This window comes from Agrobacterium sp. 22-210-1 (genome assembly GCF_053522525.1).
Genome location: NZ_JBNWCI010000001.1, coordinates 1,833,119 through 1,942,414, shown reverse-complemented (window position 1 = coordinate 1,942,414; position 109,296 = coordinate 1,833,119). Strand labels below are relative to the sequence as shown.

The following is a 109,296-nucleotide window of genomic DNA, read 5'->3' as shown; positions in this document are numbered from 1 at the left end:
TGCGCCGATGCCGGTCAGCGCCGCCTGCAGGCTTTTCGGTGAGGCATAGGTATCCGCCTCGATGCGGTTGATCTCGCCATCTTCTTGCGGGATCTGGCGCATGACGGCAAGCAGATGTTCTTCCGGATGCGCCAGCAGTACCGCATCCTCATTCGCCTGCGGCGCTTCTTTGCGTTCCAGCCGCTCGAAATTCGGGTGTTCGAGCGCGATGTTCAGCGACCGTAGACGATCCGGCCGCTCGGGGTGGCCTTCGGGCGTGATATGCTCCAGGAAGATCGGATGTTCGTATAAACGCGTCGCCATTCTTTTCCTCCTGGAGAAAGCTAACTCAGGCGCGCTGCGGCAGAAGCGGATAACCGGCCATCACGGCGCGGCCGGCAAGTGCGGCAAGCACGGCCTTCAGCGCATCGCCCGGAATGAAGGCGAGCGAACCCATGAAGGCCTTTTCGAAACCAAGCCCAACGACCAGCGCCAGATAGGTGATGCCGAAAGCATAAAGCACCACCACGCCCCCAATCAGGCTGGCGATGAAGAAACCGACGCCCTGTGTCAGTGCCGATTGGCCCCGATGCACGAATTTTTCCGAGAGATAACCGGTAACGAAAACCGCGGCGATCCAGCCGATCAGGAAGCCCGTGGTCGGCGTGGTGAAGATCGAAAGGCCGCCGCGTCCGCCTGACAGGACCGGCAGGCCGATGGCGGCAATCAGGATCGTCAGCAGAACCGCGAGCGTACCGCGTTTCGCGCCCAGCACGACGCCGGCCAGCATGACGCCGAGCGACTGCGCGGTGATCGGCACGGGGATGAAGCCGAGCGTGATCGGCGGCAGAAGCCCGAGTGCGATGATAATGGCGGAAAACAGCGAAATCAGCACGAGGTCGCGGGTCGTCATGGTGCTCAAAACTCCGGATGGTTGTCTGGCGCCAAGCTTTGGCCTCTGAAACCGCGCGCGTCAATGGCGTCGGCAATGGCATCGGCATCCTTCAACGTCATAATGACGAGCGGCACGATGATGGTTGTCATGCGCACCGGCAGGCCGCGCGCCCGGTGCGCATCACGCACCGCATGGTAACGGTTGACGATTTCAGGCACGAAGCGCACCACCAGCCCGACTGCGAGCCCTATATCGGCAGCCTTCACCAGCCCCAGCCTTTCCAGCGGGGCGGCGGCAAGCGTGATTTCGTCCATGAATTGCGAAATGCTGACGGTGATGGTGACGGCGGTGGCGAGAAGCGCGAGCGCCGTCAGCCGCAAAAGATTGACGGTCGCATCATGCGCCGGAAGCAGCAGGTAGCTGAAGGCGGCGACGAGGAGAATGGTCAGCATCACCGGCCGCAGCCGCAGGCCGATCTCCCTGAGGGGCAGCCGCGTAGCGCCCAGAATAAGGGTGGCCAGAACCGTCGCGCATGCGAGAACCAGCAGATCGCGCGTGAGGAACAATGCGATGCTGAAACCCATGAGCGCCAGAAGCTTGATGCGCGGCGAGACGCGGTAGAGCCAGCCGGTGCCTTCGACATGCAGCGATTTCATCGCGATGCCACCTCCAGATAGCGCGCCACCGCTTCTTCGGGGGTAGCGTCGGCGACCAGCGCGCCTTCATGGAAAGCCAGCACCCGGTCGAAGCCTTCAAGCAACGGCAGATCATGGGTAATGACGATGAGCGACTGCGAAAGCGCCGCCATGGTCTTTTCCACGACAGTCCGGTTTTTGAGATCAAGCTGGTTGGTCGGCTCATCGAGAATGAGGATTTGCGGTTCGGTAACCAGAAGCGCGGCCAGCGCCGCAAGCTGCAGCTCCCCGCCGGAAAGCTCATGCGCGCGTCTCTCTTCAAGATGGGAAATGCCGAGCCGGGCAAGAACGGCTTTCACCCGGTTTTCAGTTTCAGCCTTGGCGAGACCGAGTCGCTTGAGACCGAAGGCGACATCGTCGCGTATGATCGGCAGGATGATCTGGTTCTGCGGATTCTGGAAGATGAAGCCGACCGCCTGCAAGACCGCCTTGGCGTCGCTCACGGTGTCGAGGCCGTTCACCGAAACCTTGCCTTCGCTTGGCTTGTTCAGCCCGTTGATCAGCCGCGCAAAGGTGGTTTTGCCCGAGCCGTTGAGGCCGATCACGCCGATACGCCGTTCCGTCAATGTCACAGACAACGGCTGCAGGGCCTGCCGACCCTCGAAAGCGACACCGGCGGCGTCGAAACGGATTTCCAAACTTACATCCTCGCGCTCGTTTTCCGGTTCTATACCCCGTCATCAACAGAAGTGAAACAAGGAACAAAAAAAGAACATTGCAATCCTGAAAAAGCCGTCATACCTTCTGCGCCATGGTGATCAAGGTTTCAAACGAAGCGGCAAGACGAATTTTTCTGGCGCGGCAGGGGCTTTCCTCGCCGCCCGGCAAGGCGCTTTCCAAGGATGGGCTGCTGCAGCTCATAACCGATATCGGTTTTGTGCAGGTGGACAGCATCGGCACGGTGGAGCGCGCCCACCACCAGATTATCTTCTCCCGCAACCAGACCTACAGGCGTGACCATCTGACGACGTTGCTGGAAAAGGACCGCGCGCTTTTCGAGCACTGGACACATGATGCTTCCATCGTGCCGACGGAATTTTATCCCTATTGGAAACACCGCTTCCGCCGCCGCGAGCCGATCATTCAGGAGCGCTGGCGCAAATGGCACGGTGAAGGCTTCGATGCCGCTTTCGGTGAAACGCTGGAGCGCATCGCCGCGACCGGCCCGGTTCTGGCGCGGGAGCTGAAGGAGGAGGGGCACCAGTCCGGCGGCTGGTGGAACTGGCATCCCTCCAAGACCGCGCTCGAATATCTCTGGCACACCGGCAAGCTCGCGATTGCCGGCCGGGTGAATTTCCAGAAGGTCTATGACCTCGCCGAACGGGTCATTCCCGGTGAGCATCACGAAACCGAGGTGGAGCATGCGGAATTTGTCGACTGGGCCTGCCGGCAGGCGCTGAAGCGGCTGGGTTTCGCCACCCATGGCGAAATCGCTGCGTTTTTCGATCTCGTCACCCCGCAGGAGGCGAGGGACTGGGTCAAAAGCCATCGCGACGAACTCTGCGAGGTCTCGCTTCTTGCAAGCGATGGCGACACTGCTCGCCCGTCCTATGCCTTTGCCGGTTTCACCGCCGACCTGACCGACGTGCTGGAACCTTCCGCCCGCGTCCGTGTCCTCAGCCCCTTCGATCCGCTATTGCGTGACCGAAACCGCACGGAGCGGCTGTTCGGCTTTTATTACCGCATCGAGGTCTTCGTGCCGGAGCCGAAACGGCAATATGGCTATTATGTCTTCCCGCTTCTGGAGGGCGACCGCGTGATTGGACGCATCGACATGAAGGCGGATCGCAAGCGCAGCACGCTGGATGTTCGGCGCCTGTGGCTGGAACCGGGCGTGCGTGCCTCGGCCGGACGGCTGGAGAAGCTTGATGCGGAACTGGTGAGGCTGGCGAAGTTTACCCGGGTTGAGAGCGTGAACTACCTGGAGGGCTGGCGGGAGGGAAACTGAGGTTTTTCGCACGGATGATTCAGGATAGGTCCCCGGGCGCAACGTTACCGATCCGTGATGCCGCTTGTTTCTTCTCCCCGCCGGGGAGAAGGTGGCCCGAAGGGTCGGATGAGGGGGCAAGCTCTCCGCAATCCGGCAAGGGCGCCCCCTCATCCCGCTGCCGCGGACTTCTCCCCCTCGGGGAGAAGAAACAAGGGGCACCCACTCGCTTCACAATTGCCCTGAAAACCAAGGCAAACCCCGAAATCAGCAGATATCCGTCGCCGAAATCTGGATGCCGAAGCCTTCAAGGCCGACATAATGGCGTTCGCGGGTGGTCAGCAGTTTGATGGAGCTGATGCCGAGATCTTTCAGGATCTGCGCGCCGAGACCGATTTCCAGCCATTCGTTTTCGCGCGAACGGGCCTGCGCATGCGCCTCGTCCGGGTCGCGCGCCTTGCGCCGGCCGGCCACCTGGCCGACGCCGACGGAGCCTTCGCGCAGATAAACGATGACGCCGCGGCCTTCCTCGGCGATCTTCTGCATATAATGCCGCACCGGCTGGCGGTCGCCGAACACGTCGTCGGCAACGTTCTCCGGGTGAAGGCGAACAGGAATGTCGACGCCGTCCCTGATGTCACCGAAAATCACCGCCATGTGCTGCATTGGATCCCAGGGCAGGGAATAGGTCTGCGCCTTGGCCGGCCCGAAGGGCGTCTCGATGGTGAAGGAGGATTCCATCTCCACCAGCGTTTCCTTGCGCTGGCGATAGGCGATGAGATCGGCGACGGAAACGTGTTTCATGCCGTGCGTGTCGGCGAAATCCAGAACCTGCGGGCCGCGCATCACGCTGCCGTCGTCATTCACCAGCTCGCTGATGACGCCGATGGGCGGCAGGCCGGCGAGCCGGCAGAGATCGACCGCCGCTTCGGTATGGCCGGAGCGCATCAAGACGCCGCCCTCGCGGGAAATCAGCGGGAAGATATGGCCCGGCCGGGTGAAATCGGCAGCGCCGACATTCGGGTTGGCAAGGTTGCGCACCGTCAAGGTGCGGTCGTCTGCGGAAATGCCCGTCGTGGTGCCGTGCTTGAAATCGACGCTGACGGTGAAGGCCGTCGTATGGGCGCTGTCATTTTCCGCCACCATGGCGTTGAGGTTCAGCCGTTTGGCCTCCTCGCGCGGCATGGGCGCGCAGACGATGCCGGAGGTATGGCGCACGATCAGCGCCATTTTCTCGGGCGTGCAGTGAACCGCCGAAATGATCAGATCGCCTTCGTTCTCACGGTCGTCATCATCGGTCACCACAACGATCTCCCCGGCTTCGAAAGCGCGGATGGCGTCGACAACGCGTTTCTGGTCATAGGCCATGGCGATATCCCCTCACTTCAGAGCAACGGTTTGTTGCTCTTTTTGTTTCTTTAGCGGATTGTCCGAAAACCGCTTCACATTTTTCGGTCCGCTAAAGCCGGCCGGTCTGGCCGCGGTCCCTCAGATAATGGTCGGCAACGGTGCAGGCCACCATCGCCTCGCCGATCGGCACGGCGCGGATGCCGACGCAGGGGTCGTGACGGCCCTTGGTACGCACATCCACATTGTTGCCGTCGGTATCGATGGACAGGCGCTCCGTCAGAATGGAGGAGGTCGGCTTGATGGCGAAACGCGCGATGACTGGCTCTCCGGTCGCAATGCCGCCGAGAATGCCGCCGGCATGGTTGGAGAGGAAGATCGGCTTGCCGTCATTGCCCATGCGCATCTGGTCGGCATTTTCCTCGCCGGAAAGCTCGGCGGAGGCGAAACCCTCGCCGATCTCCACGCCCTTGACGGCGTTGATCGACATCAGGCTGGAGGCGATATCCTGATCGAGCTTGGCGTAGATCGGCGCGCCGATGCCGGCCGGAACGCCTTCCGCCACCACTTCGACGACGGCGCCGATGGAGGAGCCGGCCTTGCGGATGCCATCGAGATACTCTTCCCACACCGGCACCATGGCGGCATCGGGGCAGAAGAACGGGTTCTGGTCGACCTGATCCCAATCCCAGTTGTCGCGATTGATCCTGTGCTTGCCGATCTGCACCAACGCACCGCGCACATTGAGGCTAGGCACCACCTTGCGGGCAATCGCACCGGCGGCGACACGCGCCGCCGTCTCACGCGCGGAGGAGCGCCCGCCGCCGCGATAGTCGCGAATGCCGTATTTCAGGTCATAGGTGAAATCCGCATGGCCGGGACGGAACCGCTTGGCGATCTCGCCGTAATCCTTGGAGCGCTGGTCGGTGTTTTCGATCAGCATGGAAATCGGCGTGCCTGTCGTTATCATCGTCTCGCCGTCCTCATCCAGCATCACGCCGGAGAGAACCTTGACGATGTCGTCTTCGCGACGCTGGGTGACGAAACGGCTCTGGCCGGGTTTGCGCTTGTCCATCCAGTGCTGCACCTCGGCAAGCGTGAAGCGAAGGCCGGGCGGGCAGCCATCCACCACGCAGCCAAGTGACGGCCCATGGCTTTCTCCCCAGGTGGCAACGCGAAATAGATGACCGAAGCTGTTATGCGACATAGTTCTCAAGACCGGAATGCAGGGCGCCTGCGGGTAGCGCCGTTTAAAACAAGCGGATTTGTCTTAGTGTAAATCCGGACAAGGCAAAAGCCTTTCTTTCTCAGCGGCCGGATAACTGCGGTGCGCGCTACGGCAGCCCTCTGCCTTCAACCCTATGGTAGGCATGTCAATGAGGGTGGCGGCGGCGATTCGCACCGGGCGGAGATGTTTTTCGAAATGACGAAAATGTAAAAGCGCCGTCGTTTTCCACGTTAATCCGCAGTTTTCCAATATTGCCGCGAAATGCGGTGTAAAAATCACTAACGGCTTGAACACGATCCCAAATCCGTTCATCAATTGGGCCGAAAATGTCATGGTTGCGGGCAATTTCCGCCACATTCGAAAGGCAATTCTTCATGCATGTAAGGTTTTCACGCAAATCCACGAAAGCTAGATCGATGCGTATGATGATTGCCGCCCTTCTGGCCACCGCCAACCTCCTGATGCCCATCAACAGCTACGCCCAGAGCGTCGATGTGGAAGGCACGATCAGCAAGATCGATGCGAATGGGCTGAGCATTACGCTCAACGACGGCAAGACCTATCGCGTGCCGGAAGAGTTCAATTTCGAAGGCCTGAAAGCCGGCGTCAAGGTCGTGGTTTTCTACACGGAAGTGGATGGCAAACGCGTGGTCGACGATCTTCAGGTCGTGCAGTAAGCAGCCGCCCCTTACTCAGCCTTTACGCCAAAACCTCCGTTGTGAAACAAGCGGATGCCTCTTGTTTCTTCTCCCCGAGGGGGAGAAGTCCGCGGCAGCGGGATGAGGGGGCGAGGGTGCGGTTTATCGCTGGCGTTGCCCCCTCATATGACCCTTCGGGCCACCTTCTCCCCGGCGGGGAGAAGAAACAAGCCGCAATGCCGCGCATATACGACAGCCTCAAGGCGAGGAAGGCAACGAACAGGTTTGTGCGCTGTCGGCACTTTTTGCGCTTTCCTTACGAAATCCACTCCGCACTATTCCCGTCGATCTCGACCTTCAAGATCTGGTCCTGCGGGATCTGCGTCCGCGACGCCTCGTCCTTGTCCATGCCTGATACCAGCCGGAAAATCGAGCGGATGACGCCGCCATGGCAGACGCATATCGTCGGCACCTCGACGGAGGAAAGCCATGCGCCGATGCGCCAGGAGAGGATTTCATAGCTTTCGGCGTCCTGGCCGGGGGGAATGAAATCCCACTTGTTGGCCTTGCGCGCCTTCACCCGGTCGGGAAACTCCTTTTTGAGTTCCGGCAGGGTCTGCCCCTCCCAGTCGCCGAAGGAGACTTCGATCAGGCGGTCATCGGTGCGGTAGGCAAGGGGGTCTAGACCCATCGCGCCGCGCATCAGTTCCATGGTCTCGCGCGTGCGCCCGAGCGGGCTTGCCACGTAATCGAAATCCGTGGCCTGTTCTCCCAGCAGGCGCGCCAGAAGCCTGCCATTGCCGACCGCCTGCTGACGGCCGAAATCGTTGAGCGGAATGTCTTTCTGGCCCTGAAGCCGGCGTATCGCATTCCAGTCCGTTTGTCCGTGACGGATCACATAAACGAGCAAGACGATACCCCTGTTTCAAGCATTGCCGGAGCGGGATGGCGAAAAACATGCGTGGTTTTCGCCAGAAATCCCGCTCTAATTCCAGTGGCGATCAGTCCTTCACCACCGAAATATCAGGCGCATCCACCGCCTTCATGCCGATGGTGTGGTAACCGGAATCGACATGGTGGATTTCACCTGTCACGGCGGTCGAAAGGTCCGATAGCAGGTAAAGCGCCGACTTGCCGACTTCCTCGATGGAAACGGTGCGCTTCAGCGGCGCATTATATTCGTTCCACTTCAGGATGTAGCGGAAATCGCCGATGCCGGAAGCGGCAAGCGTCTTGATCGGGCCGGCGGAAACGGCGTTGACGCGGATGCCGCGATTGCCGAGATCGACGGCGAGATAACGCACGCTGGCCTCAAGAGCGGCCTTGGCCACGCCCATGACGTTGTAGTTCGGCATGACCTTCTCGGCACCGTAATAGGTGAGCGTGATGATCGAGCCGCCATCATTCATGATAGGCTCCGCGCGCTTGGCGACAGCGGCCAGCGAAAAGACGGAAATATCCATGGTGCGGTTGAAATTGTCGCGGCTGGTGTCGAGGTAACGACCCGTCAGCTCGTCCTTGTCGGAAAACGCAATGGCGTGCACAACGAAGTCGATCTTGCCCCAGTGTTTTTCCAGCGAAGCAAAAACGGCATCGATCGTCTCGAGGTCCGTCACGTCACAGTGGCCAGCCATGAAGGCGCCGAGTTCCTGCGCGAGCGGCTCGACGCGCTTCTTCAGCGCATCGCCCTGCCAGGTGAGTGCGAGTTCCGCGCCTGCGTCCGCGCAAGCCTTGGCAATGCCCCAAGCGATTGAACGATTATTGGCGACGCCCATGATGAGGCCGCGTTTGCCAGCCATGAGGCCGGATGCCTGAGCCATTTTATGCTCCCTGATACTTTCGATTGATCCTGCCTATGGCATAGGCTGCAATCCTGTTCAAGATTGTCAAAGATCATCAACTGTTAGGGAGCGTAACAAAGGGTGCGTTGTCCCGGCTATTCGCAAAACTTTCACAAATAGAGGCCTTCGCGCATGTGGCGCATGAGGTCGGTCACCTTTTCATCCGGCTTTTCGAGCAGAACGATACGCAATTCGATGACGAGATCGCCATATTCACCCTTGCCATCGGCAAGGCCCTTGCCGGCAAGCCGCAGCACGCGGTCCGAGCCGGACCATGCCGGGATGCTGAGATTTTCCTCGCCAAGCGGGGTGCGGACTTTCGTTTCGCAGCCCAGAACCGCATCACCAAGCGAGATCGGCAAAGTCGTGTGAATATCGAAGCCGCGCACTGAAAAGGCGTCGTCGCGTGCGGCAAGCAAGGTCACGGCAAGATCGCCGCGTGCCATTCCCGGAAGTTTCAGCCCCTGTCCCTTCAGCCTCACCACATGGCCGTCGGTCATGCCGGGCTCAAGCTGGAAACGGGCTTCCCGCTCTTCGGCAAGCCCAATGGTAACCCATTTGCGCTCCAGAAGATCGGCAACGGTGATGGTGGCTTCGGCCGTAATGTCAGGTGCCTTTTCCGCAACCGGCTGCGGCGTGCGGAACCGGCGCACGAGGGCGCTGAAAAGATTGCCGGCAAGCGAGGCGGATGTGGATTTGTCGTCAACGGTGGCCGATTGTGCCGTTTCACCCGTTCCCGGAATGTCGCTTTTCGTGCCGCTGGCCGCAGCCTTGGCCGCTTCCGCCGCCTGTTGCACCTTGGGGTCGTTCTGCGCATCGGCCCCGAAAATACGCTCGACGATATCCTCGGCCGTTTCAGGTTTCCCGTCGGTTTTCTGGCCGGTCTGCGCCCGGTTGCGGGCATCGGCGCGGGCCAGTTCCTCCATCAGCTTCTCAGCCGCCCTGGCACGTTCGGCAGCCTCACGCGCCGCCTCCCGCTGTTGCATGATGGTTTCGCCACGCTTCTTCTTCTCAGCCGCCTGCCGGGCCTGATCGTAAAGATCGCGCTTTTTGGGGTCTTTCAAAAGGTCATAAGCCTGCCCGATTTCGGCGAATCGCGCCGAAGCATCGGGATCGTCGCGATTGGCGTCCGGATGGACGGTTTTCGCCTTCGTGCGCCAGGCAGCCTTGATTTCCTCATGGCGGGCGTCACGTTTCACGCCGAGGATCGAATATGGATCGCGCATGCGAAACACCAGTTACGTTGGCTCAGTCTGCCGCCGTTCATGGCGCAATCCTGAAACTAACCCCTCCGAAAAGGGATGCCCGCGATCATTCGCGTACACGCCCTCGGTTTAATCAACGTCGACTGTTGCAATAAGTTGCTAATCACTCCTTTACGCAGGACGCGCGGCGCGTGGTGGCCGGCCTTATTCCATGCGCCAAGGTAAATAGATTATTTCTGCTCGAAGCGGGTCATCAACCACTCGCCGGTTTCCGACAGGCAGGCCTGTCCGGAGTAAGCGGCCACGCCTTCGAAGGAGTGGCGCGTCGTCCTGAAATCGCGGCAGACGAAACCGCTGGATTTGTCTTCGTGAATGGCGGTAACCACGCCGGCGCTGCCGGTTGCGGCATTGGCCCAGGGCAGCGGCTGGTCGGCAAGTTTGGCAAGATCGGCCGATGTTACCGCATTGCGGATGGTCGCATCATCGGTCTGCTGGCCGTTATTCTGCTGGTTGGGAACCGAGGCCGTGGAGAGCGAGCGGTCGACCTTGTCGCCGCCGAACAGATCGAGGCTGACACAACCGCTCAGCACCACGAGCATTGACACGACAGCGGAAACTTCCGCGATCGACGAAAGGAGGCCCTTTGTTCGACTGTTCGACTTTGCTATGACGGTCACCATCTTTCGCCAGAAATCATCTCTGGGGTCCAAATCAGCTCGGGAGCATTTTAGTCAATATGTCGGAAATGGGGTTAACATCCAGTGACTTCACGGAAGAAAATGAACCGTTCACGCTTTTTGCCGAATGGCTGAAGGATGCGACGGCTTCCGAAGTCAACGATCCGAACGCGGTTGCACTCGCAACCGTCGATGAAAACGGCCTGCCAAACGTGCGCATGGTGCTGTTGAAAGACGTCGATGATCGCGGTTTCGTTTTCTACACGAATTTCGAAAGCCAGAAGGGCCGCGAAATCCTCGGCCAGAAAAAAGCGGCCATGTGTTTCCACTGGAAAAGCTTGCGACGGCAGGTGCGCCTGCGCGGCGAGGTGGAGATCGTGACGGACGCTGAGGCGGATGCTTATTACGCCTCCCGCCCGCGCGGCAGCCGCATCGGCGCCTGGGCGTCCAAACAGTCACGGCCTCTGGAAGGCCGTTTCGCGCTGGAGAAGGCGGTCGCCGAATATACCGCGAAATATGCCATCGGCGATATTCCGCGCCCGGCCCACTGGTCCGGTTTCCGCATTCGCCCGGTCAGCATCGAATTCTGGCACGACCGCAAATTCCGCCTGCACGACCGCGTCGAATTCCGCCGCGAGACGCCGGATGCGCCGTGGTCCAAGGTTCGTATGTATCCTTGAACGCTGCAAAGGCAGGCCGGTGCGGCCTGCCTATTTCAACAGCGAATCGAACAGCGGCAGGCCGATGACGGCGGAAATGGCGATAAGGCCGTAGCAGATGCGCCGGAACGCCGCTTCATCGGCAAATCCGTGCAGGCGCGCGCCGACGTAAAGGCCCGCCCCGTAAAACGGCAGGGCCAGCAGGAAAAAGACGAAGACATCGGCGGTGAAAAGACCACCGAAAAAATAGCTTGCCGTGGAAATCACGGTCGAAACCGCGAAATAAAGAATGACATTGGCGCGCACGAAAGCACCTTTAAGCGCCCCGCCAAGCCAATAGGCGACCACGGGCGGCCCGCCCAATTGCGCAGCGCCGGAAAACAGCCCGGCCAGAAACCCGGTAAACAGGGTCAGAGGCGTCTTTGGCCGCCCGCTGTAACGCCAGCCGGAAAGCAGAAACAATAACAGAACGATGACCACGGTGGAGATGATCCAGCGCAGGGTCAGCGGATCGCCATGGGAAAGCAGCAGGGTTCCAAGCGGGACGCCGACAAGCGCGCCTGCCGCCATGGTGAAGACCTCGCGCCGGTCCGCCATGCGAAAGGCAGGCGGTATCATGCCGAGCGTCAAGACGCCGTCCACCACCAGCAGAACCGCTGACGCGATGCGTGGCCCGACGATGGCGCTGGCAAGCGGAATGAAGATGAGTGCCGCGCCGAAGCCGGAAAAGCCACGGGCAAGACCGGCAAGAAAAGCCGCGCCCGCAAACATCGCCAGCAGCGTCGGGCTATGGGCGGTGATGAGCGATGAGAAAAAATCGAGATAAGGCATGGGTGACGGCACTGTTTCGAATGACTGTTCCTATCGCGATGGCGGGCATCTGTCGCGGATATTTCCGTTCAAGGTCGGAAAACATCCTTTCGGATCGACGCGGCCGGAGAATCGTGGTTAGAGTTGTAACGCACGAACAAAGGATGAACAAATGCTTGCTGACATGATGCGCCGGTTTGAAGAGGCCTCGCAAAAATATGCCGCTGAAAACGGAATATTCCGCGACCCGGACTGGTACATGCTGAAGCTTCAGGAAGAGGTTGGCGAGGTGACGCAGGCCTGGAACCGCCTGACAGGGCGGGCGCGCATCAAGGGCAGGAGCAAAGAGGAGATGAAGGGGGATCTGGCCGACGAAACAGCCGATCTCCTCGGCCATGTGCTGTTGCTGGCCCATTATAACGGTCTCGATATTGAAGGAGCGATCGAGCGTAAGTGGCGTTTCAGGTCGATGGGCTGACGATCCGCTGAAAAGGATCGATCGTTGCGGTATCGTGTCTTTGGCCTGATGTCTCTATGAGAGCGAGACGATAAAGAACAGGATCGCAAGAACGGCGGCTATCGGGGTCATGACGAGCCGTTCTGGACGGCTCTTCGACATTGCATTCAACCCAACGCTCACCGCAAGATAACAGGCGATGATCCAGATGCCGGGTTCGATCCAGCCTGCCGGCCAGATCGTTGCGAAGCCTGCCTTTTGCAGCGGAAAAGATGCCATAAGGCCATAGATCGCAAGAGAAGCGACACTTGCAATTCTTTGCTTGACCGGCAGCACGCGGCTCGCGCCGCCCCAGGCAAAACGGCCAAAAGGCGCACCGGCGGCGAGGGTGACCTGAAATGCTGAAAGAGCGAGCAATATAAGCGTCGCGAGCGACACGGCCACAAGCATCATGACCACTCCGGTTATGGATGCGCCGACGGAGGCGCTTGACCAATATCGGCGTTCCGGCCGCTACGACCTCCACTATAAGTCCAAACGGCGAAAGGCGTGTGACGCGCATCTACGCCACTGCCCACTCTTCAAATCCGTAAAAGCCTTGCGTCTTGCAGCATGTCTGCCACCGCATGCAAATCACCCATGACGGCAACGCACTTCTCCCGCATTTCCTCGGTTGGCGGCGCGACATCCGGTACCATGATTGTCATCATGCCGGCCGAAGAGGCCGAGCGGACGCCGGAATAGGAATCTTCCAGTGCAAGGCAGCGGCCAGGATCGAGGCCGAGGCGCTTTGCGGCAGTGAGATAGGGCATGGGCGCGGGTTTCGGTTCGGTATAATCGCCGCGCGCCACGATGGTGTCGAAGCGCCTGAGAAGGTCGTAAGGGCCGAGGTGGCGGGTGACCGATGTGTGCTGCGACGATGTCGCGATGGCGCGGCGGATATCCAGCCGGTCGAGGAGATCGAGGATTTCGGCGACGCCGGGTTTCAGCGCCACACCCTCCGCCATCATCACACCGAGATGCCGGAGCCATGCGTCGCGAAAAGCGTCTATGGGAAAATCCGCGCCATAGTCGGCAAAGATGGTGCCGGTGATGACATCCCACGGACTGCCGCAGACCTTCTGATAGGTCTCGACCTGCATTCCATGGCCGCCTTCCGCCGAAGCCGCCAGAAATGAATCGCGATAAAGCACCTCGCTTTCAATCAGCAATCCGTCCATGTCGAAAACAACCGCATGCGGGCGAAAGGGCAGCATGGGCTCAACCGAACCGGAAGGGGCGCTCGCCCAAGCTCTCGAATGGGCGGATCAGATAACCGTCCGGATCGGCGACGATGAATTGCCGGTTGCCAACCTCGACCGTCCCGCGCCTGTACCACTTCTCTTCCGGCGCCAGAACGAGTTCGATCGAAGAGCGTTCCAGCCGCGTGAGAATGGGTTGCAGGGAAGGGACGGCGAGCTGCAGGTTCATGCCGCGGCCCAGCGGAAACTCAAGCGCGGCATTGTCAGCCACGAAGGTCCGGGTCGCGCCGATCTGGTCGATCATGACCTGTGCCTCATCGAGCGCAAGATAGGCGAAGCCCTCTTCGGGGCGCTCATAAACCACATGAAAACCGATCAGGTCGCAATAAAAGGCGCGGCTTTTCAGCCAATCCGTGACGGCAAGTTCCGGGACGAGGGCATTGCGTATGATGGTCATGGTCTCCTTATGCCGCGCAGGCCCGGCGGTGGGGAGGAGGGCCTGCCGTGAGGGTGATCTTATCGTCTTCTCGGCGAGGTGCCAGAGGAAACCTCATCATGGCAGCCATGTGCGATGTTATGGGCTGGGATTGATGCGGCAGGCTCAACGTTTCGCGTGACCGCAACTCTCTCTGCCGTCATGCCAGACTGGATCCGGCATCCAGCCAGCCCAAGTCCCTGGGCTGACAAGACTCTTCTCGCCGCGCAGACGCGCGTCGGCTGGATACCGGCTCAGGGCCGGTATGACGGAGTTTGGGACAGACCGTAGTGATCCAAACTCCGAATTCCTTACGCTTTCGTACCGCCGACGGTGATCTGGTCCATGCGCAGATGCGGCTGCCCAACACCGACCGGCACCCATTGCCCGGCCTTGCCGCAATTGCCGATACCCGTATCGAGTTTGGAATCATTGCCGATCATCGATACGCGTTTCATCGCGTCCGGTCCGTTGCCGATCAGCATGGCGCCCTTTACCGGCGCGCCGATCCTGCCGTTTTCGATGAGGTAGGCCTCGGTGCAGCCGAACACGAATTTGCCTGAGGTGATATCCACCTGTCCGCCACCGAAGGAAACGGCATAGATGCCTTGTCTGACGGAGGAGATGATCTCCTCGGGCGTCTTGTCGCCTGATAGCATGTAGGTATTGGTCATGCGTGGCATCGGCACATGCGAATAACCCTGCCGGCGACCATTACCGGTGGCCTTTGCGCCCATCAGCCGGGCATTCTGGCGGTCCTGCATATAGCCCACCAGCCTGCCGTTCTCGATCAGCACATTATAAGCGGACGGCGTACCCTCGTCGTCGATGGTGAGTGAGCCGCGACGGCTGTCGATGGTGCCGTCATCCACGACAGTCACGCCGGGGGCGGCCACCATCTCGCCCATCAGGCCGGCAAAGGCCGATGTCTTCTTGCGGTTGAAATCGCCTTCCAGACCGTGACCGACCGCCTCATGCAGCATCACGCCCGGCCAGCCGGAGCCGAGCACCACATCCATGGTGCCGGCCGGTGCATCGATGGCGGTCAGGTTGACGAGCGCCTGGCGCAACGCTTCATCCGCGCCGCGCTGCCAGCTTTCCGTGGTAATGAAATCGCCAAAACCGACGCGGCCGCCAATGCCGTAGGAGCCGCTTTCCTGCCGGTCGCCGTCACCCGCCACCACGGAAATGTTGATGCGGGTCATGGGCCTGATGTCGCTGACGCGATGACCATCGGCGCGCAGTATGTCCACCACCTGCCAGCTGGCGGAAATCGTCGCCGTCACCTGCCGGACGTTTTCGTCCTTGTCGCGCAGATAGGCGTCGATATCGGTGAGAAGTTTCACCTTCTCTTCAAAGCTCGGGCTGCCGATCGGGTTTTCGTCGCCGTAAAGTTTCTTGTTGGTGCGCTGGGGCGCGGCGGCATAGGAGCCGGAATAACCGCGGGTGACGGCGCCCACCGCATCCGAAGCGCGCTTCAGTGCACCTTGCGAAAGCTCGCCGGCATGGGCGTAACCCACCGTCTCGCCGGCAACGGCGCGCAGGCCAAAACCCTGATCCGTGTTGAAAGAGCCGCCCTTGAGCCGGCCATTGTCGAAGGTTAGCGATTCGGCCTGGGCATGTTCGATGAACAGCTCGCCATCGTCAGCGCCGGCAAGCGCCTCTCCGACGAGCTTGCGCAATTGCGTTTCATCGCAATCGAAGAGTTTTACAAGATCGTCGGTCATGGGAGGCTCCAGTCATTATCGTTCAATGACCGATTTAGGCACTGGAGCGGGCAGACGCAAGGCTGCCCGTTGACGACGAGGCGTTACGGCAGCGCGTCGTAGCCTTCGGCAAAGCCGGTCAACTCGATCGGAATGCCGACACGGTCCTGATCGACGGATTCACGCAGCGCAAAAACGGCGGCCTTGCCGGCGCGCAGAACCTTCAGCAGCTCATCGTCAATATCCACTTCCACATAGCAGCCTTCGGAGAAGCAGCGGGTGAAATAGGCGCGGCCGATATTATTGTTGTCGATATAAAGCTCCATGCCGTCCTTCAGGAGAACGCCGAGCGGCGCGAGGATACGCAGGATGCGCGACTTGCGGTCGGCGGTCTTCAACACCACCACCGAAAGCCCCACTTCCGGGCGGTCGTCGGCAATCACGTTCTGCATCAGGGCGCATTGTTCTTCCGACGCACCCGCCGGTTTGTCGCAGATGACAGACCATGCGCCATGCGTCGACTTCGGCGTGCCGGGCGGCTGCTGTTGCGCCAGCGCCGCAGCGGCGGGGGCGATGATGGCAAGACCGGCGGCGGCAAGAAAAGTGCGCGCGAGCGGGGAAAGACGCATGGATACCTCTGGGATTCGAATCAGTGCGGCTATTTTGACGCCATAATCCGGAAAAAAAAGCCTTGGAACCTCAATTCCAGCGGAGTTGGGCGGAAATAGGACCTTTCTGCTTTGTTTATGTCCGTAATTTCTCCGTCCGCCACCCCGCGTCCGGCCCGCGCTGGCAGGCCGCAAAACCCTCTGAAAGAAGGGCCTGTGCCGCATTTTGACTGTTTGAAAGCGGTCGCGGCCTATCCATCCGGGTGCGGAGTGCGGGAAAGTCGACCGTCAATTGACCAATGGCAAAATTGGCGAACATCCGTGTCCCGACGCATATTGCGGCAGAGGACAAACTGTGGTTTGAAGTTAGTACCATTAGCATGGATTCTGCGTCTGTGATTGATCTAGATCAGACGCGTGAGGGAGAGGGTACCGTGAGGAATAGGATTTACGCAGCATTGGCGGGGATGACCTGTCTGCTCACGGCTGTCGGCGCCCACGCCGATCAGCCGGTGCATTGGCAAATGGGCATGCAGGAGGCCGCCACGCCGATCATGCACGAAATACGCTGGTTCGAACAATATACGCTCTGGTTCATTGTTCCGGTTACGCTTTTCGTTCTTGCGCTGCTCATCATCGTTGCCCTGAAGTTCCGCGCCGCGAAAAATCCGGTGGCGTCCAAGACCAGCCATAACACGGCGATCGAGGTGGTATGGACGCTGGCGCCGGTGCTCATTCTCCTGTTCCTTGCTTTCCCTTCGTTCAATCTTCTGAACGCGCAGCTGACCCAGCCGGAAAACCCGGACCTGACGCTGAAGGCGACCGCTACGCAATGGCTGTGGAGCTATGAATATGCCGCCGCCGAGGGCGCCGAGCCGCTCTCCTTCGACAGCTATCTGCTGAAGGAGCAGGATCGCGCTGCTGCGGGCAAGGAGGACAAGGCCCGCTATCCGCGTCTTCTCGCGGTCGACAATGAAATGGTCGTTCCGGTCGGCAAGACCGTTCGCCTTCTGGTGACGGCGGCTCCGACCGATGTCATCCACGCCTTCGCCATGCCCGCTTTCGGCGTCAAGATCGATGCCGTTCCGGGCCGCCTCAACGAAACATGGTTCAAGCCGGAGAAGGAAGGCCTTTATTACGGTCAGTGTTCCGAGCTTTGCGGCAAGGACCACGCCTTCATGCCCATCGCCATTCGGGTGGTTTCCGAACAGCAATATAATGCCTGGCACGCCGCCGCCGCTTCAGATCTGAACGGCGCGAACCGGGCGCTGATGGCCTCCGTCGACGGCGCTCCGCGCACGGTCGACGTTGCCGCCAACGAAACCAACTGACGACTGGAGTGACGACAATGGCTGGACCTTCCGCACACGACGATCATCACTCGCATGGTCAAGACGCGCATTCACATGACGATCATTCGCATGATCATTCCCATAAGCCGGGCTTTTTCGCCCGCTGGTTCCTGTCCACCAACCATAAGGACATCGGCACGCTCTACCTGATCTTCGCGATCATGGCTGGTATCATCGGCGGCGGGCTTTCGGTCGTCATGCGCATGGAGCTGCAGGAGCCGGGCATCCAGATCTTCCACGGTCTGGCTTCCATGGTCTACGGCTTCGAGGGCGACGCCGCCATCGACGGCGGCAAGCACATGTTCAACGTGTTCACCACGGCGCATGCGCTCATCATGATCTTCTTCATGGTCATGCCGGCGATGATCGGCGGTTTTGCCAACTGGATGATCCCGATCATGATCGGCGCTCCTGATATGGCTTTCCCGCGCCTCAACAATATTTCCTTCTGGCTGATCGTTCCGGCCTTCATCCTGCTGCTCCTGTCGCTCTTCGTCGAAGGTCCGGCGGGTGCTTATGGCGTGGGCGGCGGCTGGACCATGTATCCGCCGCTATCGACCAGCGGCATGCCGGGACCGGCGGTGGATCTGGCGATCTTCTCGCTGCACGTCGCCGGCGCGTCCTCCATCCTTGGCGCCATCAACTTCATCACCACCATTCTCAACATGCGCGCCCCGGGCATGACGCTGCACAAGATGCCGCTGTTTGCCTGGTCGGTTCTCGTCACCGCATTCCTGCTCCTGCTGTCGCTGCCGGTTCTGGCGGGTGGCATCACCATGCTTCTGACCGACCGTAACTTCGGCACGGCGTTCTTCTCGCCGGAAGGCGGCGGTGATCCGATCCTCTATCAGCACCTGTTCTGGTTCTTCGGCCATCCGGAAGTGTACATCCTGATCCTGCCCGGCTTCGGCATCATCAGCCACATCATTTCCACCTTCTCCAAGAAGCCGGTCTTCGGTTATCTCGGCATGGCCTATGCCATGGTCGCCATCGGCGCGGTCGGCTTCATCGTCTGGGCGCACCACATGTATACGGTCGGCCTGTCGCTCGAAGCACAGCGTTATTTCGTGTTCGCCACCATGGTCATCGCGGTGCCGACAGGTATCAAGATCTTCTCGTGGATCGCGACCATGTGGGGTGGTTCGCTGACCTTCTCGACACCGATGATCTGGGCGATCGGCTTCATCTTCCTGTTCACGGTCGGTGGCGTTACCGGCGTGCAGCTCGCCAATGCCGGTCTCGACCGCTCGCTGCATGACACCTATTACGTGGTGGCCCACTTCCACTACGTGCTGTCGCTGGGCGCGGTCTTCGCGATCTTTGCCGGCTGGTATTACTGGTTCCCGAAGATCACCGGCTACATGTATAGCGAGTTCATCGGCAAGCTGCATTTCTGGGTCATGTTCGTCGGCGTGAACCTGATCTTCTTCCCGCAGCACTTCCTCGGCCTCGCCGGCATGCCGCGCCGCTACATCGATTATCCCGATGCCTATGCCGGCTGGAACCTGGTGTCTTCTTACGGCTCCTATATCTCTGCCGTTGCTGTTGGTATCTTCCTCTTCGGCGTCTGGGAAGCCTTCGCCAAGAAGCGGATCGCCGGCAATAATCCCTGGGGTGAGGGTGCAACGACGCTCGAATGGCAGCTGTCTTCGCCGCCGCCTTACCACCAGTGGGAACAGCTTCCGCGCATTCGCTGAATGCCGGACCGGAAAGCGCGGGCGCTGCTCGCGCATTCCGGTTGCTGAAAAAAAGGGGACGGCGTGGTTGCGCCCGTGCCGTTTCCAAAGGCGGGAGGTCCGCCGCTGCGTGACATTTTGTCCAAGCGAAGCTTGTCGTCCGACATGATACATGCCCGGATGTGATAAATGCCAAGTTTGGCCTTTATGAATGAGCAGGCGCAGACGAGTGGCGGGGTGGGCGCGGCGACAGGCCGGGCGAATGACATCGGTTTTGGCCGATGCGGCCCATGCCGAAACGCTCGGACCCAATGAATTGACGCATCGCGCATGCCGGAAATCACATTCGTTTTCGGGCCGGTGCAAGGGATGTCGCGGCAAGTGGCATCTGAAGGAAAACAGGACAGGAAATGACCGTTATCGACAATCGCGACATGCTGGGTGTTGAAAGCTCCGAACTCTCGGAAGCCGGCGCGCGCGATTATTTCGAACTGCTGAAGCCGCGCGTCATGTCGCTCGTCGTCTTCACGGCCTTTGCGGGCCTCGTGCTGGCGCCGGGTGAAATCAACCCGGTGCTTGGGCTCATCGCCATTCTCTGCATCGCCGTCGGCGCCGGCGCGTCCGGCGCGCTCAACATGTGGTACGATGCCGATATCGATGCCGTGATGAGCCGCACCGCAAAGCGGCCGATCCCTTCGGGCCGTATCGCACCGCGTGAGGCCTTGGCCTTCGGGCTGACGCTGTCGGCCTTTTCGGTGGTCATCCTCGGCCTTGCGGTCAACTGGTTCTCCGCCGGTCTGCTCGCCTTCACCATCTTTTTTTACGCCGTCGTTTATACGATGTGGCTGAAGCGCTCGACGCCGCAGAACATCGTAATCGGCGGTGCTGCCGGCGCTTTCCCGCCCATGCTCGGCTGGGCCTGTGTCACCGGCGGCGTTTCGCTTGATAGCATCATCCTGTTCCTCATCATCTTTTTATGGACGCCGGCGCATTTCTGGGCGCTGGCGCTGTTCAAGATGCGCGATTACGGCTCCGTCGGCATTCCGATGATGCCCAATGTGGCAGGTGAACGCTCCACCAAGAACCAGATGATCGTTTACGCCGTGCTGACGGCGGCCGCTGCCGTCGCGCCGTATTTCACGGGTCTGGCGAGCGGCGGTTACGGCATTTTCGCGGCCGTGCTGAGTGCGATCTTCATCTACTGTTCGCTCGATGTCCGGCGCATGCCTGAGGGTGACGAGAAGATGCTGCCCGCCAAGAAGATGTTCGCCTATTCGGTGCTTTACCTCTTCGCCATCTTTTCCGGCCTCCTGGCCGATCATTTCGCTCCGGCCCTGAAGGCCGTGATTTCGGGAGTTCTGTGATGGAAACGGTGGAACTGAGCGCGGCGCAGAAAAAATCGAGACGTGGGCGCAATATCGCGCTCGGCGTCCTGCTCGCCGCTCTGGTGGTGCTGTTCTACGTCATCACCATCATCAAGATCGGCTCGCATTGACGATCTGACTGGAGGAGAGGAGGAGGAGAACATGGCAAATATGGAAGCGCAGACGGCGGGGACCGGTAAGCAGCGTGTGAGCAACCGCTCCATTCTCGTACTCTGTCTCGTGTTTTTCTGCGGCATGATCGGCATGGCCTATGCCGCCGTGCCCCTTTATACGCTGTTCTGCCGCGTCACCGGCTATAACGGCACGACCCAGCGCGTCGAGCAATATTCCGACGTCATCCTCGACAAGACCATCAACGTCACCTTCGACGCCAACACGTCGAACGGCCTTAATTGGGATTTCCAGCCGGTCGACAGGAAGGTCACGCCGAAGATCGGCGAAACGGTGCAGGTCACCTTCAAGGCGACGAACCGCTCACCCGTGGCGACCACGGGAACGGCGGTCTTCAATGTCACGCCGATGGAGGCGGGCGCCTATTTCAACAAGGTGGAGTGTTTCTGCTTCACCGAAACGACGCTGCAGCCGGGCGAAACACTGGAAATGCCGGTGGTCTTTTTCGTCGATCCTGACATCGCCACGGCGCGCGAAACCAAGAGCATTCATACTTTGACGCTGTCCTATACGTTTTATCCGGCCAAAACCGAAAAACCGGTTGCGTCCTTGCCGGTAAAGACTGAATCTGGCGAAAGCAAATTGTGAGAGGTGATCTGGCCTTCTTGAGGCCGGATCAGGGAAGAGATACCAGGGGATTGTCGCAATGGCAGATACGCATCAGAAGAACCACGATTACCACATCATAGACCCAAGCCCCTGGCCGCTTCTGGCCTCGATCGGCGCCTTCATCCTGACCTTTGGTGGCGTCTGTTACATGCGCTACCTGTCGGGTGGCTCCTTCAAGCTGTTCGGTGCGGAACTCGCCAACCCCTGGCTTTTCTATATCGGCCTCGTCATCGTGCTTTACACCATGTATGCGTGGTGGGCGGATACGATCAAGGAAGCCAATGAGGGCAGCCATACCCGCGTCGTGTCGCTGCATCTGCGTTACGGCATGATCATGTTCATCGCTTCGGAAGTGATGTTCTTCGTCGCGTGGTTCTGGGCCTATTTCGATGCGAGCCTGTTCCCGCACGAAGCCATTCAGGCGTCCCGCCTTGAATATACCGGCGGTCAATGGCCGCCCAAGGGCATCGAGGTCATCGATCCCTGGCATCTGCCGCTCTACAACACCGTCATCCTGCTTCTGTCGGGCACATGCGTCACCTGGGCGCACCATGCGCTGCTGCATAATGACCGCAAGGGCCTGATCAGCGGCCTCGCGCTCACCGTGGCGCTCGGCGTGTTGTTCTCCACCGTGCAGGTTTACGAATACATTCACGCGCCGTTCGATTTCAAGAACTCGATCTATGGCGCGACCTTCTTCATGGCCACCGGTTTCCACGGTTTCCACGTCTTTGTCGGCACGGTCTTCCTTCTGGTCTGCCTGTTCCGCGCCATTGCCGGCGGTTTCACGCCCAAGCAGCATTTCGGCTTCGAGGCGGCTGCCTGGTACTGGCACTTCGTTGACGTCGTCTGGCTGTTCCTGTTCTTCGCCATCTACATCTGGGGTGGCTGGGGCGCGCCGGTTCACGGGTAAACGACGCCGGATAGGGCCTCGCCCGGAGCAAGGCATTGCGTGTGAGGGGATGGGTCCCACTTATTTCTTCTCCCGGCCGGGAAGAAGTCCGCGGCAGCGGGATGAGGGGGCGGGGGTGGAGATATCCGGAGAGCTTGCCCCCTCATCCGACCCTTCGGGCCACCTTCTCCCCGGCGGGGAGAAGAAAGTCGCGGCGCCGTCGAGCAACAAACAAGTGCCCGGGTTTTGAGGCAAGCTTCCAAGAGATTTGACGTCATCCTCGGGCTTGACCCGAGGATCCATAGCCCGCTGAAATCGTGGGTCCCCGGGTCAAGCCCGAGGATGACGGAGGAGGGGTTAGGCAACTTCGCGGGAGGTCATCATGTCCGAACCATCAAACGGCAATTTCGCGCCTGTTGATCCCATCAAGGTGGGCTTGAAAGGCTGCTGCCCGCGTTGCGGTAACGGCCGGCTATTTGACGGTTTCCTGACGCCGAAACCGGCCTGCAGCGCCTGCGGGCTGGACTATGGTTTTGCCGATGCGGGTGATGGTCCGGCGGTCTTCGTCATGCTGATCGTCGGTTTTCTGGTTGTCGGGCTGGCGCTCTGGTTCGACCAGCGTTTTGCGCCACCCGTCTGGGTGCATGTCATGCTCTGGTTGCCGTTTACGGTGATTGTCTCGCTCGTGCTGCTGCGCAAGCTGAAGGGGATCATGATTGCGCTGCAATATCGCAACAATGCGAGCGAAGGCAGGCTTGATCGTGAATGAGGTTTCCCACATGAAGGCGGCGGAAAGACGGGTCTGGTTCGCCGCGCCACTGGTGCTGCTGGCGCTAGCCATTCTTCTCGGTCTCGGTACCTGGCAGGTGAAGCGGCTTTACTGGAAAGAAGCGCTGATGGCCGATATCGAGGAGCGGCTGAGCGCGAGCCCGGTTCCGCTTGCCGATATCGAAGCAATGGCGAAAAGTGGCGGCGATATCGAATATCGCAAGGTCAAGCTGTCAGGCACTTTCGATCACGCCCGCGAGCGCCATTTCTTCGCCACGCATCAGGGCCGAACCGGTTATTACATCTATACGCCGCTCACGCTTGCCGATGGCCGCATCCTTTTCGTCAATCGCGGCTTCGCGCCCTTCGAGATGAAGGAACAGGCCAAACGGACCGAAGGACAGGTAAGCGGCGAGATCGCAATAACAGGGCTGGCACGCGCACCGCTTGTAGCAAAGCCCTCTTCACTGCTGCCGGATAATGATATCGCCAAGAACATCTTCTACTGGAAGGATCTGGCGGTGATGGCCTCGAGCGTCGATATTCCCTCCAATCGACTGGTCAACCTTTTCGTGGATGCCGACAATACACCGAACCCCGGCGGCTGGCCGCAGGGCGGAGTGACGCTGATAGATTTGCCCAACAATCACCTGCAATATGCGATAACGTGGTATGGCTTGGCGCTGGCCCTTGTCATCGTCGTTGGTTTTGCCTATTTCCGGAACCACAAGGCGCGCGACGAATAACGCGCGCCCCGCCCGGCAAGGGGCAGGCTATCGGGCAAGGCATGGAGCACGCCAAGAAGCAGGCCAAGGAGCACGAATGAACATCGCCGTTTCCAAACCCCCTTTGACGATAAGGCTGTGCGGACCGCGCGGCTTTTGCGCGGGCGTGGACAGGGCGATCCAGATCGTCGTGCTGGCGCTGAAGGCCTATGGTGCGCCGGTCTATGTCCGCCACGAAATCGTGCATAACCGTTATGTGGTGGAAGGGCTGGAAGCCAAGGGTGCGGTTTTCGTCGAGGAACTGCATGAAATCCCTGCGGAACATCGCGAACAGCCGGTGGTGTTTTCCGCCCATGGGGTGCCGAAATCCGTGCCTGAAGATGCGCAGGCGCGCAACCTGTTTTATCTCGACGCCACATGCCCGCTGGTCTCCAAGGTTCACAAGCAGGCCATGCGCCACCAGCGCCTTGGCCGCCATGTGGTGCTGATCGGCCATGCGGGTCACCCCGAGGTCATCGGCACGATGGGCCAGCTTCCCGAAGGTACGGTCTCGCTAGTCGAAACGGTGGAAGACGCTGGCACATATGAACCCGTGGACCGCGAAAATCTTGGTTTCGTCACCCAGACGACGTTGTCGGTGGATGATACCGCCGGCGTCATTGCCCGTTTGCAGGAACGTTTCCCTGCCATTCAGGCGCCCGCCGCCGATAGCATCTGTTACGCAACCACCAACCGCCAGGATGCGGTGAAACAGGCGGCACCCGGCTGCGACCTGTTCATCGTTGTCGGTGCACCCAATTCCTCCAACTCCAAGCGGCTGGTGGAAGTGGCGCTGCGGGCCGGGGCAAAGCACTCCGTGCTGGTGCAGCGGGCGGCGGAAATCGACTGGGACACGATCGGCGATATCCGCACTGTTGGTCTTTCGGCTGGCGCATCCGCACCTGAGGTTATCGTCGATGAAATCATCGAGGCCTTCAAGGCGCGCTTCGACACCACGCTCGACCTTGCCGTGACGGTTGAGGAAACGGAACATTTCCTCGTCAACCGCGAGCTGCGCAGCATCGAGCTGACGACTGATGACATGGCTTTCGTCAACGGTAATGCCAGCAATGCGCTGCCGCCGAAGACCGCCGCCGGTGCCTAGAACAGGGTGACGACGAGGTGAGCGGTTCTCACCTTGCATCTGCCATTCCCCCAGATTCTTATTCCATCCTTCATCAAGAGATTTTAAATTGGCAGTTTATACTGATATCACCGAAGATGATCTGAGGAATTTCCTCACGCAATACGACACCGGCAGCCTCACCTCCTACAAGGGCATTGCCGAAGGTGTCGAAAACTCCAATTTCCTGCTGCACACCACCAAGGAACCGCTGATCCTGACGCTTTATGAAAAGCGGGTGGAAAAAAACGATCTGCCGTTCTTCCTCGGCCTCATGCAGCACCTGGCCGCCAAGGGCTTGTCCTGCCCCTTGCCCCTGCCTCGCAGGGATGGCGAATTGCTGGGCGAATTGTCGGGCCGGCCGGCGGCGCTGATTTCCTTCCTTGAAGGCATGTGGCTGCGAAAGCCGGAAGCCAAACATTGCCGCGAAGTCGGCAAGGCGCTGGCCGCCATGCATCTGGCAGGTGAGGGGTTCGAAATCACGCGTCCCAACGCACTGTCCGTTGAAGGCTGGAAGGTGCTGTGGGACAAGTCGGAAGACCGCGCCGACGAGGTGGAGAAGGGCTTGAGGGACGAAATCCGTCCCGAGATCGATTATCTCGCCGCCCATTGGCCGAAGGATCTGCCCGCCGGTGTCATCCATGCTGATCTGTTTCAGGACAATGTATTTTTCCTCGGTGACGAGCTGTCCGGCCTGATCGATTTTTATTTCGCCTGCAATGACCTGCTCGCCTATGACGTGTCGATCTGCCTCAATGCCTGGTGCTTCGAAAAGGATGGCGCCTATAACGTCACCAAGGGCAAGGCGCTCTTGGAAGGTTACCAGTCGGTGCGCCCGATGAGCGAGGCGGAACTGGAAGCGCTGCCGCTGCTGGCGCGCGGTTCGGCGCTGCGTTTCTTCCTGACGCGGCTTTACGACTGGCTGACGACGCCGGAAGGCGCGCTGGTGGTGAAGAAAGACCCGCTGGAATATCTGCGCAAGCTGCGGTTCCACCGCGCGATCGCCAATGTCGCCGAATATGGGCTGGCGGGCGAATGAAACATGTCGATATTTTCACCGATGGCGCCTGCTCCGGCAATCCCGGTCCCGGCGGCTGGGGCGCTGTGTTGCGTTATGGCGAGGTGGAGAAGGAACTGTCCGGCGGCGAGGCCGAGACCACCAATAACCGCATGGAGCTGCTGGCGGCGATTTCCGCACTCAACGCATTAAGGAGCCCCTGCGAGGTCGATCTTTATACCGACAGCGCCTATGTCAAAGACGGTATTACCAAGTGGATTTTCGGCTGGAAAAAGAAGGGCTGGAAGACCGCCGATAACAAACCGGTCAAAAATGTCGAGCTCTGGCAGGCGCTTGAGGCGGCACAGGAGCGCCACAAGGTTACCCTGCACTGGGTCAAGGGCCATGCCGGCCACCCGGAAAACGAGCGCGCCGACGAATTGGCGCGCAAGGGCATGGAGCCCTTCAAACGCCGGTAACGCAAGCCTGCTTTATTTCCGCTCGGCCCAGTCAGGGGCGATTTGAACCGGGCCGATTTGAACCGGGCCGCATTTATCGGGGTTGTGAAAACCGAAACCCGACTTATCTTGTCGTCAAGGACGCCTGCGTTGCGTCCAACGGAGGAGAGGAATCCGGATGATCCTGCATTGTGTATTTCTACGGTTCAAGGCTGCGACGGCATCCTCTGAAAAACATGCGATATTCGAGGCGATTGCCGCCCTGAAAGACGTGATACCCGGTATCATCGATGTGAAATACGGCCAGAATGTCTCGCCCGAAGGCCTGAACGGCGGTTTTGTCGACGGCTTCATCGTGACGCTGGAAAGCCCCGAGGCCCGCGACGGCTATCTGGCCCACCCCCAGCATGTGGAAGTGGGGGAGCGTCTGGTCTCACTCACCGATGGCGGTCTCGCCGGGCTTCTGGTGTTTGATATGAACGTGTGAGAGGGCGGCGTGGCCGCTCTTTCGTTTTTATGGCGAAAAGCAATGTGTAGGGGGGTAATACCTTCTGGACACTGACCATCCAACCAGAGAACCGCGCAAATGCTTATGAAATAAGGGGAAATCGTCCATATACGTTAACGCGGGTGCCAGAAATGATTGCAAATGACCAGCCAAAGTCGGGCGCAAATCGCGCATTTCGAACCGTTTATGTTGCATTCTGCTGGCAAAGTTAGCGCACCAATGTGCAACCACCACGCACCGGACAGAAAGCCTTGTTACATAAGGTATTTGGGCAAGGGGCCATCAAGCGATAGCTAAGAAAATAGCCTTCGAGGAGGTATCAGCGGTCAAAAACTGCCGTTGAGTAAGGTCAGCTAAGTCGGCAGTTCGCGCCGACTTAGCCTGCGGATTGCCGACTTGAATTAAGATGCTGTTTTTCAATATATTTTCAACCGGTCGCATTTTTATGAGCGGAACTCTAAGTCGGCAACCCAAAAACCGCGTTCCAGCGTTAGAAAACTAAAATTACGACTGATGACCGATAAAAATAACTCGCCCTACAACAGTTAGGTCTTCCACGCGATCCGCGTGGAACGTCTCAACGGGATAATTCCCATCGACATTGTCAGACGTCAGTTCTAGCGTTCCGTCCATGCGCCATTTTGCGCGCTTTACCAAGACACCGCTACCGACAGCGAAAACGTAAATTCGCCCGTGATCAACAATGTTCTGGCTTGAATCGACAATGAGCAACGCGTTGTCATTAATTGTTGGAAGCATGCTGTCACCCGCCGCCCACATCATGAAGCAAAAATCGGGTGCGCCCCCCATCTTTCTTAGAAATGCTCGCTCAAATGCTGTTTCTGAGACGGGCATTTCGTTGATTGGAATAAGACCGCGACCGGCAGACGCCCGCACGTCATATTGGGGTAAATTTACAAAATCTGCTTTTTGCAAAACGACAGGCAGGCGCTCGGAATTATCTTCTCTGACATGACGAGCTACCGCTGTCAGGAATGCTCCTGACCCGGACGTGGGGTCTGTAACGTGATCGGCTATCGCTCGGATCACCTCACGGGGTGAGAACATGTCGCCGTCACCAGTTATCAGCCAATCCATATTAACAGAAAATCTCTGTTTATAGGTCGCCAGAAACTCTAGGTCCGGAGCCGAATCGCCACGCTCGTACCCTCCGAGCGTTTCGGCATTCATCTCCAACTTTTCCGCAAACGCCTTTCTATGCGGGAAGCCCAATGCCTCTCGCACCTGTGTAAGCCTTTGGCCTAACGGCGTTTTTGAAATTGCTGCACGCGCCATATCAAAACAGAAAAACCCTGTTTTCAAAACAGAGAATCTCTGCTAATACTCCTAACTGCGAAGCGCTAATGCGTTTCGCATTTGTACCAAAGAAAGCCCCAAAAAAACGGGCGTTGCCGCGCCCGTTTTCTCAGCGGAGAAAACCTATGAGCAAATCAAAGCCGGTGATGGACTGGCAAGCCATAAAGGCAGAAGTCCATCGTAGAGGCATGACGCTAACAGAACTCGCAATTCGCTCTGGATTGCATAGCTCCCTGCTACGGAAACTTAACACCACCACGCATTACGAGGGACAAGCCAAGCTTGCCGCCTTCATAGAACAGAAGCCTGAGCAACTCTGGCCGACTCGATACCCCAGGAAACACTCCGGGATTTTGAATACAGCAAAATACCCCCCGTTAGAAAGTCAAAAATCTAACGCGGCGGCTGACACACGGGTGGCGGCATGAAGGCTCTTCTGTCCAGCTATCCGATTGCCGCTGACATCGACGATGCAGAAATTCGAAACGCGATTGAGGGATTTGCCTCCGAACTGGAAATTGCCGAACGGGCCGAGTCCTCTGCACGCATCTGGTACGAAGAAACCTTCTACGAGTTTCCGGAAGATATCCATTTTCGTGCGGGCCAGATCGCGGCATTTGTTTCTGGCGCAATCTCCATGGCGCGTGACCTTGGTCATCTGCCGGAAGGCGGTGTGGCATGATCGAGGTCATTCCTTTCTTCCACGATCTGCCAGCCCTCGCTGTTCCCTCTGCCGCTCGTCTTTGGGACGAAGCGCAGTCCATCAGCTATAACGGTCAGACGGCCTATCAGGATTTCGCGCAGGATTTGCGCTTTCTCCATATCGAACCGCCAGCGCGCTCGATTGTGAAGCGTTGGATTGCTGGTGTTCAGGCAAACCTCATTGCCCGCCCAGGTGGCGAGAAGCCGAAGCCGGACGCTCCGGTGCAGGCAGTGGCCGCCATCTCGCCGGAAAAGCGGCGCGAGCCGGTCAATGACCGGCTCCATCGCCGTGCCATCGAGCAGGAGAAGCTTGCTGCCGCGCTGCCGGAATTCCAGCCATCGCCCGTGAAGGCAAAAGCGGAACTGGCTGTTCGCGACGCAGAAGTTAGCCCGGTTGCCGGTCTTCTCAAATTTCTCGGCGGCGTGTCAGAGGTTGAACCTGCCGACGCGTCCAATGATTTCGATGTGTTCGCTGCGAAGTTGTTCGAGGTCACGCTTGCCGAGATTAAGCGGGATGCCGAGGCCAAGGCCGCGAAGCTTGTGGCCAGCCGCCTGCGCGAGATTGCGGACAGGTACGACGCTTCCGCCGCCTGATCTTCCCCCTTTCATCGCGCCGATCCGGTTCTTGCGTCCGGCGCGATCCTGCGGAGCCGCCGCGCCGTCCCCCCGCTGGCGGCTCCGCACAGACAACACCATCGACATTTCAGGTCCCATAGATGCCCAAACCGCAAGCCGCCGTCAAAATCGATATTCGCACGAAAGAAGTGCGCGATATTCCCCTTTCCGAAATCGATATTCCTGAAAACCGCGCCCGCTCGTTCGATCCGGACGAGGCCAAGGCACTCGCCTTCATCATCGCCGGCTCTGGCCTTCAGCATCCCATTCGTGTCCGCGCCGTGGGCAACCGTTTTCATTTGGTTGCAGGTCGCAAGCGTCTCGAAGCATTCCGTGTTCTCGAATGGGAGGCGATCCCTTCCACCGTCTCGACCGCTGAAACCGACGACGATGCGCGGCTTGAAGAGGTCATGGAGAACCTTGGCCGGTACGACCTCAACAAGCTTGATCGTTGCCAGCATCTGTATGAGCTGAAGCAGGTCTATGAGCGCCTGCATCCGGAAGCGAAGCACGGCGCTAGGCCCGGAAACCAATATACAATTGGAAAGACGCAAAATTTGCGTCTTTCCAACGAGGATGGTGAAATCTTCGGTTTTGCCGCCGCGATGGCCGAGAAAATCGGCATGTCCCGCCGCTCCATTGAGCTTGCCGTTGAAATCTGGACCGGTCTGACGCCCGAAAGTCGCCAGCGTCTGGCCGGTACGCGTCTGGCAAACCACCAATCCGGCCTGAAAGAGCTTTCCGAACAGTCTCACGTTGCTCAGACAGGTGTTCTTGACCTGCTTCTTTCTGAACCTCCTTCCGCTTCTACGGTCAGCGAGGCAGTGACGATCTTCCGCAAGGGAACGGTGATGACGCCAGCGGAAAAGAAGCTGGAGACCGTCAAGCGTACCCTGAATTCCCTACCTGCACCAGTCGCTGACGCGGCGGTGTCAGCACAGGTCGATGCCCGCATCGCAGAGATGAAGAAGAACATCGCGATCCTGAGCAAGTTCTTTGCCGACCTGAAGGATGACGATCTGGATAGCGTCATCGACCAGAATGAAGACCGCGTTATTGCCTCGCTCAAGCGCCGGGGACGCATCCAGTAATGTCCCGCCGCCGCGATCCCCTCACCAAAGACCTGTTCAGTTGGGAGCCGCCCAAGGTGGCTGTCGGCTACAGCGAAGACGTGGTCGGTCGCGGTCGGCTCGAAAACAAGATTGCGCGGCTTATTGCCCATGCTCTCCGCGATGCCCGCGAAGACGGCGTTAGCCGCGAGGATATCGCACAACAGATCAGTGCGTTTCTCGACCGGAAAGTGTCCGTTGAAATGCTCAACAAATGGACCTCCGAAGGCTCGGAAGGCCATCGCATTCCCTTGGACGCCTTCATTGCCCTTGTTCACGCCACCGGCGCGAAAAATCTGCTCGGCTTTGTGCCGGGTGAATTCGGACTGACCGTGATCGAAAGCGAATACGCCGATCTGATCGAACTGAAACTTTTGAAAGATCACCGTGACGAGGTTGAGGCGCGCATCCATGCGCTCAACAGCCGATGGAAAGCAAAACGATGATAGCCAAGGAATGGTTTACCGCAGGGGAACTGGCGAAAATCGCCGCAGAGCGCGGGCTGAAAAGCAGCGTTTTCCCGAATTCGGAGCGTGGCGTTAGAGATCGCGCCAAAGAGGAAGGCTGGAACGACCTTCCGGAAAATCTGTGCCGTGACCGTGCCGCCGTAGGTGGCGGTCGAGAATATCATCTGAACGTGCTGCCGGACATCATGCATACGGTCATCACGGGGCGCGAGATCAGGGCGCATCAGCTTGCGGCGCAGGAGAGAGAGCGCGAGACAGCCCGCAAGAAGGTTGCGGCGCTGCCGGTCACGTCGCTGCGGTTCCGCCAGCGTCAGGCCATGGAGGCCCGTGGCGAAATCCTTCTCGCCATCGACCGCTATATCGCCATGAAGGGTGGCTGGGGCCGCCGCAAGGCCATTCTGGATTTCGTTCAGGCACAGGAAGAACATGCCGAGCGCAACAGCGCCAAGGAAAAGGTCGAGGCCGGCGAAGCTCTGACTGGCCGGGAACGTGTCCTGCTGGAACGTGTCTCGCTTCTTGCCGATCCGGACGGTTTTGGCCTGCTGGAAGATACCCTGCGCCTTGCCAATGACCGGTCGGGCGACAAGTTTCGGATTTCCCGCGCCACCATTTATGAGTGGTTTAGCGCCCGCGATGCTGGCGGCATCACTGCCCTTGCGCCCGCGCTGACGAAGACGGAAGAGCCGATCTCGGAAGAGTTCTCCGCCTTCCTCAAATTCTATTGCAAGCCCGGAAAACTGGCTGCGACGGAAGCGTTAGAAGACTACAAGGAAAAAAATCCCGGCAGTAAGCTGACGATTGAACATGTGCGCTATACGCTGCGCCACAAGCTGAATGACATTGAAAAGAATGTCGGCCGCGAAGGACTTCTAACGCTCCGGTCGCGCATGGCCTATATCCAGCGCTCGACAGAAAACCTGTTTCCGACCACGATCTATACGGCAGACGGCAAGACCTTCGATGCCGAAGTCGAGAACCCGTTTTCGAAGAAGCCTTTCAAACCGGAAATCACGTCCATCCTCGACGTGGCAACCCGCCGGTGCGTCGGCTTCTCCATCGCGCTCAAGGAAAACGTCATCTCGGTGACGGAGGCCCTGCGCAACGCCTGCTGCGACCACGGCATTCCGGCGATTTTCTATACCGACCGTGGCCCCGGCTATAAAAACAAGACCTTCGACGGCGATGTGAACGGCCTGATGGCTCGCTTGTCCATCACCAAGATGCACGCGCTTCCGTACAATTCGCAGGCCAAGGGCATTATCGAGCGGTTCAACGGCTCGGTATGGAACCCGCTCGCCCGCAAGCTGCCCACCTATCTCGGCGCGGAAATGGATAAGGAAGCCGCAAAGATTGCCCATAAGGAAACCCGCAACGACCTGAAGCAATTCGGCTCCTCCCGCCTACTGCCGTCATGGGACGATTTCCGGGCCATGTGCGAAAATGCCATCGCCAAGTACAACGACCGTCCGCATGATGGACTGCCGCGCTTCCGTGATGAGCGCACCGGCAAATACCGGCACTATTCCCCTAACGAGTTTTGGGCGCTGCATGTTGCCGATGGTTTTGAGCCGGTCCCGGTTGACGACGATCTGCGCGATGATCTGTTCCGCCCCTACGAAATCCGCGTTGCCCGTCGCGGCCTCGTGGAATGGAACACCAACCATTATTACCATGCGGCGCTGGAGCGCTATCACGGCGAAGAAGTCATGGTCGGCTACGATTTTTCGCAGGCCCGCTATGTTTGGGTGCGTGAGATCGACCGCGAGGAAGGCCAGCCTGGTCCGTTGATCTGCGTTGCCGACTTCACCGGCAACAAGACCGACTATGTGCCGCGCACCTTCCAGCAGGCGGCGGAAGAAGCCCGCCACAAGGGCCGCGTCAAGCGCAACGAGGCGAAGCGCCGCGACATCGATGCGGAATACATTGCCCCGTATCTGCTGGAAGAAACCCCGATCCAGCCCATGCCCTTCATCGATATCACTCCCGAGCCGGTTCCGGCCGGTCCAGTACTGATGATCGATAATTCGGAAACCCCTTCGGCGGCGTCCGGAGCCGCAGAGACCGCCCGCAGGCTGACCTTCGCGACCGATGAGGCGCTTGCGGCATGGGCGTTAGAAAATCCGGAAAAACTGACAGTCAATCAGGTGGGTGTTTTGCGTCGATGCCTCCAGAGGCAAACCACCATTGAGCTGTTTCGACTGTCAGGCATCGACGTGGACGCCCTTCGAAACGTCATCCGCGCCGCTGCCTGACGCCAACACACACGAGGAAAAATACGCATGAAAAACACATTTGTCGAGACCAGCAACGTGAAGCGCTTTCTTTCGGCGTTGTCGGCTCTGGAAGATCGCGGCGCGCAGGAGGCTTGCCTTGCCGTGGTCGATGGCGAACCCGGCTTGGGCAAAACCACGACACTCAAGAATTGGGTAGCGCAGAGCGGCTGGGTCTACCTGCGGGCCAAGAAAGAATGGAAATCCGCGTGGATGATGAACGAGCTGCTGGAAGCGCTGCCCGTCAAGCCGCCCTACAGCATCGAGAAAAAATACGAAACCATCCTGCGCGAGCTTGGCAGCCGTCATTCTGCTGCCCTGATGTCCAAGCGCACGTTCGGCCTTGTGATTGACGAAGCGGACCACATTTCGACCAAGGAAGCCCTGCTCGAAACCGTGCGCGACATTTCCGACATGCTGGAAATGCCCGTCATCCTCGTGGGAATGGGCAAGATCAACGATAATATCTCCCGCTTCCCGCAGATTTCCAGCCGCATCAGCCAGCGCGTCAAATTTCAGAAGGCCAGCCGCGAGGATATCCGGCTGCTGATCGACCGCAAATGCGAGGTCAAGGTGGCCGATTGCCTCGTTGATTTCGTGCTGAAGGTTTCGCAGGGTTTTAACCGCGAGGTTCTGGAAGCCATCGCCAACATCGAAAAGTTCGGCCTGCGCGCTGATCCCGGCCCGGCAGGTGTGACCGTGGCCGATATGTCGGGGCTGAAAGTCCTCAGCGACCGGCGCACCAGCAAGCCGATCCATGTCCCGGAGTTTGCCTGATGCAACGGGATAGCTCGACCCTGCATTTTGGCCGGATTTTTGACGCGCTCGACGGCACGGCATGCCTGACGCTGGATGCCCTTGAGGAAAAATCCGGCCTGACGCGGACACAGCTTGCCCGCGTCACGGCGAAGATGGTGACGGCCGCCCTTATCGAACGCCGCAAGATGGGTTGCTACCAACTGACTGCTGTGGGGCAGAAGGCGAAACGCACCGGCAATATCCCGATGCCGGTGCAGCCGATCCGCCCTGCGGCACCTCCATCCGACAGTTTTCGCCAGCGCCTTTGGGCCGTCATGCGGATGTCTGGGACTTTCATGGCGGCGGAGCTTGTCATGTCGGCGAACTGGCCGCTGAAGCGGCCGGAATTCGAGGCAGGGAAATACCTGCTCGCTTTGAAGCGGGCTGGCTATCTCATCGAATTGCCCCGAGGTCCAAGAGGCCAGATGCGCTACCGGCTTAGCCGCAATTCAGGACTGCTGGCCCCTGTCGTCAGCAGCGTTGACGGCAGTGTTTACGATCCCAATACCAGAGAGGCCGTGCCATGCGCCAAGCAAACCTGATGCCTCTTGTCGATCCCGCATGGCTGGACGTTCTGCGCGCTGAAGCTGCCAAGCCCGACCGCACGAAAAAGCAGATTGGAGACGAATTGGGCGTGTCGCGCACCGCGATCTCGCTGCTTTGCTCGGGAACCTACAGCGCGGGCATGAACAAGGTGCAGGCGAAGATCGCGCACAAGGTCATGGCGCTCTACGGGCAGCAGGTGTGGTGCCCGCATGTCCGTGATGCGATTGCACCTGGCACCTGCGAAAGCCATCGCGAAGCGCCGATGGCAAAGAGCGATCCCGTCAAGCTGAAACAGTGGCTGGCATGCCAGTCATGCCCGCAAAACCCGAAAAACCAGAAGAAGCCGGAGGCCGCAAATGCTGTCTGACGCCGCTGCACAACTGCGCGACCGATTGTTGCCGCTTGTTAACGGGCTGGATGCCCCGGAGCTTTTTCTAACGCTGCGCCTCATGGAAATGGAGGCGAAGCACATGGAAATGACCATCGAATACCTGACCGGCCGCCCGCATGTACCGCTCAACGGTCAGCTTCTTTCTTCCATCGCCCTTGTTTCCGACCACTGAAAGGAACCCAAAGATGCTGAAGCTCTCGGCTCTCCTGTCATTCATAAAACTTCATATGCAGTCCTACGAGAACGGCGGTGCATCCTTGTCGCCCGAAGATGCCGGAACCGTCGCCATACTCCTTTCATCCTGCGAAGCCCACGCGAAAGACATGGAGACCGCCATGCAATCCATGGAGGCCGCGCCGGTCGATCTGCGCCCGCTGCTTTCGGAGAAGGTCGTGTCCCTTTCCGCCTTCGCCAGCGCCCGCAAGGCCACCCCTTCCAGCAATCCTACCGAAACTGCCTGATACGAGGTCCACCCACATGAAATCTGCCCTGAAGAAGAAATCCAAAGCCATTTCCCGTGTTCCGCAGGACCGTGAGGCCGCCGTATGGGCTATTGGCCGCATTGGCACGCTGCGCCGCGATATTGCCGCCAAGAAGGCGTTAGCGGACGAAGCAATCCGCATGATTGGCGAGCGGCTTGAAAACGATACTGCCGATTTCGCCGCCGAGCTGGCAGAACACGAGCGCGGCGTGCAGGCGTGGTGCGAAGCCAACCGCATGATCCTCACCGGCAACGACAAGGTAAAATTCCATGACTTCGGCACGGGTACTGTGCGGTGGCGCTCGCTTCCTGCCAGTGTTTCCATCCGTGGCGCGGAAGCCGTCATTGAGGCTCTCAAGTCTCTCGGCCTGAAGGCGTTCATCCGCGAGAAGGAGGAAATCAACAAGGAAGCCATGCTGAACGATCCCGACAAGGCGCGCACCGTCGCGGGCGTCACGATCAAATCGGAGGGCGAGGTGTTCGCAATCGAACCTCTAGAACTCGAAATTTCAACGGTTCAGTGAGGTACGATCATGGAAAAAACACTCACTTTTCAAGATGGCGTTGCACAGTGGCTGCTCGAATGCTTCGGCCCCGCCATCGCTGCCGACAAGACCGAGCGTGCCGACCGCTTCATTGAAGAAGCGTTGGAACTCGTCCAGTCGGTCGGTTATCCCGCCGAGCGGATCATCGCTCTTATCGGTTACGTGTATGCGCGCCCGATTGGCGAACCGGTGCAAGAGACTGGCGGGGTCATGGTCACGCTGGCTTCCTTCTGCCTTGTGCACGGGATCAACCTGAACGAAGCAGCGCAGTTGGAACTTGCCCGGGTGTGGACCAAGATCGACGCGATCCGGGCGAAACATGCGTCCAAGCCAACAGGTTCAGCGCTGCCCGGTGGCGCACCGTCTTCTTTGAATTTGCGTGAATGCATTGTTTCTGTTCTCCGTGACAGTCCCGAAGTCCGCAACATTGGTGGTCTGGCTGATCGTCTGGAAATCTCAGTATTGGCTTGGGCGAACGCGACCAACGCGGAAACGGTGGGTGCGCTATGACGGTGGCGATCCAGCCAAAATGCCGCTGCTGCGATGGCAGCGGCAAGGTGAAAAGTATCATTGAAGGTGAAAAGCGCCCTTGCTCGCGCTGCCGGTTCGATGCTTTCAGGGCTTGGGCGGACAGCCGCCGTCCCAAGCTGGAAACGGCAGGTGCGGCGTGAGCTACGATTACATCCGCAACTATTACGGCGTGGAAGTCACCGTCAATCAGTTCGTCCGTCACACCGTGACGGGCCGGATCGGCACGATCATGCCGGAGAACGCCAGCGCCGGTCATTACGTCCAGGTACTGTTTCGCGGCGACAAGCACACTATGTCTTGTCACCCGCAAGAGTTGGAGGCCGCCGATGACCTCTGATCGCTCCATACCGTCTTCCTTCGCGCAGGGCTTTGCTCTTTGCAGCCCTGACGGAACGCTGCTGCCGCACAGCTTCCGTCCCACGAAAGCAGAAGCGATTGCTTCCGTTTTCACCGAAGTGGAAAACCGCGACGCGCATTGGATCGCTGCCGAACAGCAGGGCATGACGGTCGAATTTGTCTATGCCCGTGTTTTTACGCCGGTGTTCTTCGCGAAATCCGTACTGGCGGCTATGGCTGAAGCGGAAATGGCAGGTGTCGCATGAACACCATCGCCATGATCAATGTCGCCAAATCGCAGTTCGAGCTGGACGAAATCGAGTACCGCGCTTTGCTGGTCCGGGTAACGGGAATTGCATCGCTCCGCGCCATGTCGGAGCGCCAGCGCATCGCCGTAGTGGATGAGTTCAAACGTCTCGGATTCAAGGTACTGCCGGGAAAATCGGCCAAGGGGAAACTTGAGAAACATCGCCCGACCGCCAACCGGCCGTGGTCGCGCTATATTCACGCGCTGTGGAAATCCTGCGCACGGCTCGGCGTGATTGACGATGCTTCGGTGAAAGCGCTCAACGCCTTCTGCAAGCGGTTCGTTTCGCCGGAAGACACCAAGATTGTCGTCGATGTGGATTTTCTCTCGCAGGCGCAGGCCGAACCTATTGTGTCAGCGCTTAAGGCGATGGAGAAGCGCGGAAAGGTGGGTAAGCCATGAGCCTACTTGCAAGCCGCCGTTCCCATCGCCGTACCGCCCGCTTTGTAGGACGCAGGGTCGTAAATCCACACAGTTTTCAGCGACCCACTCGGAGCAGCATCGGTAATAACCTCGCAGAGGTATTCGGCAAAACCATCCCTGCTGCTTCCATCTGCCGCCATTGCCACCCAAAGCACGTTCTGGCTTGGCATACGCCATTTGGCGTCCAGCACGGTCTTTTCCGCCTTAACAGCGGAGAGCGCCTTTTTCTGCCAATCTGCACCAGCGTGGGCCGCGAAAGGCGTGGCGACAGACAAAATGGCGGCAATAAGCAACTTCATGAAAACACCCCCGTTTCTAACGCTCAACGTGTAGCAGCGGCGCTGACCGTTATGCAATCGGTTTTGCTGGATATGGTTTCCAGCCGTCAGGCGGTGCATGGATGACCGATGCTCGTCCAATGCCCGCATCCATTGAAGAAATCGCTGAAACCATCGGTATGCGTCTGGCGTTAAAGATCGTGCAAACGTACGGCGGCATGGAGATCAAGTTCCCGAAAAACCCGCACGATCAGCATGCCGTCATTCTGGCTCTTGGCAAAGAGGATGGGTATGAGGTATGCAAATATATGGGCGGATCGCTTTTGTCGGTCCCGCACTGCCGCCCGCCGCGCAGCCTGAAGGCCGATATCCGGCGTCTGGAGGCGGAGGGGTTGTCCCGCGGGGAAATTGCCCGACGCCTTGGCATCACGCAGCGGTGGGTCCGCGAAGTTGCCAACGCCCCGCCAAGTAATCAGTTCGATCTGTTTAAAAACATCTGACCGGAACCGAGTTCCGGTCATTTTCTTTTTGTGACCTTGCCAATGTCCTCGCACGAACTGCAAACCGCACCCGCGAGGCGACATGTCCACCATCAAAAACCAGACCACCTTCTTTTCCTACATTCGCCGTGCGCCGTTTGGCGGCCGCCTGACGCAAAGCCAGATCGACGGCATCAACGTCATTCTGGAACAGTGGGAATATTACAAGCTGATCGACCGCCGCTGGCTGGCAAACATCCTCGCACAGATTTTCCATGAAACGGGCGGCAAGATGCAGCCGATCCGTGAGGCGAATGCCTCTTCCGACGCGCATGCGAAAAGCCGTCTTGAAGCCGCATGGAAGGCAGGCAAGCTCGGTTCCGTCAAAACGCCTTACTGGCGTGATGGCTGGTTCGGTCGTGGTTTCATCCAAATCACCCACAAGGTGAATTATAACGCACTCGGCAAGCGCCTTGGCGTCGATCTGGTCGGTAATCCATCGCTCGCCATGGACCCGGCTATCAGCGCCCGCATCGCCATCGTCGGCATGGCCGAAGGCCTGTTCACCGGCAAAAAGCTTTCCGACTATTTCAACGAAAAGGTGGATGACGCTGAAGGCGCACGCCGGATCGTCAACGGCACTGACAAGGCGAAGCTGATCGCCGGCTATCACAAGAATTTCCTCGACGCCATTGAGGCCGCCTCTGTGCCGCTTCAGGAAACCGACGCCAATCATGCGCTGGCGACGGCGGATGACGTCAAGCCGTCCGCCAGCGGTTCGGTCAAAACCCTGATCGGCAGCACGGTTGGCACGGCCGTCGCGTCTGCCCTTGTCGGCGTTAATAACCCATGGGCCTTCGGCGTCACGGCGCTGTTGCTGCTGATGGGTGGGGGCGCGCTCTACATGTTCGGTTCGGGCCGCTGGTCGGTCAATCGCATCAAGGGGATTTGATGATAGCTGCCCTGTTGCGATGGCTTTCCGGTGATTTGGCAGGCGCGCTCACCCGCGCCTACGACATGCGGCTGAAGGCGGAAAACGACCAGCAACGGCTTATTGCCGATGCTGCGATTTCCGATGTCAATCGCCAGATCGACGCGGCCCGGAATGCCAAGGAAATCCGGCTGGCGTCAGCCGGTTTCTGGGAAATGCGGCTGATAACGGCAATCATTGCCGGGTGCTTCGCGCTTCACCTTCTCCTTGTCACGCTCGACACCTGTTTTAAGTTGGGCTGGGCAATCCCGAAATTTCCCGCGCCCTTTGACGAGTGGCAGGGTGCGATCCTCCTTTCCTTCTTCGGTATTCAGGCTGTCGGCGGCGGTCTCAATGCAATTGCTGCCGCCATTCGAGGACGCCGATGAACGGCTTTGATTTCCCTGCTCATATCGCCACCAAGGTGGAACAGGCTCATACGAGGATCGATGACCTGACCGGCCGTGTCACCGTGCTGGAACGGGACAGCGCCGTCCGTGATGAGCGGATGGACGGTATCCGTAACAGTCTCACCAAAATCGAAACTTCCATCGGCAAGGTCGTATGGCTGGTGGCCGCTGCCATCGTCGGCGGCATCATGACTTTTATCCTGAAAGGCGGCTTGAGTGGCTAACGATATGGAAACCCGCCGCAAGGCCCGCTCCGATTATGTTTATCGGCGCATGACGCTTGCTACCATCGCCGTGACGCTCAATGTCAGTCAGGCCACTATCGGGCGCTGGAAGGCGGCCGCGAAGGCCGATGGCGACGATTGGGACATGGCCCGCTCGGGTGCCGTGCTTGCCGGTGAAGGTCTCGACGTTGTCGTGTCGTCGGTTGTCGAAGATTTCGTCATCATGGCGCAGGCGCTGCTGGACGGGGTCAAGAACAACAAAGACCTCTCCATTGACCAGAAGATTAAGCACATGGTGGCGCTGGGCGATGCCATGGTGAAGGTCACGGCATCTGCCGGAAAGCTGGCGCCTAAAATCTCCGAGCTGGGCGTGGCGCAGTCCGTTGTCCAGCACCTCATTGCCTTCGTTCAGGAGCAGTTCCCGCAGCATATCTCAGTGGTGCAGGAAATCCTTGTTCCGTTCGGTGACAGGATCGCGAGCGCCTTCTCGTCATGATGAAAAAACCGGTCCTGAAGGCGAAGGTCAGCGACAAGGATTTTCGCGACTGGATATCGGGAGAAGCCGACAAGCTCGCCCGGTGGGTGGACCTGTCGGTTTCCGCCTTTGCGGCCGATCCGAAAGCCAAAGCCGAGCGCCTGGCTAAAGTCAGAATTCCCGAAACCGGTTTCCAGTATTTTCTGGAAACCTACCTGCCGCATTATGTGAAGGGCGAACACAGCCTGTTTCACAAGGCGATCTTTGCCCGCGTTCCGGAAATCCTCGCTTCCGAAAAAGGCGTTAGAGATTTGTTCGTCGCGCCTCGCGGTTCGTCCAAATCCACACATCTGTCGCTCGGTTTTGCGCTGTACTGCATCTGCCTTGGCTACAAGCGTTATATTCTGGAAGTCTGCGACGTGTATGCGCAGGCAGCTTTGCTGATCGAGGCGATCAAGGCCGAACTGACCGAAAACCCGCGCCTCGCCAATGACTTTCCTGATGTTTCCGGTCAGGGCCGCGTCTGGCGCGAAGGCGAGATCGTCACCAAGAACAATATCCGCGTCGAAGGTCTTGGCGCGAACCAGAAGCTGCGCGGCCGTCGCCATGGTCCTTTTCGTCCCGACCTCATGTTTTTTGACGATCTGGAAAACGACGAAGCCGTGCGTTCGCCCGAACAACGCCAGAAGCTTGAACGATGGATCAACCGTGCGGCGCTGAAGGTTGGCCCGCCTGACGGTTCCATGGATGTGGTCTGGGTTGGCACCGTCCTGCATTATGACGCCGTGCTGGTCCGCGCCGCGAAATCGCAGGTCTGGCGCGTGGCCGAGTTTCAGGCAATCATCCAGTTTCCCGACCGGATGGACCTTTGGGACCAGTTCGATGAAACCTATCAGAATGACGGCGAAGATGCCGCCCGCGCATTCTATGAGGCGCGCAAGGCGGATATGGACGCCGGTGCCATCGTCAACTGGCCCGCGATCCAGCCGCTCATTCTTCTCATGCTATGGCGTGCCGCCGATCCGGACAGCTTCGCCACGGAATACCAAAACAAGCCGATCAACGAGGCCAGCCCGTTCAAGGATTTGACGTTTTGGGTGCTTCAGCAGCCCGATCTTATCCATTTCGGGGCCATCGACCCCTCGCTTGGCAAAAAAGGCCATGGTCGCGATCCGAGCGCTATTCTTGTCGGCGGCTTCAACCGGCTGCACGGCACCATGGATTTGCTGGAAGCCTCCATTCGCCGCCGTCTGCCCGATATCATCATTTCCGATGTCATCGCCATGCAGCGGCAATATCGCTGCCTGCTGTGGTTCGTGGAAGCCGTCCAGTTTCAGGAATTCCTGCGCACCACATTGATGGCGACGGCTGCACGGCAGGGCGTGGGTATTTCCGCCGTGCCGGTCACGCCGATTGCCGACAAGGATTTGCGCATCGAGCGGCTTCAGCCGCCAGTCGCCGGTGGATTGATCCGGCTGAACAAAACGCAACAGACGCTGATCGACCAGCTTCAGCAATGGCCTAACGCCGATCACGATGACGGCCCGGACTGCCTCGACATGCTCTGGCAACACACGCTCGAATATGCGGGCGGTGCCACGGCCGGAGCGGGCGGCGGGATCAATACGGCTGCGAACAGCGGTCAGCAGAGACTTGGAGGGTATCGCCTATGAGCCGCCGCAGGAAACAGAAATCAGCCTCTTTCACAACGGAAGCGGTCACTGCCGCCGAGCGCAAGAACCTGCCCGCAGACGCCCGTTCGTTGATTGCTAACGCGACGAACGACATCACCATCCCGTTTTTCAACGGCGCGCTCCAGCATGCCGACGATACGCTGATCCAGCGCGGCCGCGGCAAGGGCCTCAAAATCTATGAGGAGATCAAGCGCGATACCCATGCCTCCGCCATCCTCACGAAGCGCAATAAACATCTTGTCGCCCGTGAGTGGGAATGTGTGGCGGCGTCGGATAAGCCGTTGGATGTGGAAGCGGCGGACTTCGTGCGTACCATACTAAAAAAGCTGCCCTTTGACCGCATTTCCGAAGACCTGTCCGGAGGTGCGATTCTCAATGGGTTTGCCGTTTCGGAACCAGTTTGGACGCGTGATGGCAAATGGATCATACCGGAGAGGATCGTTTCCCATGATCAGCGTCGGTTCGCCTTCGGTCGGGACTGGCGGCCGCGCCTGTTGACCTGGACGAACATGAACGAAGGCATTGAGCTTCCTGACCGCAAGTTCATCGTGCATCGTCATGGCGTCGTCGGCAACAATCCATATGGGCTTGGTCTCGGCTCGCAACTCTTTTGGGCGGTGCTGTTCAAGCGGGAGGGCGTGGCCTTCTGGCTGCATTTCCTTGAAAAGTATGCAGGTCCCACCGTCATTGCCGAAACGCCCTATGGTATGTTGACGGACGAACAGAACCAGCTTCTGCAGAAGCTGGCCAGCATCCAGACTAGTGCCGCCATCACCGTGCCGAAAGGCGCGGATGTTAAGTTCCTTGAAGCGGCGCGCTCCGGGTCGGTAAGCTATAAGGAATGGATGGAATATTGGGACCGCCAGATTTCCATTTGTATCCTTGGCGAAACTCTTACCACCGATATCGGTTCTAACGGCTCGCGTGCGGCCGCCGAGACCCATGCCGATATTCTCGACCTGCTGGTGGACAGCGATGCCGACCATCTGTCCGATACCTTGCACGAGCAGCTCGTACAGTGGCTGATCGACTATAACTTCCCCGGCGCTGGCGTTCCCCGCGTCTGGCGTGTGCGCCCGAGCAACGAAAAGGCCAAGGCCGAAACCCGCAAGGCGAAGGCGGAAGCAGCCACGTCCGAAAACGCGGCGCTGGTCGAAATCCTCAAATCCGCCGCCATGATGGACGATGACGACACGGCCCGTGAATTCATCGTGTCGTTTGAACTCACGCATGCGCTTTCCGAAACTGCCATTGACCGGCTGGTGGAAGCGCGCTTCGCCTTCTCGGAACGTGGCAAGCGTGATGCGGTGTTGCGCAAAGCCGCCGCCGAGAACCCGGCCTTCGCCACCCTGTTCGGGCCGCTCGACGTAAAAAAAAACTCCGTAGCCCGGTAGGCTTCGCCGCCGATCCCGATCCGGTCAGCGATCTCGCCGACCGGGTTGAGGAACTGACGTCCGGACATTTCACGCGCCGCCTGAATGCCATCCGCGCCGCGATTGACAGCGCCGCCGATTTGCCCGCAGCTGCCCGCGCCATTCTCCAGCTAGGCGCAAAATGGTCTCCCGACGCGTTAGGAAAACTGCTCGGTGACGCGCTGGAGCTTTCCAGCCTTCAGGGGCGTGAGGCGGTTTTTCTTGATGGCGAGGCGAAAAGTTTTGCCGACGCTGATGTTTTCAACCAGCCCTTTAAAGAGCAGATAGAGTTCTTCAGGCAGAAGCGCGGCAAGCCTACCAAGGCGTGGACCGACGCGATGCGCGGCACCCATGACCGTGCTTTCGTGATCGCCGGTGCCACCGATCTCGCCATGCTCTCCGATTTCCAGACGGCGATTGCCGATATCATGGAAAAGGGCGGCACCCTTCAGGGCTTCCGCAACGACTTCGACCGGATCGTTTCGAAATACGGCTGGAGCTACAAGGGCGATTACGGCTGGCGCACCCGCGTCATCTTCGAAACCAACATGCGCACCTCCTATATGGCGGGCCGCCTCAAACAGATGCGCGACCCGGACGTGCTGAAGCTGCGGCCGTTCTGGGAATATCGGCATGGTGAAACCCGCAAGCCGAAAATCCCCCGGCCATCCCATGAGGCGTTGCATGGCAGGATTTATCGCCATGATGATCCATGGTGGAAAAAGCACTTTCCGCCGAACGACTGGTATTGCTCCTGCGGCGTCCGATCGCTCTCGCTGCGCGACCTGAAGCGCCGGGGCAAGGATGGTCCGGATGAAGCGCCTGCCGATCTCATGATGCCAATGATCGACCCGGTCTCCGGCGCTCTGATCGAACAGCCCCAGGGTATCGGTTATGGCTGGGATTATATGCCGGGTGATCTTTGGGAGCGTGGTCTAACGCCGTCCACCCTTATGGATGAAGGCCGCGAGCTGCTCGATAATCCCCGCATGGCCGTCGCCATCGACACGCCGGAGCCGGTCTCCGATCTCGTCAAGGCTGCGAAACCCTTCAAGGCCAAACTGCTGAAGGACGGCCAGACCCCGGAAGATTATGTCCGCGCCTTCCTCAAACCCTTCGGGGCAGATATCGACCGGGCCGTGCTGTTCGAAGATAAATCCGGCACGAAAATCCCGGTTTCCGATCTGCTCTTCAGAAACCGCCATGGCGAGCTGAAGGCGCTGAAGCGCAACCGGCATCGTGTCATGTCGATGATGGCGGAAACGCTGCTCGATCCGGACGAAATCTGGATGGGAGTCGCCCGCAAGGTCGAAAGCGGCGATCTGGTCGTTGACCGGCGTTATATCCGTGTTGACCCGAAAACCGCCATGCAGATCGTCTTCGAAATCGGGGAGAAGACGTGGGAGGCCGTCACCAGCTTCGATTTCACCGACAAGAAGGGTGACGCGGATTTCGCCGCACTGGAGAAGCGGCGCGTCGGCAAGCTGATTTACAAGCGCCCGAAAAAGTAAAAGGCCGGGAGCGATCCGGCCTTTGCGCCAGCGAACTGGCGTGACCATCGCCGGTCTCGCTCACTGACGATGACAATATAGGCCCAATTAGCGGAAAAGTCCAATGACAGGCATCAGCTACAAAACCACGATCAACGACGCGGATATGCGCGAGAAGCTGGCCGAGCTGGTCGAACGCATGACGAACCGCGAGGGGTTTCACAAGAATGTCGGTGAGCATCTTCTGAATTCGACCGATGAGCGCTTTGATAGTGAAACCGCGCCGGACGGTTCGCGCTGGAAAACGTTGTCGCTGGTGACGCGGGATCTGCGCATGCGAAAATACGGCAATGCGCCTATCACCATTCTGCGCGCTTCGGGAGCCTTGCGCGGCTCCATCAATATGGTTGCCAGCCAGAACGATGTCCGCATCGGCTCCGCATTGGTCTATGCCGCCATTCACCAGCTCGGCGGCGAAGCGGGCCGGAATCGGAAAGTCACCATCCCGGCGCGGCCCTATCTCGGCCTTACATCCGAAGACGAGGCGGAAATTTTTGCCATTGCGGAAGACTGGCTGGAGGTAGAATAACCCCCTTGAAATTTTCGCCCACAGGCGCGCATAAGCCTTTCGGGTGTCCGCTCATACCGATTTTGGGTTACCCCCGCGTTAGAGACGCGTTAGAAACCGGCTGTGAGCCGGTTGCGGCCTTGCTCCCGCATTCGGGATGCGATCCGGGCTTGAAACCATTCCCGACATGGCGCATTGTCTGCCCACAAGCCAAGTACGCCTGACCGGAACCGAGTTCCGGTCATTTTCTTTTTCGGCGTGCCGCATGGTCGCTTCAGATGATTTCTGGAGCCGACATGACCACCGCTTCCGCCACTGCCCGTATCGAAGTTTTCCGCCCCGGCACCTTCAAGTCGATGGAAGGCATTGAGCTGACCTATACCGCCGCCGATCTGAGGGCGATGGCGGACGGTTACGATTATGAGACTGCGCCAGCACCTGTTGTCGTCGGTCATCCTTCGACAGATGCACCCGCCTTTGCGTGGGCCAAGAGCTTCGATTTCGACGCCACGACCAACCGTCTTTATGCGACCGTTGACGAGATCAATCCGGCCTTTGCCGAAGAGGTCAAAAAAGGCGCTTACAAGAAGGTATCGCTTCAGCTCTTTTCGCCGGATCAACCGGCCAACCCCACCCCCGGCACGTGGTATCCGAAACATATCGGTTTTCTCGGCGGCGCTGCCCCGGCTGTCTCCGGCCTGAAGAACATCGCGTTTTCCTCCTCTGAAGGCAGTGCCACCTTTGCATCGTCCTTCGGGGAACGCGGTTTTGAGGAAACCGCCAGCATCATGCGGTCGCTGCGTGATTTTATCATCGAGAAATTCGGCATGGAAGATGCCGACAAGGCGCTGCCCGCCTACCGACTCGAATGGCTCTCGGAAACCGAGATCGAAAAGCAGCCCATTTCCCGCACGTCATTTTCCGCCCCCGTTGTTCCCCCTTTGAAGGAGCCAGCCCCCGTGACCACCCCCAATACGTCCTTTGCGGCGCAGGAAGCCGATCTGAAAGTGCGTGAAGAGCGCATCAAGAAGCGCGAAGCCGACGCCGCCCATGCCGAAAATGTCTCGTTTGCCGAAGGTCTCGTTTCTGACGGAAAGCTTCTGCCCGACAGCAAGGACAAGGTCGTTTCGATCCTTGACGCCCTGCCTGCCGAAACCTCCGTGTCGTTCGCGGCCGGTGAAACCGCCGTCCCGGTTGCCAAGGCGCTCCGCGACATTCTGGCGGCACAGCCGAAGATCGTTTCGTTCGGTGCGTTCGACATGCCGGAAATTCCCGGTTCCGGCGGCCGCCCTGCTTCCTTCTCCGCTGACGGCAAACAGGTCGATCCGGGCGGCATGGAGCTACATGCCAAGGCGGAAGCCTATCAGCGCCAGCATCCGGGCACCGACTATCTCGACGCCGTGCGCGCCGTTTCCTGACAGGAGTTTTCCGACATGCAGTTTTTCAACTCCCTCTACAGCGAGACGCTGACGGCCACCACGGCCTTCGCGGCTTACGATCTGGTCGATTTCAACGACGCCAAGATCACCGTCGATGATGCGCCGGTGAAAGCCATGGCGCAGGCCCCTGCAACGGTCGGTCTCGACGTCGCGGGCATGATGATCGGCACGGCCCGCCTGCGCGCTCGTGGCGCTATCGCCAAGGGCGACAAGCTCATTTCCGCAGCGGCCGGAGGCGTCAAGACCGCTGCCGGCGCATCCGTCAACGTCTTCGCCCGTGCGCTCACTGCTGCGGCCGATGGCGAATTCGTCACCGTATTCATGAAATAAGGAACCAGTTCCGAATGGGTAACAATGTCCTGAACCAGCGTACCGCTGCTGTTGTCGATCCGATCCTTTCGACGCATGCTCGCGGTTATCGCAATTCCACCTTCATTTCGAGCGCGCTTTTCCCGCGTGTCACGATCCCGAACCGCTCGATGCGCACCATCCGTTTCGGCAAGGAGAGCTTCCGCCTCCTCAACACCCGCCGTGCGCCGGGTGCTGACCGCAAGCGCATCCAGTACGGTTATGCCGATGATCCGGTGTCTCTGGCGCAGGACAGCCTTGAAGCTGTTGTCCCAACCGAACATCAGCAGGAAGCCGAAATCATTCCCGGCATCGACCTTGCGGCCGGGGCCGTCAACATGGTGCTGGACGTTCTTGATCTCACGCTGGAGGTCGATACCGCCAAGCTCGCCCGCGATGCGACCAGGTACGATGGCAACCACAAGCTGGCGTTGGCGGGCGATGATCGCTGGACGGACCCGAACTCCGATCCAAAATCCGATATCGACGCCGCGAAGGAGGCCATTCGCCGCTCCGTTGGCCGTTACCCCAATACGCTGGCGCTCGGCCCGAATGCCGGTAATGCCCTGAAGAACCATCCGAAGATCAAGGAGCAGTTCAAGTACACCTCCAAGGAAAGCATCACGGTCGAGATGCTGGCGGCATATTTTGACCTGAAGAAGGTGGTCGTCGGCGCTGCCGTCTATCTGCCGGAAACGGCTGACGATAGCGCGCTCGCCAACGATGTCTGGGGCGACGATGCTATCCTCGCGTATGTTCCCGAGCAGGGCAACAATTTCCAGGTGCCGAGCTACGCCTACACCTACGAGCTGAACGGCTATCCGCAGGTCAACAAGCCGTATTTCGAGGATCGCAACGGTTCGTGGATTTATCCCACCACCATCGAGCGCCGCCCGACCATCACCGGGGCGGAAGCCGGTTTCCTTCTTCAGAACGCTGGCGCGGCTGCGGCCTGATAGGGGACGATCATGGACGAAAACACCATTTCCGTCACACTCACCGGCCCCGCCAAGGTCAACGGCGTTAGAGAACCGAGCGGCAAGACCGTCACCGTCACTCCGACGCTGGCCCTCCAGCTCGCTGCCTCTGGGGTCATCAATCCCGAGCTTGCCGAGCAGCTTTCCAATGCGCTCGACATGTCGGACACCGCACTGGAGAGCGATTTCCAGAAGGCGGTGGAAGATGCCGCCGCAGGCCGGATCGATGTCCTGAAGGCGGAACACGGGCTGAAGGTTGCTGAACTGGAAGGGCAGATTACCGGTCTTTCTACCGAGTTGGCGGATCACAAGCTGGCGGTAGAAAAGGGGCTTGCCGCCCTGAACGCCTGTAGCAACCAACTGAAGGACGAGCGCCAGAAGGTTGCGGATCTCGAAACCGCTCTGACCTCCGAAAAGCAGGCCAAAACCGATGCGGAAACCGGACTGGCGGAAGCGCAGGCCGAACTGGCGAAGCTTGCCGAACAGTCGGCAGACAAGGCGAAGCCCGCCAAAACCCCGAAATAAGGCCCGTTCCGAAGTCTCCCAAGCCGGGCCTTTCGAGCGGGATGGTGCACCACATCCATCCCGCTCGTTTTCACTCTCACCCATGGACCCTCCGATGCCACGTTTTCTAACGGTTGACGAATTTACGACGATGTTCGGCCTTGCCGAAGTCTCGCAGATCGCGGGCATCGGCAATCTGAACGACATGGCCGGTCGCACGCTCGACGTGGCGAAGATCGAAACCGCCATCACTTTTGCCGAAGATATCCTTGTCGGCTATTCCCGCGCCCGTTACGCCGTCATCGAAACCCTGACCCTGGAAACCACGCCGCAGCTCGTCAAGGGCCTGATCGGTGATGTTGCCCGTTACCGCCTGCGCGACAAGTCGGGCGGACAGGGGCAGGTCGAAACCACCGTGCGCGAGCGCCATGACGCCGCCATGTCAAACATCAAGGCCGTTGCCACCGGGAAATTCGAGCTTCCCATTGCTGGCGAGCCGATCAATGGCGAGGCTGGATCGACCCGCGTTGACGCCATTATTCCGCCTTCCCGCGTGGCCGGTATTTTGTACGGGTGGAACTCATGAGCGAGGTTCTGCGCAACGCCCGCCCGCCGCTCATCATCGAACAGATCGAAGATGCGCTTCTTCCGCACCTGAAGGAAAATGTTTCGGGCCAGTGCAAGGTTGAGAATTTCCCGAACAACCCGAAGCTCTACGACTTTTCCAATCTGCCAGCGGCGCTGCTCATCCACTATGCCGGTTCCCGTTACGCGGCTCCGAAAGGTCCCTCCAACACCGCACAGGCCCGCGCCATGGAATGGTCGCTGGTCCTGCTGGTCCGGTCGTTGCGTGGTGAAGGCGGCGCTTACACCCACCTTGAAGACATTCGCCTTGCCGTGCAGGGTCGGTCCTTTGCCGGTGCTGGCCCCGCCATCATGACCCGTGACGAGTTGATCGAAGAGAAGGACGGCGTCTGGCGCTGGGAAATCCGCCTGTCCCTTCCGATCCCGGCGGTCGCCCGCAGCAATCCGTCACCCGCGCCGTTCATGCGCCCCGCAATCCCAACACCCTGAAGGAAAGAAGGACATGGCAAAGCAGCCTGTGAACCGCAAATCCTACCGCTACAGTGGTCCGATCACACCGCTGGAAGCGGCCGGAACCACCCGCATGCTCTTTCCCGGCACGTCTTACACCGATCTGCCGGACGAAAACGACATCGTCAAAAACCTGATCGAACGGAAGCTGCTCATTGCCGAAACCGGCGATGATGAGGCAGCGCCTGCCGACACATCCGCTGAAGGAGCCTGATACATGGCGGCAACTTTCCACCACGGCCCGGAAGTCATCGAACACAAGGACGGCGTGACAGTCGTTCGCGACGTGAAATCCGCCGTCACCTATGTCAACGGAACGGCCCCCATTCAGGACGTGCATGCCACGGCTCTGGCGCGGGAAGACTACATAAACAAGCGCGTTATCGTCCGCTCGCGGTCGGAAGGTGCGGCGGCGTTCGGCGAACACAAGGCCGGTTACACCATCCCGGCCGCGCTCGATGCGATCTTCGATCAGGGTGACGGCGGCACGATCATCGTCAACAACGTCTTCGATCCGGACGTTCACAAGGAGGGCGCGAACCCCGATCCTTCCAAGGTGACGACTGTTGACATCAATGGCACGATCTCGGCGGCCGGTCTCGCCTCCGGTTTTTCTGGCGCCTACGAGTGCTACAGCAAGTTCGGCTATTTCCCGAAGCTCATCATCGCACCTGGCTATTCGCCGGCCGCGACGGTTCGCGCCGAGATGGATGTGGTTGCCAACCGCCTTCATGCGCTGGCGATTGCCGACCTGCCGCTTGGCCTGACGAAACAGCAGGCCGTCGAAGCACGCGGTGCAACCGGCACGGCAAATACGTCCAGCGCCCGCGTCGTGCTGACTTATCCGCATGTCGTTATCGAAGACACGACAGGGGCGGCGGAAACCCGGCTCGATCCGCTGTCTTCGCGGCTTGCCGGTATCATCGTCGCCACCGATCTCAACGAGGGCTGGCAGAATTCGCCGTCCAACCGCGAGATCAAGGGCGTGGTCGATCTCGAAGTGCCGATCAACTTCTATCCGTCCGACTACCAGAACGACACCAACTTCCTGAACGAAGCCGGGATCGTCACCGCCATGCGCTCGTTTGCGACCGGCATCCGGGTATTCGGCAACCGCTCGGCGGCTTTCCCGACCTCGTCGCATGTCGAGAATTTCATTCATGCCCGCCGCATCCTCGACATGATCCACGAGGCGATCATCTTCTACACGATGAATTACGTGGATCGCCTTGGTTCACCCATGACCGTCGAGGCGGCCGAAGAAGGCGTCAACGCCTATCTGCGCTCGAAAACCGGCATCGCCATCTACGGCGGCACCTTCCGCTTCGACCGGCAGAAAAACACCGCCGAGCAGATCGCGGACGGAAAATTCTATTACCGGCTCGAATGCCACCCGATTTCGGTCATGGAGCGCATCACCATCGACTCTTACGTCGATACGAAATTCATCTCCAACGCGCTTTCGCTCGCGGCCTGACAGGAGGCATAATCCATGGCACGTAAAATCGGTCAGATCACGCAGTCCGACTGCTACATCAACGAGGTGGATGTCTGCGGGCGCGTGACGGAGCTGGACATGGGCGAAATCGCCCATGCCGAGATCGAGCATCAGACACTCGGCATGATCGGCGTCCTGAAGCTGCCCGGTCGCCCGGTGCAGGCGATTGACGGCAAAATCACCTTCGAGTGGCTTGATGAGGAAGTGTCGCGCACGATCCTCAACCCGACAAAGGTGCACAAGCTCCAGCTTCACTCCTACGTCGATGTGTTCGATGGCGAAGGTCTGAACAGCAACCAGTCCCATACGCTGATCACCCATATCGGCTTCCAGATGATGAAGACGGGCGGCCGCACCGCCAAGCTCGGAGAAAATCTCGGGCAGGAGCACGATATCTCGATCAGCTCCTTCAAGCAGTCGGTCTACGGCGGCGAAACTCCGATCATCGAATTTGATGCGTGGAACAACATCTATCGCATCAATGGCGAAGACGTCTGGCCGCGCTGATAGCGCGTCCCGACACACCTTGAACCCCTTTTGAGGAACCTATGGTAAAGCGATATTTCCCCTATGTTGCGGTGGTTGGCGCTGTGACCTTCATGCTCGCCTCCCTTTTCTTCACGTCGCCGGTTCCGGCCGCGACGGAAAGCGAGCGCGATTTCTACAGCATCATCGTCAGCGCCGACGATTTCAATCCGTTCGTCATGCATGTTTCCCCCGTCCCCAGCGCGTCCATGGGGGTGGACGAATTCATGCCCTGGCATCAGGCAGTCAGGACGGCGCACCCTCTTGCCCCTGAATATGCCGAAAGCCTGAAGACAGACGCGCTCAACTTCATCGAAACCCGCATGCGCTGCTGACGGGGCAATCCTTCCAGCCTGTCGGGCCGCGTTAGAGGTGCGGCCCTTCTTTCAAGTTCTAACGTCACACAGGAGACAACAGTGGCAGCACAAACGAAACTCACCGGCGTTCGCGCCAAGCTGAAGGCGCACAAGGATGCCAATACCGGCAACCGCACCGTGACACTGGATGAAAGCGGCGTCGTTTGCACGGTCCCCAAGTTCATCAATCACGGCAAATGGATGCGGGCACAGCGCATTGCCAAGCGCGATCATGCCAAGGCGCAGGTTGCCTTTGTCGCGGAAACCGTCCTCTTCGAAGGCGAAAAGCTGAACATCACCGAAGTTTCCGAACTCCTGTCCGCTGGCGACACCCTCCAGTTGATCGGTGAAGTCTTCGGCGGCGATGACGAAGCCGAAAGCGCTGGTGAAGACGGCGAGGGAAACGGGACGACGCAGACGGCATAAAACTGTCCGATCCGGCGCAGCACGTCATGATGGTGCAGCAAGGCTGGACAGAGCGTTACCTTGATGCAATGAATGAAGATGAATTCTGTTTCTGGTATGAAGAAACAGTCGCCTTGGAAGAGGCGAAGGCCGACGCGATAAAAGCGGCCAGTAAAGGCTGACCGGAACCGGGTTCCGGTCATTTCCCACAGGATAAAATGCGATCTCTGGTCCGGGGTATTCCGTCCCGACCGGAGACGCACGCGCATGAAGTTCCAGATGATTTTCGAGGGCGTAGATCGCGCCAGCAAAATCATGAACAAGCTCAAGGCCGCCGAAGAGAAAACGGCAAAGGCCATGCGGGCGGGCGCGAAAGCTGGCGCAGCCGCTTCAGCCGGTGCCACACGTGCCACGGAACGTCATGCATCTGTACTTTCGAAAATCGGCTCCATCGCCCGCTCGGCGTACAACGGCGTTGTTGCAGGAGCGCAGGCAGCAGCGCGTGCTACGGTTGCGCTTCATAATAAGACCGTTGCGTTAGCGAAATCAGGCTTCGGGCAAGTTGCTTCCGGAGCCGGAAAAACCTTTCGTGGGTTAGCACTTGCCGCAGGTGTTGCGACCGTCGCAGTTGGTGCTGCGAGTTTGGCTGCGGGCCAACTGATAGGCACGGCCGCGAAGTTTGAGAAATTCCAGACCATCCTCGAAACCACTGAAGGGTCTAGCGCCAAAGCGAAAGAGGCTATGACATGGGTAACAAACTTTGCCGCAAAAACGCCGTACGAACTGGACGGCGTTATGGACAGCTTCGTGAAGCTGCGGGCATATGGTCTTGATCCCACCACCGGCCTTCTGCGCGATCTTGGCGATGCATCCGCTGCAATGGGTAAGCCACTCGAACAGGCCGTGGAAGCTATTGCGGACGCGGTAACGGGTGAAAACGAGCGCCTCAAGGAATTCGGTATCCGTGCCGCAAAGGATGGCGACGAGATTGCTTATTCCTACACCATCAACGGCCAAAAGAGAATCGCGAAAGCGCTGGCGTCGGACCCCGGTGGCATCCAGAAAGTGCTGCAAAAAATCATGTCCGATCGCTTTTCCGGGGCGATGGACAAACTGTCCCGAACTTGGGAAGGCATGATCTCCAATCTTGGTGATCTATGGATGCAGTTCCAGCTTGCCATTATGAACGCTGGCCTTTTCGACTGGATGAAGTCGAAACTTGAATTGGTGTTGGCGACCGTCAACCGCATGGCGGATGATGGCACCCTTCAGCAATGGGCGTCTTACATCAGCGACCGCCTCGTTACCGTTCTGACTGCTGCATGGGAGTTCGCCAATGGCGTCTATCAGGTACTGTCCCGCCTTGGCGAATACCTTTCCGTCGCCGCTGAATATGTCGGTGGATGGGAGCGCCTTGCCGGTATTCTCGCGGGCATGGCCTTCGCGCCGATCCTGATTTCCACGGCGGCCGGTCTCGTCCAGATCGCCATGGGTCTGTCGATGCTGAGCGCGGCGCTGCTGGCCAATCCGATCACGCTTGCCATAGCCGCCATCGTCGCCGGCGCTGCTCTGATCTATCTTAATTGGGGGCCGATCAAGGCATTTTTCATCGATCTTTGGAACGCGATGGCAAGCGCTGCCACCAATGCCTGGAATACGGTCAAGGGCTGGCTGGGCTTCGATCCCATGCCGGTACTCTCCCAACTTTGGGACGCCCATAAGCTTCTCGCGGCAATGGGTATTGAGGCGCTACGCGGCCTCGTAGAAGCGGTGTGGACCAATCTCAAGGCCGCCCTTGAATGGTCTCCCGTTGAGACGATTTCGAGGCTTTGGGCTGGCCTGTCCACGACCGCGACAGGGGCGGTGGAGAGCGCGTTTGCCGCCGTGGACGCTGTATGGTCGCGGATCAAAGCCCTGTTTGAATGGTCACCGGTCGAGGCAATTCAGAAGTCATGGGCCGGGATTTCCGACGCACTCGGCGGATTGATCGACGGTGCAGCTGCCCGAGCTGGTGCAGCATGGGAAAAGGTTAAGTCCGTTTTGAGCTTCAGCGGCGACACCGAAGAGGCGGCCGCTGCGCCCGCAACCATGACGGATGCCGTGGCCTTGCGCGAAAACGCCACCGTAGCCATGCAGAAACTTGCCGAGCTGGACGCTGCCGCCGCCAAACTAGTCCCGTCCATCACGGATGTCATCGGTCAGGCCCGCAGCTATCTTGCCGGGGTGTCTTTCTATGATCAGGGCGCAGCCCTGATGGACACCATGGCGGCGGGCATGCGGGCGCGTGCTGCTGTTGTGGTCGAAGAAATCCAACGCATGACGCAGACGATACGCGATCACCTGCCGTCCTCGCCTGCGAAAGTCGGGCCGCTTTCGGACATTCATCGGCTCAAATTCGGGGAAACTATAGCGGGGTCGATCCGGGCTGAGCCGATGGTCAAGGCTATGCGCGCCGCATCGGCCGCGACCATGGCGGCCGCCGCGATCTCCGCGCCGAACGTTGCAACAGCCTCCACCGGCGCTGACGCCGCCCGTGCGCAAGTTGCCCGCGCTTCCGTCCAGTCCGCCGCGTCGGGTGGTTCCGGCAACGTCTATAATTTCCAGCCGTCTGTGACGGTTCCGCCCGGAGCCGGTGCCCCCGCCGATATCAAGCAGGCCGTGATGGACGCGCTGCGGGAAAGTGGCCGGGAATTTGCGGCCATGATGGAAGAGGAAGATCGCCGCAGGGGCAGAAGGGAAACATGAGCCAATGATCTACCTTCTCGGCTCCATTCCCTTCGGCGTTGCGCCGCTGACCGGTCCCGTGTCGCACGGTATCGAGCGGGCGGGAACGTTCGTCCAGCACGCCACCACGCGGGGTAAACCGGCGCTTCAGGAAATTGGCGAAGAATTGGATACGCAGTCCTTCAGCTTCTTCTTTTCTGAAGAATTCTGCGATCCGGCCGCCGAACTGGCGAAGCTGGAAATTGCATTCGCCGTTAAATCACCGCTGCCCCTGTCGCTTGGCGACGGCACTTTTACCGGCAAGCGTTATGTCATCGAAAGCCTGTCGCTCGGGATCACGAAGACCAATCGCAGCGGTAGCCCCGTTAGAATTGAGGCCACCATGGGCCTGCTCGAAGACCCGCTGGCAGGCGGCCTGTTCGCGCAACTGACCTCCATTGCCAAGAGCCGCGCCACGGCGCTCTCCGGTAGCGCCACCACCAATCCGCAGGTGCGCAAATGACGGTCAAGCTGACGGGAGAGTATTTCGAGCACAGGACGATTGCCGGGGACCGCTGGGATTTGCTGGCCTATCGTTATTACGGTGACCAGTACAAGCAGACGGTCATTCTGGAAGCGAATAGGCACCTGATCCTTGATGACCTGGCTGTGCAGCCGCTGATGCTGCCGCAAGGCGTTACGCTCAAAATTCCGGTGATTGAGGAAGAGGCCACGAATACCAGCCTGCTGCCACCGTGGAAGCGCGACAATCCAGACTATGGAGTTTGATATGGACGAAAAACTTGCATCCGCCATGGTAACTATCACCTTTTTGATCGGAGGATTCGTTACCGCTGCCATTGTGACAATCATTTTGCTGGTAGTATCGATTTTCCATGAGGTCGATCTCTTGACGGCCTTCGCGCTTCAGTTCCTCGCTGGCTTCATTGGCGGTCTCGTTGTGATCTGGCGAGCTTCCTGATGGCAACGAAACCCTATTTCTCGCTGTTCTACAGGGGCGTGGATATCTCGTCAGATATCAAGCCCATGACCACGTCCATCACCTATACCGACAAGGCGCATGGCGAGATCGATGAAATCGATGTGACCGTGCAGGACAAAGACGGCCTCTGGAAGGACAGCTGGTTTCCCGAAAAGGGTGACACCATGACGCTCACCATTTATGATGGTGCGGGCGGCGTTCTTCCGTGCGGCACCTTCGAAATGGATGAGCCGGAAGCTTCGGGCAATCGCAGTGGCGATACCATGACAATACGCGGGCTTGCCGCGCCGATCTCCAAGCCTCTCCGGACGCAAAAGACCCGCGCCTTCGAAAAGCAGTCTCTACGCCAGATCGTGGAAAAGGTCGCGGGCGACAACGGCCTGTCGGTCGAGGGTGACATCGAGGAGCAAATCTTTCAGCGCGTCACCCAGCGCCGGGAGCGCGACCTTGAGTTTCTAACGCGACTTGCCGAAGACACCGGACATTATTTCAGCGTGCGGGCCAAACGGGCGATCTTTACCAGCATCAAATCCGTGGACGGCCGCGCCGCCGCCCTGACGATCAGCCATGCGCAGCTCGGCATGCAACTGCTGGATTATCGGTTCCGCTTCCAGACCGACAAAACCTATTCCAAGGCCAAGGTGACGGCCATGGACGAAAACCAGAAGTCCAAGATCGAAGCCGAAGTCGAGGATGGCGACGTAACGACCGGCGACGTGCTCAACATCACCGGAGAGCGGGTCGAGAATGCAGCGCAGGCCGAAAAGCTCGCCAAATCCCGCCTGCATCGCAAAAACCGGAAATCGCTGTCCGGATCAGTCGAAATGGTCGGTAATGTGTCGGCCGTCGCCGGTGTCGTGGTCGAGACCAGCGGTTTCGGTCGGTATGACGCGCTTCTGGTCATCGACAGTTCCAGACACACCATGAGCCGCAGCGGCTATGCAACGGGGGCAGAGCTTGTCAAAGCGAAGCGATAATGAATACGGGCAGAACCCGACAGCACGGCGCGGCATCGTCGTTGACCGTGATCCGAAGGCGATGCGCGTCAAGGTTCAGTTTGAGGACGAAGACGAGCTGGTGACGCAATGGATCGACGTGCTTGCCAAATCATCGACCGGCGTTTCCGCCTTCCAGATGCCCGGTGAGAAAGACGAGGTGTGGTGCGCCATGGACGCCAAAGGCGAAAGCGGCTGCATCATCGGCTCGCGTTACAATGCCAAGGATGCGCCGTCAGGCAACGCGAATGACCAAATTGTTCTCACCTTCGCTGGTGGGCACATTCGCTTGGAAACGGGCAGCGGCAATGTGGACATCAAAACCCCCGGCAGCGTCAATATCGAAGCGGCGGGCGAATTTACCGTGAGAGCCGCGAAAGGACACCTTGCCTGATGCCGAAGATCGTCCGTCTTGGCGACACATCCACCCATGGCGGTACCGTGATCACCAGTGCCGCGAACTGGAGCGCCGAAGGGGCGCTGATTGCCCGCAAGGGTGACATGCATTCCTGCCCCATTCCCGGCCATGGCGTCACGCCCATTGTCTCTGCCTCGGGAAAGTATAATTGCGAAGGCGCGCCCATTGCCCGCGATGGCGACATCTGCGGATGCGGCGCGGCTTTGATCTCCGGTGCTGCGAAATGGGAATGCGACTAGGGCGCGGGCTTGTCATTTCCGGCTTTTGCCGCTAACCTTTCCTCACCTTCAGCGATTGACCGGAACCGAGTTCCGGTCATTTTTGTTTGTGGCGTGCGGCACTCTCTCCGCATGATCGACAAGGACAAAATCACTCACCGTCACTGGTCCATGAAGGTCGGCCGCGCCGATCCGAAGACCGCTATTGCGCCTGACACCTATGGCGAGATCGTCACGGCGGTCGAAGACCTGTCGCAGTCGATCACCAATCTTATCCTGACGCCGAAAGGCTCCGTTCCGACCGAACCGGAAAAGGGCGTCGACATTCTCGGCTCCATTGACCGGCACCCGGATGTCGGCATTCCGTACCTGACCCGCGAGATTTGGGACGCCATCACCATCTGGGAGCCGCGTGTCACTGTCGAGCGCGTCGTAGTCGCCATGGTGCAGTTTTCCCATTTCCAGACGCAGGTTTTCTGGCGACCGGTTCAATCCGTGCTGGATGATCTTCAGATTACGGAGGTCGTTTATAATGGCTGACCCGGTCAAGCGCACACTTGCAGAGCTTCGCGAAAGCGGCGCTCCGGAATTCTTCGAGCGCGATCCTTCTGTGCTGAAGGCGCAGTTCAAGGCTAAGTTCGAGGCGGTTGCCAACCGCACGCTCTATCCTGCGCAGACGGAAATGTACCTGATCGAAGTTGCGGCCTATGCCTTGTCTCTGCTCAACGAGGCGGCGCAGACAGGCGTTCTTCAGAACACGGTCGTTTTCTCTGAAGGCGTCCACCTCGAAAACCGTGCCGCCAACGTCGCGACCTTCCGGCTTCTGGCACAGGCGGCCGTCACCACAATCGAGTTTCGCGTGTCCACCATTCGACTGCTGGATACGGTCATTCCGAAAGGCACCCGCGTCGGCGCTGGCAACGCCGTGACCTTCGCCACCGATTCCGATCTCGTCATCCCGGCCGGAATGCTTGCCGCAAATGTGGCCGCCACCGCAACGGCAACCGGTGCGACATGGAACGGTCTCGGCATCGGCAAGGTGACGGATATTCTTGACCCCGTCGCTTTCGTCACCAGCGCCAGCAATCTGACGGACATTTCGGGCGGAACCGACATCGAGGAGAAGGAGCGTTTCCGTCTTCGCGCCGCCAACGCCCTTCATACGATCAGCAAGGCTGGCCCGCGTGACGGCTATCGCGAGCATGTCATGGCGGTCAATCCGGAGATCGTGGATGTTGCGGTCATCCGGCCGGAACCGGGCCATATCGACATTTATCCGCTCATGAAAACCGGCCTACCTTCGAATGAGCTGAAGGCGGACATTCTCGCCTACCTCGATCCGAACACCCGCCGCCCGATGGGCGACTATGTCGTTGTTCATTCTCCGGAGCCGGTCAATTTCGACATGGTGCTGACCGTCCGCGTTCGCGAGACGGCGGCCGGTCAGCAGGAGCTGTTCGAAAGTGTGGCGCAGGCGGCTTTCCAACCTTGGACGCAGGAACTTGGCGCGCAGATCGCGCCGTCCGTCATCACGTCAGCCCTGAAAGCCCTGCCGCGTGTCGCGGACGCCAAGCTGACCAGCTTCGATTTTTTCGACCTTGCCGCCCACCAGTTCCCGGTTCTGGCATCGCTTGTGGTCAATATCGTGGTGGTGCCGAATGAGTGATTTCATCCCCGCCATCCTTGTTCCTCCTGGCATCAGCGACCAGCGCGACCGTGACTATATCGAGGCGCTTTCGCAGACGCTCGCTACCTTCAAGCCGTCCGCGCTGGTCGTTCAGGACGCTTTCACCGCTCCGGCCGCCTTGTTGCCGATCATGGTGGTGGAAGCCGCTTTGCTGGATTTTATCTCTCCCGACATGCGCGAGGATCTGTTGCGCGCCATGATCGACGCCGCACCCGAGATCCACGCGATGCGCGGAACCGTCGCGGGCGTGCGGAAAGCGTTAGAAACAATCGGCGTTTCTGCGCGCTGGACGCAATGGTGGCAGGAAGAGCCGAAGGCGTATCACGACACGCATAAGGTCGTTCTGTTCATCAACGACACCGTCATCAACGGCCATGCGCCGCTCGATCTGCCGAACCAGAAGGCGGCGGCGCGCATCATCGCGGCCGCCAAAAGGCACAGCCAGGACATCGCCATCCAGTACGGCGTGCGCGGCGAAGCGACCCTTTACCTTGGCGCATCCTCCCGGCGCGGGCGCACCGTTCGCATCACGGCCCCGCAGCTCGGGGACGAGGCCTATTCCATTTCCACCTTCGCGGGGACCGGAGCCTATGCGCTCCGCAGCATCCGCATCAACGCAAAGGCAGCTTGAGGCATGGCGCAGGCTTATTTTTCGCTCGTCACCACCACCGGCAAGATCAAACTGGCAGAGAGTGCAGCCGGTGGTGATCCGCTTGTTATCACCCATTTTGCCATCGGTGACGGCAATGGTGCTGATACCAATCCAACCGCCGCCGCGACCGCGCTGGTTCGCGAGGTCTGGCGCACGCCGGTCGAAAGCGTCATCACCGATCCGGACAATCCGTCCGCCATTCTGGTCACGGCAATTATCCCGACCAATGCCGGTGGCTGGTGGATGCGCGAGTTCGGGATTTTCGATCAGGCTGGGTCGATGATCGCCGTCGCCAAGCCCGTCAGCCAGTACAAGCCGACCGCGCTTGAAGGCCAGCTTGAGGATATCCGGTACGAATTCCAGATCATCATTGGCGAGAACGCCAATGTTACCCTGCTGGTCGATCCTTCCCTGTTGTTTGCGACACGGGCTTGGGTTGAAAACCGCAAGGTTCCGATGGGCCAACTCATGCGTCTGCCGTGGATGCCCGTGCTTTCCATGACGCTCTCCAGCGCGCCCGGCAATCCGGCCGTGGGCGACAGCTACATTGTTCCTTCTAACGCCACCGGCATCTGGGCTGCGAATATCGGCAAAATTGCCGAGTGGAACGGTACGAGCTGGAATTTCATTGCGCCGCCTGACGGTCACGGCGTCAGTCTCCCGGATGGCCGTGTATTCGAACGTGTCGGCGGTAATTATGTGGAAAAGCTGGCAATCGATACGCAGTCCGGCAAGTGGATGTCCGCTGCTGCAGGAGGAACGGCAGATGCCATAACCGCATCTTTCTCCCCCGCTATCTTATTGTTGGTCAACGGCCTGAGCGTGCGGGTCCGCGCCTCCGCAGCCAACGCGACAATAACCCCGACATTTACGCCTAACTCGGGTCTCATTGCTGCGGCCCCAATCAAAAAGGGCGCAAATCTGAACCTCGCCCCCGGCGATATCTCGGGCGGCTACTGGATGGAACTGACTTACGATCTGTCCTCCAATGTGTGGATTTTGAAAAATCCCGCGACTGGCGTTATCCCCCAGCAGTTGCACCAAGTATCAGCATCTGTTGCAGCAAATGCTCTCACGCTGGGGTGGGCTGGCGGTAATCTTTCTTTCCGGTCGGCTTCTGCTGCAAATGGCTCGATATCGTCGGTAAGTTCCAACCCCCTGTCGCTGACAGTTCCGGCGGGCGCTACTCTAGGAACGGTTAGCGGCGTAATTTCCCAAGTCCTGATCCTCGTCCTCTACAACAACGGTTCACCGACTCTCGGGATCGTCCACGCCACGACGACAGGAAGCCTGAACCTTGATGAAACCGGGGTGATATCGTCTTCTGCAATAGGTGGCGGTGCAAATTCGGCCAACGTCGTTTATTCCGCCGCCCCTGTCGCTAACAGTCCCTACCGGGTTGTGGGGTATGCGCTCATTGCGGAAACGACCCCAGGTCAATGGGCGTCTCCTCCGTCGATGGTTCAACCCATGGGGTCCGTTAGCATATTGAGCCTCGTGTCCACTGCGGCCGGTTTCTCCTCTGCTTTTGGACCGACTGGATATCAAAAGCTGCCCACGGGGCAGATACTCCAATGGGGTTTCGTAACGAACACAGGATCGCAAAACAGCGGCTCCGGTTCATTTCCCATCGCTTTTCCAAATGGGTGCCGGGGTGTGTGGGGAAGTCGTTCTGCGACCAACTCAGCGAATTATGCCCTGTCATTCAATTGGGGGTCTTCAGGATTTGGTTGGTACGACAGCGGGTCTTCTTTCCCGTCATTCGGCTGGTTCGCTTTAGGCAATTGAGGATTGATCATGGGACAGAAATACGCGGCATTTGACGAATTTGGAAAAATCACGGGGTTTTACGACAGCATCGACAGCCCGGTTCCCGATGGCGTAAACGCCATTGAAATCACGGACGCCGAGTGGCTGGCTTGCTTGGCAACGGAGGGATATTCAGTTCTTGACGGGCAACTTTCGCCACCTTCGCCACCGACAGAAGCGGAACTTTTAGAGCGTGCGAGAAAAATCAAAATAGCCGACCTTAGTGCAGCGTGTGAAGCTGCCATCGTTGGCGGCTATCAATCAAATGCTCTCGGGGCGGTGCACACATATCCGTCCAATATCAAAGACCAGATCAACATGATGGGGTCTGTGTCGGACAGCTTGCTGCCCAATCTGCCCGCCGACTGGATTACGCCGTTTTGGGTTTGCGACGCCGATGGCCTCTGGAGTTGGAAAATGCACAATGCGCCCCAAATTCAGCAGGCGGGCCGAAACGGCAAGGCACATGTCGTTGAGTGCCAGACGGCTCTGGCGACACTTACCGCCAGCGTTAATTCAGCGGAGACGCCAGAAGCCGTCGCCGCCGTTGTCTGGCCTGAAGGAGCGGCAGCATGAACGAAATATTCTATCTGGCCATCTTCGGCCTGATCTGCGGCGTGCTTGCCCTGATTGGTGGCATGGGCTGGCTGATCTGGTTCGTCATAGAACACGTCAGGATTATCTAACGAAAAAACCCGTCCACTGTCCGAGGCCGTGGACGGGTTCTTTTGCCCCACTCATCAAGGGGCGACTTTTAAAAGCACCGGCAGGCCGGTTTTGCAACCTCTTAAAAGGCACCATTCATGAAACGCGTTGAATGCTACCGCGCCGACAATGGCCATTTGGAAAAAGAGTTGGACCGAGCGAAAGCCCATGATCTTCACTGGGCGCTTCCGAATTCTACAAGCAACCCGAATGCCAAGGCGCTCGATTGGTTCGACTGCATGCGCATTATGGAAAACGCTGACCTCGTGATGCAGCACCTGAAGGAATTCATCGAACTGCGCGATGTAAAAAACGGATGCTAAGAATGTTGCCGCTTCGCTTCAATTCGCGCTGGCAATGCAAAGGCCATATTGAGAAACATCCGCAGAAACTCGATGTATTCTCTCGCTTCATTTGCATCGCCAACAGCGTCATGGGTCGCGGCGTTCCCATCCAGACGCAACGCGTGCGCCCAATCACTGATGGGCTGAGTAATCACCGAACTATCGCGCAAAAATTCGATGCGTTTGAAAAGAGTGTCGCTTTCTTTTGCTCCCAGCTTTTTTGTGACCACGTCGAGAACGGTGCGGCATACTCCCGTGATTATAGATGGCGTTATGCCTTGGTTCAGCATGTTCTGCGCGTCTACGAACTGGCGTGTAATTTCCTCTGGCCAGTGGGGGTCAGCATCAGGCCTCGCAGGAGCGGGGTGGACCTCTTCGACAGTTATAGATTTGAACCCGCCGAGTATCGCGCCATCGCCCTTGGTAATAAGATTCTTGATGCTTTCGTAAGTGGCACGTTCCGCCTTGAATACGATCAGCGCAGGACCGTTACACCTTGGACAATGACACAATGCGGAAGCGCTCAAGAGATCGCCATCGGAAAGCACTTGAACATGGAGCTGCCGTCGCATCGGACTTTGCCTATCCAGATCACGCAGCTTTTTGACTTCCTCTGGTGTCCTCTGAGTGTGATCGAACAATGCTTTGAAGTGAAAATCGACCAGTTCGTTACAGCGGCCGCAGGTACTTGGAACAGAAAACATTCTCGCCCCCAAAAGGATAAAAAATGAGCAGGGAATCACTTGTAAACAAGGTTCATCATCTGCTCATCTATTACTCTAACCGACAAGATGAACTCAATCGGGAGTTAGGGCTGCTTATAGTCAGGCACAACAAGGAAGCCGTTTTGGCAGCGCTAATCGAATGCGCAGCGGACGCATATTCTCATCAAAATCATAAGAGGGGCGACTACCGGCGATTTTCCAAGTGCTAGAAAAATTTTTGTCCAGAAGTTATTTCATTTGTGTCCAGAAGGCAGCGGCGCGCCACACAATGTGGTGTGTCTGGCGATCTTGTATCATTAAGCACACCGTCACCCCGGACTAGATCCGGGGTCCAGCCAGCCCAAGTCCTTGGGCTGAAACAACTCTTCCACGGCGCAGACGCGCCGTGGCTGGATGCCGGATCAAGTCCGGCATGACGGAGGATGGGGTGAAGAACTCATTGTCACGGACAGAGCGCCAGAGCCGCCCTTAAAGCTGCTCGATCATCGCCGCAGCAGCAGAAACGGTCGCCTGGCCGGGGTTTTCCTCGACATTCAGCGACTTCACCACGCCGTCTTCAACCAGCATCGAATAACGCTTGGAGCGCACGCCAAGCCCGCCGCCGGAAAGATCGGCATCGAGGCCAAGCGCCTTGGTGAAGGCCGCGTCCCAGTCGGCGAGGAAGTGGATCTTGCCCTGACCGCCGGAGGATTGTGCCCATGCGCCCATGACGTGCCAGTCATTGACGGCGATCACGGCAATGTCATCCACGCCCTTGGCGAGAATGGCGTCCCGGTTTTCGAGGTAACCCGGCAGATGGTTCAGCGAGCAGGTGGGGGTGAAAGCGCCGGGTACGGCGAAAAGAACGACCTTCTTGCCGCCGAAAAGCTGATCCGTGGTGGTTTCCACCGGGCCGTCGGCCGTCTTTTCCTTGAAGGTTGCGGAAGGCAGTTTTTCGCCGATCTTGATGGTCATGTCCATGCTCCTGTGGTCGTTCGGTTGGCGCGACTATAGAGCATTTCCAGTAAAAGTGCGTAGCGGTTTTACGTCCGGATAATGCGATAAAACAAAGAAATGAAGCACGTCCCGATGGTTCCGTTCAGACGTGCTCCAGAGCACGGAAATGAAATCTGTCATGCGGTTTTCGAGTTAAATTGCTTAACCGAAAGGGCCGCTCGGCTCCTTGCGAAAACCGCTCAGGGCTTCGGAAAATTCAGCATCGTTTCCATGGCCCGGTCGCCGGATTTGACCAGGATAGGCCAGCTATTGCCCGGCACCTGATAGGTTTTCGGCAGGCCCTTGATGTTCATGTAAAAGGACAGCTTGCGCTTGTCGCGCACCATGTTCTGCGGCTCGTAATAGGCAAAGCCAGAGGGACCGGCGATGAAGATCTCGGTTTCCTTCGGCGCGTTTTCCGGCAATTGCAGTTGCACGCCGAGCATGGTCTTGTCGGGCGTGATGTGGAAATCGGTGACCTTGAAATCGTCGGAGGCGGCTTCGGGCAGCGTTTCGCGGGCTTCCTCCAGCAGACGCCGTTCCTCGCCATCGTCATCACCCGCATTACCACGGTCGATCGAGAATGTCGCCTCGAAGGGAATGCAGATATTCTGGCACACGCCGATAAAGGCGGTGAGGTCGATCTTTCCGCTGGCCGCCGGGTCGGCGGCTTTCAGCTGAAAAGGCAGGCTGACGGCATGGTCGTAGCCGATATCGGTAATGTCGCCATTTTCGATGAGCTTGGGAACGGGATAGGCCATGGTGGCAAGCGTAACACCGCTTGCCGGATCAAGCGTGATCTTCGGCGGTATGCCGGCTTCTCCCGGCTCGCGCCAATAGGTGATCCAGCCGTCTTTCGGCTCAATCTGCAATACGCCGCGCACCACGCCGTCCGCATCCATGGCAAGGCTTGCCACGCGCATCTGGCCGCCTTCGCTTCTGGCCCAATCGGTAATTTCGGCCCGGGCGGCTTGCGCGCCGCCGAGGAGAGCGGCAAACAGGGCCGCGAAACGAAGATGTGAAAATCGGAAGAATGTCCTGGCGCTCATGCTTCCCGTCTAACCCAACATTGCCCGGCCGACCAGTTACGAATTCGTGGGGTTCATCATTTTCGGTTGATTGATGGCACGCTATGCCGCATCCTGTCCCTTGTCGAAGTGCGAACGCCGTTTTCCGTTCAATCACGGAATTCGGTCTGCTGGAGGCGCCGGTGAGCTTTTCAACCCTGATGGACAAACGCGAACGTGGCTTTCTCGACGGTCAGTTCCTCATGGCGATGCCGGGGCTGGACGACGGTAATTTTGCCCGTGCGGTGATCTATATCTGTGCCCATTCGGATGCCGGCGCCATGGGCTTCATCATCAACCGGCCGCAGCAGATCACGTTTACGGACATTCTGCTGCATCTGAAACTGGTGGATAGCAATGACGCCATCATGCTACCCAACCGTACCCGCGAATTTCCCATCCAGTGCGGCGGACCGGTCGAATCCGGCCGTGGCTTCGTGCTGCATTCCGATGATTACTTGAGCGAATCCAGCATTCCGGTCAGCGACGATATTTCCCTGACGGCGACGCTGGATATCGTCCGCGCCATTTCCAACGGCCGTGGCCCGCAAAGGGCCACCATGCTGCTCGGTTATGCCGGCTGGGGACCCGGCCAGCTGGAAAACGAGATCGCCAATAATGGCTGGCTGAACTGCCCGGCGGCGGAAGATCTGATTTTCGATCGCGGGCTGGACAATAAATATGAGCGGGCGCTGGCCCTGATGGGCGTTGATGCGCGCATGCTCTCCACCGATGCCGGCCACGCGTAAATTTGGCGGGCGTATATTTTCTGCCGCCCGCATATCATTATATGTGGGAACCAAATCCTGCCCCCTCACGTTAGTCACCCGGAAAGCCGGACAGACAGTACGGCTCAACTAGGGAGCAGTAAGATGGGTAGCACATCAGACAAGATTTCCGGTACGGCAAACGAAGTTGCTGGCAAGGTCAAGAAGAGCGTCGGCGAAGCCACCGGCAATAACGAGCTGCGCGCCAAGGGTGCCGCCCAGGAAACCAAGGGCAAGGTACAGAAGAGTGTTGGCAAGGCCAAGGATGCCGTCAAGGGCGCTGTCGACCGGATGTAATGCCGCCTGACAGTCTTCCGCCTCTCTGACGATGCGGCGCTTGGAGCGCATGTGTTATCGCACATGCGCTCTTGTCGTATGGGATGCCGGAACGACGGGTTTGTTACGCCGTTCATGGTGACATCGTATGTTTGCCTTCTCCCAACTGATCCATCGCAAGGGTTTCATCAATGAGACTTTTTTCCTGCGCATCCTGCGGCCAGCCGGTCCATTTTGACAATCGTTTCTGCGTCTCCTGCGGTCATCGCCTTGCCTTCGTGCCGGAGCGCCTTTCCATGGAAGCGCTGGCGCCGGCCGGCGAACCGAACTGGCAGATCGTCGGCGAGCCGCAAAGACAGGTGCGTTTCTGCGCCAATGAGGTGAACGACATCTGCAATTGGGCGGTGCCGGCGGAAAGCGACAGTGCCTTCTGCCCCGCCTGCAGCCATAATCGTCTGGTGCCGGACATCGCCACGGAGCAGGGGATCGAACAGTGGCGCCGCATCAGCCAGGCACAGCGGCATCTGTTTTATTCGATCCTGCGGCTTGGCCTGCCACATCCCAACCGTGATGTTGATCCGGCGGGTGGACTTGTCTTCGACTTTCTGGTCGATGAAGTGGCACCCGATGGTTCGGTTATTCCGGCAATGACCGGGCATGATGAGGGCTTGATCGCAATCCGCGCCGCGGAAGCCGACGATGTGACGCGCGAGCAGGTGCGTACCAACATGAATGAGCCGTATCGCACCCTGCTTGGCCATTTCCGCCATGAGGTCGGGCATTTCATCTGGAACAAGCTGGTGCGCGATGCGAACCGCCTGGAGGCCTGCCGCGCGGTGTTCGGTGATGACCGCGAGGACTACGCTGCGGCGCTGCAACGCAATTACGAACAGGGGCCGCGCCTCGACTGGCAGGAGACGTTCATAAGCTCTTACGCCTCCGTCCACCCCTGGGAGGATTTCGCCGAATGTTTCGCCCATTACTTGCATATCGTTGATACGCTTGAGACCGCCCGCGCCTTCGGCGTCGCAATCGATCCTGATGGGCATGAGGAAATGGCAGCCGAAGTGACATTCGATCCTTACAATGCCCGCAGTGCCGCACAGTTGGTCAAGGCCTGGATCCCGCTCAGTGTCGCCATCAATTCCATCCAGCGCAGCATGGGGGAGGCGGACCTCTACCCCTTCGTGCTGACGCCGCCGGTGGTAACCAAGATGGAGTTCATTCACGACCTGCTGCATGGGAAGGTGGCGGCGGATGAAGCGCCGATGGCAGAGCAGAATGCGGTAGTGCAGTGAATGCCCGGGAGGCGGAGAGTCCTGATCAGGGGAAGCATCGTTTTCTTCTCCCGTCATACCGGCCTTGAGCCGGTATCCAGCCAGCCCAAGTCCTTGGGCTGAAAGGAGTCTTTCCACCGGGCAGACGCCCGTTGGCTGGATTCCGGCTCAAGGCCGGAATGACGGAGGTGGCGGGGCATCAGCCTTCATCACCCCAGGTCGGCCCCCTTACGAAGCCCGCTTCGTCGGCTGGAAACGTTCCCGCAGCAGCTTCAGCGCCGCATCGCCGGAGACCGGGGTGCCGAACAGGAAACTCTGGCCGAAATGGCAGTTCATGCGTGAAAGCTCGGCCGCATCTTCAGGCGTTTCGATGCCTTCCGCCACCACCTGCATGTCGAGCGCGCGCGCCATGGCGATGACGGAGCGCAGGAGCACGTTGCGCTTGTCGCTGGTATTGGCCACCAGCGCCTTGTCGAGCTTGATTGTGTCGAAGGGGAAGCGGGTGAGATAGGCGAGTGACGAATAGCCCGTGCCGAAATCGTCCATGGCGAGGCTCAAGCCCGTTTCCTTCAGCTTGGAAAGTACAAGCCGCGCCTGTTCCGGGTTTTCCATGACGACGGATTCCGTCAGTTCCAGCTTCAGCTGCTGCGGATTGCAACGCGTGCGGGTCAGCATGCCACGCACATCGTTGTACAATTCGTTGTTCAGCAATTGCGCGCTGGAAATATTGACGGAAATGAAGATCGGCATCTTCTCGATGGCATGTTGCCAATCCATCAGGTCGGTGGCCGCCCGTTCGAGCGCGAACATGCCGAGCGGTTCGATCAGGCCGGAGGCTTCCGCAATCGGAATGAACTCGCTTGGCGGAATATTGCCGCGCTTGGGGTGCTCCCAGCGCATCAGCGCCTCGAAGCCGGCCAGCTCGCCATCGTCAAGCTTGACGATCGGCTGATAGGCGAGCGACAGCTCCTTGCGTTCGATGGCGCGGCGCAGGTCGCTTTCCATTTGCAGGCGGTCGGTGCCTGAGGTGCGGAAGGCGGGGCGGAACGGTTCGACGCGGTTGCCGCCGGCGCGCTTGGCGCGGTACATGGCCAGCTCCGCGTCGCTGAGCAGACCGGCCGCACTTTCCTGCTGGTCGATCCACGAGACGAGGCCGATGGAGGCGGTGAGGATGATTTCGCGGTTGGCGAAATTGATCGGCACCATGATCGCCTTGTTCACCGCATCGGCAAAATCGGCCACCCGCTGCGGATCGCGCTCCGAGGTCAGGATAAGGCCGAATTCATCACCACCGAGACGCGCCAGCGTATCCTGCGGTTTCAGCAGCCGGCGCAGACGCCGTGTCAGTGCGATGAGGATATTGTCGCCGGCTGCAATGCCAAGCGTATCGTTAACCAGCTTGTAACGGTCGATATCGATCGCCATCACCGTCGGGCGCACGCCCTCGCTATCGGGCGAGAGATTGAGGATCGATTGCAGGCGGTCGAGAAACACCTGCCGGTTCGGAAGCCCGGTCAGATTGTCGTTCATCGCATCCTGCAACAGCCGCTCGACCGAATTTTTCTGCTCGGTAATATCGGTGATGGTGCCGACGCAGCGGATGATTTCGCCATTGGAGCCGAGAACCGGACGGGCGCGGATTTGCAGCCAGTGGAAATGACCGTCTTCGGCACGAATGCGGAATTCGTGGTTGAGGCGGCCCTTGCGATGGTCGAGCAGCACGTCGAGCGTCGCCTTGAACCGGTCGCGATCGTCAGGGTGCAGGCGCGGCAGCCAGTTGCGCGCAGCGCCATGCATGGTGCCGGGTTCCAGCCCAAGCCGGTTGGAAATGTCAGGCGTGGTGACGATACGGTCACGCGTCACATCCCAGTCCCAGACCGTGTCACCGCTGCCCGTCAGCGCCAGCGACTGGCGTTCGAGGTCGGAAAACAGACCCTGCTGATAGGCGCTGCCGGCAAAGGCGTGCTGGATCACGGTAAAACCGATCAGAAGCACGATCAGCACCAGCCCGCCGCCAAGCGCCGGCTGCACGATGTCGTTGTCCAGCTGCCCCGTCACCGTCAGCCAGCTGCCAAACAGCCAGACGAGGATCAGTGCCCAGGAGGGAACCAGCAAGATGGCCCGGTCATATTTGTTGAAACCGAGATAGATGATGAGCGCGATGCCGGCGGTCGCTGTCAGCGCGAAGGATACGCGGGCGATACCCGAGGCGACCGATGGATCGTAGATAGCAACACCGAACAGCAGCGCCAGACCCACGACCCAGGCAAAAGTCGCATAACCCAGATGCGCATGCCATCGGTTGAGGTTGAGATAGGTGAAGAGGAAGACCACGAAGCTGGAGGCGAGTGCCACTTCGGCACCCGCCCTCCATATTCGTTGGTCGCTTGAGGTGACGGTGATGAGTTTTTCGAGAAAGCCGAAATCGACGCAGATATAGGCGAGAACCGCCCAGGCGAGTGCTGCGGACGCCGGCAGAACCGAAGTGCCCTTGACCACGAAAAGGATGGTCAAAAGTACGGCCAGCAGACCGGCAATGCCAAGCACGATGCCGCGATAGAGCGTAAAGGCGTTGATCGTGTCCTTGTAGGCTTCCGGTTCCCACAGATAAAGCTGCGGCAGCTGCGGCGTGGAAAGCTCGGCAACGAAGGTGATGACGGAGCCGGGATTGAGCGTGATGCGGAACACGTCGGCATCCGGGCTCGGCTGCCGGTCGAGCGCGAAGCCTTCGCTCGGCGTGATCGCCATGATGCGCTGCGAGCCGAGATCGGGCCAGAACAGCTTGGAATTCACGAGGCGGAAATGCGGGGCGACGATGACGCGCTCCAGCTGTTCTTCCGACACGTTGGCGAGCGCGAAAACCGCCCAGTCGCCCTGGTGGTCGGTGGAACTGGCGCGCACCTCGATACGGCGGCGGATGCCGTCGGGGCCGGGCGCGGTCGAGACCTGAAAGGCTTCGCCCTGGTTGGCATAGATATCGGTGGTGGCAGTCAGATCAAGCGCGGTGTCGTCGCGGGAAATCTTCACCGGCTCGAAAGCGTAGGAATAAGAAGAGAAAAGCAGGAACAGCAGGAAAAACGGTACAGCCAGCGCGATTGCCGCCAGACGTTTCGCAAGGCATGGCTCAGGGTGAATGTAGGTCATGTATCGTACTTCGTTCCGCCGGAGCTTTGCTTGTCGGCAAGAAGGGAAAACATCATATGATCCCGCCATTGGCCATTGATTTTCAGATATTCCCGCAAGAGACCTTCCCGCTGGAACCCGGCATTTTCGAGAAGCCGGATGCTTTTGAAGTTTTCCGGAATACAGGCTGCCTCGATACGGTGCAACTGAAGTCCGTTGAAGATATAGGGTATTACCAATTTTAATGCGGCAGACATATGGCCTTTTGCGGCGTGCCGCTCGCCTGTCCAATAGCCGATCATACAGCTTTGCGCGGCACCCCGGCGGATGTAACCGATGGTGATGCCGCCGACGAGGAGGGTCTCCTTTTCGAACAGCAGAAACGAGACGGCGGTGCCGGAAGAAAACTCCTGCCCGTTGCGCACCACGCGCATGCGAAAGGAGCCTTCGGTCAGTTCATCAGGGCGCCAGGTGGGTTCCCAGGGCTGAAGAAACTGCCGGCTTTCGGAGCGCAGCACATGCCATTGCTTGAAATCGCTGTAGCGCGGCAGTCTGAGAAGATGGTCGGCGCTGCGCAGTTCAGGCGTGTCGTTATGTCGGGAAAGAAAACGCAGCATTCACCATCCCTGTGCGGAAGAAACCGCCATTTTCTCAGCCGTTCGCCTTTATCCTTGCAGGCTGCTGCGCAGAAAGCGCGGCAGTGATGTCTGAAAGAGGCGGCAGATGTTCAAGCGGGCCAATTGCGGACAATGTCGGAACTGTATCGAAAAACAGCCGTCCCGCAAGATCGGTCAGGCGTTCACGCGTGATGTCGCCGAGGCGCTCCATCATCTCCTCATTGGGAATGGGCCGGCCGTAAAGCATCATCTGCCGGGCCATCTGACCCGCACGGGCTGCCGGGCTTTCCTGCCCCATCAGCAATTGCGCGCGAATTTGCGCCCGGGCGCGGTCGATTTCTTCCTGATGGATGGTCTGCGACGATTTGCGCAGCTCATCGAGAATGACGGGCACCAGTTCCGGCAGGTCATTGCTGCCGGTGGCCGCATGCACGCCGAAGATGCCGGTATCGGAAAAGCCCCAATGGAAGGCATAGACCGAATAGCAGAGGCCGCGATATTCGCGCACTTCCTGGAACAGACGGGACGACATGCCGCCACCGAGAATATTGGCGAGAATCTGCGAGCAATAAAAATCGCGGGCGTGATAGGCCTTGCCCTCGAAGCCTAAAAGCACCTGCGCGTCCATGAGGTCGCGGGTTTCGCGGATTTCGCCGCCGGTATAGATCGCCTTCTCAAGCACCGGCGTGGCGATGGGCAGCTGCGGCAGCGAGGCGAAACGCTCTTCCACCTGCTTCACGAAGCTTTCGTGATCGACAGCGCCGGCGGCAACGACGAAGATGCGATCCGTCGTGTAGTTGCGGGCGAGATAATGTCTGATCTGGCCTGTCGTGAAGGATTGCACGGTGTCCGGCGTGCCGAGGATCGGGCGGCCAATGGTCTGGTCGCGATAGGCGACACCGGAGAAATTGTCGAAGATCACGTCGTCGGGCGTATCGGTCGCAGCGCCGATTTCCTGGAGGATGACGTTTTTCTCCCGCTCCAGCTCGTCTTCGTCGAAGAGAGATTCCGTCAGAATATCGGCAAGGATATCGACGGCGAGCGGAACATGGTCCTTGAGGACGCGGGCGTAATAGGAGGTTGTTTCCGTCGACGTCGCGGCGTTGACTTCGCCGCCGACATTTTCGATCTCTTCGGCGATCTGCCGGGCGGTGCGGCGCGCCGTGCCCTTGAACGCCATATGTTCGAGTAGATGGGCGATGCCGTGTTCGGCAGTCGTCTCGTTGCGGGATCCGGATTTGATCCACACCCCAAGAGCAACGCTTTCGAGATGCGGCATTCTTTCCGTCACAACGGTCAACCCGGACGAAAGCCGGGTCACATTAACTCTCATACTCAACGTCTTTCCGCGTCTCTATTTGCCGGCGCGTGCATGTTGGCCAATGAAGGTTTCCACGGCTTTCAGCTCTGCGTCCAGAATGTCGAAACGCTCCTCCCGGTTCATAATGTCAGCTAGCCATACTGGAAGCGCAGGCTCGATTGCGCAAGCGGATTTTACAGCGGCCGGGAATTTAGCCGGGTGGGCGGTAGACAGAACCACCATCGGGCTTCCCGCTTTTTCGTGCTTTTCCGCCACGAAAACACCGGTCGCCGTATGCGGGTCGATCAGGTATCCGGTTTTCTCAAGCGTCTCGCGGATGGTCGCCGCCACCTGCTTTTCGGTGGCGCGGCCGGCGCGGAAGTCGCGTCTGATGAATTTCAGTGCCTTCGGCGGAATTTCAAACGCACCGGACTGCTTCAGACCATCCATCGATGCCTTCACCGCCGCGGAATCGCGGTCATAGGCTTCAAACAGCAGGCGTTCGAAGTTGGACGAGATCTGGATGTCCATGGAAGGCGAGGTGGTGGGCTTGACGCCGCGCATCTCGTAACGGCCGGTCTTCAGCGTGCGCGCCAGAATGTCGTTGTCATTAGTGGCGATGACCAGCTTGTCGATCGGCAGGCCCATCTTCTTGGCGACGTAACCCGCGAAGATATCGCCGAAATTACCGGTTGGAACGGTGAAGGACACCTTCCGGTCCGGTCCGCCGAGCGACAGAGACGCGGTGAAATAATAGACCACCTGCGCCATGATACGCGCCCAGTTGATGGAGTTGACGCCGGAAAGCTTCACGCCGTCGCGGAACTTTACGTCGTTGAACATTTCTTTGACCAGCGTCTGGCAATCGTCGAAATTGCCGTTGATCGCCAGCGCATGCACGTTGGAAGCGGTGGAGGTCGTCATCTGGCGCTGCTGCACCGGCGAGACCTTGCCGTTCGGGAAAAGGATGAAAATGTCGGTGCGCTCGCGGCCGGCAAAGGCGTCGATCGCCGCGCCGCCGGTATCGCCCGAGGTGGCGCCGACAATGGTGGCGCGCTCGCCGCGCTCAGCCAGCGTATAGTCCATCAGGCGGGCGAGAAGCTGCATCGCCACGTCCTTGAAGGCGAGCGTGGTGCCGTGGAAAAGCTCCAGCACGAAGGTGTTCGGGCCGGTCTGCGTCAGCGGCGCGACGGCCGGATGACGGAACGTCGCATATGCGTCGTCGATCATCGCCCTGAACTTGTCGGCCGGAATTTCGCCGCCGGTGAAACGATGGAGAACCTCGAAGGCGACGTCCTGATAGGACTTGCCGCGCAGGTTGCGGATTTCCTTCTTCGTCATGGAAGGCCATTCGCGCGGCACGTAAAGCCCGCCGTCACGGCCAAGGCCCGCCAGAAGCGCGTCGCAGAAACCAAGCGAAGGGGCCGCACCCCGGGTCGATACATATTTCACGAGATAGTCCCCTGTCCTTAACCGGTATGTCCGTCGCCGATCTTCGGCATCTTTTCCAGCAGCGTCTCACGGAAATGAGGCGATTGGCGAGGTAATGAAGGGCTTTTTTGAAAATTCAAGCAAAACCGAACATGCCAATCGATTTTTTCCGGCGTCGCTGCTATAGACCATCGCCAACCTGCGTGAAAGGTCAATAAACAGCGTCTCCGGTTCGGTTCCGGGACAATGGAGAGGGAATTAGAAGAGTGTCAGGGAATTTCTTGCGTTTGTCCGCCGCGATGTCGCTTCTGGCCGTCGTTGCAGGGTGCAATTCCTCCAATCCGTCGGACTCGCTTGCCGTCAACCCTCCTGCGGCGCAGGCCAATGCCGTTGCCCCGGTGGTGCAGGCTAACTGCCCGACGGTCACGGTTCTCGACGCCAGCGCCGTCCACCGCGTTTATGCCGGTGGCGCCAAGGACGATCCGCAGAAGCTCGCCTATCAGGTCTCGCTGTCAGATACGACGCGCTCGTGCACTGCAAACGAATCCACGCTGACGGTGAACGTGCTGGCCCAGGGTCGTCTCGTTCCCGGCCCGATGGCCAAGCCCGGCCGCGTAACGGTTCCGATCCGCGTGACGGTAAAGGACGGTGACGGTGAAATTTACGGCGAAACGACCAATTTCGCCATCGACGTGCCGGCAGGCTCCGCTGGCACGCAGTTCATCTTCAACAATGACCACGTTGCCATTCCCAATGGACCCGGCGGCGCACCGAAGTCGGTCAGCGTCTACATCGGCTTCGCGGAGCAGGGCGCAAAGGCCAAGACCAAGCGCCGGTGATTTGACGGGCGAAATGTAAAAAACCGGAGGCTGCTTTTGCGGGCTCCGGTTTTTTTTGAATGGCAACGGATTTAAATACCAGCTGCCTTTCGCAAGGCCTCGTTGATGCGGCTCTGCCATCCTTTGCCACCTTCGCGAAAACGCTCCACCACGTCTTCATCGAGGCGCAATGTTACCTGTTTCTTCGGCTTATCCACCGGCGGGCGGCCACGCGTCTTTCTGTATTCATCAATTGCTTCGAAGAAAGCAGGAGGCAAAACGTCTCGGGCGGGGCGTGCATTTGCCAGTTCCTGATCCGTCATCTCCGGGAAATCGACGGCGTCCCAATCCGCTTCGGTATAGCCGCGGCCGGGTTTGAATTCTTTCAGTTTTGCAACTTTGGCCATGGCAACCTCCTTCTTTCCCTGGAACTCGCCCGTCGGAAGCTGATGATGGATATTGCTTCTGTCCCGACAGTCGCAAAAACAACGGCCATAGTCCCGTCCCGAAAATATCCGATCGCTTTGAAGCGCGAACTTCCCGGTTCGGTGAGGCTTTTCTCGATGATGGCGTTCTCCCAGTCAAACCCATCGATATCTTCAAAGTCGAAGCCGTGCTTCTCGATATTGGCGAGCCTCTTGGGCTCGTCCCATATAATTTTCATGAATTAATGTAGCTACATTTATTAAAAGATCAATGTAGCTACTCAGATCATGAAAGAAGCGCTTTCACAACTTAAAAAGCGCCTTCCCACTCCGCCATCGCCGCGATCACGGCGGGCAGGTCCTGCATGCGCGAAATCACCGTTTCCGCGCCCGCATCCGTCAGCCGGTCGGCGTGGCTCGGATAGGTGTGGGATGCGCCGGTAAAGCCGATGACCCGCATGCCGGCGGCCTTAGCGCCATGGATGCCATGGACGGAATCTTCGACGACGACGACACGGTCGGGCGAGACGCCGAACTGGGCCGCGCCATGCAGGAAAATGTCGGGCTTCGGCTTCACGCGGTCGGCTCCAAGGTCCTTGGCGGAATAGATATGCGGCGCGAAATAGGGCTTCAGGCCCACTTTCGTCAGCATCATGTCGAGGCGGTGGCTCGAAGAGTTCGAGCAGATGCAGCGCGGCGTCGTCAGGCGCGACAGGGCGAATTTAACACCCTCGATGATCTTCACGTCCCGTTCCAGCCGCATGTCGAGCAGTTTTTCCGACTTGTCGAGAAGCGACGCGGAAAGCGGAATGCTGGCTTCGCTTTCCACCTGCAGAAGAATGTTCTTCCAGGTCATGCCGGCAAAGCGCTCGCCCATTTCCTCGACGGAGATCGGATAACCGGCCTCGGTCAGAAGGCGGGATTCCACCTGCGCCGCGATGATTTCGGAATCGACCAGAACGCCGTCGCAGTCGAAAATAATGAGGTCGAAGCCGCTCATGGGCGCTCCCTGTATCGAATGTGCCTGGAAAAAGTGATGCCGGGCTTTTAGACCATGTCCGCGCCAAGCTCAACCGGCTCACCCGCAAGGGTCGGTCCCACCGGGCTCATAGCTTGCCCATTCCGAATACGGGGAGCACATAAGCAGCTGACGGATTTAGAATATTCGGTTTTACGCATCTGGACCCTGCAAAAACAGCTACACAGTCGCGCGGCATATGCGTTATGGGATATTATGCCCAAGCCAGTGAAAACCACACCTGAAGACACCATTGCCGCACGCATCAGCCGCACACTCGCCGACCGCATCGTCCGCGGTGAGCTGTCGCCGGGCGAACGGCTGCGGCAGGATCATATCGCCGCCGAATTCGGCGCGTCGCATGTGCCGGTTCGCGAAGCGTTTCGCAGGTTGGAAGCGCAGGGGCTCGCCGCCAGCATTCCGCGCCGGGGTGTCCGGGTGGCGGATTTCGGCCTTGACGATGTGCGCGAAGTGGCAGAAATGCGCGCTGCGCTCGAGGTTCTGGCGCTGCGCCACGCCATTCCAAACATGACGTCAGCCATTCTCGATAAGGCCGAGGCCGCGACACTGGAAGGTGATAGCGCCGTTGACGTGCAGCACTGGGAAGAGGCCAATCGCCGCTTCCATCGCCTCATCACCGCGCCCTGCAACATGCCGCGCCTGATGGAAGCGATCGACGGCCTGCATGCGGCAAGCGCTCGTTTCCTGTTTTCCGCCTGGCGGGCCGGTTGGGAGCGCCGCACGGATACTGACCACCGCGCAATCATCGACGCGCTGCGCGGCGGTCGCGCGGAAGAGGCGGTACGCATTCTCGACGGACATGTGCAATGGATCGGCCGCAAGGCCATCCGCACCTCGTCCGGCTCGGTGCGCGACGCCTTTGCGATTGTCGGATAGGCGGCCGCCCGTGACTGTCCGGCTGCGCCCCCACCACCTTCTCTGTATGCTGACCTATGTCGGCAAGGGCTATACCTCGGGCTTCGTCGAAAATTACGACCGTGTCGCCGCCCGCCTGAATGCGGGTGAGGAGGATATCGAGCTGGTGGACGGACCGGATGATATCTGCACCGGCCTGCTCTGCGAAAGCCATGCGCACTGTTTTAACGAAGGCGTGGCGCAGCGGGACGAGGCGGCCCGGCTTTCTGTTTCGGCGCTTTTGAACGAGACGCTTGCCTCCGGCAAGCGGCTGCGGGCAACGCCGGATTTTCTTGCGAACATGCGCCTTGCCTTCGCTGCGGGAGACATCCGGCAGGCCTGTCGTGGTTGCCAGTGGATAAGGCTGTGCGACCGCATCGCCGCATCAGGCTTCGTGGGCGTGAAGATCGGCGAGCCGTTACAGACAGTGCCGAAGGATGCGGTGCGGTTTGCGAAGCATCCGATGCTCAGGCCCAAATATGGGCCGCATGGCCGGAAATTGTGATGTTCGACATTCCAAACCCTCATCCCCGTGACGGGCACAGGAGTGAGGGCAGGGGGCTGGGCCGTTACTCCGGCACATTCGTCTCGGTCCGCTCGGCCGCCTTGACCGTTGCCTTGATCTCTTTCGGGTCGCGCCCGGATTTCTTGTCGTAGCTTACCTTCACCGAATAATCGCCGGGATGCAGCGTTTCCTGATGCTGTGTGCCGTAGCGGCCGGAAATTTCCTTCTGCGTACCCTGAAGATCCTTGGTGGTCTCGACGATATCAATCCGCTCCGCACCGGGAGCGGTGATGGCAAGAACGCCGGCATCGAGATTAAGGGTGATTTCCGAGCGTTTTCCGGCGGTCACCGTGAATGGCTGTTCCACCGTCACCTTGCCGAGACGGCCCCGCATGACGAAATCGCCTGCCGGCATTTCCATCATCTTGCCCGTGCCGTAAATGCCGTTGATGGTCTGGCGGGTGCCATCAAGCGTTTCCTTGGCCGACATCGCCTCGAAACGTATGTCGTCCGTTTCAACCGCTTTGCCGTCCTGCGCATAAACCGCCTTGGCAACCACCACGCCGCTCGGGATGACGAGCTCGTGGCTGATCGTTTCGCCGGCCTTGACGGCAAGTGTTTCCTGCACTCGCGCCGGACCGATGCTGCCGGTGAGAACGATCTCGCCCGCCGGCACGAAGACCGCATTCTGGCCATAGACGCTGTCCTTGAAATCGCCCTTGGTGATTTCGGTTTTCGCCTGGCTTTCCACATCGCCGTCGGGGCTGCGTTTCGGCACGACAGTCAGTTCCGCCGCATCGAAATTCACCTTCGGCCTTGCAACGCTGCCATCCTTCACCTCGAAGGCAACTTCGCGGCTCACATTGCCCAGCGCTGCGACGCCGACATATTTGCCCGCCGGCAGCTTTGCCTCGAAGGTGGCGTCATAGGAGCCGCCGGCATTTTCGTCGGTGCGTGCTCCGGCCCGGTCGGTCTTGTAGAAATCCCAACGCACCCTGTTGCTGTTGCCAAGCGAGGGGCCGCCATCGAACAGCACCGCATCCGTCACCACGTTAAATTGCGCCGACGGCGCCTGCGCCCGCAATGGTAACGGCAGCGCCACAACGACAAGCGCAGCGCATACGACATTTACGGAAAAAGAAGCCATTTTCATCATCGACCCCATTGCGGATCACCCCTTGCCATTGCCGTCTTCCTGCCGCGTCGAACTGCGCGACAGACTAACCCGTTGTGCACAACGTTTTTGCGCCGCTTCGGGTTCCCCGCCCATCGCCGCAAATCCCCCATGGCGGGCGCCACAGCCATTTATTTTGCGTTTTCCGTGACTTGTTCAGGCTTTGATAACCATCTTCGGTAACCATAAGCGTCAGTAGAGAGTAAGCGTATGGAGCGAGTACCAATGGCAGCAGTTTTTCCGCTGGCCGATTTTCGGCGTGCCGGTTTTGATCGTGCGGGCGAGAGTGACGCCTGGAAAGACAGCATCATCAAAGGTGATTGTGTCGCTGCCTTGGATGCCCTCCCGAGCCAGTCGGTGGATGCGATCTTCGCCGACCCGCCCTATAATCTTCAGCTTGGCGGCACGCTTCACCGGCCCGATCAGTCGCTGGTCGATGCTGTCGATGACGAATGGGACCAGTTCGCCTCCTTCGACGCCTATGACGCCTTCACCCGCGCCTGGCTGCTCGCCTGCCGCCGCGTGCTGAAACCGAACGGCACCATCTGGGTCATCGGCTCCTACCACAATATCTTCCGCGTCGGCGCCATGCTCCAGAACCTCGATTTCTGGATCCTCAACGATATCGTCTGGCGCAAGACCAATCCCATGCCCAATTTCAAGGGTCGTCGTTTCCAGAACGCCCATGAGACCATGATCTGGGCAAGCCGTGATCCGAAAGCCAAAAGCTACACCTTCAACTACGATGCACTGAAGGCTTCCAACGACGATGTGCAGATGCGCTCCGACTGGCTGTTCCCGATTTGCAGCGGCCATGAGCGGCTGAAGGGTGACGACGGCAAGAAGGTGCATCCGACCCAGAAGCCGGAAGCGCTGCTGGCGCGCATCATCATGGCTTCCACCAAGCCGGGTGACATCGTGCTCGACCCGTTCTTCGGCTCCGGCACCACGGGTGCTGTCGCAAAACGTCTCGGCCGCCACTTCGTCGGCATCGAGCGCGAACAGGATTATATCGATGCGGCTTCCGCCCGCATCGCCGCCGTCGAACCGCTCGGCAAGGCCGAACTGACGGTCATGACCGGCAAGAAGGCTGAGCCGCGCGTGGCCTTCAACACGCTGGTGGAAAGCGGCCTCGTTCGCCCCGGCCAGGTTCTGACGGATGCAAGACGCCGTTATAGCGCCATTATTCGTGCGGATGGTACCCTGGCATCCGGTGGAACCGCCGGCTCCATTCACCGCCTCGGCGCGAAGGTGCAGGGTCTCGACGCATGCAACGGATGGACGTTCTGGCATTTCGAGGACGGCGACGAATTGAAGCCGATCGATGATCTGAGAACGATCATTCGCAGTGAAATGGCAAAGGCCGAATAGTCAAAAGCCTTGGAGGCTGTAGACGGACGATCCACCGCCCGCCCTTGTCAGAATACGTCTCTGTCCGGTTTAGTACCTTCAGTCCCGGATGGAGAACGACCAACGCCCGGCACCTCGGTGTCGGGCGTTGGTATTTTCGAATATAAAACTTTAGCCAGACAAGTTTCGCGCAAGAGACGGCCCATACTGTCTGGGTCAAAGCAGTGGTTGTGAAAATCCGGTTCGGACAGATCACGAAAACATTGCTGTCCCATGCCGCTTGCGGCAGGACTGGCGCAGGCCGGAGACCGCCATTTCCGCCTGCGCCAATTTTCTTTTCTGGGCCTGCGCGGGCTTTTCATCAGCCATTCATGACGCTCCGCCCGGCCGCGACGAGTTCCCCAGCCTTAACAATAGATGTCCTGCGCGTTACGGAAGATTAACGTGACGCTATACACGGCGGGGAGTACATATTCTTCCAGGCTGAGTGTCGCCGGCGACCAAAATGATCGCGACGCGACGATGCGAGACAGCCGGATTCGCGGGCCAACCTGCGATGAACAAGGAGGCGTGCCATGCGCTCGCTTTTCAAGACAGTCACAATAGCATCCTTCATTCTGGCGGCCGCCACTGGCGGTGCTTTCGCGGCCGAACACTCGCACGGCGAGCATTCCGGCTCCGGCGGAATGCATAGCGAACGGTCCCATGATTTCGACCGGGGTGGGAGACATTTCTTCCGCCATAACGATGACGACCTGTCCATGAACACTATGTACATGAACTATACGGGTCCTGCTGCTTACGGGCAGAGACCGCATCTGGTTCGTGTGCTTCACGAGCTTCGTGTCGCCGACCACCGGATCGATTTTGAACGCCAGCAGGGCAGGTTGAGCGCAAGTGCTTTCCACAGGCTCGAAAATGAATCGTCCGCAATCCGTACCCAGGCGCTCAAAACCGCCCAAATGCATCGTGGCCATATTCCCATGAAGGCATTTGCCACCCTTCAGGGCGAAGTCCGGCAACTTGACCGGAACATCGTCCGCATGAGTTGACCGGGGCTTTCCGTCCTCGCGTGACGAGGATCGGCCATGCCGCCGCAGATAGCGCCGGAGAGCGGTGACGGGGCACGAACCCGCCCTCCAGCCATCAGGACAAACAGTTGGATCGTTTTGGCGGTTCGAAGAAAAGTCAGAACGATCCAATCCCCCACGGGGTCGCGCGGATTTCGAAACAACGAATGGAAACTTAAAAACCATGCGCCTGCCGGCTGCATGGGGTGCGGCCTAGCCTGCTCCCCTTCCGGTTAAGGCCGTGAGCATGTCCTCACAAAGGAGAAACGTCATGTCCGGTATTCTACGCAGATATCGCATCGCAGCTTTGCTTGGCGCAGCCTTTGTCGCCGCACCGCTTGTGCTGCCCGTCTTTCTGCATAACACACCCGCTTTTGCCCAGGCCGGATTATCGGCCGTTCCCGGTCCGGTGACCTCGGGCGGTTCCTTCGCCGGGATCGTTACCGCCGACAAGCCGGCGGTGGTGACCATCACCACCGAAATGAAGACGCAGGAACAGGCGACCGACGATACCACGCCGTTCGACCAGCAATTCCACCAGTTCTTCGGCCAGCAAGGCATTCCCCTGCCGCAACAGCAGCCGCAGCAGCGCCAGTCCCAGACCGCGGAAGCGCTGGGTTCCGGCTTCATCATCTCGCCGGACGGCTATATCGTCACCAACAATCACGTCATCGACAATGCCACCTCGATCAAGGTGACGCTGGATGACGGCACGGAGCTTCCCGCCACGCTTGTCGGCGCTGATCCGAAATCCGATCTGGCGGTCCTCAAGGTCGTCTCACCCAAGCCGCTCGCAGTGATTTCCTGGGGCGATTCCGACAGGCTGAAGGCCGGCGATCAGATATTGGCGATCGGCAATCCGTTCGGCATCGGCACCACGGTCACGGCCGGCATCGTCTCGGCCCGCGGACGCGACCTGCATAGCGGGCCCTATGACGATTTCATCCAGATCGACGCACCGATCAATCACGGCAATTCAGGCGGCCCGCTGGTCGACGTCGAAGGCAAGGTGGTCGGCATCAATACCGCGATCTATTCGCCGAATGGCGGCAGCGTCGGTGTCGGTTTCGCCATTCCCTCCGACCAGGCGCAGAACGTCGTTGTCCGTCTCATGAAGGACGGATCGATCCACCACGGCTTCATCGGCGTCCAGATACAGCCGGTGACCTCTGACGTGGCCAATGCCATCGGTCTTGCCACGGCGGAAGGCGCGCTGGTCGCCAAGGTTGATGCGGGTACGCCGGCAGGCCGCGCCGGCATAAAGACCGGCGACGTGATTACCACTCTCGGCGGACAGCCGGTCAAGTCCCCGCGCGACCTGTCGCGCATGGTCGCCGATCTGTCGCCCGGCCAGAAGGAACATGTAACGGTTTGGCGCCAGGGAGAAAGCAAGGACATGCTTCTGACCGTGGGCGGCAACGACGCCCAGAGCGCACAGGCATCCCCTGACAATGGCCAGCAGAAGGGCGATGCCTCATCGCAAGCCCTGCCGATGATCGGTATCGGACTGGGCGATATCACCCCGGCGATCCGTGAAGCCCTCAATCTCCCGCAGGATGAAAAGGGCACGATCGTCGAAAGCGTGACACCCTCCAAACCCGCAGCCGAAGCTGGTTTGCAGGCAGGCGACGTGATCGTTTCGGTCAATCAGACAGCGGTGAAATCGGCTGCCGATGCCAAGGCGGCCATTGCGCAGGCGGGCAAGGCCGGTCGCAAATCCGTTCTGCTGCTCATCCAGCGCGGCGATTCGCAGACCTATGTCGCCGTGCCCTTCGCACAGGGCTGAACCCCGGGTTTCCGGTGCAATCTCAAGGAACGGGCAACTCCCTCGGAGCTGCCCGTTCTGTCATTTTCAGGCTTCCACCCCATGGGCGCGCAGGTCCTGCCGCAGCTTTTCCGCGCCGGTGAAGTGCACGGCCTGCCAGCCGGCAGCCCTGGCGCCTTCCACATTCGCCAGCGTGTCGTCGATGAAGATGCTGGTGGCCGGGTTGAGGCCGAATTCCCGGGCGTGCAGATCGTAGATCGCCACGTCAGGCTTCAGGAGCTTCACATCGCCGGAGACCGTCACGCCGCGCGGCAAGGTGAGGAAGGGGAACATCTTCTGCGCCTCGCGAAACGTGTCGGACGCGAAGTTGGTCAGCATCGTCACGTCATGGCCGCTGTCGATCAGGGCAACCATGATGGCGACGCTGTCATCATAGGAATGCGAGACCATCTCGTGCCAGAACTTGCGGAAGGCGCGGATATGTTCTTCCCGCTCGGGAAATTGCTCCAGCAACAGCGCTTCGGCATCTTCCCAGCGGCGGCCGCGATCCTGTTCGAGGTTCCAGTCATGGGTGCAGACATTCTCGAAGAACCATTTGCGCTCGTCGGCATCGGGAATGAGGCGGCTATAGGGAATATGCGGATCGTAATGGATCAGCACCTTGCCGATGTCGAATACGATATGCTCAATCTTGGTCATCGAAACTTCCTGCTTTCATCGAACATTAGCGCGCCTTTCAGACGCTCTAAATCTTTGAGTTGCGCATCGTTCCTGTCGAAAATCAATTTCGATTTTCGGGCCGACACGCGGATGGAATAGCTTGGGTGATGACTTTTTTCATCACCGTTGGCAGCGCCTGCGCGTCAAGATTTGTAACCGGCTCCCACCATCCGTCATCCGGCCCGGTTTGAAGGCCATCCGGCACCTGGGCGCGATAGACGGTGAGCCGCAGTTCGAAATGGGTGAAGACATGCACAATCACGCCTGCCGCCTGCCAGCCGGCGACAAAGGGCGCGTGGCTCGCATCGGTGCCGCCATCCATGCGGGCAGTCCATGCCGTTGTCGGCACCTCGGTCATGCCGCCGAGAAGCCCGCTATCGATGCGCCGCCGCAGCAGGATTTCGCCGCTTGTGTTTACGGCCACGAAGGCGGCGCCGAGCCGCACGGGCTTGGCCTTCTTCGCCGCCTTGACCGGAAAACGCTCCGGCTCGTCACGGGCAAGCGCCAGACAGGCGCCATTGAACGGACAGAGCGCGCAGGCCGGCCGCTTCGGTGCGCAGATCGTTGCGCCGAGATCCATCATCGCCTGGGCAAAATCGCCGGGCCGGTCGGCAGGCGTCAGCGCCGCCACCTTCGCTTTCATTGCGGGTTTGGAGCCGGGCAGGGGAGCATCTATGACGAAGAGGCGGGAAATGACACGTTCGACATTGCCGTCCATGACAGCCGCCTGCCGGTTAAACGCAATGGCTGCCACGGCCGCGGCGGTATAATCGCCGATGCCGGGCAGTTCCTTCAATCCCTCTTCGGTGTCCGGAAAGACGCCGCCATGCTCGCGCGCCACGGCTTCCGCGCATTTCTTAAGGTTGCGGGCGCGGGCATAATAACCAAGCCCCGCCCAGGCCGCCATGACATCCTCGACCGGCGCCGCCGCCAGATCGTTGACATCAGGCCAGGCGACGAGAAACTTCAGGAAATAGGGTTTGACCGCCTGCACCGTTGTCTGCTGCAGCATCACCTCCGAAAGCCAGACATGGTAGGGATCGGCACGTTTCCCCTGTGCCGCCATGGCTGGAGACGTGCGCCATGGCAGTTCGCGATGGTGCCGGTCGTACCATGCGAGAAGGTGTTCCGCTGTCGGATGTGATATCTGTTGCCGCGTATGTGTGTTCATCGCCGCTGAACATAGACACGGCACGGCAATCTGCAACAGGAGACCCGTTGCGGCGAGGTGGAAAACCGCATCCGGCGATGAACGCCATGACATCGCCCACCTGATCCGATTTCGGAGGAAGACCCTTATGCCTGATGCGCTGCTGGAAAATATCCCTCAACCGCTCCTGTATGTCATCGGAATTCTGCTGGCGTTGTGCCTGATCATGAGCCTACTGAACCACATCGGCCGGCTGTGTTTCGGGTTGCAGAACGGCGTGGCCGTGGCGATCGCGCGCATAATCCGGCATGTTCGCGAACTGGAAAGGACGCGGCAAAAGCCTTCGCGCCGCTTTCGGATTTTTGAATCCGGTTTCTGGGCGATTTTTTGCCATGGCCTGTGGATATACCTATCGGTCGCGTTGGTCTGCATGTTGGTGATTGCCTTTCTCTCGGATAAACCGGGAATATTGCATCTGCAGTTTTTGACCGCCGGATATTTCCTCTTTGGATGTTTGGCGGCTGGAATGATACGATTGGCCGCCTGCCGGGACTGGCAGCGATTCCGTGCGCTGTTGCGCGGCGAAGAAGATGACGACGGCGCGGCCGCTTGAGGTCTTTCGCCTCTGTCGAGGAGAGCATGAAGAAACCCGCAGATTCATTCCGCAAGGGCGTCGTACAGATCGCCGAAGTCGCCAACGGCATCATGGATCCCGTGCTGTCGAAGCGGGCGGGCATCAACACCGCGCTGCTCGGCTCCTGGGACGAGATTGCCGGTGACGACTTTGCCGATTGCACCCGGCCGGAAAAGATAACCTGGCCGCGCCGCGACGAGGGGCCGGATCGCGGCGGTTATCAGCCCGGCGTGCTGACCATTGCCTGCGAAGGCGCCCGCGCTTTGTTCCTCACCCATGCGCAGGGCGAACTCATCGCCCGTATCAACGGCTTTTTCGGCTTTCCGGCGGTCCGCCAGATCCGGATCGTGCAGAAGCCGGTTTCCCAAACCATTGCCCGCAAAAGGAAACCGCCGCCGCTGCGCGGCGATGCGGCAAAACGTCTCGATGACATGATGGAAGGCATCGAGAGCGAGGCGCTGCGCAAGGCGGTGGAGCGGCTTGGCACGGCGGTCTTGCAGAAGAAACCGCCACGCAAGGCGATTTGACGAACGGCGCTGTCCTTGACTGGTCACAATTCTTTGACAAGAAGAGTTCAAAACCCCGCTTGTGATGAACAGGCTGGCGCTATATCGGAATCAACGGACAATAGAGTCTATTACCAACAGGTGCTTTCATGCATTTTCCCGAACTGACCATTTCCCGTCGCAGCCTCCTTGGCGGCGTTGCCCTTGCCGCCGTTGCCGCGGCCCTGCCGTTTGCCTTCACGCCCGGTGTCGCCGAGGCGCAGGAACTGCCTGAATCCACCGGTGACGTGGATATGGCCGCCGTGATGAAGCCCGGCCCGCTGCCGGAAGCGGCTCTGGGTGATGCCAACGCACCCGTCAAGATCGTCGAATATATGTCGATGACCTGCCCGCACTGCGCAAACTTCCACAACAAGACCTTCGAAGAGATCAAGAAGAAATACATCGATACCGGCAAGGTCTATTTCGTGCTGCGCGAGTTCCCGTTCGATCCGCGCGCCGCTGCCGCCTTCATGCTGGCGCGTTGCGCCCCTGAAGGACAGTATTTCCCCTTCGTTTCCATGCTGTTCAAGCAGCAGCAGAGCTGGGCTGTGGCCCAGGATGCGCGCGCCGCCCTGCTGCAATTGTCGAAAATGGCCGGTTTCTCACAGGAGTCTTTCGAGGCCTGCTTGACGAACCAGAAACTTCTGGATGATGTGAACGCAACCATGCAACGCGGTGCGACGGAATTCGGCATCAACTCCACGCCGACTTTCATCATCAACGGCAAGAAATATGCGGGAGACATGTCGGTTGAAAACATGTCGGCTGTCATCGACAAGCTGCTCTGATCGCCGAACCCTGAGAGAAACGGGCGGCGGATATTTCCGTTCGCCCGTTTTTTATTGCCTGTCTTCCGGCCGGAGCATGGCGGCATGAAGTTCAACAAGCTGCGCGTTGTCGGTTTCAAGTCCTTCGTTGAACCTTCCGAATTCATCATCGAGCCGGGTCTCACCGGCGTCGTCGGTCCGAATGGCTGCGGCAAGTCCAATCTGGTGGAAGCGCTTCGCTGGGTGATGGGCGAAAACTCCTACAAGAACATGCGCGCATCCGGCATGGATGACGTCATCTTCTCCGGCTCCGGCAATCGCCCGGCCCGCAACACCGCCGAAGTCGGCCTTTATCTTGACAATTCCGACCGCACCGCGCCCGCCGCCTTCAACGATGCCGATGAAATTCAGGTGACGCGGCGCATCGAGCGTGAAAACGGCTCCGTCTATCGCATCAATGGCAAGGAAGCCCGCGCCAAGGATGTGCAGCTGCTGTTTGCGGATGCTTCCACCGGCGCGCGCTCACCCTCCATGGTGGGGCAGGGCCGTATTGGCGAACTCATCAACGCCAAGCCGCAGGCCCGCCGCCAGCTGCTGGAAGAGGCGGCCGGCATTTCCGGCCTGCATTCCCGCCGCCACGAGGCCGAGCTTCGCCTGCGCGCCGCCGAGACCAATCTGGAGCGGCTGGAAGATGTGACCGCCCAGCTGGAAAGCCAGATCGAAAGCCTGAAACGCCAGGCGCGGCAGGCCAACCGTTTCAAGATGCTGTCCGCCGATATCCGCGCCCGCGAGGCGACCCTGCTGCACATCCGCTGGGTGGAGGCGAAGGAAGCAGAAGGCGAGGCGGAAAGCGCGCTCAATCAGGCAACAAATATCGTCGCCGAAAAGGCTCAAGGCCAGATGGAAGCGGCCAAGCAGCAGGGCATCGCCAGCCTGAAACTGCCGGAACTGCGCGAGGATGAAGCGCGGGTGGCCGCCGCCCTGCAACGCCTGCAGATCGCCCGCACCCAGCTGGATGACGAGGCGAATCGCCTTTTGCGCCGTCGTGACGAACTGGCGCGCCGTCTTTCGCAGCTTGGCGAAGATATCGTCCGCGAGGAACGGCTTGTCTCTGACAATGCCCAGATACTCGCACGGCTCGATGAAGAGGAAGCCGAACTCCTCGAAATCCTCTCCGATTCCGGCCGCCATGCGGAAGAGATGCGCGATGCCTTCGAAACCGCCGCCGTCAAACTGGCGGAGAGCGAAGCCGTTTTCACCGCCATCACCGCCGAACGGGCCGAGGCCGCTGCCGCCCGCCAGCAGCTGGAACGGGCGATCCGCGATCTTTCCGACCGCAAGCTCCGGCTGGAACGGCAGTCGCAGGAAGCGTCCGCCGAGATCGATACCATCGATGAGAAACTCTCCGGCCTTCCCGATCCTTCGGAACGGCGAGAAGCGGTAGAGGCGGCGGAAATCGCGGTCGAGGATGCGCTGATCGTGGCGGACGAGGCCGAAGCCGCCGTCGCCGAGGCACGCTCCGCCGAAGCGCTGGCGCGCGGGCCGCTGGAAACGGCGAAAAACCGGCTGAACGCGCTGGAAACGGAAGCACGCACCATCACCAAAATCCTCGCCTCCGGCGCCGCTGCCAATGGCAGCTTCACGCCGGTGGCGGAAGAAATGACGGTGGAGCGCGGTTTTGAGGCGGCCTTGGGTGCTGCCCTTGGCGACGATATCGAAAGCCCGCTCGATTCCGGCGCTCCCGCTTATTGGGCCGGCAATGGCGACGGGGAGGGCGATCCCGCCTTGCCGCAGGGCGCGAAACCGCTTCTGGACTACGCGCAGGCGCCGGATGCCCTGCGCCGCGCCCTGGCGCAGATCGGTGTCGTTGCAGACGTATCGGAAGCCCGACGCCTGTTGCCTTCACTCAAAGCTGGCCAGCGGCTGGTAACGCGCGAAGGCGCGCTGTTCCGCTGGGATGGCCACATCGCCAGCGCCGATGCACCGGGCGCTGCAGCACTTCGCCTGTCGCAGAAGAACCGCCTCGCCGAAATCGAGACCGAACTGGATGAGGCCCGGTCCATTCTGGAAGAGGCCGAAGACCAGCTTGCCGCGAGAACCGAGGCCATCAGAAGCAGCGAATTGCGGCTTTCGGAAGTGCGCGACCGGAGCCGGCTCGCGACCCGTCAGCTTGCCGAAGCGCGAGAGGCGCTGACATCAGCCGAACGGGCTTCGGGCGATCTGCTGCGTCGTCGGGATATCGTTTCCGAAGCGCTGAACCAGATTGGCGCGCAGGTCGACGAGATCGCTGTTCAGGAAGAAAATGCCCGCATCGAAATGGAAGATGCGCCTGACCTTTCCGTGCTGGATTTCAAGCTGCGCGAAAGCCAGCTGGAGGTCGCGACTGATCGCGGTCTTCTGGCGGAGGCCCGCGCCCGCCACGAGGGCGTGAGCCGCGAGGCGGAAAGCCGCCAGCGCAGAATACAGGCAATAGGGCAGGAGCGTTCCACCTGGCAATCGCGCGCGGCAAGTGCGGCCGATCACATCGCGACGTTGCGTGCGCGTGAGGAAGAGGCGCGCGATGAAATCGCCGAGCTTGATATAGCACCGGAAGAATTCGACGAGAAACGCCGCAACCTCCTCAACGAATTGCAGAAGACCGAAGACGCCCGCCGTCAGGCCGCTGACCGGCTGGCCGAGGCGGAAAACCTGCAGCGTGCCGCGGACCGGGTGGCTGCAACGGCCCTTTCCGAACTGGCCGAAGCCCGCGAAAAACGCGGCCGTGCCGAAGAACGTCTGGTTTCCGCCCGCGAAAAACGGCAGGAGACTGAACACCGAATCCGCGAAACACTGAACACCGAGCCGCATATGGCCCTGCGCCTGACCGGCCTTGGCCCGGACCAGCAGAAGCCCGATATTCGCGATGTCGAGCGTGATCTCGACCGGCTGAAGATCGAACGCGAGAGGCTTGGCGCCGTCAACCTGCGTGCCGAGGAAGAGCAGGCGGAGCTTTCCGCCAAGCTCGAAGCGCTCATCAAGGAACGCGACGATATCATCGATGCCGTGCGCAAGCTGCGCGCCGGCATCCAGAACCTCAACCGCGAGGGTCGTGAACGGCTGATCGCCGCCTTTGACGTGGTGAATTCACAGTTCCAGCGGCTGTTCACCCATCTCTTCGGCGGCGGCACGGCGGAATTGCAGCTGATCGAATCCGACGATCCGCTGGAAGCGGGGCTGGAAATTCTCGCCCGTCCGCCGGGCAAGAAACCGCAGACCATGACGCTGCTTTCCGGCGGCGAGCAGGCTTTGACGGCCATGGCGCTGATCTTCGCGGTCTTCCTCACCAATCCCGCGCCGATCTGCGTGCTGGACGAAGTGGATGCCCCGCTGGACGACCACAATGTCGAGCGTTATTGCAACCTGATGGATGAAATGGTGGCCTCGACGGAGACCCGCTTCGTCATCATCACCCACAATCCCATCACCATGGCGCGCATGAACCGCCTCTTCGGCGTCACCATGGCCGAACAGGGCGTGTCGCAACTCGTCTCCGTGGATTTGCAGACCGCCGAGCAATTGCGCGAAGCCGTCTGAGGCTCCTTTTCCGTTTCTCTCCATCGCGAATTTATCTGGCCGTATCACCCATTCGGGTGAGCGACAATGCGCGGCATTTTGCTATGTTTTCCGAAACAACCAAGGGCTCTCACCAGACCCCCCATCCGGTTTCCTGTACCGGATGGAATGCCTTGCGAGGCCGCTGCCGTGGCCTCGCAAGGCTTTCTTTTCCCGGGTTCATAGGGCGAGGTGGCTGCATGGCTGGTAATCGTTTCCGGGGCGCAAACCTCCTCCGTCATGCCGGCCTTGAGCCGGTATCCAGCCAGCCCAAGTCCTTGGGTTGAAAAGACTCTCCCCGTCGCGCCGACGCGCGTCGGCTGGATGCCGGCTCAAGGCGACTGCCGTCTCGTTTAAATTTCTGGACACTTCATATGGCGTGGAAGGCAGCGGTGAGCGTTGAGGATTTTCTCGACGTCATCCTTGGGCTTGTCCCAAGGATCTAAACACGTCAACAAAATCAAACCGTTGCAGATCCTCGGGACAGGCCCGAGGATGACGTCGGAGTGTTTGGCGAGGTTTGCCATTCATAGGGCGACGGCAATACGTCATTCGTGTCCAACGCTGAAAATTTAAACCGGACAGTAGCGTTCCAAGGCCGGAACGTCGGAAGGAGAAGATGCTGCGAAGCCCTCTAAACGCTCAACTCGACGTAACCGTCAATCGCGCAATGTACTCCGCATCATGCATGGAGAGACCCACCACCACTCACCCCGGCACCAGTCGCAGTCGGGTGCCCCAGGGGTCGATCGCCTCCACCATATCGTTTTCCATCTCCACCAGCACATAACCGGCCGCTCGCAGCCGCGTCTTCTGCGCCTCGAGATCATCGGGATTGCGAACGGTGATTGAAAACCAGTCGAGACCGGTCTCCATGGCGTTGCGTTCTTTCGCCCCCCGGCTGTTCCAGCTATTCACTGCCAGATGATGGTGATAGCCGCCGGAGGAGAGGAATGATGCGTCCGAACGCGCATCCTGCGTCGGTTGCAGGCCGACGGCCTGTTCATAAAAGCCACGGGCGGCGGCGATTTCGCCGACCCGCAGGTGAATATGGCCGATGCGCATCCCGGCCGGGGCAACCTCGTAATGGTCGGTTTTTGTGTCGGTCAGCGCCACGAGATTATCGACATCAAGCGGTTCGGTGCCCATTTTCACCACCCTGCCGCTCCAGACCCACGCGTCCTTTGGGCGGTCGCTGTAAACCTCGATGCCGTTGCCCTCGGGATCGTTGAGATAGACCGCCTCGCTGACATTGTGATCGGCAAAACCGGAAAGCGGCACCTGCCTGAGCGCCGCATGCACCAGCCAGCGGGCCAGATCCTTGCGGGAGGGCATCAGATAGGCGATGTGGAACAGGCCGGCGGAGGTAGGGCTTTCGAAATCTGCCGCCGGTTTGTGGACGAGATCGAGCAGCGGCACGCTTCCCACGCCGAGCGTCACGCCTCTCGCCGTGCGTCCCACCTCGTTCATGCCAAGCACCGAACGGTAATAATCGATCATCGGATCAAGGTCGCGCACGCGAAGTGCGGCCTGGCCGATATGCATGGGTGTCGTCACGGCAAAGGGCAGGGTGGTGGCGGCATTTGCGGCGGGCGTGCCGCCCTCGGCCTTGAGCGCACCGGCCAGCGCCGTGGCGGCGCAAGAAATTCCGGCAAATTTCAACGTATGGCGGCGAGTAAATTGCATGAATAATCTCTTTGTCGGCGATGATAATGGCTTAGGGAACACTCCGTTTCTGCGCACTACACGAATGCGTCAGTCCTGCTGTTATTTTGTGTTTGCGGCAATTCTGGCGCGCAATTCGCCGCAATTATGCTGCACTGCGATGTAAACTGTACGTTGCGGCGTTCCCAACATGCTGGCAATGCTGTAGATGATAGAAAAATGACAACGCTTCTGGGTGGAGAGCGTGGAATGAAAAAATGGGTTTATACCTTCGGCAATGGTGCTGCCGAAGGCAGGGCAGGTGACGTTGCAATATTGGGCGGCAAGGGCGCGAACCTTGCCGAAATGGCAAGTCTCGGCCTACCCGTTCCCCCCGGCCTCACCATCATAACCGATGCCTGCGCCCTCTATCACAAGAACGGACGTGATCTTCCCGAGGAATTGAAGCTTCAAGTCATGGCCGGCCTGCACGGCATGGAAACGGTGACGGGCAAGACCTTCGGGGGCAGCCACTCGCCGTTGCTCATCTCCGTCCGCTCCGGCGCGCGCGCCTCCATGCCGGGCATGATGGATACGGTCCTGAACCTCGGCCTCAATGATCGCACCGTCGAGGCGCTGGGCCATGATGCGGGCGACGCCCGTTTTGCCTGGGACAGCTACCGTCGCTTCATCCAGATGTATGCCGATGTGGTCATGGGCCTCGACCACGAATTATTCGAGGAAATTCTCGAGGACGAGAAAGGCCGGCTCGGCCACGAATACGATACCGACATGTCGGCGGTCGAATGGCAGCACGTCGTTTCGCTTTACAAGAAGCTGATCGAAGATGAGCTGGGCGAAGCCTTCCCGCAGGACTGTCATGTCCAGCTCTGGGGTGCGATTGGCGCCGTCTTCGCCAGCTGGACCAACCATCGCGCCGTAACCTACCGCCACCTGCACAATATTCCGGGCGATTGGGGCACGGCGGTCAACGTGCAGGCCATGGTCTTTGGCAATCTCGGCTCGTCCTCGGCAACCGGCGTCGCCTTCACCCGCAATCCCTCCACCGGCGAGGCGGAGCTTTACGGCGAATTCCTCGTCAATGCTCAAGGGGAAGACGTGGTGGCCGGCATCCGCACGCCGCAATCCATCACCGAGGCGGCGCGGCTGGCGTCGGGTTCCGACAAGCCCTCGATGGAAAAGCTGATGCCGGAGGCGTTCAGTGAGTTTCTGGCCATCTGCAATCGACTGGAAAACCATTATCGCGACATGCAGGATCTGGAATTCACCATCGAGCGCGGCAAGCTCTGGATGTTGCAGACCCGTTCCGGAAAACGCACCACCCGCGCCGCCATGAAGATTGCCGTCGATATGGTGGAAGCGGGGCTGATTTCGCAGGAGGAGGCCGTCTGCCGCATCGAGCCCTCATCGCTCGACCAGCTGTTGCACCCGACAATTGATCCGGGCATTTCCCGCCCCATCATCGGTTCCGGCCTGCCGGCCTCTCCGGGAGCGGCGACGGGTGAGATCGTCTTCACCTCGGAAGAAGCGGTTGCAGCGGAAGCCGAAGGTCGCCGCGTCATTCTGGTGCGCATCGAAACCAGTCCGGAAGATATTCACGGCATGCATGCCGCCGAAGGCATTCTGACGACGCGTGGCGGCATGACCAGCCACGCCGCCGTGGTGGCGCGCGGCATGGGTATCCCTTGCGTCACCGGTGCCGGCTCCATGCGCGTCGACATGCGCAACAAGGTGCTGATCGGCGTCGGCTGTATGCTCAAGCGCGGCGATATCATCACCATCGATGGCTCTTCCGGCCGGGTACTGAAGGGCGAAGTGCCGATGACGCAGCCGGAACTGTCAGGCGATTTCGGTAAGCTGATGGTCTGGGCCGACAATCTGCGCCGCATGACCGTGCGTACAAATGCCGATACCCCGGCCGACGCCCGCGCCGCCCGCGCCTTCGGTGCCGAAGGCATCGGCCTCTGCCGCACCGAACATATGTTCTTCGAGGGCGACCGTATCCATGTGATGCGCGAGATGATCCTTGCCGAAAGCGAAAAGGGCAGGCGGGCAGCGCTCGATGAGCTTTTGCCGATGCAGCGTTCGGATTTCACCGAACTGTTCCAGATCATGCATGGCCTGCCAGTGACGATCCGTCTGCTGGATCCGCCGCTGCATGAATTCCTGCCGAAGACCGATGGCGAGATCGTCGAGGTGGCGGCCGCCATGGGCATGCCGCAGACCGTGTTCCGCCAGCGGCTGGATGCGCTGCACGAATTTAACCCCATGCTCGGCCATCGCGGCTGCCGTCTCGCCATTTCTTATCCCGAGATCGCCGAAATGCAGGCCCGCGCCATTTTCGAAGCCGCCGTTGAGGCGGCGCGCATCACCGGCGCGCCTGTTGTGCCTGAGATCATGGTGCCGCTGGTCGGCCTGCGATCAGAGCTGGATTATGTCACCGAGGTTATCGATCGCGTTGCTGCCGCCGTGGCGGAAGAAACCGGCATGACGCTCGAATATCTGACCGGCACCATGATCGAGTTGCCGCGCGCAGCATTGCGCGCCCATGTCATCGCCGAAGCCGCGGAATTTTTCTCCTTCGGCACCAACGATTTGACGCAGACGACCTTCGGCATTTCCCGCGACGATGCGGCGCGCTTCATCAATACCTATCAGCGCAAGGGCATCATCGAACGCGACCCGTTCATCTCGCTCGATTTCGACGGTGTTGGGGAGTTGATCCGTATTGCCGCCGAACGTGGCCGCCAGACGCGGCCGGAACTGAAGCTCGGCATCTGCGGTGAACATGGCGGCGATCCGGCCTCCATTCATTTCTGCGAGGACGCCGATCTCGATTACGTGTCCTGTTCACCCTTCCGCGTGCCCATCGCCCGCCTTGCCGCCGCGCAGGCAACGCTTGCTGCGCGGGCAAAGGAGGGGCAGGTGGCAAGCAATGTCGCGTTTATTCCCGTCAGGGGTTCTGTCGGACGATGATCTGACGCTCGACGACGACCGGCCGGTAGAACATGTCGCGGTTCATCTGCGCCTGCCAGGCGCGGTTATCGGCGCGGCGGTCCATTTCCAGATCGAGAAGGCAACCCGCCATCGGGTCTGTGCCGGGGCGGAAACCATAACCCCGGCATGTCGCCTCGTCCCGCGCCCGTCGCTCTTCCGGCGTCAGCGTCTGGCAGGCGGTGAGCGCCAGCATAGTGGCAAGCGCACCGAGGACGATGGAAACACGCATCTTGTTTCTCCCTTGAACATGACAGCCTTACGGCACTTTTATTGCCGCGATTGATACGCCTGTTTTCATACGGGGAAAAGCCGCGTTGGCGCGGAAAGTTGCATCAATTGACCGTCAGACGATGGCTCGGCCCGGCCCAGCGGGACGGACCTCTATCCAGTTTCAGAACCGGACAAAAAAGAAGGTGGGAAAAAGCCCTGCAGAATGAGCCAGTCACTCAATAACAGCGTGAGGATGGCGGCGAGAAGGATGCCACCCATGAAGGCGATGAGGCCGAGCGTGGCGCGTGTCCACCGGCGGGTCTGATAAAGATAGATGGCAAGGCCGACAGGTGCGAGCAGAATGGTGGCGACTTTGGCGGCAGAGCTGCGCCGCATGTCCCGCTTTTCGGCATCTTCTATCTGCCACCAGGCAAACAGCGTAATGATGCCGATCATCTGGACGAGATCGTTTGCGGTAAAGGAACTGGGAGGTCCGCCGGGCCAGATGGCAGCGTCGATGAGGAGGCCAAGGGAGAGGAAGGCGAGCAGGGCGACATAAATCCAGTTACGTTTCGCCATGCACAGGTTCCGCCGAAAGATGCATTGTTGTCTATGCCGTTATTGCTATCGATGAAACCATCTCCGTCAATCCCAAACTATTATGGAGCAACGGAAGTGGCACGTGGGGCGTTCCCGCTTTACCGGAAACACCCCACGATTATCGCTGTCAGGCCGGTGCTACTTCACGGTCATCGAGCGCGTCGATATCCTTGGCGTTGTTATAAACGGCCTCATTGAGAATGCCTTCGCGCTTGGCGACGATGGTGGGCACCAGCGCCTGACCGGCGACATTGACCGCCGTGCGGCCCATGTCGAGGATCGGGTCGATGGCAAGCAGCAGGCCCACGCCTTCGAGCGGCAGTCCGAGCGTGGAGAGTGTCAGCGTCAGCATCACCACTGCGCCCGTGAGACCCGCTGTTGCAGCCGAACCGAGTACCGAGACGAAAACGATCAGCACATATTCCTGAATGCCGAGCGGCACCTGGAAGAACTGTGCGATGAAGATCGCTGAAATCGCCGGATAGATGGCGGCGCAGCCGTCCATCTTGGTGGTGGCGCCGAGCGGCACGGAGAAGGCGGCATATTCGCGCGGCACACCCAGGCTCTTTTCCGTCACGGTTTCGGTAACGGGAAGCGTGCCGATGGAGGAACGCGACACGAAAGCGAGCTGGATGGCCGGCCATGCGCCGGCAAAGAAACGCGAGGGTTTCAGGCCATGGGCGATCAGCAGCGCCGGATAAACCACAAAGAGCACCAGCGCCAGACCGATATAGACGGCCGCCGCATACCAGCCGAGCTGCGAAAGCGTCGTCCAGCCATATTGGTCAACAGCGCGGCCGAGCAGGCCGATCGTGCCGATCGGGGTGAGGCGGATGACCCACCAGAGGATTTTACGCACGATGGCGAGCAGCGACTGGTTGAAGGCGAGGAACGGCTCCGCCGCCTTGCCGGCTTTCAGTGCCGCAACACCAAAGGCAATCGATACCACGAGCAGCTGCAGCACGTTGAAGTTCAGCGAGGTGCTGCCGGAACCGTTGTTGATTTTGGTAGACGCTTCGAGGCCGAAGACGTTGGCAGGAACGAGGCCCTTGAGGAAGTCCAGCCACGAACCGGTGGAGGACGGCGCAGCCGCAGCCGTATTGGCAATCGCCGTGTTGACGCCCGGCTGAATGACGAGGCCGAGCACGATGCCGATGACCACGGCGATGAGCGCAGTGATGGCGAACCACAAAAGCGTCTGCCAGACCAGCTTTGCCGCATTGGAAAGGTTCTTGAGATTGGCGATGGAGGCAACGATGGCCGTGAAGATCAGCGGCGGTACCAGCGCGCGCAGGAGCTGCACGAAAATGCTGCCGATGGTCTGCAGCGTCACCGAAAGCCCGTTCGGGCTGCCGGCAGCATCGGGACCGATGTTGCGCGCAAGGAGCCCGAGCAGCAGGCCGATAACCATGGCGATCAGAACCTGAAAGCCGAAATTGCGATAAAAGGGTTTAGGCCCGGAGGGGCCGGCGGACGTCGTTGCCTGTGACATGACATGTCTCTTTATTGTGCAAGAAAACGAGAATGTTGCACTTTTTACACGCATTCTCGAGGGAGGTCGCCGAGGATACGCCGATTTCCTCAGCAATTAAGGGGTGAGCTTGCGTATTTGTTGCATTGTCGGGGAATTATTCTCTTAAGGTGAGATAATACGGAAAAATGTTCCAGTCCTTCGTCGCCTCTGACGTCGGAGGCCTGGAACCTGTAGTTTGGCAGTGCCGCAGCCTCATACGCCGTCACCCCGGACCTGATCCGGGGTCTAGCGCGATCAAGTCCTTGATCGCAAAAGACTCATTCTTAACGGCGCAGACGCGCGGTCTGGATGCCGGATCAGGTCCGGCATGACGGAGAGATTCGCATGCTTTAGCGTACGGATCGGCCGCCTCCTTTGTTTTCCTCGCCGCAAATCCGGTCTATGACATCATATGCAGGTGATTCCCTTGCCAGATTTCGGGTGCAACGCTTTTACGCCAATGCGATCATACGGATATCCGCTTCCATGACTGTGCGTTTCGTCCGGCCTTTTTCGGTTGCAGCCTATCTTTCCCGCTATCTCGCACTAGTGGCGCTGGCGCTTTTTCTCATCGCCGCCGGTATCCACCGTTTCGGGCCGCTGACGACGCCTGACCTTGTGGGGTTGCTGATGATTGCCGCCGGCATTGCGCTGATGGCGGTGCTTCTGGCGCTGATCGGCCTTGAGCGGCTGTGGACAAGGGGCGCGCGGGGCGGGCTTTCAGCACTTGCCGCTCTTCTTCTATCGGCCCTGCCGCTCGGTGTGGTCGGTTACGGCGCATATCTTTATTGGCAGCAGCCGAAGATCTACGACATCTCGACCGATCTGACCGACGTGCCGGAATGGCTGGTGGTGCCGGTGGCGAACCAGCAATGGCTGGCAAGGCCCGCCATGGTGGCAAAGGAAGACCGGGACGCGCAGGCGATTGCCTATGCCAGCCTCGCCGGCCGCCGTTATGAAGGCGCGATCGACCGCATCTATGCCGCCGCCAAGAAGATGGCCGCCGCCCAGAATATCCGTATCACCCACACGAGAGGCGTCATCGGCGCGGAGGAAGCGCCCTCCACCGGCATTCCAGAACAGGACAAGACGCCGCCGGCTGAAGAGGGGCCTGTCGAAGACCTGCCCTCCATCGTGCCGGTGCCCACGGCCCGACCGGCCGAGGCACCGCAGCCCACCTTCTTTAACGGCAGCGGTGTGGTGCTGATGCAGGGCGAAACGCGCACGCGCATCTGGGGCCTGCGTTTCGACATCCTCATCCGCCTCAAGGAAGAGGCGGAAACCACCATCGTCGATGTCCGCGTCGCCTCGCGCTACGCCCCGCACGATCTCGGCATGGGAGCTGCCATCGCCGAGGCCTATCTCGATGCGCTGGATGCGGAAATGCAGGGGTTGAACGATAACTGAGGTGTTTTTTGGCGTGAGGTAGCGCATGGCGCTGCGGCTTGGTTTCTTCTCCCCGCCGGGGAGAAGGTGGCCCGAAGGGTCGGATGAGGGGGCAACCTCTCGGTTTATCTCTGACCTTGCCCCCTCATCCCGCTGCCGCGACCTTCTCCCCCTCGGGGAGAAGAAACAAGCGTCAGTCGCTCGCTCCATCAACAGGACAGCGGTGACTCGGGCGATAGCAAGATTTGCAAATCGCGCGCTTCAAAACCCCCACTACGCCGGAAAATACTCACCCGAGAGCGAAGGCGCACCGTCCGTCCGCACTTCGCCCTTTTCGATCAGGTCCTCGATATGCGCCAGCACGGAAAGCGCGGCTGCCCCATGCAGGCGCTTGTCGGTGCTGGCATAAATCACCTTCACCATATCGGCGATAAACCGGTCGCCGTCGCGGATGCGTTTCAGAACCGCCTTTTCCCGCATGCGGCGGTGGGCGCGAAGTCCGCGCATGAAGGCGGCGGGATCGGTGACCGGGCCGCCATGGCCGGGCAGGAACAGCCGGTCGTCGCGGGTGAGCAGCCGCTCCAGCGAGGCCATGTAATCGCTCATTGCCCCGTCCGGCGGCGCGACGATGGTGGTGGCCCAGGCCATGACGTGATCGGCGGAAAAGACGATGCCGCTGCCATCGAGCGCGAAGGCGGCGTGATTGGCGGTGTGGCCCGGCGTATGCAGCGCGGTAAGCGTCCAGCCGTCGCCGGAAAGGTTCTGCCCGTCGCCAAGTGCGATATCCGGCGCAAAAGCCGTATCGGAACTTTCGGCAAAGGGGTTGGTCTCGCCCACATGCAGCGGCCGGGCGGCCCGGTGCGGGCCTTCCGCCACCGTCAGCGCCCCGGTTGCCTCCTTCAGCCGCCGGGCAAGCGGCGAGTGATCGCGATGGGTATGGCTGACGAAGATATGCGTCACCTCGCGGCCATCAAGCGCCGCCATCAGCGCCCGAAAATGCGCCTCATCCTCCGGACCGGGATCGATGACGGCGACGGAACGGTCGCCGACGATATAGGAATTGGTGCCATGGAAGGTGAAGGCGGAAGGGTTGTTGACGGTGAGGCGCTGGATCAGCGGGGCGACAGCAACCGCCTCGCCATAGGCCGGCTTAAAATCGAGATCGAATGCCGGGTCCGCCATCGAGACCTCCTGAAAAATGCCATGCCAGCTTGAGCCGCAGCCTCAACCGCGCCATCGCCAAGCCCTAACATGCCATCTCTGGCACGGCATCCAAAAAGCTTGAATTTTGTGAAAAAATAAGTCGCCGGGTCATTGCCGGGCCGGGCAGGCTTTGATAATCAGGCGCGGTTCAGGCAGCGGCGTTTCGCCTTCGCTGCCCTGTTGGGGCGTCGCCAAGCGGTAAGGCACCGGTTTTTGGTACCGGCATTCCCAGGTTCGAATCCTGGCGCCCCAGCCAAGTTCTTCTGTTTTTCTCAAAAGCGTCGGTTTTCAAGGCTTCCAGCACAGCTGGGAATCTAAAAATCGCGATTGTCATACAGGAATGTCATATTCCATTGTCTGACACGGCGAGGATTTGGGACACCTGCTTACCCTCCAAAACAGGGTTTTCGCATGGCAGTGGCTCAGAATGTTTTCAAGCGTGGTTCGGTTTACTGGTGGCGTCGGCGTTTACCAGATGGAACAAGTTCGCGTGCTTTGGTGCTGGTTGAAGTCAGTCTCCGCACGAAACATGTGGAGCAGGCGAAATTCTCAGCTGCTCGGTTGACCCTGATCAGCGAGCAACTGTTTCGGGAGCTGCGGGCAATGATGATCAAACCGGATGATGTTAAGCGAATACTTATAGAGGTCGCCAAAACATGCACTACGGTTCTCGACAGCCATTCGGCGCTGGAACTCTCTCACGAAGACAATTTTGAAAAGTTGCGTATGCGCGACGTGGCTGAGGGTTGGGTTGCCCGTATTTTGAGTTCTCAGGGGCGACACGCCGCTGTTGGACATTCCGAAACTCAACACATGCGAGCCGCTGGGCTGGACGAAACTGCTATCAAGTCCGTGAGCGATATGTTGGATACCTATCGGCTCCTTGGTCTTGATATAGCGCCACGTCCGGTCATCAACGCGCTGATGCAGAAATTTGAAATTCCTGAAAGTGAGAGGAATTTCGACCAGGTCCAACAGATATACTTTCGTGGAATTGCGGCTGCCCACCTGCACAATGCCCAGAGGCGTGTCGGTATCCGGCAGGACGATGACGCTTTGCTCCAGGCTGCACTGCTGACTGACAGCCTTCCCGAGAGTTCAAGGGTGCAACCGATACATAAAGCGTCGCTCGGCGTGAGGGATGACGGCGACTTTGATCTCGACGATGAGATTGATGTCGAAGATGACACAGATGACAACACCCGGGGGCTTATCGAGATTGTGGAACGGGCGGCCGCCCAAAATGTGAAGTCCGGTGACTGGGGAGACAAAACAGCCAAACAGCACATCGCCCTAGCGAAGATTTTTGTTCGTTATGTCGGGCATGACAATCCGGCAAAGATGAAGCAATCGCATATCTCCGACTTCAAAATAATGCTGTCCGAAATGCCGAAAAACTATGGCAAATCGCCGCAGGACCACGTTCTACCACTTGTTGATATTCTGGCGCGAGCCAAGGAAATGCCGCCCGAGCAGGTCGGCTTGTCGCAGAGCACGTTGAACCGACATATGACTCAACTCGGGAACATCGCAGCTATCTGCAAACATGCCGGATTTCCTTTCGGCAATTTCGAGGGAGTTTCCGGCCTGAGGTCCAAAAAGAAAGGTAGCGGTCGAGGGGAGCGGGCTCGTTTCTCTACAGATGAACTACGGCTGCTTTTTAATCTGTCGATCTGGAATGGATGTGAAAGCGAGGATGCCAGGTTGTCGCCGGGCGAAGTAACATTCCATGACGCGAGCTACTGGGTCCCGATGCTGGCGCTCTATCACGGCCCGCGTCGCGAGGAATATTGCGGTTTGCTGATTTCAGAGGTGGAGCCGGAAGCAGAAATTCCCGCTATCCGCATCGAACCAAACTTTGTTCGAGGCCTAAAAAATCCGGAGTCTAAACGCCGTATCCCCATTCACCCGGAACTAATTCGATTGGGTTTTCTGGAGTACGTCGCTGCGCTTCAAGGTATCGGGCATGTTCTACTTTTCCCGGAACTCAAAGCAGCAGCCGCATCAACGCCCATGGGGGACGTGTTCGACCAGTCTTGGCAGGACATGCGGATCACCGCCATTCCCTCATCCAAAGACGACGGCAAGGTCCTGCATTCTTTTCGCCATTGGTGCAACAACGAAATGAAACAGGCTGGAGTAGCTGCGGAAATCAGGAAGGATATTCTTGGTCATACCAATGCTGACACCAATGAAGGTAGATACTCGGATGCCGCGCGGCTCCGTTTGATGGCTGAAGCCTTGGCCCAGCTGCCGCAACCGACTGCGCACGTGACTCCCTTTCCCATCCGTTTGATCAAACGCGTTGAAAAGCATCTTGCGCCACCCACAAAGGCAAGGAAAGTGGCATCGTGACAGATGTTCGATCCCCTTTCGCTAACGCGATGGCACTTGCCAAACGCCTTGTTTCAATAGGAATAAATCCCTTTCAGTCGGACGCTGAGCGCTACGTCGTCTTGTTGGATGGCGGCGGTGGAGAAATCCTCGACTGGGGAAAGCCTCTGCGCGGCACCCGCTTTTTTGAGCCAAATGCCATTCGCAAGGATCGGCCAATGGTCGCCGATTTCGTGGCATTCGCAAAGCGATATGGGCTCAAGGACTGTGTTTACTGGGGCGTCGGGCTGACGGGGGCCAAGGCCGATCCTAAGAACCTGGATGCAGCACTGAAAAGCTTCAACGAAAAGATAAATGTCGAATTTAGCGAGCTTCGAAAAAGCGGGAAGTTCGAAGTGCTTCTCCTGGCCATCCATCCACGTTATGATGAGTTCTCAGGGCTTTTCGATTTGCATGCACATTTCGTTGCCAGGGTTCCCCCAGAACATAGGGAAGCAGTCAAGCTACGACTGCGGATAAAGTTCAGTAAGACGGATTTCCCTGATCGTTCAATCCGTAACGCCGGTGCGGTGGCAACTTACATGCTTTGGGGAATCTTCCGAAACGACATCATGGTGCAGTGGCCGGACAACGCGCTACGAGCCGCCTGGAAGCTCACACAGAGCCGATTTCATTTCGTAAGGACCGGTGGCTCATTTCGGCAATGGAGAGCTTCCACAGTGCCTGTGAAGGACAAGGCAGGGTCTTTGGTCGATGATGCTCGAAAGCGTAGCAATCGGGCGGAAACGGCTGATACGCGACAACAGATCATAAATGGCGACCGGCTGCTTTCAAAGATCATGATAAAAATCCGTGGCGTCCGGATTTCAGCACTACTTTTTGAAACTATGCCGCCTGAGCAAGCCCCCTCTGTCAAGGCGGAGGTAAGCCCCGTGCGGGAGTATTCTTCAGCGACTAGTATCGCAACTCAGGAGTCGCCCGTTTACGTGGAGGAACTGATTACTTCCCAGTGTTTGCGTGGCCCCACCGCCATTTGGAACCGCTTCAGGGTGGCGATGGAGTCCGTCACGGCATCGATCTCGGCATGTAACAAAAAAATCCACGGAATCGGGCAACGAATTATCAGGCGGCTTCTGAGTTGATGTTGCAGAAGCCCGATTAGGAGATTCCCAGAACCTTCATTCCGTCTGGCCGCAACTGCCCACCGGGGGACACGTGGCGATACAAGGTTTGGCGAGAGATTTTCAGCTCTTGGCAAAGATCGGCCACTATGGTTTCCGGCTTACCCATGGACGCTTGAGCAAGGCGGACTTTCGCTGCCGTCATCGTCGCCTTTCTTCCGCCAACACGTCCCCGAGCACGAGCAGATTGCAGCCCGGCCATTGTTCTTTCTCGGATCAGCTCCCTTTCGAATTCGGCAAGTGAGGCAAATATTCCGAAAAGCAACTTGCCTTGAGGTGAACTCGTGTCCACGGGAGTATCACCTGACAGCACCTTGAAATGAACGCCCCTCTTTGAGAGGTCGTCAACGGTGGAAACCAGATGCCGCAAATTGCGTCCTAGCCGATCCAGTTTCCACACGATCAGCGTGTCACCCGTGCGGAGCGCCTTCAGACACGCTTCCAATCCGGCACGGTCATCTTTCTTGCCGGAAGCGTGGTCCGCGTAGATATGTTTGTCGTTCACCCCGGCCCTGATCAGAGCATCTTTCTGGAGGTCGAGGACTTGGCTACCATCCGATTTGGAAACACGGCAATAACCTATAAATTCACCCATGCTGGAAATCCTTGTCACGAAAACGGTCGTTTATATGACAATGATGAATCGTGATCCTATCGGCGACAATCGTGTCACGTAAAGCGTCACTTTTTCAATGCTCCAAATATGTGCTGAACATGTTCATTGTGACACGCAGCCGTAGACATCGTTGTCCGGCCGTGAATTATGCTTGGTTGCTGTTTCGTCATCAAACTACCATAGCGGGCCAATGCTGGAATTTTCAAAAATCAATGCCTTCGATGGTGGACAACGAGCCTCATTCGAAGAACTGCTTTGCCAATTGGCGCAACGTGAGAAATTTCCAAACGGCTCTTGTTACCGCCGAGTAGAGGGCGCAGGCGGGGACGGTGGTGTCGAGGCCTATTGGACGCTGCCCAGTGGAAAAAAAGTCGGTTACCAGGCCAAGTTTTTCCTTCGTGCTGGCGATATCGACTGGGCACAGATCGATAAATCTGTATTTCAGGCAATTGCCACTCATCCCGAGCTTGAAACATATGTGGTTGGTTTGCCATGCGATCTTACAGACAAGCGAGGCAAGACCAAACCGGGTAGCAAGTCGGGGTGGGAGCACTGGGAAAAGCATAAGAAGGACTGGGAGAAGGCAGCGCTTGCAAATGGCCTCTCCCAGATTGATTTCGTTGCATGGCCCAAAAATGAAATTACTTCGAGGTTGATTGCGAAAGGTGCGGAGGGACTCCGAGAATTCTTTTTTGGGGATGTCGAGCTTTCTCAGAAATGGTTTCAGAACCAGCTCGTTCAAGCGGTCGCTGCTCTTGATGAAAGATATCATCCCGAAGATCACGTTAACATCCGCCTGCAGACATTGTTTTCGACGATAACCAGAAGCAGTGCATCAAGGGATAAACTTTCAGCGGCGTTGAAGGCAGTCTGCCAATGCACGTTACCCGCCGCAGAAATAGCTTCTCTGTCGGCTCAGCCAGACGCAATCATCATCGAAAACCTGCAGAAAGTTCAGGTAGAACTAAACTCAATATTCCATGATTTCGATCTTGCTCCCGCGCAGCGCTGGGATGTTGAGAACTGGATCAACAAATTAACCGCCTTAGAGGAGGCAACGGCGACACTCAACTCATGGTGCTGGTCGCAATCCCGTAATCTGAAAGACAATTCTAAGGACGAAACTGTTCTGCGTCGTTGCATTGACGAACTCGCGAAGCTTTCATCCTTAACAACCGATTTTGGCGACATCATCCGTTCGCCTTACATGGTTGCCGAAAATCAGAGATTTGCCATTGTCCGAGGTGCTGCTGGGGCGGGAAAGAGCCATCTATTTGCACAGTGCAGCGCTGATGCGCTCCAGGCGGGGCAACCAGCATTGCTGTTTCTTGGGCAGAGATTTAATGACACAGAGCTTTGGACTCAGATTGCAGGCCAACTTGGCTTGCCAGGAAAGACGCCGGAGCAGATACTTGGTGCCCTGGATGCTGCAGGCACCGCATCTGGGGTGCGATGCCTGATTTCTATTGATGCCATTAACGAAGGCGTTGGTAGTAGATACTGGAAAAATCACATCGCCCCTTTTATCCAGATGCTCCAAAGTTATGTTGGCGTCTGCTGTGTCGTGTCTTGCCGAACCGAGTATTTTGACTCCGCTGTGCCCGATGGAACTGCATCAAAGTATCGAATATTTGACGTTCGGGGATTCGAGACTTCAGAAGAGCAATTAGCGGCTGCACGGGTCTATCTTGACAAACGCGGCATAGCTCGCCCCAGCACCCCCTGGTTGGCACCTGAATTCATCAATCCACTATTTTTACGTTCCGTCTGCGTTTCGTTGGAGAGAGATGGGAAATCAGAATTTCCTTCCGGCCTTACAGGGACGAAGAAAATACTGAAATATTACCTCGAAAGCATGGGACGGAATATTCAGTCAAACGAAGATTCTGCGGTATCGATTGTTCCCAAGCTTGGCCGTACAGCTCAAGAGATTGCGGCCAGTATGTTGGCGAATCGAGCTGATTTCCTAACTCTCGATAAATGTCGTGAAGCGATAGCGGTTCATTTCGGTGACATAACGCCACGCTCAGAAAGCGAATGGCTCTCTGTAATCCTCAGAAACGGGCTTCTTCGTAAAGACCCAAATCCGAACGCTTCAGAAGAGGTATTTGCGGACCCCGATGTTGTGCGGTTTAGCTTCCAGCGTTTTCAAGATTTCTTGATGGCCGAGAAGGTAGTTGAAAACGTCAGCGATCCCAGTGGAGTTTTTGATAAAGACCAAGCTCTAAGCTTTTGTATCAACGCCAAGTCACGTGTTGCCTGGCAATGGCGTGGCCTCCTTGATGCGCTCTCGACGGTCTTACCAGAGAAGTTCGGCAAAGAGTTGGTGGACTGCATGCCAGGAGCGGCTAAACAATGGTGGAACGACTGGGGAATTAGGGAGGGTTTCAAGGAAAGTGTTAAATGGCGGGAACGTTCTGCGTTCTCTGACCGAAGCTTAGAATTGCTGAATGCGCTCGGCCGTTCTGATGTGTTGGACATCCTGATACAGATTGCCGTCTCAGTCGATCATCCATGGAATGCTGAGCTGTTGCATCGAAACTTAGAAAAAAGAAAGCTTCCGCATCGAGATGCCAGCTGGACTAATTGGGTAAATGATCAAGATTCTGATCCCGATTCGAATGTGGGAATATTGATTGAGTGGTGCCTCACTGGGCAGGCACCGAATACGAATCCCAAAAACCAGTTTTTGGCAGCGCTTTCGCTCTGCTGGATTTTTTCGACCACGAACAGACGAGTTCGTGACAAGGCAACCAAAGCTCTATTGAACCTCTTACTCGTTGAGGGGAGCATATTCGTTGAAATGCTGGCAAGGTTTGCGACGGTAGATGACCCTTATGTCCTGGAAAGAATACTTGCTGCAGGGTATGGTGCATGCTGCCGCAAGCCAGAACCGGAAAAATTGCATTCGTATGCGCAGGCTGTTTACAGCCATCTCTTCGAAAATCGTGTGCCGCCATATGGAATTTTGCTGCGTGACTACGCGCAGGGCATAATTGAGTTAGCGGAATTTCATTCTGCTTTGCCAGTTGGAGTGGATACTCAAGCTTGCAAACCCCCATACAAGTCTCCGAAACCGCGCCTGTCTGTCAGTGAGGAGCAGCTAAAGATTGTCGCCCAAAAAGCAGGAGATGAAAGTATCGCATCGTCTTCAACGTCATCGATGGCCGATTTCGCGCAGTACCAGATCGGCTCACGGACCCACGACTTTCTGACGCTTCCTTTGCATAAAGAACGCCCACTTACTGCGACGCAAAAACTGAAAATTTTCGAAAAGGAAGTGGTGACTTCGAATTCCGAACGTATGGTTGCATTCGAGCAGCTGAAAAATACAGCGAATCCATACTGGTATGGGCTTTATTCAATCGAATGGGACCGAAAACCATCGAGACCGAGCAAAGCGGAAGTCAAGCGTTGGGAGAATGACCTGGATGCCGCCAGGCTCAAATTTTTGGGACTTTTGTCGAGCGAGGAAATCAAGCGTTACGAGATTGAAGCTGTGCCCGGTTTGTATCCCGCAAAAAAAGAGACGAAGCCAGCGAAAAAGTTTAATCAGGCGTCACTTCGCAGGTGGGTGGCAAAACGAGCGTATGATTTCGGATGGACGAAGGCGCGTTTTCCGAATGATAGGTCTGGTAGAGGAGACTATTCTCGCGAACGGCCTATGATAGAGCGCATCGGCAAGAAATATCAGTGGCTAGCTCTTGATGAGTTGCTGTGCAGGTTAGCAGATAACTACTGGTTGGATACGGGCTTTGATGATCCTCCTTTCGCTTATCGACGCGCAACCGATATCGACTTCAGACGTGACATCGATGCGACAATAACTGAGGATGGCGAACGACAGTTAAAGTCTGACGTAACGGCCGATCAGTGGTTTTTTAATCCGATTATTAAATTACCATCCGTCGAGGAGGAAACCCTTACCAAGTGGCCGTTTGAGCGTGACCCAGGCTCGGAGCTTGGAAGGATG

At 58.9% G+C, this 109,296-nt stretch carries 123 protein-coding genes and 1 tRNA gene (2 of these 124 only partly in view); 86 read left to right on the top strand and 38 right to left on the bottom strand.

Going from position 1 to position 109,296, the window contains the following annotated elements:
• The 4 genes in view from ACQZ5F_RS09835 to ACQZ5F_RS09820 are tightly spaced (at most 25 nt apart) and all read right to left on the bottom strand, a layout consistent with a single transcriptional unit that may run on beyond the window.
• Nucleotides 1-303 carry the 5' end (the start) of a histone deacetylase family protein gene (locus ACQZ5F_RS09835; protein WP_080842258.1) on the bottom strand. It extends 633 nt beyond the left edge of the window, so only the first 303 of its 936 coding nucleotides appear in the window; it begins with the start codon at nt 301-303; the stop codon falls past the left edge of the window.
• A 25-nt stretch (nt 304-328) separates the two neighbouring features.
• Nucleotides 329-892, bottom strand: a complete 564-nt coding sequence (locus ACQZ5F_RS09830) for a biotin transporter BioY (RefSeq protein ID WP_046798485.1) — start codon at nt 890-892, stop codon at nt 329-331.
• Nucleotides 893-897: 5 nt separating this feature from the next.
• Complete coding sequence (locus ACQZ5F_RS09825) at nt 898-1,530, bottom strand: energy-coupling factor transporter transmembrane component T family protein (RefSeq protein WP_080842257.1); 633 nt, start codon at nt 1,528-1,530, stop codon at nt 898-900.
• Entirely contained in the window at nt 1,527-2,207 is a 681-nt protein-coding gene (locus ACQZ5F_RS09820; protein WP_225339404.1) for an energy-coupling factor ABC transporter ATP-binding protein, read from the bottom strand. Before ACQZ5F_RS09820 ends, ACQZ5F_RS09825 begins: the two co-directional genes overlap by 4 nt.
• 113 nt (nt 2,208-2,320) lie before the next feature.
• Here ACQZ5F_RS09820 and ACQZ5F_RS09815 point away from each other — a divergent pair, with 113 nt between their 5' ends.
• Nucleotides 2,321-3,517, top strand: a complete 1,197-nt coding sequence (locus ACQZ5F_RS09815) for a winged helix-turn-helix domain-containing protein (RefSeq protein WP_225339403.1) — start codon at nt 2,321-2,323, stop codon at nt 3,515-3,517.
• A gap of 246 nt (nt 3,518-3,763) precedes the next feature.
• On the opposite strand, the gene ribB is transcribed toward ACQZ5F_RS09815, so the two are convergent.
• The 3 genes from ribB to ACQZ5F_RS09800 all read right to left on the bottom strand — a co-directional run bounded on the left by ribB (nt 3,764) and on the right by ACQZ5F_RS09800 (nt 6,404).
• Nucleotides 3,764-4,864 (bottom strand): 3,4-dihydroxy-2-butanone-4-phosphate synthase, encoded by a 1,101-nt coding sequence (gene ribB / locus ACQZ5F_RS09810; protein WP_052817410.1) that lies wholly within the window; start codon nt 4,862-4,864, stop codon nt 3,764-3,766.
• A 91-nt stretch (nt 4,865-4,955) separates the two neighbouring features.
• Nucleotides 4,956-6,050 carry a chorismate synthase gene (gene aroC / locus ACQZ5F_RS09805; RefSeq protein ID WP_448730483.1) on the bottom strand — a complete coding sequence of 365 codons (1,095 nt, stop codon included), beginning with the start codon at nt 6,048-6,050 and terminating at the stop codon, nt 4,956-4,958.
• Nucleotides 6,051-6,113: 63 nt separating this feature from the next.
• Nucleotides 6,114-6,404, bottom strand: a complete 291-nt coding sequence (locus tag ACQZ5F_RS09800) for a hypothetical protein (RefSeq protein ID WP_225339402.1) — start codon at nt 6,402-6,404, stop codon at nt 6,114-6,116.
• Between the two features lie 83 nt (nt 6,405-6,487).
• On the opposite strand from ACQZ5F_RS09800, the gene ACQZ5F_RS09795 reads away from it, so the two are divergent.
• Nucleotides 6,488-6,748 carry a DUF1344 domain-containing protein gene (locus ACQZ5F_RS09795; protein WP_046798492.1) on the top strand — a complete coding sequence of 87 codons (261 nt, stop codon included), beginning with the start codon at nt 6,488-6,490 and terminating at the stop codon, nt 6,746-6,748.
• A gap of 277 nt (nt 6,749-7,025) precedes the next feature.
• Here the strand turns inward: ACQZ5F_RS09795 and ACQZ5F_RS09790 are convergent, their stop codons facing one another.
• The 4 genes from ACQZ5F_RS09790 to ACQZ5F_RS09775 all read right to left on the bottom strand — a co-directional run bounded on the left by ACQZ5F_RS09790 (nt 7,026) and on the right by ACQZ5F_RS09775 (nt 10,435).
• Nucleotides 7,026-7,619 carry a histidine phosphatase family protein gene (locus tag ACQZ5F_RS09790; protein ID WP_046798493.1) on the bottom strand — a complete coding sequence of 198 codons (594 nt, stop codon included), beginning with the start codon at nt 7,617-7,619 and terminating at the stop codon, nt 7,026-7,028.
• Between the two features lie 91 nt (nt 7,620-7,710).
• The gene (fabI, locus tag ACQZ5F_RS09785; RefSeq protein WP_046798494.1) at nt 7,711-8,529 is read right to left on the bottom strand and encodes an enoyl-ACP reductase FabI; all 819 of its coding nucleotides are present in this window, start codon (nt 8,527-8,529) and stop codon (nt 7,711-7,713) included.
• 131 nt (nt 8,530-8,660) lie between these two features.
• Entirely contained in the window at nt 8,661-9,776 is a 1,116-nt protein-coding gene (locus ACQZ5F_RS09780; protein ID WP_225339401.1) for a DnaJ C-terminal domain-containing protein, read from the bottom strand.
• A gap of 209 nt (nt 9,777-9,985) precedes the next feature.
• The gene (locus tag ACQZ5F_RS09775; RefSeq protein ID WP_082178655.1) at nt 9,986-10,435 is read right to left on the bottom strand and encodes an RT0821/Lpp0805 family surface protein; all 450 of its coding nucleotides are present in this window, start codon (nt 10,433-10,435) and stop codon (nt 9,986-9,988) included.
• A 56-nt stretch (nt 10,436-10,491) separates the two neighbouring features.
• Between ACQZ5F_RS09775 and pdxH the strand changes: the two genes are divergently transcribed.
• Nucleotides 10,492-11,112, top strand: a complete 621-nt coding sequence (gene pdxH, locus ACQZ5F_RS09770) for a pyridoxamine 5'-phosphate oxidase (protein WP_046798497.1) — start codon at nt 10,492-10,494, stop codon at nt 11,110-11,112.
• A gap of 30 nt (nt 11,113-11,142) precedes the next feature.
• Here pdxH and ACQZ5F_RS09765 read toward each other — a convergent pair whose 3' ends face one another.
• The gene (locus ACQZ5F_RS09765; RefSeq protein ID WP_225339400.1) at nt 11,143-11,922 is read right to left on the bottom strand and encodes a sulfite exporter TauE/SafE family protein; all 780 of its coding nucleotides are present in this window, start codon (nt 11,920-11,922) and stop codon (nt 11,143-11,145) included.
• 151 nt (nt 11,923-12,073) lie between these two features.
• Between ACQZ5F_RS09765 and ACQZ5F_RS09760 the strand changes: the two genes are divergently transcribed.
• The gene (locus ACQZ5F_RS09760; RefSeq protein WP_046798499.1) at nt 12,074-12,379 is read left to right on the top strand and encodes a pyrophosphohydrolase domain-containing protein; all 306 of its coding nucleotides are present in this window, start codon (nt 12,074-12,076) and stop codon (nt 12,377-12,379) included.
• 54 nt (nt 12,380-12,433) lie between these two features.
• Here ACQZ5F_RS09760 and ACQZ5F_RS09755 read toward each other — a convergent pair whose 3' ends face one another.
• The 5 genes from ACQZ5F_RS09755 to ACQZ5F_RS09735 form a co-directional block, all read right to left on the bottom strand.
• On the bottom strand, nt 12,434-12,811 hold the full coding sequence (locus tag ACQZ5F_RS09755; protein ID WP_225339399.1) for a hypothetical protein: 378 nt from the start codon (nt 12,809-12,811) through the stop codon (nt 12,434-12,436).
• 128 nt (nt 12,812-12,939) lie between these two features.
• Nucleotides 12,940-13,614, bottom strand: coding sequence for an HAD family hydrolase (locus ACQZ5F_RS09750; protein ID WP_046798501.1), 675 nt, complete (start codon nt 13,612-13,614; stop codon nt 12,940-12,942).
• Nucleotides 13,615-13,618: 4 nt separating this feature from the next.
• Entirely contained in the window at nt 13,619-14,056 is a 438-nt protein-coding gene (locus ACQZ5F_RS09745) for a bleomycin resistance protein (protein WP_225245342.1), read from the bottom strand.
• A gap of 329 nt (nt 14,057-14,385) precedes the next feature.
• The gene (tldD, locus tag ACQZ5F_RS09740; RefSeq protein WP_046798503.1) at nt 14,386-15,801 is read right to left on the bottom strand and encodes a metalloprotease TldD; all 1,416 of its coding nucleotides are present in this window, start codon (nt 15,799-15,801) and stop codon (nt 14,386-14,388) included.
• An 83-nt stretch (nt 15,802-15,884) separates the two neighbouring features.
• Nucleotides 15,885-16,409 (bottom strand): invasion associated locus B family protein, encoded by a 525-nt coding sequence (locus ACQZ5F_RS09735; RefSeq protein ID WP_003494243.1) that lies wholly within the window; start codon nt 16,407-16,409, stop codon nt 15,885-15,887.
• Nucleotides 16,410-16,855: 446 nt separating this feature from the next.
• Between ACQZ5F_RS09735 and coxB the strand changes: the two genes are divergently transcribed.
• The 12 genes from coxB (at nt 16,856) to ACQZ5F_RS09675 (ending at nt 27,070) form a co-directional block, all read left to right on the top strand.
• Nucleotides 16,856-17,719, top strand: a complete 864-nt coding sequence (gene coxB, locus ACQZ5F_RS09730) for a cytochrome c oxidase subunit II (protein ID WP_046798504.1) — start codon at nt 16,856-16,858, stop codon at nt 17,717-17,719.
• A gap of 17 nt (nt 17,720-17,736) precedes the next feature.
• Nucleotides 17,737-19,437: a cytochrome c oxidase subunit I gene (ctaD, locus tag ACQZ5F_RS09725; protein WP_225339395.1), complete on the top strand. Its 1,701-nt coding sequence runs from the start codon at nt 17,737-17,739 to the stop codon at nt 19,435-19,437.
• 389 nt (nt 19,438-19,826) lie between these two features.
• Entirely contained in the window at nt 19,827-20,780 is a 954-nt protein-coding gene (locus ACQZ5F_RS09720) for a heme o synthase (RefSeq protein ID WP_046798506.1), read from the top strand.
• Nucleotides 20,780-20,911 (top strand): hypothetical protein, encoded by a 132-nt coding sequence (locus ACQZ5F_RS09715; RefSeq protein WP_263647272.1) that lies wholly within the window; start codon nt 20,780-20,782, stop codon nt 20,909-20,911. The genes ACQZ5F_RS09720 and ACQZ5F_RS09715 overlap by 1 nt, the downstream gene beginning before the upstream one ends.
• A 31-nt stretch (nt 20,912-20,942) precedes the next feature.
• A complete protein-coding gene (locus tag ACQZ5F_RS09710; protein WP_046798507.1) occupies nt 20,943-21,560 on the top strand; it encodes a cytochrome c oxidase assembly protein in 618 nt (205 codons plus the stop codon).
• Between the two features lie 58 nt (nt 21,561-21,618).
• The gene (locus tag ACQZ5F_RS09705; protein WP_046798508.1) at nt 21,619-22,494 is read left to right on the top strand and encodes a cytochrome c oxidase subunit 3; all 876 of its coding nucleotides are present in this window, start codon (nt 21,619-21,621) and stop codon (nt 22,492-22,494) included.
• A 361-nt stretch (nt 22,495-22,855) separates the two neighbouring features.
• Nucleotides 22,856-23,242, top strand: coding sequence for a DUF983 domain-containing protein (locus ACQZ5F_RS09700; protein WP_052817424.1), 387 nt, complete (start codon nt 22,856-22,858; stop codon nt 23,240-23,242).
• Between the two features lie 10 nt (nt 23,243-23,252).
• Nucleotides 23,253-23,987 carry an SURF1 family protein gene (locus tag ACQZ5F_RS09695; protein WP_225339646.1) on the top strand — a complete coding sequence of 245 codons (735 nt, stop codon included), beginning with the start codon at nt 23,253-23,255 and terminating at the stop codon, nt 23,985-23,987.
• A gap of 76 nt (nt 23,988-24,063) precedes the next feature.
• Nucleotides 24,064-25,110, top strand: coding sequence for a 4-hydroxy-3-methylbut-2-enyl diphosphate reductase (gene ispH / locus ACQZ5F_RS09690; protein ID WP_046798511.1), 1,047 nt, complete (start codon nt 24,064-24,066; stop codon nt 25,108-25,110).
• A gap of 88 nt (nt 25,111-25,198) precedes the next feature.
• Nucleotides 25,199-26,167 carry a homoserine kinase gene (locus ACQZ5F_RS09685; protein ID WP_137083658.1) on the top strand — a complete coding sequence of 323 codons (969 nt, stop codon included), beginning with the start codon at nt 25,199-25,201 and terminating at the stop codon, nt 26,165-26,167.
• The gene (gene rnhA / locus ACQZ5F_RS09680; RefSeq protein ID WP_225339393.1) at nt 26,164-26,604 is read left to right on the top strand and encodes a ribonuclease HI; all 441 of its coding nucleotides are present in this window, start codon (nt 26,164-26,166) and stop codon (nt 26,602-26,604) included. The genes ACQZ5F_RS09685 and rnhA overlap by 4 nt, the downstream gene beginning before the upstream one ends.
• 157 nt (nt 26,605-26,761) lie before the next feature.
• Nucleotides 26,762-27,070 (top strand): Dabb family protein, encoded by a 309-nt coding sequence (locus ACQZ5F_RS09675; protein ID WP_046798513.1) that lies wholly within the window; start codon nt 26,762-26,764, stop codon nt 27,068-27,070.
• A gap of 525 nt (nt 27,071-27,595) precedes the next feature.
• Here the strand turns inward: ACQZ5F_RS09675 and ACQZ5F_RS09670 are convergent.
• Nucleotides 27,596-28,414 (bottom strand): S24 family peptidase, encoded by an 819-nt coding sequence (locus tag ACQZ5F_RS09670; RefSeq protein ID WP_448730484.1) that lies wholly within the window; start codon nt 28,412-28,414, stop codon nt 27,596-27,598.
• Nucleotides 28,415-28,533: 119 nt separating this feature from the next.
• On the opposite strand from ACQZ5F_RS09670, the gene ACQZ5F_RS09665 reads away from it, so the two are divergent.
• The 17 genes from ACQZ5F_RS09665 to ACQZ5F_RS09585 all read left to right on the top strand — a co-directional run bounded on the left by ACQZ5F_RS09665 (nt 28,534) and on the right by ACQZ5F_RS09585 (nt 37,908).
• Complete coding sequence (locus tag ACQZ5F_RS09665) at nt 28,534-28,836, top strand: helix-turn-helix domain-containing protein (protein ID WP_448730485.1); 303 nt, start codon at nt 28,534-28,536, stop codon at nt 28,834-28,836.
• Nucleotides 28,833-29,090 carry a hypothetical protein gene (locus ACQZ5F_RS09660; protein ID WP_448730486.1) on the top strand — a complete coding sequence of 86 codons (258 nt, stop codon included), beginning with the start codon at nt 28,833-28,835 and terminating at the stop codon, nt 29,088-29,090. The genes ACQZ5F_RS09665 and ACQZ5F_RS09660 overlap by 4 nt, the downstream gene beginning before the upstream one ends.
• Nucleotides 29,087-29,704, top strand: coding sequence for a hypothetical protein (locus ACQZ5F_RS09655; RefSeq protein ID WP_448730487.1), 618 nt, complete (start codon nt 29,087-29,089; stop codon nt 29,702-29,704). Before ACQZ5F_RS09660 ends, ACQZ5F_RS09655 begins: the two co-directional genes overlap by 4 nt.
• 122 nt (nt 29,705-29,826) lie before the next feature.
• On the top strand, nt 29,827-30,816 hold the full coding sequence (locus ACQZ5F_RS09650; protein WP_448730488.1) for a ParB N-terminal domain-containing protein: 990 nt from the start codon (nt 29,827-29,829) through the stop codon (nt 30,814-30,816).
• On the top strand, nt 30,816-31,280 hold the full coding sequence (locus tag ACQZ5F_RS09645) for a hypothetical protein (RefSeq protein WP_448730489.1): 465 nt from the start codon (nt 30,816-30,818) through the stop codon (nt 31,278-31,280). The genes ACQZ5F_RS09650 and ACQZ5F_RS09645 overlap by 1 nt, the downstream gene beginning before the upstream one ends.
• A complete protein-coding gene (locus ACQZ5F_RS09640) occupies nt 31,277-33,553 on the top strand; it encodes a Mu transposase C-terminal domain-containing protein (RefSeq protein ID WP_448730490.1) in 2,277 nt (758 codons plus the stop codon). The genes ACQZ5F_RS09645 and ACQZ5F_RS09640 overlap by 4 nt, the downstream gene beginning before the upstream one ends.
• A 27-nt stretch (nt 33,554-33,580) precedes the next feature.
• Entirely contained in the window at nt 33,581-34,348 is a 768-nt protein-coding gene (locus ACQZ5F_RS09635) for an AAA family ATPase (RefSeq protein ID WP_107326971.1), read from the top strand.
• Complete coding sequence (locus ACQZ5F_RS09630) at nt 34,348-34,911, top strand: hypothetical protein (protein ID WP_448730491.1); 564 nt, start codon at nt 34,348-34,350, stop codon at nt 34,909-34,911. The genes ACQZ5F_RS09635 and ACQZ5F_RS09630 overlap by 1 nt, the downstream gene beginning before the upstream one ends.
• Nucleotides 34,893-35,282, top strand: a complete 390-nt coding sequence (locus ACQZ5F_RS09625) for a MarR family transcriptional regulator (RefSeq protein WP_448730492.1) — start codon at nt 34,893-34,895, stop codon at nt 35,280-35,282. Before ACQZ5F_RS09630 ends, ACQZ5F_RS09625 begins: the two co-directional genes overlap by 19 nt.
• Nucleotides 35,272-35,478, top strand: coding sequence for a hypothetical protein (locus ACQZ5F_RS09620; RefSeq protein ID WP_080828336.1), 207 nt, complete (start codon nt 35,272-35,274; stop codon nt 35,476-35,478). Before ACQZ5F_RS09625 ends, ACQZ5F_RS09620 begins: the two co-directional genes overlap by 11 nt.
• A 13-nt stretch (nt 35,479-35,491) precedes the next feature.
• Nucleotides 35,492-35,767, top strand: coding sequence for a hypothetical protein (locus ACQZ5F_RS09615; protein ID WP_448730493.1), 276 nt, complete (start codon nt 35,492-35,494; stop codon nt 35,765-35,767).
• A gap of 16 nt (nt 35,768-35,783) precedes the next feature.
• On the top strand, nt 35,784-36,311 hold the full coding sequence (locus tag ACQZ5F_RS09610) for a host-nuclease inhibitor Gam family protein (protein ID WP_448730494.1): 528 nt from the start codon (nt 35,784-35,786) through the stop codon (nt 36,309-36,311).
• 9 nt (nt 36,312-36,320) lie between these two features.
• Nucleotides 36,321-36,842: a hypothetical protein gene (locus tag ACQZ5F_RS09605; protein WP_448730495.1), complete on the top strand. Its 522-nt coding sequence runs from the start codon at nt 36,321-36,323 to the stop codon at nt 36,840-36,842.
• Complete coding sequence (locus ACQZ5F_RS09600; protein ID WP_448730496.1) at nt 36,839-37,003, top strand: hypothetical protein; 165 nt, start codon at nt 36,839-36,841, stop codon at nt 37,001-37,003. Before ACQZ5F_RS09605 ends, ACQZ5F_RS09600 begins: the two co-directional genes overlap by 4 nt.
• Entirely contained in the window at nt 37,000-37,200 is a 201-nt protein-coding gene (locus ACQZ5F_RS09595) for a hypothetical protein (protein ID WP_448730497.1), read from the top strand. Before ACQZ5F_RS09600 ends, ACQZ5F_RS09595 begins: the two co-directional genes overlap by 4 nt.
• A complete protein-coding gene (locus ACQZ5F_RS09590) occupies nt 37,190-37,465 on the top strand; it encodes a hypothetical protein (RefSeq protein ID WP_448730498.1) in 276 nt (91 codons plus the stop codon). The genes ACQZ5F_RS09595 and ACQZ5F_RS09590 overlap by 11 nt, the downstream gene beginning before the upstream one ends.
• Nucleotides 37,462-37,908: a phage protein GemA/Gp16 family protein gene (locus ACQZ5F_RS09585; protein ID WP_448730499.1), complete on the top strand. Its 447-nt coding sequence runs from the start codon at nt 37,462-37,464 to the stop codon at nt 37,906-37,908. Before ACQZ5F_RS09590 ends, ACQZ5F_RS09585 begins: the two co-directional genes overlap by 4 nt.
• Nucleotides 37,909-37,910: 2 nt before the next feature.
• Here the strand turns inward: ACQZ5F_RS09585 and ACQZ5F_RS09580 are convergent, their stop codons facing one another.
• A complete protein-coding gene (locus ACQZ5F_RS09580; RefSeq protein WP_448730500.1) occupies nt 37,911-38,228 on the bottom strand; it encodes a hypothetical protein in 318 nt (105 codons plus the stop codon).
• A 101-nt stretch (nt 38,229-38,329) separates the two neighbouring features.
• Between ACQZ5F_RS09580 and ACQZ5F_RS09575 the strand changes: the two genes are divergently transcribed.
• From ACQZ5F_RS09575 to ACQZ5F_RS09410, 34 genes are all read left to right on the top strand, one after another.
• Nucleotides 38,330-38,707 (top strand): helix-turn-helix domain-containing protein, encoded by a 378-nt coding sequence (locus ACQZ5F_RS09575; RefSeq protein ID WP_448730501.1) that lies wholly within the window; start codon nt 38,330-38,332, stop codon nt 38,705-38,707.
• Nucleotides 38,708-38,789: 82 nt separating this feature from the next.
• Nucleotides 38,790-39,638 (top strand): glycoside hydrolase family 19 protein, encoded by an 849-nt coding sequence (locus ACQZ5F_RS09570; protein WP_448730502.1) that lies wholly within the window; start codon nt 38,790-38,792, stop codon nt 39,636-39,638.
• Entirely contained in the window at nt 39,638-40,045 is a 408-nt protein-coding gene (locus tag ACQZ5F_RS09565) for a hypothetical protein (RefSeq protein WP_448730503.1), read from the top strand. Before ACQZ5F_RS09570 ends, ACQZ5F_RS09565 begins: the two co-directional genes overlap by 1 nt.
• The gene (locus ACQZ5F_RS09560) at nt 40,042-40,290 is read left to right on the top strand and encodes a hemolysin XhlA family protein (RefSeq protein WP_448730504.1); all 249 of its coding nucleotides are present in this window, start codon (nt 40,042-40,044) and stop codon (nt 40,288-40,290) included. Before ACQZ5F_RS09565 ends, ACQZ5F_RS09560 begins: the two co-directional genes overlap by 4 nt.
• Nucleotides 40,283-40,786, top strand: a complete 504-nt coding sequence (locus ACQZ5F_RS09555) for a DUF1804 family protein (RefSeq protein WP_448730505.1) — start codon at nt 40,283-40,285, stop codon at nt 40,784-40,786. Before ACQZ5F_RS09560 ends, ACQZ5F_RS09555 begins: the two co-directional genes overlap by 8 nt.
• On the top strand, nt 40,783-42,438 hold the full coding sequence (gene terL / locus ACQZ5F_RS09550) for a phage terminase large subunit (RefSeq protein ID WP_448730506.1): 1,656 nt from the start codon (nt 40,783-40,785) through the stop codon (nt 42,436-42,438). Before ACQZ5F_RS09555 ends, terL begins: the two co-directional genes overlap by 4 nt.
• The gene (locus ACQZ5F_RS09545; protein WP_448730507.1) at nt 42,435-43,853 is read left to right on the top strand and encodes a phage portal protein family protein; all 1,419 of its coding nucleotides are present in this window, start codon (nt 42,435-42,437) and stop codon (nt 43,851-43,853) included. Before terL ends, ACQZ5F_RS09545 begins: the two co-directional genes overlap by 4 nt.
• A 119-nt stretch (nt 43,854-43,972) precedes the next feature.
• Nucleotides 43,973-45,382, top strand: a complete 1,410-nt coding sequence (locus ACQZ5F_RS09540) for a PBECR2 nuclease fold domain-containing protein (protein WP_448730508.1) — start codon at nt 43,973-43,975, stop codon at nt 45,380-45,382.
• A 103-nt stretch (nt 45,383-45,485) separates the two neighbouring features.
• A complete protein-coding gene (locus ACQZ5F_RS09535; protein WP_448730509.1) occupies nt 45,486-45,950 on the top strand; it encodes a phage virion morphogenesis protein in 465 nt (154 codons plus the stop codon).
• Nucleotides 45,951-46,225: 275 nt separating this feature from the next.
• Nucleotides 46,226-47,347, top strand: a complete 1,122-nt coding sequence (locus ACQZ5F_RS09530; protein ID WP_448730510.1) for a hypothetical protein — start codon at nt 46,226-46,228, stop codon at nt 47,345-47,347.
• A gap of 15 nt (nt 47,348-47,362) precedes the next feature.
• Nucleotides 47,363-47,698: a hypothetical protein gene (locus tag ACQZ5F_RS09525; RefSeq protein ID WP_448730511.1), complete on the top strand. Its 336-nt coding sequence runs from the start codon at nt 47,363-47,365 to the stop codon at nt 47,696-47,698.
• Between the two features lie 14 nt (nt 47,699-47,712).
• Nucleotides 47,713-48,672 (top strand): major capsid protein, encoded by a 960-nt coding sequence (locus tag ACQZ5F_RS09520; protein WP_448730512.1) that lies wholly within the window; start codon nt 47,713-47,715, stop codon nt 48,670-48,672.
• A 12-nt stretch (nt 48,673-48,684) separates the two neighbouring features.
• Nucleotides 48,685-49,218, top strand: a complete 534-nt coding sequence (locus tag ACQZ5F_RS09515; RefSeq protein ID WP_448730513.1) for a hypothetical protein — start codon at nt 48,685-48,687, stop codon at nt 49,216-49,218.
• Nucleotides 49,219-49,312: 94 nt separating this feature from the next.
• Complete coding sequence (locus tag ACQZ5F_RS09510; protein ID WP_448730514.1) at nt 49,313-49,783, top strand: phage protein Gp36 family protein; 471 nt, start codon at nt 49,313-49,315, stop codon at nt 49,781-49,783.
• Nucleotides 49,780-50,271 carry a Gp37 family protein gene (locus ACQZ5F_RS09505; RefSeq protein ID WP_448730515.1) on the top strand — a complete coding sequence of 164 codons (492 nt, stop codon included), beginning with the start codon at nt 49,780-49,782 and terminating at the stop codon, nt 50,269-50,271. The genes ACQZ5F_RS09510 and ACQZ5F_RS09505 overlap by 4 nt, the downstream gene beginning before the upstream one ends.
• A gap of 13 nt (nt 50,272-50,284) precedes the next feature.
• Nucleotides 50,285-50,506 carry a hypothetical protein gene (locus ACQZ5F_RS09500; RefSeq protein ID WP_448730516.1) on the top strand — a complete coding sequence of 74 codons (222 nt, stop codon included), beginning with the start codon at nt 50,285-50,287 and terminating at the stop codon, nt 50,504-50,506.
• Nucleotides 50,507-50,509: 3 nt separating this feature from the next.
• Nucleotides 50,510-51,769: a phage tail sheath family protein gene (locus tag ACQZ5F_RS09495; RefSeq protein WP_448730517.1), complete on the top strand. Its 1,260-nt coding sequence runs from the start codon at nt 50,510-50,512 to the stop codon at nt 51,767-51,769.
• A gap of 15 nt (nt 51,770-51,784) precedes the next feature.
• Nucleotides 51,785-52,297 (top strand): phage major tail tube protein, encoded by a 513-nt coding sequence (locus ACQZ5F_RS09490; protein ID WP_107326995.1) that lies wholly within the window; start codon nt 51,785-51,787, stop codon nt 52,295-52,297.
• Between the two features lie 41 nt (nt 52,298-52,338).
• Complete coding sequence (locus ACQZ5F_RS09485; RefSeq protein ID WP_448730518.1) at nt 52,339-52,650, top strand: hypothetical protein; 312 nt, start codon at nt 52,339-52,341, stop codon at nt 52,648-52,650.
• Between the two features lie 81 nt (nt 52,651-52,731).
• Nucleotides 52,732-53,097, top strand: coding sequence for a hypothetical protein (locus ACQZ5F_RS09480; protein ID WP_448730519.1), 366 nt, complete (start codon nt 52,732-52,734; stop codon nt 53,095-53,097).
• Nucleotides 53,098-53,123: 26 nt separating this feature from the next.
• Complete coding sequence (locus tag ACQZ5F_RS09475; protein ID WP_448730520.1) at nt 53,124-53,258, top strand: hypothetical protein; 135 nt, start codon at nt 53,124-53,126, stop codon at nt 53,256-53,258.
• Nucleotides 53,259-53,343: 85 nt separating this feature from the next.
• A complete protein-coding gene (locus ACQZ5F_RS09470) occupies nt 53,344-55,821 on the top strand; it encodes a tape measure protein (protein WP_448730521.1) in 2,478 nt (825 codons plus the stop codon).
• Between the two features lie 4 nt (nt 55,822-55,825).
• Nucleotides 55,826-56,302 carry a phage tail protein gene (locus tag ACQZ5F_RS09465; RefSeq protein ID WP_448730522.1) on the top strand — a complete coding sequence of 159 codons (477 nt, stop codon included), beginning with the start codon at nt 55,826-55,828 and terminating at the stop codon, nt 56,300-56,302.
• The gene (locus ACQZ5F_RS09460; RefSeq protein WP_448730523.1) at nt 56,299-56,568 is read left to right on the top strand and encodes a tail protein X; all 270 of its coding nucleotides are present in this window, start codon (nt 56,299-56,301) and stop codon (nt 56,566-56,568) included. The genes ACQZ5F_RS09465 and ACQZ5F_RS09460 overlap by 4 nt, the downstream gene beginning before the upstream one ends.
• Nucleotide 56,569: 1 nt before the next feature.
• Entirely contained in the window at nt 56,570-56,761 is a 192-nt protein-coding gene (locus tag ACQZ5F_RS09455; protein WP_448730524.1) for a hypothetical protein, read from the top strand.
• Nucleotides 56,761-57,759 (top strand): phage late control D family protein, encoded by a 999-nt coding sequence (locus ACQZ5F_RS09450; RefSeq protein WP_448730525.1) that lies wholly within the window; start codon nt 56,761-56,763, stop codon nt 57,757-57,759. Before ACQZ5F_RS09455 ends, ACQZ5F_RS09450 begins: the two co-directional genes overlap by 1 nt.
• The gene (locus ACQZ5F_RS09445) at nt 57,740-58,171 is read left to right on the top strand and encodes a hypothetical protein (protein WP_448730526.1); all 432 of its coding nucleotides are present in this window, start codon (nt 57,740-57,742) and stop codon (nt 58,169-58,171) included. Before ACQZ5F_RS09450 ends, ACQZ5F_RS09445 begins: the two co-directional genes overlap by 20 nt.
• A complete protein-coding gene (locus tag ACQZ5F_RS09440) occupies nt 58,171-58,434 on the top strand; it encodes a PAAR domain-containing protein (protein WP_448730527.1) in 264 nt (87 codons plus the stop codon). Before ACQZ5F_RS09445 ends, ACQZ5F_RS09440 begins: the two co-directional genes overlap by 1 nt.
• A gap of 111 nt (nt 58,435-58,545) precedes the next feature.
• A complete protein-coding gene (locus tag ACQZ5F_RS09435) occupies nt 58,546-58,953 on the top strand; it encodes a GPW/gp25 family protein (RefSeq protein WP_448730528.1) in 408 nt (135 codons plus the stop codon).
• Nucleotides 58,946-60,079: a baseplate J/gp47 family protein gene (locus ACQZ5F_RS09430; RefSeq protein WP_448730529.1), complete on the top strand. Its 1,134-nt coding sequence runs from the start codon at nt 58,946-58,948 to the stop codon at nt 60,077-60,079. Before ACQZ5F_RS09435 ends, ACQZ5F_RS09430 begins: the two co-directional genes overlap by 8 nt.
• Complete coding sequence (locus tag ACQZ5F_RS09425) at nt 60,072-60,731, top strand: phage tail protein I (protein WP_448730530.1); 660 nt, start codon at nt 60,072-60,074, stop codon at nt 60,729-60,731. Before ACQZ5F_RS09430 ends, ACQZ5F_RS09425 begins: the two co-directional genes overlap by 8 nt.
• A gap of 3 nt (nt 60,732-60,734) precedes the next feature.
• Entirely contained in the window at nt 60,735-62,540 is a 1,806-nt protein-coding gene (locus tag ACQZ5F_RS09420) for a phage tail-collar fiber domain-containing protein (RefSeq protein ID WP_448730531.1), read from the top strand.
• Nucleotides 62,541-62,549: 9 nt separating this feature from the next.
• Nucleotides 62,550-63,137, top strand: coding sequence for a DUF4376 domain-containing protein (locus tag ACQZ5F_RS09415; protein ID WP_448730532.1), 588 nt, complete (start codon nt 62,550-62,552; stop codon nt 63,135-63,137).
• 227 nt (nt 63,138-63,364) lie between these two features.
• A complete protein-coding gene (locus ACQZ5F_RS09410; protein WP_448730533.1) occupies nt 63,365-63,589 on the top strand; it encodes a hypothetical protein in 225 nt (74 codons plus the stop codon).
• Here the strand turns inward: ACQZ5F_RS09410 and ACQZ5F_RS09405 are convergent.
• The 3 genes from ACQZ5F_RS09405 to ACQZ5F_RS09395 all read right to left on the bottom strand — a co-directional run bounded on the left by ACQZ5F_RS09405 (nt 63,586) and on the right by ACQZ5F_RS09395 (nt 66,359).
• Nucleotides 63,586-64,314: a DUF4145 domain-containing protein gene (locus ACQZ5F_RS09405; RefSeq protein WP_448730534.1), complete on the bottom strand. Its 729-nt coding sequence runs from the start codon at nt 64,312-64,314 to the stop codon at nt 63,586-63,588. The genes ACQZ5F_RS09410 and ACQZ5F_RS09405 overlap by 4 nt on opposite strands.
• Before the next feature lie 489 nt (nt 64,315-64,803).
• Entirely contained in the window at nt 64,804-65,289 is a 486-nt protein-coding gene (locus ACQZ5F_RS09400; RefSeq protein WP_046798514.1) for a peroxiredoxin, read from the bottom strand.
• Nucleotides 65,290-65,510: 221 nt separating this feature from the next.
• Nucleotides 65,511-66,359 (bottom strand): protein-disulfide reductase DsbD domain-containing protein, encoded by an 849-nt coding sequence (locus ACQZ5F_RS09395; protein WP_225245338.1) that lies wholly within the window; start codon nt 66,357-66,359, stop codon nt 65,511-65,513.
• Nucleotides 66,360-66,520: 161 nt separating this feature from the next.
• Between ACQZ5F_RS09395 and ACQZ5F_RS09390 the strand changes: the two genes are divergently transcribed.
• The 3 genes from ACQZ5F_RS09390 (at nt 66,521) to ACQZ5F_RS09380 (ending at nt 68,718) form a co-directional block, all read left to right on the top strand.
• Entirely contained in the window at nt 66,521-67,126 is a 606-nt protein-coding gene (locus ACQZ5F_RS09390; RefSeq protein ID WP_046798927.1) for a YqgE/AlgH family protein, read from the top strand.
• A 123-nt stretch (nt 67,127-67,249) separates the two neighbouring features.
• The gene (locus ACQZ5F_RS09385; RefSeq protein WP_046798516.1) at nt 67,250-67,441 is read left to right on the top strand and encodes a CsbD family protein; all 192 of its coding nucleotides are present in this window, start codon (nt 67,250-67,252) and stop codon (nt 67,439-67,441) included.
• Between the two features lie 170 nt (nt 67,442-67,611).
• Nucleotides 67,612-68,718 (top strand): zinc-binding metallopeptidase family protein, encoded by a 1,107-nt coding sequence (locus ACQZ5F_RS09380; protein ID WP_448730535.1) that lies wholly within the window; start codon nt 67,612-67,614, stop codon nt 68,716-68,718.
• 207 nt (nt 68,719-68,925) lie between these two features.
• On the opposite strand, the gene ACQZ5F_RS09375 is transcribed toward ACQZ5F_RS09380, so the two are convergent.
• Genes ACQZ5F_RS09375 through thrC form a run of 4 tightly spaced genes read right to left on the bottom strand, consistent with a single transcriptional unit; the run spans nt 68,926 to nt 75,189 of the window.
• Nucleotides 68,926-71,841, bottom strand: a complete 2,916-nt coding sequence (locus ACQZ5F_RS09375) for a sensor domain-containing phosphodiesterase (protein WP_046798518.1) — start codon at nt 71,839-71,841, stop codon at nt 68,926-68,928.
• A complete protein-coding gene (locus tag ACQZ5F_RS09370) occupies nt 71,838-72,437 on the bottom strand; it encodes a GNAT family N-acetyltransferase (protein WP_046798519.1) in 600 nt (199 codons plus the stop codon). Before ACQZ5F_RS09370 ends, ACQZ5F_RS09375 begins: the two co-directional genes overlap by 4 nt.
• 34 nt (nt 72,438-72,471) lie before the next feature.
• Nucleotides 72,472-73,770 (bottom strand): M16 family metallopeptidase, encoded by a 1,299-nt coding sequence (locus ACQZ5F_RS09365; RefSeq protein ID WP_046798520.1) that lies wholly within the window; start codon nt 73,768-73,770, stop codon nt 72,472-72,474.
• A 21-nt stretch (nt 73,771-73,791) separates the two neighbouring features.
• Entirely contained in the window at nt 73,792-75,189 is a 1,398-nt protein-coding gene (gene thrC / locus ACQZ5F_RS09360) for a threonine synthase (RefSeq protein WP_052817430.1), read from the bottom strand.
• 278 nt (nt 75,190-75,467) lie between these two features.
• Between thrC and ACQZ5F_RS09355 the strand changes: the two genes are divergently transcribed.
• Nucleotides 75,468-76,007, top strand: coding sequence for a hypothetical protein (locus tag ACQZ5F_RS09355; RefSeq protein WP_046798928.1), 540 nt, complete (start codon nt 75,468-75,470; stop codon nt 76,005-76,007).
• Between the two features lie 71 nt (nt 76,008-76,078).
• On the opposite strand, the gene ACQZ5F_RS09350 is transcribed toward ACQZ5F_RS09355, so the two are convergent.
• From ACQZ5F_RS09350 to ACQZ5F_RS09340, 3 genes are all read right to left on the bottom strand, one after another.
• Complete coding sequence (locus ACQZ5F_RS09350) at nt 76,079-76,393, bottom strand: BrnA antitoxin family protein (RefSeq protein WP_059754107.1); 315 nt, start codon at nt 76,391-76,393, stop codon at nt 76,079-76,081.
• On the bottom strand, nt 76,372-76,650 hold the full coding sequence (locus ACQZ5F_RS09345) for a BrnT family toxin (RefSeq protein WP_046798523.1): 279 nt from the start codon (nt 76,648-76,650) through the stop codon (nt 76,372-76,374). The genes ACQZ5F_RS09350 and ACQZ5F_RS09345 overlap by 22 nt, the downstream gene beginning before the upstream one ends.
• Nucleotides 76,651-76,721: 71 nt before the next feature.
• Nucleotides 76,722-77,411, bottom strand: coding sequence for an HAD family hydrolase (locus ACQZ5F_RS09340; protein ID WP_004440401.1), 690 nt, complete (start codon nt 77,409-77,411; stop codon nt 76,722-76,724).
• 234 nt (nt 77,412-77,645) lie between these two features.
• Between ACQZ5F_RS09340 and ACQZ5F_RS09335 the strand changes: the two genes are divergently transcribed.
• Nucleotides 77,646-78,326: a GntR family transcriptional regulator gene (locus ACQZ5F_RS09335; RefSeq protein WP_225339390.1), complete on the top strand. Its 681-nt coding sequence runs from the start codon at nt 77,646-77,648 to the stop codon at nt 78,324-78,326.
• Between the two features lie 46 nt (nt 78,327-78,372).
• Complete coding sequence (locus ACQZ5F_RS09330; protein WP_225339645.1) at nt 78,373-78,849, top strand: DUF1284 domain-containing protein; 477 nt, start codon at nt 78,373-78,375, stop codon at nt 78,847-78,849.
• Nucleotides 78,850-78,913: 64 nt separating this feature from the next.
• Here ACQZ5F_RS09330 and ACQZ5F_RS09325 read toward each other — a convergent pair whose 3' ends face one another.
• Nucleotides 78,914-80,014 carry a hypothetical protein gene (locus ACQZ5F_RS09325; protein ID WP_225339389.1) on the bottom strand — a complete coding sequence of 367 codons (1,101 nt, stop codon included), beginning with the start codon at nt 80,012-80,014 and terminating at the stop codon, nt 78,914-78,916.
• Between the two features lie 234 nt (nt 80,015-80,248).
• Between ACQZ5F_RS09325 and ACQZ5F_RS09320 the strand changes: the two genes are divergently transcribed.
• The 3 genes from ACQZ5F_RS09320 (at nt 80,249) to ACQZ5F_RS09310 (ending at nt 84,229) form a co-directional block, all read left to right on the top strand.
• A complete protein-coding gene (locus ACQZ5F_RS09320; protein ID WP_046798526.1) occupies nt 80,249-81,394 on the top strand; it encodes a site-specific DNA-methyltransferase in 1,146 nt (381 codons plus the stop codon).
• 554 nt (nt 81,395-81,948) lie between these two features.
• Nucleotides 81,949-82,425 (top strand): hypothetical protein, encoded by a 477-nt coding sequence (locus ACQZ5F_RS09315; RefSeq protein ID WP_052817433.1) that lies wholly within the window; start codon nt 81,949-81,951, stop codon nt 82,423-82,425.
• A gap of 289 nt (nt 82,426-82,714) precedes the next feature.
• Nucleotides 82,715-84,229: a Do family serine endopeptidase gene (locus ACQZ5F_RS09310; protein ID WP_448730536.1), complete on the top strand. Its 1,515-nt coding sequence runs from the start codon at nt 82,715-82,717 to the stop codon at nt 84,227-84,229.
• 66 nt (nt 84,230-84,295) lie between these two features.
• Here the strand turns inward: ACQZ5F_RS09310 and ACQZ5F_RS09305 are convergent, their stop codons facing one another.
• Both ACQZ5F_RS09305 and mutY read right to left on the bottom strand, forming a co-directional pair.
• Nucleotides 84,296-84,907: an HAD family hydrolase gene (locus tag ACQZ5F_RS09305; protein ID WP_225339387.1), complete on the bottom strand. Its 612-nt coding sequence runs from the start codon at nt 84,905-84,907 to the stop codon at nt 84,296-84,298.
• 82 nt (nt 84,908-84,989) lie between these two features.
• Nucleotides 84,990-86,099, bottom strand: a complete 1,110-nt coding sequence (gene mutY / locus ACQZ5F_RS09300; RefSeq protein ID WP_225339644.1) for an A/G-specific adenine glycosylase — start codon at nt 86,097-86,099, stop codon at nt 84,990-84,992.
• 127 nt (nt 86,100-86,226) lie between these two features.
• Between mutY and ACQZ5F_RS09295 the strand changes: the two genes are divergently transcribed.
• The 4 genes from ACQZ5F_RS09295 (at nt 86,227) to ACQZ5F_RS09280 (ending at nt 91,600) form a co-directional block, all read left to right on the top strand.
• Nucleotides 86,227-86,691 carry a hypothetical protein gene (locus tag ACQZ5F_RS09295; protein WP_448730537.1) on the top strand — a complete coding sequence of 155 codons (465 nt, stop codon included), beginning with the start codon at nt 86,227-86,229 and terminating at the stop codon, nt 86,689-86,691.
• Nucleotides 86,692-86,717: 26 nt separating this feature from the next.
• Nucleotides 86,718-87,239 carry a DUF721 domain-containing protein gene (locus ACQZ5F_RS09290; protein WP_046798532.1) on the top strand — a complete coding sequence of 174 codons (522 nt, stop codon included), beginning with the start codon at nt 86,718-86,720 and terminating at the stop codon, nt 87,237-87,239.
• Nucleotides 87,240-87,367: 128 nt separating this feature from the next.
• A complete protein-coding gene (locus ACQZ5F_RS09285; protein WP_046798533.1) occupies nt 87,368-88,048 on the top strand; it encodes a DsbA family protein in 681 nt (226 codons plus the stop codon).
• An 84-nt stretch (nt 88,049-88,132) separates the two neighbouring features.
• A complete protein-coding gene (locus ACQZ5F_RS09280; RefSeq protein ID WP_448730538.1) occupies nt 88,133-91,600 on the top strand; it encodes a chromosome segregation SMC family protein in 3,468 nt (1,155 codons plus the stop codon).
• 726 nt (nt 91,601-92,326) lie between these two features.
• Here ACQZ5F_RS09280 and ACQZ5F_RS09275 read toward each other — a convergent pair.
• Nucleotides 92,327-93,304, bottom strand: coding sequence for a VOC family protein (locus tag ACQZ5F_RS09275; RefSeq protein ID WP_225339385.1), 978 nt, complete (start codon nt 93,302-93,304; stop codon nt 92,327-92,329).
• Between the two features lie 228 nt (nt 93,305-93,532).
• On the opposite strand from ACQZ5F_RS09275, the gene ppdK reads away from it, so the two are divergent.
• Entirely contained in the window at nt 93,533-96,259 is a 2,727-nt protein-coding gene (gene ppdK / locus ACQZ5F_RS09270; protein WP_046798536.1) for a pyruvate, phosphate dikinase, read from the top strand.
• Here ppdK and ACQZ5F_RS09265 read toward each other — a convergent pair.
• From ACQZ5F_RS09265 to ACQZ5F_RS09255, 3 genes are all read right to left on the bottom strand, one after another.
• Nucleotides 96,237-96,509: a hypothetical protein gene (locus ACQZ5F_RS09265; protein WP_046798537.1), complete on the bottom strand. Its 273-nt coding sequence runs from the start codon at nt 96,507-96,509 to the stop codon at nt 96,237-96,239. The two genes, ppdK and ACQZ5F_RS09265, sit on opposite strands and share 23 nt — an antisense overlap.
• 152 nt (nt 96,510-96,661) lie before the next feature.
• Nucleotides 96,662-97,069 (bottom strand): hypothetical protein, encoded by a 408-nt coding sequence (locus ACQZ5F_RS09260; protein ID WP_137083676.1) that lies wholly within the window; start codon nt 97,067-97,069, stop codon nt 96,662-96,664.
• A 148-nt stretch (nt 97,070-97,217) separates the two neighbouring features.
• Nucleotides 97,218-98,582, bottom strand: a complete 1,365-nt coding sequence (locus ACQZ5F_RS09255; RefSeq protein ID WP_046798538.1) for a dicarboxylate/amino acid:cation symporter — start codon at nt 98,580-98,582, stop codon at nt 97,218-97,220.
• Between the two features lie 507 nt (nt 98,583-99,089).
• Here ACQZ5F_RS09255 and ACQZ5F_RS09250 point away from each other — a divergent pair.
• Nucleotides 99,090-100,010: a DUF1499 domain-containing protein gene (locus tag ACQZ5F_RS09250; protein WP_052817871.1), complete on the top strand. Its 921-nt coding sequence runs from the start codon at nt 99,090-99,092 to the stop codon at nt 100,008-100,010.
• A 252-nt stretch (nt 100,011-100,262) separates the two neighbouring features.
• Here the strand turns inward: ACQZ5F_RS09250 and ACQZ5F_RS09245 are convergent, their stop codons facing one another.
• Nucleotides 100,263-101,171: an MBL fold metallo-hydrolase gene (locus ACQZ5F_RS09245; protein ID WP_225339383.1), complete on the bottom strand. Its 909-nt coding sequence runs from the start codon at nt 101,169-101,171 to the stop codon at nt 100,263-100,265.
• Between the two features lie 202 nt (nt 101,172-101,373).
• Between ACQZ5F_RS09245 and ACQZ5F_RS09240 the strand changes: the two genes are divergently transcribed.
• The 3 genes from ACQZ5F_RS09240 (at nt 101,374) to ACQZ5F_RS09230 (ending at nt 104,668) form a co-directional block, all read left to right on the top strand.
• Nucleotides 101,374-101,448 (top strand) — tRNA-Gln (locus ACQZ5F_RS09240).
• Nucleotides 101,449-101,603: 155 nt separating this feature from the next.
• Complete coding sequence (locus ACQZ5F_RS09235; RefSeq protein ID WP_225339382.1) at nt 101,604-103,547, top strand: DUF6538 domain-containing protein; 1,944 nt, start codon at nt 101,604-101,606, stop codon at nt 103,545-103,547.
• Nucleotides 103,544-104,668, top strand: coding sequence for a hypothetical protein (locus tag ACQZ5F_RS09230; RefSeq protein WP_225339381.1), 1,125 nt, complete (start codon nt 103,544-103,546; stop codon nt 104,666-104,668). The genes ACQZ5F_RS09235 and ACQZ5F_RS09230 overlap by 4 nt, the downstream gene beginning before the upstream one ends.
• Before the next feature lie 16 nt (nt 104,669-104,684).
• Here the strand turns inward: ACQZ5F_RS09230 and ACQZ5F_RS09225 are convergent, their stop codons facing one another.
• Nucleotides 104,685-105,302 carry a recombinase family protein gene (locus ACQZ5F_RS09225; RefSeq protein WP_225339380.1) on the bottom strand — a complete coding sequence of 206 codons (618 nt, stop codon included), beginning with the start codon at nt 105,300-105,302 and terminating at the stop codon, nt 104,685-104,687.
• A gap of 211 nt (nt 105,303-105,513) precedes the next feature.
• Here ACQZ5F_RS09225 and ACQZ5F_RS09220 point away from each other — a divergent pair, with 211 nt between their 5' ends.
• Nucleotides 105,514-109,296 carry the 5' portion of an NACHT domain-containing protein gene (locus tag ACQZ5F_RS09220; protein ID WP_225339379.1) on the top strand. 747 nt of this gene lie beyond the right edge of the window, so the window shows 3,783 of its 4,530 coding nt (coding positions 1-3,783); the start codon lies at nt 105,514-105,516; the stop codon falls past the right edge of the window.

Bases quoted from the DNA above. Each gene is read 5' to 3' on its own strand.
- ACQZ5F_RS09830 (WP_046798485.1), bottom strand. From the start codon at position 892: ATGACGACCCGCGACCTCGTGCTGATTTCGCTGTTTTCCGCCATTATC.
- ACQZ5F_RS09825 (WP_080842257.1), bottom strand. From the start codon at position 1,530: ATGAAATCGCTGCATGTCGAAGGCACCGGCTGGCTCTACCGCGTCTCG.
- ACQZ5F_RS09815 (WP_225339403.1), top strand. From the start codon at position 2,321: ATGGTGATCAAGGTTTCAAACGAAGCGGCAAGACGAATTTTTCTGGCG.
- ribB (WP_052817410.1), bottom strand. From the start codon at position 4,864: ATGGCCTATGACCAGAAACGCGTTGTCGACGCCATCCGCGCTTTCGAA.
- aroC (WP_448730483.1), bottom strand. From the start codon at position 6,050: ATGTCGCATAACAGCTTCGGTCATCTATTTCGCGTTGCCACCTGGGGA.
- ACQZ5F_RS09800 (WP_225339402.1), bottom strand. From the start codon at position 6,404: ATGACATTTTCGGCCCAATTGATGAACGGATTTGGGATCGTGTTCAAG.
- ACQZ5F_RS09795 (WP_046798492.1), top strand. From the start codon at position 6,488: ATGCGTATGATGATTGCCGCCCTTCTGGCCACCGCCAACCTCCTGATG.
- fabI (WP_046798494.1), bottom strand. From the start codon at position 8,529: ATGGCTCAGGCATCCGGCCTCATGGCTGGCAAACGCGGCCTCATCATG.
- ACQZ5F_RS09780 (WP_225339401.1), bottom strand. From the start codon at position 9,776: ATGCGCGATCCATATTCGATCCTCGGCGTGAAACGTGACGCCCGCCAT.
- ACQZ5F_RS09775 (WP_082178655.1), bottom strand. From the start codon at position 10,435: ATGGTGACCGTCATAGCAAAGTCGAACAGTCGAACAAAGGGCCTCCTT.
- pdxH (WP_046798497.1), top strand. From the start codon at position 10,492: ATGTCGGAAATGGGGTTAACATCCAGTGACTTCACGGAAGAAAATGAA.
- ACQZ5F_RS09765 (WP_225339400.1), bottom strand. From the start codon at position 11,922: ATGCCTTATCTCGATTTTTTCTCATCGCTCATCACCGCCCATAGCCCG.
- ACQZ5F_RS09760 (WP_046798499.1), top strand. From the start codon at position 12,074: ATGCTTGCTGACATGATGCGCCGGTTTGAAGAGGCCTCGCAAAAATAT.
- ACQZ5F_RS09755 (WP_225339399.1), bottom strand. From the start codon at position 12,811: ATGATGCTTGTGGCCGTGTCGCTCGCGACGCTTATATTGCTCGCTCTT.
- ACQZ5F_RS09750 (WP_046798501.1), bottom strand. From the start codon at position 13,614: ATGCTGCCCTTTCGCCCGCATGCGGTTGTTTTCGACATGGACGGATTG.
- ACQZ5F_RS09745 (WP_225245342.1), bottom strand. From the start codon at position 14,056: ATGACCATCATACGCAATGCCCTCGTCCCGGAACTTGCCGTCACGGAT.
- tldD (WP_046798503.1), bottom strand. From the start codon at position 15,801: ATGACCGACGATCTTGTAAAACTCTTCGATTGCGATGAAACGCAATTG.
- ACQZ5F_RS09735 (WP_003494243.1), bottom strand. From the start codon at position 16,409: ATGCGTCTTTCCCCGCTCGCGCGCACTTTTCTTGCCGCCGCCGGTCTT.
- coxB (WP_046798504.1), top strand. From the start codon at position 16,856: ATGACCTGTCTGCTCACGGCTGTCGGCGCCCACGCCGATCAGCCGGTG.
- ctaD (WP_225339395.1), top strand. From the start codon at position 17,737: ATGGCTGGACCTTCCGCACACGACGATCATCACTCGCATGGTCAAGAC.
- ACQZ5F_RS09720 (WP_046798506.1), top strand. From the start codon at position 19,827: ATGACCGTTATCGACAATCGCGACATGCTGGGTGTTGAAAGCTCCGAA.
- ACQZ5F_RS09715 (WP_263647272.1), top strand. From the start codon at position 20,780: ATGGAAACGGTGGAACTGAGCGCGGCGCAGAAAAAATCGAGACGTGGG.
- ACQZ5F_RS09710 (WP_046798507.1), top strand. From the start codon at position 20,943: ATGGCAAATATGGAAGCGCAGACGGCGGGGACCGGTAAGCAGCGTGTG.
- ACQZ5F_RS09705 (WP_046798508.1), top strand. From the start codon at position 21,619: ATGGCAGATACGCATCAGAAGAACCACGATTACCACATCATAGACCCA.
- ACQZ5F_RS09700 (WP_052817424.1), top strand. From the start codon at position 22,856: ATGTCCGAACCATCAAACGGCAATTTCGCGCCTGTTGATCCCATCAAG.
- ACQZ5F_RS09695 (WP_225339646.1), top strand. From the start codon at position 23,253: ATGAAGGCGGCGGAAAGACGGGTCTGGTTCGCCGCGCCACTGGTGCTG.
- ispH (WP_046798511.1), top strand. From the start codon at position 24,064: ATGAACATCGCCGTTTCCAAACCCCCTTTGACGATAAGGCTGTGCGGA.
- rnhA (WP_225339393.1), top strand. From the start codon at position 26,164: ATGAAACATGTCGATATTTTCACCGATGGCGCCTGCTCCGGCAATCCC.
- ACQZ5F_RS09675 (WP_046798513.1), top strand. From the start codon at position 26,762: ATGATCCTGCATTGTGTATTTCTACGGTTCAAGGCTGCGACGGCATCC.
- ACQZ5F_RS09665 (WP_448730485.1), top strand. From the start codon at position 28,534: ATGAGCAAATCAAAGCCGGTGATGGACTGGCAAGCCATAAAGGCAGAA.
- ACQZ5F_RS09660 (WP_448730486.1), top strand. From the start codon at position 28,833: ATGAAGGCTCTTCTGTCCAGCTATCCGATTGCCGCTGACATCGACGAT.
- ACQZ5F_RS09655 (WP_448730487.1), top strand. From the start codon at position 29,087: ATGATCGAGGTCATTCCTTTCTTCCACGATCTGCCAGCCCTCGCTGTT.
- ACQZ5F_RS09650 (WP_448730488.1), top strand. From the start codon at position 29,827: ATGCCCAAACCGCAAGCCGCCGTCAAAATCGATATTCGCACGAAAGAA.
- ACQZ5F_RS09645 (WP_448730489.1), top strand. From the start codon at position 30,816: ATGTCCCGCCGCCGCGATCCCCTCACCAAAGACCTGTTCAGTTGGGAG.
- ACQZ5F_RS09640 (WP_448730490.1), top strand. From the start codon at position 31,277: ATGATAGCCAAGGAATGGTTTACCGCAGGGGAACTGGCGAAAATCGCC.
- ACQZ5F_RS09635 (WP_107326971.1), top strand. From the start codon at position 33,581: ATGAAAAACACATTTGTCGAGACCAGCAACGTGAAGCGCTTTCTTTCG.
- ACQZ5F_RS09630 (WP_448730491.1), top strand. From the start codon at position 34,348: ATGCAACGGGATAGCTCGACCCTGCATTTTGGCCGGATTTTTGACGCG.
- ACQZ5F_RS09625 (WP_448730492.1), top strand. From the start codon at position 34,893: ATGCGCCAAGCAAACCTGATGCCTCTTGTCGATCCCGCATGGCTGGAC.
- ACQZ5F_RS09620 (WP_080828336.1), top strand. From the start codon at position 35,272: ATGCTGTCTGACGCCGCTGCACAACTGCGCGACCGATTGTTGCCGCTT.
- ACQZ5F_RS09615 (WP_448730493.1), top strand. From the start codon at position 35,492: ATGCTGAAGCTCTCGGCTCTCCTGTCATTCATAAAACTTCATATGCAG.
- ACQZ5F_RS09610 (WP_448730494.1), top strand. From the start codon at position 35,784: ATGAAATCTGCCCTGAAGAAGAAATCCAAAGCCATTTCCCGTGTTCCG.
- ACQZ5F_RS09605 (WP_448730495.1), top strand. From the start codon at position 36,321: ATGGAAAAAACACTCACTTTTCAAGATGGCGTTGCACAGTGGCTGCTC.
- ACQZ5F_RS09600 (WP_448730496.1), top strand. From the start codon at position 36,839: ATGACGGTGGCGATCCAGCCAAAATGCCGCTGCTGCGATGGCAGCGGC.
- ACQZ5F_RS09590 (WP_448730498.1), top strand. From the start codon at position 37,190: ATGACCTCTGATCGCTCCATACCGTCTTCCTTCGCGCAGGGCTTTGCT.
- ACQZ5F_RS09585 (WP_448730499.1), top strand. From the start codon at position 37,462: ATGAACACCATCGCCATGATCAATGTCGCCAAATCGCAGTTCGAGCTG.
- ACQZ5F_RS09580 (WP_448730500.1), bottom strand. From the start codon at position 38,228: ATGAAGTTGCTTATTGCCGCCATTTTGTCTGTCGCCACGCCTTTCGCG.
- ACQZ5F_RS09575 (WP_448730501.1), top strand. From the start codon at position 38,330: ATGACCGATGCTCGTCCAATGCCCGCATCCATTGAAGAAATCGCTGAA.
- ACQZ5F_RS09570 (WP_448730502.1), top strand. From the start codon at position 38,790: ATGTCCACCATCAAAAACCAGACCACCTTCTTTTCCTACATTCGCCGT.
- ACQZ5F_RS09565 (WP_448730503.1), top strand. From the start codon at position 39,638: ATGATAGCTGCCCTGTTGCGATGGCTTTCCGGTGATTTGGCAGGCGCG.
- ACQZ5F_RS09560 (WP_448730504.1), top strand. From the start codon at position 40,042: ATGAACGGCTTTGATTTCCCTGCTCATATCGCCACCAAGGTGGAACAG.
- terL (WP_448730506.1), top strand. From the start codon at position 40,783: ATGATGAAAAAACCGGTCCTGAAGGCGAAGGTCAGCGACAAGGATTTT.
- ACQZ5F_RS09545 (WP_448730507.1), top strand. From the start codon at position 42,435: ATGAGCCGCCGCAGGAAACAGAAATCAGCCTCTTTCACAACGGAAGCG.
- ACQZ5F_RS09535 (WP_448730509.1), top strand. From the start codon at position 45,486: ATGACAGGCATCAGCTACAAAACCACGATCAACGACGCGGATATGCGC.
- ACQZ5F_RS09530 (WP_448730510.1), top strand. From the start codon at position 46,226: ATGACCACCGCTTCCGCCACTGCCCGTATCGAAGTTTTCCGCCCCGGC.
- ACQZ5F_RS09525 (WP_448730511.1), top strand. From the start codon at position 47,363: ATGCAGTTTTTCAACTCCCTCTACAGCGAGACGCTGACGGCCACCACG.
- ACQZ5F_RS09520 (WP_448730512.1), top strand. From the start codon at position 47,713: ATGGGTAACAATGTCCTGAACCAGCGTACCGCTGCTGTTGTCGATCCG.
- ACQZ5F_RS09515 (WP_448730513.1), top strand. From the start codon at position 48,685: ATGGACGAAAACACCATTTCCGTCACACTCACCGGCCCCGCCAAGGTC.
- ACQZ5F_RS09510 (WP_448730514.1), top strand. From the start codon at position 49,313: ATGCCACGTTTTCTAACGGTTGACGAATTTACGACGATGTTCGGCCTT.
- ACQZ5F_RS09505 (WP_448730515.1), top strand. From the start codon at position 49,780: ATGAGCGAGGTTCTGCGCAACGCCCGCCCGCCGCTCATCATCGAACAG.
- ACQZ5F_RS09500 (WP_448730516.1), top strand. From the start codon at position 50,285: ATGGCAAAGCAGCCTGTGAACCGCAAATCCTACCGCTACAGTGGTCCG.
- ACQZ5F_RS09495 (WP_448730517.1), top strand. From the start codon at position 50,510: ATGGCGGCAACTTTCCACCACGGCCCGGAAGTCATCGAACACAAGGAC.
- ACQZ5F_RS09490 (WP_107326995.1), top strand. From the start codon at position 51,785: ATGGCACGTAAAATCGGTCAGATCACGCAGTCCGACTGCTACATCAAC.
- ACQZ5F_RS09485 (WP_448730518.1), top strand. From the start codon at position 52,339: ATGGTAAAGCGATATTTCCCCTATGTTGCGGTGGTTGGCGCTGTGACC.
- ACQZ5F_RS09475 (WP_448730520.1), top strand. From the start codon at position 53,124: ATGATGGTGCAGCAAGGCTGGACAGAGCGTTACCTTGATGCAATGAAT.
- ACQZ5F_RS09470 (WP_448730521.1), top strand. From the start codon at position 53,344: ATGAAGTTCCAGATGATTTTCGAGGGCGTAGATCGCGCCAGCAAAATC.
- ACQZ5F_RS09465 (WP_448730522.1), top strand. From the start codon at position 55,826: ATGATCTACCTTCTCGGCTCCATTCCCTTCGGCGTTGCGCCGCTGACC.
- ACQZ5F_RS09460 (WP_448730523.1), top strand. From the start codon at position 56,299: ATGACGGTCAAGCTGACGGGAGAGTATTTCGAGCACAGGACGATTGCC.
- ACQZ5F_RS09455 (WP_448730524.1), top strand. From the start codon at position 56,570: ATGGACGAAAAACTTGCATCCGCCATGGTAACTATCACCTTTTTGATC.
- ACQZ5F_RS09450 (WP_448730525.1), top strand. From the start codon at position 56,761: ATGGCAACGAAACCCTATTTCTCGCTGTTCTACAGGGGCGTGGATATC.
- ACQZ5F_RS09440 (WP_448730527.1), top strand. From the start codon at position 58,171: ATGCCGAAGATCGTCCGTCTTGGCGACACATCCACCCATGGCGGTACC.
- ACQZ5F_RS09435 (WP_448730528.1), top strand. From the start codon at position 58,546: ATGATCGACAAGGACAAAATCACTCACCGTCACTGGTCCATGAAGGTC.
- ACQZ5F_RS09430 (WP_448730529.1), top strand. From the start codon at position 58,946: ATGGCTGACCCGGTCAAGCGCACACTTGCAGAGCTTCGCGAAAGCGGC.
- ACQZ5F_RS09425 (WP_448730530.1), top strand. From the start codon at position 60,072: ATGAGTGATTTCATCCCCGCCATCCTTGTTCCTCCTGGCATCAGCGAC.
- ACQZ5F_RS09420 (WP_448730531.1), top strand. From the start codon at position 60,735: ATGGCGCAGGCTTATTTTTCGCTCGTCACCACCACCGGCAAGATCAAA.
- ACQZ5F_RS09415 (WP_448730532.1), top strand. From the start codon at position 62,550: ATGGGACAGAAATACGCGGCATTTGACGAATTTGGAAAAATCACGGGG.
- ACQZ5F_RS09410 (WP_448730533.1), top strand. From the start codon at position 63,365: ATGAAACGCGTTGAATGCTACCGCGCCGACAATGGCCATTTGGAAAAA.
- ACQZ5F_RS09405 (WP_448730534.1), bottom strand. From the start codon at position 64,314: ATGTTTTCTGTTCCAAGTACCTGCGGCCGCTGTAACGAACTGGTCGAT.
- ACQZ5F_RS09400 (WP_046798514.1), bottom strand. From the start codon at position 65,289: ATGACCATCAAGATCGGCGAAAAACTGCCTTCCGCAACCTTCAAGGAA.
- ACQZ5F_RS09395 (WP_225245338.1), bottom strand. From the start codon at position 66,359: ATGAGCGCCAGGACATTCTTCCGATTTTCACATCTTCGTTTCGCGGCC.
- ACQZ5F_RS09385 (WP_046798516.1), top strand. From the start codon at position 67,250: ATGGGTAGCACATCAGACAAGATTTCCGGTACGGCAAACGAAGTTGCT.
- ACQZ5F_RS09380 (WP_448730535.1), top strand. From the start codon at position 67,612: ATGAGACTTTTTTCCTGCGCATCCTGCGGCCAGCCGGTCCATTTTGAC.
- ACQZ5F_RS09375 (WP_046798518.1), bottom strand. From the start codon at position 71,841: ATGACCTACATTCACCCTGAGCCATGCCTTGCGAAACGTCTGGCGGCA.
- ACQZ5F_RS09370 (WP_046798519.1), bottom strand. From the start codon at position 72,437: ATGCTGCGTTTTCTTTCCCGACATAACGACACGCCTGAACTGCGCAGC.
- ACQZ5F_RS09365 (WP_046798520.1), bottom strand. From the start codon at position 73,770: ATGAGAGTTAATGTGACCCGGCTTTCGTCCGGGTTGACCGTTGTGACG.
- ACQZ5F_RS09355 (WP_046798928.1), top strand. From the start codon at position 75,468: ATGTCGCTTCTGGCCGTCGTTGCAGGGTGCAATTCCTCCAATCCGTCG.
- ACQZ5F_RS09350 (WP_059754107.1), bottom strand. From the start codon at position 76,393: ATGGCCAAAGTTGCAAAACTGAAAGAATTCAAACCCGGCCGCGGCTAT.
- ACQZ5F_RS09345 (WP_046798523.1), bottom strand. From the start codon at position 76,650: ATGAAAATTATATGGGACGAGCCCAAGAGGCTCGCCAATATCGAGAAG.
- ACQZ5F_RS09340 (WP_004440401.1), bottom strand. From the start codon at position 77,411: ATGAGCGGCTTCGACCTCATTATTTTCGACTGCGACGGCGTTCTGGTC.
- ACQZ5F_RS09335 (WP_225339390.1), top strand. From the start codon at position 77,646: ATGCCCAAGCCAGTGAAAACCACACCTGAAGACACCATTGCCGCACGC.
- ACQZ5F_RS09330 (WP_225339645.1), top strand. From the start codon at position 78,373: ATGCTGACCTATGTCGGCAAGGGCTATACCTCGGGCTTCGTCGAAAAT.
- ACQZ5F_RS09325 (WP_225339389.1), bottom strand. From the start codon at position 80,014: ATGGGGTCGATGATGAAAATGGCTTCTTTTTCCGTAAATGTCGTATGC.
- ACQZ5F_RS09320 (WP_046798526.1), top strand. From the start codon at position 80,249: ATGGCAGCAGTTTTTCCGCTGGCCGATTTTCGGCGTGCCGGTTTTGAT.
- ACQZ5F_RS09315 (WP_052817433.1), top strand. From the start codon at position 81,949: ATGCGCTCGCTTTTCAAGACAGTCACAATAGCATCCTTCATTCTGGCG.
- ACQZ5F_RS09310 (WP_448730536.1), top strand. From the start codon at position 82,715: ATGTCCGGTATTCTACGCAGATATCGCATCGCAGCTTTGCTTGGCGCA.
- ACQZ5F_RS09305 (WP_225339387.1), bottom strand. From the start codon at position 84,907: ATGACCAAGATTGAGCATATCGTATTCGACATCGGCAAGGTGCTGATC.
- mutY (WP_225339644.1), bottom strand. From the start codon at position 86,099: ATGAACACACATACGCGGCAACAGATATCACATCCGACAGCGGAACAC.
- ACQZ5F_RS09295 (WP_448730537.1), top strand. From the start codon at position 86,227: ATGCCTGATGCGCTGCTGGAAAATATCCCTCAACCGCTCCTGTATGTC.
- ACQZ5F_RS09290 (WP_046798532.1), top strand. From the start codon at position 86,718: ATGAAGAAACCCGCAGATTCATTCCGCAAGGGCGTCGTACAGATCGCC.
- ACQZ5F_RS09285 (WP_046798533.1), top strand. From the start codon at position 87,368: ATGCATTTTCCCGAACTGACCATTTCCCGTCGCAGCCTCCTTGGCGGC.
- ACQZ5F_RS09280 (WP_448730538.1), top strand. From the start codon at position 88,133: ATGAAGTTCAACAAGCTGCGCGTTGTCGGTTTCAAGTCCTTCGTTGAA.
- ACQZ5F_RS09275 (WP_225339385.1), bottom strand. From the start codon at position 93,304: ATGCAATTTACTCGCCGCCATACGTTGAAATTTGCCGGAATTTCTTGC.
- ppdK (WP_046798536.1), top strand. From the start codon at position 93,533: ATGAAAAAATGGGTTTATACCTTCGGCAATGGTGCTGCCGAAGGCAGG.
- ACQZ5F_RS09265 (WP_046798537.1), bottom strand. From the start codon at position 96,509: ATGCGTGTTTCCATCGTCCTCGGTGCGCTTGCCACTATGCTGGCGCTC.
- ACQZ5F_RS09260 (WP_137083676.1), bottom strand. From the start codon at position 97,069: ATGGCGAAACGTAACTGGATTTATGTCGCCCTGCTCGCCTTCCTCTCC.
- ACQZ5F_RS09255 (WP_046798538.1), bottom strand. From the start codon at position 98,582: ATGTCACAGGCAACGACGTCCGCCGGCCCCTCCGGGCCTAAACCCTTT.
- ACQZ5F_RS09250 (WP_052817871.1), top strand. From the start codon at position 99,090: ATGACTGTGCGTTTCGTCCGGCCTTTTTCGGTTGCAGCCTATCTTTCC.
- ACQZ5F_RS09245 (WP_225339383.1), bottom strand. From the start codon at position 101,171: ATGGCGGACCCGGCATTCGATCTCGATTTTAAGCCGGCCTATGGCGAG.
- ACQZ5F_RS09235 (WP_225339382.1), top strand. From the start codon at position 101,604: ATGGCAGTGGCTCAGAATGTTTTCAAGCGTGGTTCGGTTTACTGGTGG.
- ACQZ5F_RS09225 (WP_225339380.1), bottom strand. From the start codon at position 105,302: ATGGGTGAATTTATAGGTTATTGCCGTGTTTCCAAATCGGATGGTAGC.